This is a genomic window from Streptomyces sp. NPDC016640, assembly GCF_043076215.1.
Classification (GTDB): Bacteria; Actinomycetota; Actinomycetes; order Streptomycetales; family Streptomycetaceae; genus Streptomyces.
Window position 1 is genome coordinate 1 of record NZ_JBIBRG010000005.1, and the last position, 114,178, is coordinate 114,178.

The 114,178-nt window shown below is 72.6% G+C and carries 100 protein-coding genes, 1 tRNA gene and 2 pseudogenes; 39 read left to right on the forward strand and 64 right to left on the reverse strand.

Features of this window, described 5'->3' with window-relative positions; all coding sequences use genetic code 11:
• The 11 genes and pseudogenes from ACF07S_RS12070 to uvrC form a co-directional block, all read right to left on the reverse strand.
• Positions 1–218 (reverse strand): annotated as a pseudogene (locus ACF07S_RS12070) (glucose-6-phosphate isomerase); the annotation flags it as partial.
• Between the two features lie 106 nt (positions 219–324).
• Positions 325–660: an RNA polymerase-binding protein RbpA gene (locus ACF07S_RS12075; RefSeq protein WP_003957010.1), complete on the reverse strand. Its 336-nt coding sequence runs from the start codon at positions 658–660 to the stop codon at positions 325–327.
• Between the two features lie 219 nt (positions 661–879).
• Entirely contained in the window at positions 880–1,116 is a 237-nt protein-coding gene (secG, locus tag ACF07S_RS12080; protein WP_391965016.1) for a preprotein translocase subunit SecG, read from the reverse strand.
• Positions 1,117–1,211: 95 nt separating this feature from the next.
• Positions 1,212–1,988 (reverse strand): triose-phosphate isomerase, encoded by a 777-nt coding sequence (tpiA, locus tag ACF07S_RS12085; protein ID WP_391965017.1) that lies wholly within the window; start codon positions 1,986–1,988, stop codon positions 1,212–1,214.
• 5 nt (positions 1,989–1,993) lie between these two features.
• A complete protein-coding gene (locus ACF07S_RS12090; RefSeq protein ID WP_391965018.1) occupies positions 1,994–3,205 on the reverse strand; it encodes a phosphoglycerate kinase in 1,212 nt (403 codons plus the stop codon).
• 148 nt (positions 3,206–3,353) lie between these two features.
• On the reverse strand, positions 3,354–4,361 hold the full coding sequence (gene gap / locus ACF07S_RS12095) for a type I glyceraldehyde-3-phosphate dehydrogenase (protein ID WP_391965019.1): 1,008 nt from the start codon (positions 4,359–4,361) through the stop codon (positions 3,354–3,356).
• 225 nt (positions 4,362–4,586) lie between these two features.
• A pseudogene (locus tag ACF07S_RS12100) lies at positions 4,587–4,775 on the reverse strand (hypothetical protein); the annotation flags it as partial.
• 6 nt (positions 4,776–4,781) lie between these two features.
• Complete coding sequence (whiA, locus tag ACF07S_RS12105; RefSeq protein WP_391965020.1) at positions 4,782–5,771, reverse strand: DNA-binding protein WhiA; 990 nt, start codon at positions 5,769–5,771, stop codon at positions 4,782–4,784.
• On the reverse strand, positions 5,762–6,829 hold the full coding sequence (yvcK, locus tag ACF07S_RS12110; RefSeq protein ID WP_391974119.1) for a uridine diphosphate-N-acetylglucosamine-binding protein YvcK: 1,068 nt from the start codon (positions 6,827–6,829) through the stop codon (positions 5,762–5,764). Before yvcK ends, whiA begins: the two co-directional genes overlap by 10 nt.
• The gene (rapZ, locus tag ACF07S_RS12115) at positions 6,826–7,830 is read right to left on the reverse strand and encodes an RNase adapter RapZ (RefSeq protein WP_391965022.1); all 1,005 of its coding nucleotides are present in this window, start codon (positions 7,828–7,830) and stop codon (positions 6,826–6,828) included. The genes yvcK and rapZ overlap by 4 nt, the downstream gene beginning before the upstream one ends.
• Positions 7,827–9,914, reverse strand: a complete 2,088-nt coding sequence (gene uvrC / locus ACF07S_RS12120) for an excinuclease ABC subunit UvrC (protein ID WP_391965023.1) — start codon at positions 9,912–9,914, stop codon at positions 7,827–7,829. The genes rapZ and uvrC overlap by 4 nt, the downstream gene beginning before the upstream one ends.
• A gap of 170 nt (positions 9,915–10,084) precedes the next feature.
• On the opposite strand from uvrC, the gene ACF07S_RS12125 reads away from it, so the two are divergent.
• A complete protein-coding gene (locus ACF07S_RS12125) occupies positions 10,085–10,246 on the forward strand; it encodes a hypothetical protein (protein ID WP_391965024.1) in 162 nt (53 codons plus the stop codon).
• A 306-nt stretch (positions 10,247–10,552) separates the two neighbouring features.
• On the forward strand, positions 10,553–11,500 hold the full coding sequence (locus tag ACF07S_RS12130) for a hypothetical protein (protein WP_391974120.1): 948 nt from the start codon (positions 10,553–10,555) through the stop codon (positions 11,498–11,500).
• Positions 11,501–11,508: 8 nt separating this feature from the next.
• On the opposite strand, the gene ACF07S_RS12135 is transcribed toward ACF07S_RS12130, so the two are convergent.
• Complete coding sequence (locus ACF07S_RS12135) at positions 11,509–11,931, reverse strand: Rieske (2Fe-2S) protein (protein ID WP_391965026.1); 423 nt, start codon at positions 11,929–11,931, stop codon at positions 11,509–11,511.
• 288 nt (positions 11,932–12,219) lie between these two features.
• Here ACF07S_RS12135 and ACF07S_RS12140 point away from each other — a divergent pair, with 288 nt between their 5' ends.
• Positions 12,220–13,281, forward strand: a complete 1,062-nt coding sequence (locus tag ACF07S_RS12140) for a LacI family DNA-binding transcriptional regulator (protein ID WP_391974121.1) — start codon at positions 12,220–12,222, stop codon at positions 13,279–13,281.
• The gene (locus tag ACF07S_RS12145) at positions 13,278–14,195 is read left to right on the forward strand and encodes a carbohydrate kinase (protein WP_391965028.1); all 918 of its coding nucleotides are present in this window, start codon (positions 13,278–13,280) and stop codon (positions 14,193–14,195) included. The genes ACF07S_RS12140 and ACF07S_RS12145 overlap by 4 nt, the downstream gene beginning before the upstream one ends.
• A gap of 68 nt (positions 14,196–14,263) precedes the next feature.
• Here ACF07S_RS12145 and uvrA read toward each other — a convergent pair whose 3' ends face one another.
• Positions 14,264–17,278, reverse strand: a complete 3,015-nt coding sequence (uvrA, locus tag ACF07S_RS12150) for an excinuclease ABC subunit UvrA (protein WP_391965029.1) — start codon at positions 17,276–17,278, stop codon at positions 14,264–14,266.
• Positions 17,279–17,503: 225 nt separating this feature from the next.
• Between uvrA and ACF07S_RS12155 the strand changes: the two genes are divergently transcribed.
• Both ACF07S_RS12155 and ACF07S_RS12160 read left to right on the forward strand, forming a co-directional pair.
• Entirely contained in the window at positions 17,504–18,193 is a 690-nt protein-coding gene (locus tag ACF07S_RS12155) for a maleylpyruvate isomerase family mycothiol-dependent enzyme (protein WP_391965030.1), read from the forward strand.
• A gap of 46 nt (positions 18,194–18,239) precedes the next feature.
• Entirely contained in the window at positions 18,240–18,893 is a 654-nt protein-coding gene (locus ACF07S_RS12160; RefSeq protein ID WP_391974122.1) for an MBL fold metallo-hydrolase, read from the forward strand.
• A gap of 43 nt (positions 18,894–18,936) precedes the next feature.
• Here the strand turns inward: ACF07S_RS12160 and aroQ are convergent, their stop codons facing one another.
• From aroQ to ACF07S_RS12195, 7 genes are all read right to left on the reverse strand, one after another.
• Positions 18,937–19,410 carry a type II 3-dehydroquinate dehydratase gene (aroQ, locus tag ACF07S_RS12165; RefSeq protein WP_391974123.1) on the reverse strand — a complete coding sequence of 158 codons (474 nt, stop codon included), beginning with the start codon at positions 19,408–19,410 and terminating at the stop codon, positions 18,937–18,939.
• Between the two features lie 327 nt (positions 19,411–19,737).
• Entirely contained in the window at positions 19,738–20,841 is a 1,104-nt protein-coding gene (locus tag ACF07S_RS12170) for a calcium:proton antiporter (RefSeq protein ID WP_391965033.1), read from the reverse strand.
• Positions 20,842–21,126: 285 nt separating this feature from the next.
• Positions 21,127–22,128, reverse strand: a complete 1,002-nt coding sequence (locus ACF07S_RS12175; RefSeq protein WP_391974124.1) for a TerC/Alx family metal homeostasis membrane protein — start codon at positions 22,126–22,128, stop codon at positions 21,127–21,129.
• Between the two features lie 288 nt (positions 22,129–22,416).
• Positions 22,417–24,417, reverse strand: coding sequence for a TerD family protein (locus ACF07S_RS12180; protein WP_391974125.1), 2,001 nt, complete (start codon positions 24,415–24,417; stop codon positions 22,417–22,419).
• Between the two features lie 81 nt (positions 24,418–24,498).
• Positions 24,499–25,077, reverse strand: a complete 579-nt coding sequence (locus ACF07S_RS12185) for a TerD family protein (RefSeq protein WP_391965036.1) — start codon at positions 25,075–25,077, stop codon at positions 24,499–24,501.
• A 135-nt stretch (positions 25,078–25,212) separates the two neighbouring features.
• Complete coding sequence (gene uvrB, locus ACF07S_RS12190) at positions 25,213–27,363, reverse strand: excinuclease ABC subunit UvrB (RefSeq protein WP_391965037.1); 2,151 nt, start codon at positions 27,361–27,363, stop codon at positions 25,213–25,215.
• A gap of 52 nt (positions 27,364–27,415) precedes the next feature.
• Positions 27,416–28,267 carry an MHYT domain-containing protein gene (locus tag ACF07S_RS12195; RefSeq protein WP_391965038.1) on the reverse strand — a complete coding sequence of 284 codons (852 nt, stop codon included), beginning with the start codon at positions 28,265–28,267 and terminating at the stop codon, positions 27,416–27,418.
• Positions 28,268–28,550: 283 nt separating this feature from the next.
• On the opposite strand from ACF07S_RS12195, the gene ACF07S_RS12200 reads away from it, so the two are divergent.
• Positions 28,551–29,423 carry a glycerophosphodiester phosphodiesterase gene (locus tag ACF07S_RS12200; RefSeq protein ID WP_391965039.1) on the forward strand — a complete coding sequence of 291 codons (873 nt, stop codon included), beginning with the start codon at positions 28,551–28,553 and terminating at the stop codon, positions 29,421–29,423.
• A gap of 60 nt (positions 29,424–29,483) precedes the next feature.
• The gene (locus tag ACF07S_RS12205) at positions 29,484–30,038 is read left to right on the forward strand and encodes a methylated-DNA--[protein]-cysteine S-methyltransferase (protein ID WP_391974126.1); all 555 of its coding nucleotides are present in this window, start codon (positions 29,484–29,486) and stop codon (positions 30,036–30,038) included.
• A gap of 23 nt (positions 30,039–30,061) precedes the next feature.
• Here the strand turns inward: ACF07S_RS12205 and ACF07S_RS12210 are convergent, their stop codons facing one another.
• On the reverse strand, positions 30,062–30,496 hold the full coding sequence (locus ACF07S_RS12210; protein WP_391974127.1) for a VOC family protein: 435 nt from the start codon (positions 30,494–30,496) through the stop codon (positions 30,062–30,064).
• 101 nt (positions 30,497–30,597) lie between these two features.
• Between ACF07S_RS12210 and ACF07S_RS12215 the strand changes: the two genes are divergently transcribed.
• The 3 genes from ACF07S_RS12215 to ACF07S_RS12225 all read left to right on the forward strand — a co-directional run bounded on the left by ACF07S_RS12215 (position 30,598) and on the right by ACF07S_RS12225 (position 33,713).
• Complete coding sequence (locus ACF07S_RS12215) at positions 30,598–31,509, forward strand: pseudouridine-5'-phosphate glycosidase (protein ID WP_391965042.1); 912 nt, start codon at positions 30,598–30,600, stop codon at positions 31,507–31,509.
• Positions 31,491–32,423, forward strand: a complete 933-nt coding sequence (locus ACF07S_RS12220; RefSeq protein ID WP_391965335.1) for a carbohydrate kinase family protein — start codon at positions 31,491–31,493, stop codon at positions 32,421–32,423. Before ACF07S_RS12215 ends, ACF07S_RS12220 begins: the two co-directional genes overlap by 19 nt.
• A 162-nt stretch (positions 32,424–32,585) precedes the next feature.
• Positions 32,586–33,713, forward strand: a complete 1,128-nt coding sequence (locus ACF07S_RS12225; protein ID WP_391965043.1) for a magnesium and cobalt transport protein CorA — start codon at positions 32,586–32,588, stop codon at positions 33,711–33,713.
• A gap of 28 nt (positions 33,714–33,741) precedes the next feature.
• Here ACF07S_RS12225 and ACF07S_RS12230 read toward each other — a convergent pair whose 3' ends face one another.
• Both ACF07S_RS12230 and ACF07S_RS12235 read right to left on the reverse strand, forming a co-directional pair.
• Positions 33,742–34,170: a CBS domain-containing protein gene (locus tag ACF07S_RS12230; protein ID WP_391974128.1), complete on the reverse strand. Its 429-nt coding sequence runs from the start codon at positions 34,168–34,170 to the stop codon at positions 33,742–33,744.
• A gap of 139 nt (positions 34,171–34,309) precedes the next feature.
• A complete protein-coding gene (locus ACF07S_RS12235; RefSeq protein WP_391965045.1) occupies positions 34,310–34,942 on the reverse strand; it encodes a uridine kinase in 633 nt (210 codons plus the stop codon).
• A gap of 223 nt (positions 34,943–35,165) precedes the next feature.
• Between ACF07S_RS12235 and ACF07S_RS12240 the strand changes: the two genes are divergently transcribed.
• Together ACF07S_RS12240 and ACF07S_RS12245 are read left to right on the forward strand one after the other, a co-directional pair.
• Positions 35,166–35,648 carry a DUF1772 domain-containing protein gene (locus ACF07S_RS12240; RefSeq protein ID WP_391974129.1) on the forward strand — a complete coding sequence of 161 codons (483 nt, stop codon included), beginning with the start codon at positions 35,166–35,168 and terminating at the stop codon, positions 35,646–35,648.
• Between the two features lie 146 nt (positions 35,649–35,794).
• The gene (locus ACF07S_RS12245) at positions 35,795–37,285 is read left to right on the forward strand and encodes a glutamate synthase subunit beta (RefSeq protein ID WP_391974130.1); all 1,491 of its coding nucleotides are present in this window, start codon (positions 35,795–35,797) and stop codon (positions 37,283–37,285) included.
• Between the two features lie 247 nt (positions 37,286–37,532).
• Here the strand turns inward: ACF07S_RS12245 and ACF07S_RS12250 are convergent, their stop codons facing one another.
• The 3 genes from ACF07S_RS12250 to ACF07S_RS12260 form a co-directional block, all read right to left on the reverse strand.
• Positions 37,533–38,336 (reverse strand): SAM-dependent methyltransferase, encoded by an 804-nt coding sequence (locus ACF07S_RS12250; RefSeq protein WP_391965047.1) that lies wholly within the window; start codon positions 38,334–38,336, stop codon positions 37,533–37,535.
• A gap of 89 nt (positions 38,337–38,425) precedes the next feature.
• Positions 38,426–38,710, reverse strand: coding sequence for a DUF397 domain-containing protein (locus ACF07S_RS12255; protein WP_391965048.1), 285 nt, complete (start codon positions 38,708–38,710; stop codon positions 38,426–38,428).
• Positions 38,711–39,571 carry a helix-turn-helix transcriptional regulator gene (locus tag ACF07S_RS12260; protein WP_391965049.1) on the reverse strand — a complete coding sequence of 287 codons (861 nt, stop codon included), beginning with the start codon at positions 39,569–39,571 and terminating at the stop codon, positions 38,711–38,713.
• A 230-nt stretch (positions 39,572–39,801) separates the two neighbouring features.
• On the opposite strand from ACF07S_RS12260, the gene ACF07S_RS12265 reads away from it, so the two are divergent.
• Positions 39,802–40,494, forward strand: a complete 693-nt coding sequence (locus ACF07S_RS12265) for an ATP-binding protein (RefSeq protein WP_391965050.1) — start codon at positions 39,802–39,804, stop codon at positions 40,492–40,494.
• On the forward strand, positions 40,491–40,931 hold the full coding sequence (locus ACF07S_RS12270) for a hypothetical protein (RefSeq protein WP_391965051.1): 441 nt from the start codon (positions 40,491–40,493) through the stop codon (positions 40,929–40,931). The genes ACF07S_RS12265 and ACF07S_RS12270 overlap by 4 nt, the downstream gene beginning before the upstream one ends.
• Before the next feature lie 33 nt (positions 40,932–40,964).
• Here ACF07S_RS12270 and ACF07S_RS12275 read toward each other — a convergent pair whose 3' ends face one another.
• From ACF07S_RS12275 to ACF07S_RS12290, 4 genes are all read right to left on the reverse strand, one after another.
• Positions 40,965–41,147: a hypothetical protein gene (locus tag ACF07S_RS12275; protein WP_391965052.1), complete on the reverse strand. Its 183-nt coding sequence runs from the start codon at positions 41,145–41,147 to the stop codon at positions 40,965–40,967.
• Between the two features lie 156 nt (positions 41,148–41,303).
• Positions 41,304–42,068, reverse strand: coding sequence for a DUF899 domain-containing protein (locus ACF07S_RS12280; protein ID WP_391974131.1), 765 nt, complete (start codon positions 42,066–42,068; stop codon positions 41,304–41,306).
• Between the two features lie 91 nt (positions 42,069–42,159).
• Entirely contained in the window at positions 42,160–43,524 is a 1,365-nt protein-coding gene (locus ACF07S_RS12285; protein ID WP_391965054.1) for an amidohydrolase, read from the reverse strand.
• Between the two features lie 201 nt (positions 43,525–43,725).
• Positions 43,726–45,663 (reverse strand): FUSC family protein, encoded by a 1,938-nt coding sequence (locus ACF07S_RS12290; RefSeq protein ID WP_391965055.1) that lies wholly within the window; start codon positions 45,661–45,663, stop codon positions 43,726–43,728.
• A 407-nt stretch (positions 45,664–46,070) separates the two neighbouring features.
• Here ACF07S_RS12290 and ACF07S_RS12295 point away from each other — a divergent pair, with 407 nt between their 5' ends.
• The gene (locus ACF07S_RS12295) at positions 46,071–46,973 is read left to right on the forward strand and encodes an MIP/aquaporin family protein (protein WP_391974132.1); all 903 of its coding nucleotides are present in this window, start codon (positions 46,071–46,073) and stop codon (positions 46,971–46,973) included.
• Positions 46,974–47,137: 164 nt separating this feature from the next.
• Here the strand turns inward: ACF07S_RS12295 and pip are convergent, their stop codons facing one another.
• Entirely contained in the window at positions 47,138–48,103 is a 966-nt protein-coding gene (gene pip, locus ACF07S_RS12300; protein WP_391965057.1) for a prolyl aminopeptidase, read from the reverse strand.
• 41 nt (positions 48,104–48,144) lie between these two features.
• Positions 48,145–48,858, reverse strand: coding sequence for a uracil-DNA glycosylase (locus ACF07S_RS12305; protein ID WP_391965058.1), 714 nt, complete (start codon positions 48,856–48,858; stop codon positions 48,145–48,147).
• A gap of 107 nt (positions 48,859–48,965) precedes the next feature.
• Between ACF07S_RS12305 and ACF07S_RS12310 the strand changes: the two genes are divergently transcribed.
• A complete protein-coding gene (locus ACF07S_RS12310) occupies positions 48,966–49,775 on the forward strand; it encodes an RNA-binding S4 domain-containing protein (protein WP_391965059.1) in 810 nt (269 codons plus the stop codon).
• An 85-nt stretch (positions 49,776–49,860) separates the two neighbouring features.
• On the opposite strand, the gene ACF07S_RS12315 is transcribed toward ACF07S_RS12310, so the two are convergent.
• Both ACF07S_RS12315 and ACF07S_RS12320 read right to left on the reverse strand, forming a co-directional pair.
• Positions 49,861–50,328, reverse strand: coding sequence for a DoxX family protein (locus tag ACF07S_RS12315; protein WP_391974133.1), 468 nt, complete (start codon positions 50,326–50,328; stop codon positions 49,861–49,863).
• Positions 50,329–50,424: 96 nt separating this feature from the next.
• Entirely contained in the window at positions 50,425–51,123 is a 699-nt protein-coding gene (locus ACF07S_RS12320; RefSeq protein ID WP_391965061.1) for a class I SAM-dependent methyltransferase, read from the reverse strand.
• A gap of 187 nt (positions 51,124–51,310) precedes the next feature.
• Here ACF07S_RS12320 and ACF07S_RS12325 point away from each other — a divergent pair, with 187 nt between their 5' ends.
• Complete coding sequence (locus ACF07S_RS12325) at positions 51,311–51,577, forward strand: DUF6343 family protein (protein WP_391965062.1); 267 nt, start codon at positions 51,311–51,313, stop codon at positions 51,575–51,577.
• A gap of 17 nt (positions 51,578–51,594) precedes the next feature.
• On the opposite strand, the gene ACF07S_RS12330 is transcribed toward ACF07S_RS12325, so the two are convergent.
• The 4 genes from ACF07S_RS12330 to rpsA all read right to left on the reverse strand — a co-directional run bounded on the left by ACF07S_RS12330 (position 51,595) and on the right by rpsA (position 55,511).
• A complete protein-coding gene (locus ACF07S_RS12330; protein ID WP_391965063.1) occupies positions 51,595–51,975 on the reverse strand; it encodes a tetratricopeptide repeat protein in 381 nt (126 codons plus the stop codon).
• Between the two features lie 50 nt (positions 51,976–52,025).
• Positions 52,026–52,658 carry a dephospho-CoA kinase gene (gene coaE, locus ACF07S_RS12335; protein WP_391974134.1) on the reverse strand — a complete coding sequence of 211 codons (633 nt, stop codon included), beginning with the start codon at positions 52,656–52,658 and terminating at the stop codon, positions 52,026–52,028.
• Positions 52,659–52,799: 141 nt separating this feature from the next.
• Positions 52,800–53,738: a PAC2 family protein gene (locus ACF07S_RS12340; protein WP_391965065.1), complete on the reverse strand. Its 939-nt coding sequence runs from the start codon at positions 53,736–53,738 to the stop codon at positions 52,800–52,802.
• A 264-nt stretch (positions 53,739–54,002) separates the two neighbouring features.
• Positions 54,003–55,511, reverse strand: a complete 1,509-nt coding sequence (rpsA, locus tag ACF07S_RS12345; protein ID WP_391965066.1) for a 30S ribosomal protein S1 — start codon at positions 55,509–55,511, stop codon at positions 54,003–54,005.
• Positions 55,512–55,826: 315 nt separating this feature from the next.
• On the opposite strand from rpsA, the gene ACF07S_RS12350 reads away from it, so the two are divergent.
• Complete coding sequence (locus tag ACF07S_RS12350) at positions 55,827–56,687, forward strand: class I SAM-dependent methyltransferase (protein WP_391965067.1); 861 nt, start codon at positions 55,827–55,829, stop codon at positions 56,685–56,687.
• A gap of 4 nt (positions 56,688–56,691) precedes the next feature.
• Positions 56,692–59,391, forward strand: coding sequence for an ATP-dependent RNA helicase (locus tag ACF07S_RS12355; RefSeq protein ID WP_391974135.1), 2,700 nt, complete (start codon positions 56,692–56,694; stop codon positions 59,389–59,391).
• Positions 59,392–59,596: 205 nt separating this feature from the next.
• Here the strand turns inward: ACF07S_RS12355 and ACF07S_RS12360 are convergent, their stop codons facing one another.
• From ACF07S_RS12360 to polA, 3 genes are all read right to left on the reverse strand, one after another.
• A complete protein-coding gene (locus ACF07S_RS12360) occupies positions 59,597–61,351 on the reverse strand; it encodes a lytic transglycosylase domain-containing protein (protein WP_391974136.1) in 1,755 nt (584 codons plus the stop codon).
• A 307-nt stretch (positions 61,352–61,658) separates the two neighbouring features.
• Positions 61,659–62,123, reverse strand: coding sequence for a hypothetical protein (locus ACF07S_RS12365; protein ID WP_391974137.1), 465 nt, complete (start codon positions 62,121–62,123; stop codon positions 61,659–61,661).
• A gap of 259 nt (positions 62,124–62,382) precedes the next feature.
• A complete protein-coding gene (gene polA, locus ACF07S_RS12370; RefSeq protein WP_391965071.1) occupies positions 62,383–65,112 on the reverse strand; it encodes a DNA polymerase I in 2,730 nt (909 codons plus the stop codon).
• Positions 65,113–65,264: 152 nt separating this feature from the next.
• On the opposite strand from polA, the gene ACF07S_RS12375 reads away from it, so the two are divergent.
• From ACF07S_RS12375 to ACF07S_RS12405, 7 genes are all read left to right on the forward strand, one after another.
• Complete coding sequence (locus ACF07S_RS12375; RefSeq protein ID WP_391974138.1) at positions 65,265–67,544, forward strand: FdhF/YdeP family oxidoreductase; 2,280 nt, start codon at positions 65,265–65,267, stop codon at positions 67,542–67,544.
• 63 nt (positions 67,545–67,607) lie between these two features.
• Positions 67,608–68,090, forward strand: a complete 483-nt coding sequence (locus ACF07S_RS12380; protein WP_391965073.1) for a PaaI family thioesterase — start codon at positions 67,608–67,610, stop codon at positions 68,088–68,090.
• A gap of 1,086 nt (positions 68,091–69,176) precedes the next feature.
• A complete protein-coding gene (locus ACF07S_RS12385) occupies positions 69,177–70,409 on the forward strand; it encodes an ABC transporter substrate-binding protein (RefSeq protein ID WP_391965074.1) in 1,233 nt (410 codons plus the stop codon).
• Between the two features lie 113 nt (positions 70,410–70,522).
• Positions 70,523–71,452, forward strand: coding sequence for a branched-chain amino acid ABC transporter permease (locus tag ACF07S_RS12390; protein WP_391965075.1), 930 nt, complete (start codon positions 70,523–70,525; stop codon positions 71,450–71,452).
• Positions 71,453–71,457: 5 nt separating this feature from the next.
• Positions 71,458–73,281, forward strand: a complete 1,824-nt coding sequence (locus tag ACF07S_RS12395; RefSeq protein ID WP_391974139.1) for a branched-chain amino acid ABC transporter permease — start codon at positions 71,458–71,460, stop codon at positions 73,279–73,281.
• Positions 73,282–73,286: 5 nt separating this feature from the next.
• Positions 73,287–74,192, forward strand: a complete 906-nt coding sequence (locus ACF07S_RS12400) for an ABC transporter ATP-binding protein (protein WP_391974243.1) — start codon at positions 73,287–73,289, stop codon at positions 74,190–74,192.
• The gene (locus ACF07S_RS12405) at positions 74,189–74,905 is read left to right on the forward strand and encodes an ABC transporter ATP-binding protein (protein WP_391965078.1); all 717 of its coding nucleotides are present in this window, start codon (positions 74,189–74,191) and stop codon (positions 74,903–74,905) included. The genes ACF07S_RS12400 and ACF07S_RS12405 overlap by 4 nt, the downstream gene beginning before the upstream one ends.
• A 77-nt stretch (positions 74,906–74,982) precedes the next feature.
• Here the strand turns inward: ACF07S_RS12405 and ACF07S_RS12410 are convergent, their stop codons facing one another.
• On the reverse strand, positions 74,983–75,639 hold the full coding sequence (locus ACF07S_RS12410) for an ANTAR domain-containing response regulator (protein WP_391965079.1): 657 nt from the start codon (positions 75,637–75,639) through the stop codon (positions 74,983–74,985).
• A 105-nt stretch (positions 75,640–75,744) separates the two neighbouring features.
• On the opposite strand from ACF07S_RS12410, the gene ACF07S_RS12415 reads away from it, so the two are divergent.
• A tRNA-Leu gene (locus ACF07S_RS12415) sits at positions 75,745–75,817 on the forward strand.
• Between the two features lie 100 nt (positions 75,818–75,917).
• On the opposite strand, the gene pyk is transcribed toward ACF07S_RS12415, so the two are convergent.
• Both pyk and ACF07S_RS12425 read right to left on the reverse strand, forming a co-directional pair.
• Complete coding sequence (gene pyk / locus ACF07S_RS12420; protein WP_391965080.1) at positions 75,918–77,354, reverse strand: pyruvate kinase; 1,437 nt, start codon at positions 77,352–77,354, stop codon at positions 75,918–75,920.
• A gap of 148 nt (positions 77,355–77,502) precedes the next feature.
• Positions 77,503–78,189: an SIMPL domain-containing protein gene (locus ACF07S_RS12425; protein WP_391965081.1), complete on the reverse strand. Its 687-nt coding sequence runs from the start codon at positions 78,187–78,189 to the stop codon at positions 77,503–77,505.
• A gap of 151 nt (positions 78,190–78,340) precedes the next feature.
• On the opposite strand from ACF07S_RS12425, the gene ACF07S_RS12430 reads away from it, so the two are divergent.
• Positions 78,341–80,146 (forward strand): bifunctional metallophosphatase/5'-nucleotidase, encoded by a 1,806-nt coding sequence (locus ACF07S_RS12430; protein ID WP_391965082.1) that lies wholly within the window; start codon positions 78,341–78,343, stop codon positions 80,144–80,146.
• A 25-nt stretch (positions 80,147–80,171) separates the two neighbouring features.
• Here the strand turns inward: ACF07S_RS12430 and ACF07S_RS12435 are convergent, their stop codons facing one another.
• The 5 genes from ACF07S_RS12435 to ACF07S_RS12455 form a co-directional block, all read right to left on the reverse strand.
• Positions 80,172–81,587, reverse strand: coding sequence for a lysine N(6)-hydroxylase/L-ornithine N(5)-oxygenase family protein (locus ACF07S_RS12435; RefSeq protein WP_391965083.1), 1,416 nt, complete (start codon positions 81,585–81,587; stop codon positions 80,172–80,174).
• Entirely contained in the window at positions 81,584–81,946 is a 363-nt protein-coding gene (locus ACF07S_RS12440) for a hypothetical protein (RefSeq protein ID WP_391974140.1), read from the reverse strand. The genes ACF07S_RS12435 and ACF07S_RS12440 overlap by 4 nt, the downstream gene beginning before the upstream one ends.
• Positions 81,947–82,111: 165 nt before the next feature.
• The gene (pepN, locus tag ACF07S_RS12445) at positions 82,112–84,736 is read right to left on the reverse strand and encodes an aminopeptidase N (RefSeq protein WP_391974141.1); all 2,625 of its coding nucleotides are present in this window, start codon (positions 84,734–84,736) and stop codon (positions 82,112–82,114) included.
• Positions 84,737–84,784: 48 nt separating this feature from the next.
• Positions 84,785–85,408 (reverse strand): two-component system response regulator, encoded by a 624-nt coding sequence (locus ACF07S_RS12450; RefSeq protein WP_391974142.1) that lies wholly within the window; start codon positions 85,406–85,408, stop codon positions 84,785–84,787.
• A 67-nt stretch (positions 85,409–85,475) separates the two neighbouring features.
• Entirely contained in the window at positions 85,476–85,817 is a 342-nt protein-coding gene (locus tag ACF07S_RS12455; RefSeq protein WP_391965086.1) for a chorismate mutase, read from the reverse strand.
• A gap of 154 nt (positions 85,818–85,971) precedes the next feature.
• On the opposite strand from ACF07S_RS12455, the gene ACF07S_RS12460 reads away from it, so the two are divergent.
• On the forward strand, positions 85,972–86,871 hold the full coding sequence (locus ACF07S_RS12460; protein ID WP_391965087.1) for a hypothetical protein: 900 nt from the start codon (positions 85,972–85,974) through the stop codon (positions 86,869–86,871).
• A 105-nt stretch (positions 86,872–86,976) separates the two neighbouring features.
• On the opposite strand, the gene ACF07S_RS12465 is transcribed toward ACF07S_RS12460, so the two are convergent.
• Entirely contained in the window at positions 86,977–87,696 is a 720-nt protein-coding gene (locus ACF07S_RS12465; RefSeq protein ID WP_391974143.1) for a vWA domain-containing protein, read from the reverse strand.
• Positions 87,697–87,840: 144 nt separating this feature from the next.
• Here ACF07S_RS12465 and ACF07S_RS12470 point away from each other — a divergent pair, with 144 nt between their 5' ends.
• Both ACF07S_RS12470 and ACF07S_RS12475 read left to right on the forward strand, forming a co-directional pair.
• Positions 87,841–88,767, forward strand: a complete 927-nt coding sequence (locus ACF07S_RS12470; protein WP_391974144.1) for a rhomboid family intramembrane serine protease — start codon at positions 87,841–87,843, stop codon at positions 88,765–88,767.
• A complete protein-coding gene (locus tag ACF07S_RS12475) occupies positions 88,764–89,666 on the forward strand; it encodes a chitosanase (RefSeq protein ID WP_391974145.1) in 903 nt (300 codons plus the stop codon). The genes ACF07S_RS12470 and ACF07S_RS12475 overlap by 4 nt, the downstream gene beginning before the upstream one ends.
• A 128-nt stretch (positions 89,667–89,794) precedes the next feature.
• On the opposite strand, the gene ACF07S_RS12480 is transcribed toward ACF07S_RS12475, so the two are convergent.
• From ACF07S_RS12480 to ACF07S_RS12490, 3 genes are all read right to left on the reverse strand, one after another.
• A complete protein-coding gene (locus tag ACF07S_RS12480) occupies positions 89,795–91,258 on the reverse strand; it encodes a glutamate synthase subunit beta (RefSeq protein WP_391965091.1) in 1,464 nt (487 codons plus the stop codon).
• Complete coding sequence (gene gltB / locus ACF07S_RS12485) at positions 91,251–95,852, reverse strand: glutamate synthase large subunit (RefSeq protein ID WP_391965336.1); 4,602 nt, start codon at positions 95,850–95,852, stop codon at positions 91,251–91,253. Before gltB ends, ACF07S_RS12480 begins: the two co-directional genes overlap by 8 nt.
• A 400-nt stretch (positions 95,853–96,252) precedes the next feature.
• Entirely contained in the window at positions 96,253–96,984 is a 732-nt protein-coding gene (locus tag ACF07S_RS12490) for a VIT1/CCC1 transporter family protein (RefSeq protein ID WP_391974146.1), read from the reverse strand.
• A 259-nt stretch (positions 96,985–97,243) separates the two neighbouring features.
• On the opposite strand from ACF07S_RS12490, the gene ACF07S_RS12495 reads away from it, so the two are divergent.
• From ACF07S_RS12495 to ACF07S_RS12520, 6 genes are read left to right on the forward strand one after another with little or no spacing between them, the layout of a single operon-like run.
• Positions 97,244–98,317 carry an ADP-ribosylglycohydrolase family protein gene (locus tag ACF07S_RS12495; RefSeq protein WP_391974147.1) on the forward strand — a complete coding sequence of 358 codons (1,074 nt, stop codon included), beginning with the start codon at positions 97,244–97,246 and terminating at the stop codon, positions 98,315–98,317.
• Positions 98,314–99,726, forward strand: coding sequence for an ADP-ribosylglycohydrolase family protein (locus ACF07S_RS12500; RefSeq protein WP_391974148.1), 1,413 nt, complete (start codon positions 98,314–98,316; stop codon positions 99,724–99,726). Before ACF07S_RS12495 ends, ACF07S_RS12500 begins: the two co-directional genes overlap by 4 nt.
• Positions 99,727–99,733: 7 nt before the next feature.
• Positions 99,734–100,927 carry an ADP-ribosylglycohydrolase family protein gene (locus ACF07S_RS12505; RefSeq protein WP_391974149.1) on the forward strand — a complete coding sequence of 398 codons (1,194 nt, stop codon included), beginning with the start codon at positions 99,734–99,736 and terminating at the stop codon, positions 100,925–100,927.
• Positions 100,915–102,339 carry an ADP-ribosylglycohydrolase family protein gene (locus tag ACF07S_RS12510; protein WP_391965096.1) on the forward strand — a complete coding sequence of 475 codons (1,425 nt, stop codon included), beginning with the start codon at positions 100,915–100,917 and terminating at the stop codon, positions 102,337–102,339. The genes ACF07S_RS12505 and ACF07S_RS12510 overlap by 13 nt, the downstream gene beginning before the upstream one ends.
• Complete coding sequence (locus tag ACF07S_RS12515; RefSeq protein ID WP_391974150.1) at positions 102,336–103,571, forward strand: CaiB/BaiF CoA transferase family protein; 1,236 nt, start codon at positions 102,336–102,338, stop codon at positions 103,569–103,571. Before ACF07S_RS12510 ends, ACF07S_RS12515 begins: the two co-directional genes overlap by 4 nt.
• Entirely contained in the window at positions 103,568–104,398 is an 831-nt protein-coding gene (locus ACF07S_RS12520; RefSeq protein WP_391965098.1) for an HpcH/HpaI aldolase/citrate lyase family protein, read from the forward strand. The genes ACF07S_RS12515 and ACF07S_RS12520 overlap by 4 nt, the downstream gene beginning before the upstream one ends.
• Before the next feature lie 156 nt (positions 104,399–104,554).
• Here ACF07S_RS12520 and lgt read toward each other — a convergent pair whose 3' ends face one another.
• From lgt to hisI, 11 genes are all read right to left on the reverse strand, one after another.
• Entirely contained in the window at positions 104,555–105,502 is a 948-nt protein-coding gene (gene lgt, locus ACF07S_RS12525) for a prolipoprotein diacylglyceryl transferase (RefSeq protein ID WP_391974151.1), read from the reverse strand.
• Positions 105,503–105,596: 94 nt separating this feature from the next.
• Positions 105,597–106,373, reverse strand: coding sequence for a thioredoxin domain-containing protein (locus tag ACF07S_RS12530; RefSeq protein ID WP_391965100.1), 777 nt, complete (start codon positions 106,371–106,373; stop codon positions 105,597–105,599).
• Between the two features lie 97 nt (positions 106,374–106,470).
• The gene (gene trpA / locus ACF07S_RS12535) at positions 106,471–107,286 is read right to left on the reverse strand and encodes a tryptophan synthase subunit alpha (RefSeq protein ID WP_391974152.1); all 816 of its coding nucleotides are present in this window, start codon (positions 107,284–107,286) and stop codon (positions 106,471–106,473) included.
• Positions 107,283–108,569 (reverse strand): tryptophan synthase subunit beta, encoded by a 1,287-nt coding sequence (gene trpB / locus ACF07S_RS12540; RefSeq protein WP_391974153.1) that lies wholly within the window; start codon positions 108,567–108,569, stop codon positions 107,283–107,285. The genes trpA and trpB overlap by 4 nt, the downstream gene beginning before the upstream one ends.
• Before the next feature lie 66 nt (positions 108,570–108,635).
• Positions 108,636–108,848, reverse strand: coding sequence for a tryptophan biosynthesis modulator TrpM (trpM, locus tag ACF07S_RS12545; protein ID WP_391965103.1), 213 nt, complete (start codon positions 108,846–108,848; stop codon positions 108,636–108,638).
• Between the two features lie 21 nt (positions 108,849–108,869).
• Positions 108,870–109,679: an indole-3-glycerol phosphate synthase TrpC gene (gene trpC / locus ACF07S_RS12550; protein ID WP_391965104.1), complete on the reverse strand. Its 810-nt coding sequence runs from the start codon at positions 109,677–109,679 to the stop codon at positions 108,870–108,872.
• 119 nt (positions 109,680–109,798) lie between these two features.
• Entirely contained in the window at positions 109,799–110,233 is a 435-nt protein-coding gene (locus ACF07S_RS12555) for a DUF2752 domain-containing protein (RefSeq protein WP_391974154.1), read from the reverse strand.
• Between the two features lie 77 nt (positions 110,234–110,310).
• Positions 110,311–110,562 (reverse strand): HGxxPAAW family protein, encoded by a 252-nt coding sequence (locus ACF07S_RS12560; RefSeq protein WP_391965106.1) that lies wholly within the window; start codon positions 110,560–110,562, stop codon positions 110,311–110,313.
• Between the two features lie 214 nt (positions 110,563–110,776).
• Positions 110,777–111,418, reverse strand: a complete 642-nt coding sequence (locus ACF07S_RS12565) for a TIGR02234 family membrane protein (protein ID WP_391974155.1) — start codon at positions 111,416–111,418, stop codon at positions 110,777–110,779.
• A gap of 41 nt (positions 111,419–111,459) precedes the next feature.
• Positions 111,460–112,953, reverse strand: a complete 1,494-nt coding sequence (locus ACF07S_RS12570; RefSeq protein WP_391965108.1) for an anthranilate synthase component I — start codon at positions 112,951–112,953, stop codon at positions 111,460–111,462.
• A gap of 11 nt (positions 112,954–112,964) precedes the next feature.
• The gene (hisI, locus tag ACF07S_RS12575; protein WP_391965109.1) at positions 112,965–113,372 is read right to left on the reverse strand and encodes a phosphoribosyl-AMP cyclohydrolase; all 408 of its coding nucleotides are present in this window, start codon (positions 113,370–113,372) and stop codon (positions 112,965–112,967) included.
• A 137-nt stretch (positions 113,373–113,509) separates the two neighbouring features.
• Between hisI and ACF07S_RS12580 the strand changes: the two genes are divergently transcribed.
• The gene (locus ACF07S_RS12580; protein WP_391965110.1) at positions 113,510–114,145 is read left to right on the forward strand and encodes a TIGR03085 family metal-binding protein; all 636 of its coding nucleotides are present in this window, start codon (positions 113,510–113,512) and stop codon (positions 114,143–114,145) included.
• The last annotated feature ends 33 nt before the right edge of the window (positions 114,146–114,178 follow it).

Here is a 114,178-nt window from a genome sequence, read left to right on the forward strand (position 1 = left end):
GCGGCCAGGTCCCGCAGCAGCCGCAGGGTCTCGTCGGTGACCAGGTGCTTGGAGTAGTCGACGTACAGGTCGCCGACCCGGAGGGTGTACGCGGTACCGCGGCCGGGATCGGCGGCGAACAGCTCGCGCAGCCGCACCTCGCCGAGCTCCTCACGGTGCTTGGCCAGTGCGGCCCACTCGGGCGTCTGGTTGAGCCTGGTACGGCCCTCTGCGTTCATCTCGGACTTCCGCCTTCTTCTCTGGGTGTCCCGCTGAGCCCAACCTAATTGATCAGCGGTGAACACGAAGGAAGAAGAAGACCGACGGAGTCCGAAGCGGACCGGACTAGATCTCGCCCCTCAGCTTGGCGAGCGCCTCGGCGAGGATCGCCTCGCCGTCCGCGTCGCTGCGCCGCTCCCGCACATAGGCGAGGTGCGTCTTGTAGGGCTCGGTGCGCGGTGGGTCCGGGGGGTTGTCGCGGTCCTGTCCGGCCGGAAAGCCGCAGCGGGGGCAGTCCCAGGTATCGGGCACCTGCGCGTCGCTTGCGAAGCTCGGCTGTGTCTCGTGCCCGTTGGAGCACCAGAAGGAGATGCGCAGCCGCGGCGCGGACTCGCCGCGCTCGGCCTCGCCCATCGGCCCCGCCCCGACCCGGCTCCCCCGGATCGCGTTGCCACTTGCCACGGTCGTAACTCCCTGCGTGATGGTGCCGCGAAGCGAGTCGGCGTTCCGCTTCGCCGCGAGCGCCTCAGTCTACGTAAGGCCCAACGCGCGTCCAGTGATGGGAGTTACCTCCTCCGCAGCCAGACGCAAGCCCCATGATAGGCCGCGCTCAGCTGCGCGTACCGAACATGGGGCCTTACGTGCGGATTGCGGGGGAACGAGGGCGGATCGCACCCTCGGTCAGTTGTTCACCTTCATCATGATGCCGAGCGTGACGATGCACGCGAACCAGAGCAGACCGACCACGACGGTGATCCGGTCGAGGTTGCGCTCGGCGACCGAGGAGCCGCCGACGGAGGACTGCATGCCACCACCGAACATGTCGGAGAGGCCGCCGCCCTTCCCCTTGTGCATCAGCACCAGCAGCATCAGCAGCAGGCTGAAGACGATCAGGGCGATGGAGAACCCCAGAACCACGGCTGGACCAACTTCCTCGGATGCGGATGGACGACGCGGGGCCCAGCACGCTGCTGGACCCCGCAAGGGTACGACGAATCGCCGTTACCGCATACTCACTGGTCGCGGAAACGAACGATCTTGACGAACTCGTCGGCGTCCAGCGACGCGCCGCCGACCAGGGCGCCGTCGATGTCGGCCTGCGCCATGATCTCGGCGACGTTGCCGGACTTGACGGAGCCGCCGTACTGGATGCGGACCTTGTCGGCCAGCTCCTGCGTGTACAGCTCGGCGATCTTGCCGCGGATGGCGGCGCAGACCTCCTGGGCGTCCTCGGCGCCGCAGACCTTGCCGGTGCCGATGGCCCACACGGGCTCGTAGGCGATGACGACCGTCTCGGCCTGCTCGGCCGGGAGGTCCTTCAGACCGCCCTCGACCTGGGCGAGGGTGTGGGCGACGTGGTTGCCCGCCTCGCGGACCTCCAGCTCCTCGCCGACGCACAGGATGGGGGTGATGCCGTGCTTGTAGGCGGCCTTCACCTTGGCGTTCACCAGTGCGTCGGTCTCGGCGTGGTACTGCCTGCGCTCGGAGTGGCCGATCGCGACGTAGGTGCACTTCAGCTTGGCCAGCATGGGGCCGGAGATCTCGCCGGTGTAGGCACCGCCGTCGTGCGCGGAGATGTCCTGGGCGCCGTACACGATCCGCAGCTTGTCGCCGTCGACCAGGGTCTGTACGGAGCGCAGGTCGGTGAAGGGCGGCAGGACGGCGACCTCGACGGCCTCGTAGTCCTTGTCGGCGAGGGCGAAGGCGAGCTTCTGGACGTGGGCGATGGCCTCGAGGTGGTTGAGGTTCATCTTCCAGTTGCCCGCCATCAGCGGCGTGCGGGTGGTCATTGAGGTCAGTCCTCCAGTGCGGCGAGGCCGGGGAGCGTCTTGCCCTCGAGGTATTCGAGGGAGGCGCCGCCGCCGGTCGAGATGTGGCCGAATGCCTGCTCGTCGAAGCCCAGGGTACGGACGGCCGCGGCGGAGTCGCCGCCGCCGACCACGGTGAAGCCCGGGGAGTCGATGAGGGCCTGGGCGACCACCTTGGTGCCCTCGGCGTAGTCGGGGTGCTCGAAGACGCCCATGGGGCCGTTCCAGAAGACGGTGGCGGCGTCGGCGAGCTTCGAGGCGTACAGCTTGCGGGACTCCGGACCGATGTCCAGGCCCAACCGATCGGCCGGGATGGCGTCCGCGGCGACGGTGGTGGGGTGGGTGGCGGCCCCGGCCTTCAGGTCGGGGAACTCCCCGGAGACCAGCGCGTCGACCGGCAGCACCAGCTCGACCCCGTTCTTCTCGGCACGCTCCAGGTACTCCTGGACCGCCGGGATCTGGTCCTCCTGCAGCAGGGACCTGCCGACCTCGTAGCCCTTGGCCTTGAGGAAGGTGTACGCCATGCCGCCGCCGATGAGCAGGCGGTCGGCCTTGCCGAGCAGCCGGTCGATGACGGCGAGCTTGTCGGAGACCTTGGCGCCGCCGAGAACGACGACGTAGGGCCGCTTGACGTCGTCGGTGAGCTTCCTCAGGACGCCGACCTCGGTGGCGATGAGGTGTCCGGCGTAGTGCGGCAGGCGGGCGGGGAGGTCGAGGACCGAGGCGTGGCCGCGGTGCACCGCGCCGAAGCCGTCGCCCACGTACACGTCGGCGAGGGCGGCGAGGCGGTCGGCGAACTCGCCGCGCTCGGCGTCGTCCTTGCTGGTCTCGCCGGCGTTGAAGCGCAGGTTCTCGATGACCGCGACCTGCCCGTCGGCGAGGCCGGCCACGGTGGAGCCGGCGGACTCGCCGACCGTGTCGGTCGCGAACGCCACGTCGGCGGCCAGGAGTTCGCCCAGGCGGGCGGCCGCGGGGGCGAGCGAGAAGGCGGGGTCCGGGGCGCCCTTGGGGCGGCCCAGGTGCGAGGCCACGACGACGCGGGCGCCCGCCTCGGAGAGAGCCCTGACCGTGGGCAGCACGGCGCGGATACGGCCGTCGTCGGTGATGGTGGCGCCGCTCAGCGGCACGTTGAGGTCGGCGCGGACGAAGACCCGCTTGCCCGCCACGCCTTCGGAGAGGAGTTCGTCGATCGTCTTCATGAGGGGGCTCCCTGGCTAGAGCTCGTGTTCGCTCGTGATCACTCGTGATCGAAAGAGGGCGACTGTTCCGATACGTGCGTCAGGGCTCGGACAGCGCGTTGCCGCACCGGCCGAGCCCTGCACTCGCATCAGGCTGCCTGCTCCACGATCAGAGCTGGTTGCCCACGAAGACCGTGAGGTCGACGAGGCGGTTGCTGTAGCCCCACTCGTTGTCGTACCAGCCGATGACCTTCACGCTCTTGCCCTCCTGGACCATGGTCAGGGAGGAGTCGAAGGTGCAGGACGCCGGGGCGTTGACGATGTCGGAGGAGACGATCTCGTCCTCGGTGTACTCGAGGTAGCCCTTGAGCTCGCCCTCGGCGGCCTTCTGGAAGGCGGCGTTGACCTCTTCCTTGGTGACCTCGCGGGAGAGCTCGACGACCAGGTCGGTGACCGAGCCGGTCGGGACCGGGACGCGCATGGCCATGCCGTCCAGCTTGCCCTTGAGCTGCGGCAGCACCAGGGCGGTGGCCTTGGCGGCACCGGTGGTGGTCGGGATGATGTTCTCGGCGGCGGCACGGGCGCGGCGCAGGTCCTTGTGCGGGAAGTCGAGGATGCGCTGGTCGTTCGTGTACGCGTGCACCGTCGTCATCAGGCCCTTGACGATGCCGAAGTTCTCGTCGAGCACCTTCGCCATCGGCGCCACGCAGTTGGTGGTGCAGGAGGCGTTGGAGATGACGTGGTGGTTCGCCGCGTCGTACTGGTCGTGGTTGACGCCCATGACGATGGTGACGTCTTCGTTCTTCGCCGGGGCGGAGATGATGACCTTCTTGGCGCCGCCGGTGATGTGCTTCCCGGCGTCTTCCTTGGTGGTGAAGATGCCGGTCGACTCGATGACGATGTCGACGCCCAGGTCGCCCCACGGGATGTCGGCGGGGTTGCGCTCCGAGAGCACCTTGATCGTCTTGCCGTCGACGGTGATCGTGTCGGCGGTGTGGGTGACCTCCTGCTTGAGGCGGCCCAGAATGGTGTCGTACTTCAGCAGGTGCGCAGTCGTCGCCGTGTCACCCAGGTCGTTGACGGCCACGATCTCGATGTCGGCGCCCTGTTCCAGCAATGCGCGGAAGTAGTTGCGACCGATGCGGCCAAACCCGTTGATGCCTACGCGGATCGTCACGAACCGATCTCCTCGTTGGTGCGCCGGCTCTGTGCCGGCGAGCTGTATTTGGGATGTCCCCGACCACTGCCGACCCTACCTCTCCGGGGCCGCGGCCGTGACATCGACGTGCCCGGTACCCGACAGGGCGGCCTGTACCCGCCAGTAGGGCGCGGGCCGCCCCGGCCGACGGACTTCTTTCACCTCATCCGGTTACGGTCCGTCGCCCTCCGTTGACGTGCGGTGTCACCCGTCGAGGACGGTCAGGGTCTTCCTCGGCAGCGCGGCCCGGTCGGCCGCGGAGGGCAGGTGCTCCGGGCCGAAGCCCAGCAGCACGGTGTCGCCGGTGGTGACCGCTCCGCAGGTCCGGAACAGCGCTCCGGTGCGGGTGCGGTCCTTCAGGACGGCCGGACTGCCCGCGGGCGGTCTCCTGACAGCCGGTCAGCCGACGAGGTTGTCGGCCAGCTCCTCGCCGATGTTGGCCTCCGTACCCGGGACGCCGAGGTCGGCGGCGCGCTTGTCGGCCATGGCCAGCAGCCGGCGGATACGGCCGGCCACGGCGTCCTTGGTGAGCGGCGGGTCGGCGAGCGCGCCCAGTTCCTCCAGGGAGGCCTGCTTGTGTTCCATGCGCAGCCGGCCGGCCGCGGCGAGGTGCTCGGGAACGTCGTCGCCGAGGATCTCCAGGGCGCGCTGGACCCGGGCACCGGCGGCGACGGCCGCGCGGGCGGAGCGGCGCAGGTTGGCGTCGTCGAAGTTGGCCAGCCGGTTCGCCGTGGCGCGGACCTCCCGGCGCATCCGGCGCTCCTCCCACGCGAGCACCGACTCGTGCGCGCCGAGCCGGGTGAGCAGCGCGCCGATGGCGTCGCCGTCACGGACCACGACCCGGTCCACGCCCCGTACCTCACGCGCCTTCGCCCCGATCGACAGCCGGCGGGCGGCACCGACCAGGGCGAGCGCGGCCTCGGGACCGGGGCAGGTCACCTCCAGGGAGGAGGACCGGCCGGGCTCGGTGAGGGAGCCGTGCGCCAGGAAGGCCCCGCGCCAGGCCGCCTCGGCGTCGCAGGTGGCCCCCGAGACCACCTGCGGGGGCAGGCCGCGGATGGGGCGGCCCCGGCCGTCCACCAGGCCGGTCTGCCGGGCCAGCTGGTCGCCGCCCGCGACCACCCGGACGACGTAGCGCGAGCCGCGGCGCAGTCCGCCCGGAGCCATCACGATCAGCTCGGAGCTGTGGCCGAAGATCTCCAGGATGTCCCGCTTGAGGCGGCGGGCCGCCATCGCGGTGTCCAGCTCCGCCTCGATCACGATGCGCCCGCTCACCAGGTGGAGGCCGCCGGCGAACCGCAGGACGGCGGAGACCTCCGCCTTTCTGCAGCAGGTCCGGGTGACGGGAAGCCGGGAGATCTCGTCCTTCACCGCTGCCGTCATCGCCATGGGCCGATCCTTCCATGCATCCGAAAAATACGGTCGTACGCGGCGGCCAACAGTTCCGGGTCGTGCCGGGGGCTTCCGTCGGGCCGGGCCACCGGGGCCAGCTCGACCGCGGCGCCGAACCGCTGGGCGGCATCGGTGAGGGAGTCGCGGTCGGGCACGGCGGCCTCGTCGGCCAGCACCACGTCCAGGGCGAGTTTAGGGGCGTGTCGTCCCAAAACCTCCAAATGACGCTGCGGGGAGAAGCCCTCGGTTTCTCCTGGCTGCGGGGCGAGGTTCAGCGAGAGTACCCGGCGCGCCTTCGTCCCGATGAGGGCGTCCAGCAGTTCCGGCACGAGCAGGTGCGGGATCACCGAGGAGAACCAGGATCCCGGGCCGAGCACCACCCAGTCCGCGTCGAGGACCGCCGCCACCGCCTCGGGGACGGCCGGCGGGTCGTTCGGCACCAGGTGCACGGACTGCACCTCGCCGGGGGTGAGGGCGACGGTGGCCTGTCCGCGGACCGTGCCGACCTCCTCGGGCCGCTCCGGGTCGTGGCCCCTGACCAGGGCCTGGAGCTCCAGTGGAACGGCGGACATGGGCAGCACCCGCCCCTGCGCGCCCAGCAGCCGGCCGACCAGGTCCAGCGCCTGGACGTGGTCGCCGAGCTGCTCCCACAGCGCGACGATCAGCAGATTGCCGACCGCGTGCTCGTGCAGCTCGCCCCGGGACTGGAAACGGTGCTGGATGACCCTGGCCCAGGTCTGGCCCCAGTCGTCGTCGCCGCACAGCGCGGCCAGCGCCTTGCGCAGGTCGCCGGGCGGCAGCACCCCCAGCTCGTCCCGCAGGCGCCCGCTGGAGCCTCCGTCGTCGGCCACGGTGACGACGGCGGTGAGGTCCCCGGTGATGCGCCGCAGGGCGGCGAGCGAGGCGGACAGGCCCATGCCGCCGCCGAGGGCGACCACCTTGGGCTGGGCACCCCTGCGGCGCGGCCGCGCGCCGCGGAGCCCGGCCGGACGGCCGGCGCGCCCCTCGGGAACCGCTCTGCGCAGCCGGTTCAGCCGCGGACTACGTGCTGTCATTCCCGTCCCATGTCCCGGTGGACGACCACCGTCTCCACGCCCTCGGCGACCAGCCTGGCGGCGAGCTTCTCCGACATGGCGACCGAGCGGTGCTTGCCGCCGGTGCAGCCGACCGCGATGGTCACATAGCGCTTGCCCTCACGGCGGTAGCCCGCGGCGACGAGGCGCAGCAGCTCCGCGTACCGGTCGAGGAACTCCTTGGCACCGGGCTGGTTGAAGATGTACGACGCCACCTCCTCGTTGAGGCCGGTGTACGGGCGCAGCTCGGGGACCCAGTGCGGGTTGGGCAGGAACCGCATGTCCACGACCAGGTCGGCGTCGACCGGGAGGCCGTACTTGAAGCCGAAGGACATGACGGTGGCCCGCAGCTCGGGCTCCTCCTCGCCGGCGAACTGGGCGTCCATCTTGGCGCGCAGCTCGTGCACGTTGAGGCTGGAGGTGTCGATCACCAGGTCGGCGTCGCCGCGCAGCTCGCGCAGCAGTTCCCGCTCGGCGGCGATGCCGTCGACGATGCGGCCGTCGCCCTGGAGGGGGTGCGGGCGGCGCACGGACTCGAAGCGGCGCACCAGGGCCTCGTCGGAGGACTCCAGGAAGGCGGTCCGCCGGGTGACGCCCCGCGCGTCGAGGTCGGCGAGGGACTCGCGGAGGTTGTCGAAGAAGCGCCGGCCGCGCACGTCGACGACGACGGCGATCCGCGCCACGTTGCCCTGGGAGCGGGCGCCGAGCTCCACCATGGTGGGGATCAGCGCGGGCGGCAGGTTGTCCACGACGAACCAGCCGAGGTCCTCCAGGCACTTCGCGGCCGTCGAGCGGCCGGCCCCGGACATGCCGGAGATGATCACCAGCTCGGGGATGGCCGCCTCGGGCACCCCGGCGTTTTCCGTGCCGGCCTTCACCTGCGCTCCGTCGTCCTGGTGGGCGCCGGGCCCGGTGGTGTCGTCGCCGGTCCCCTGCCGCGCCGGTTCCCGCTCGGCCATGGGCCCTGTCTCGTGCTCGGTCATCGCTCCTGCCCCCGTCGTTCGTCCGGGGCGCCCGTGGACACGGGCTCCCCCGGAGAACCCGTGGTGTCCCCGGGTTCTTCCGTGTCATCCATGATCTCGCCCGTCGCCGTGTTCACGGCCGGGGCGGCGGGTGCCGCCCGGGCGAGGGCCGCGGCGATCGTCTCGGCCGTCTTGCGGCCTATGCCCTGAACCTCGCAGATCTGTTCGATTGTCGCCGATCGCAGTTTCCTCACCGACCCGAAGTGCTTGACCAACGCCTGCTTGCGGGTCTCGCCGAGCCCGGGCACGTCGTCCAGGGGACTGGCGCGGAAGCGCTTGGCGCGCTTGACGCGCTGGTAGGCGATCGCGAAGCGGTGGGCCTCGTCACGGACCCGCTGGAGCAGGTAGAGGCCCTCACTCGTGCGGGGCAGCACCACCGGGTCGTCGTCACCGGGCAGCCAGACCTCCTCCAGCCGCTTGGCGAGACCGCACACCGCGATGTCGTCGATGCCGAGCTCGTCCAGCGCCCGCCGGGCCGCCGCGACCTGCGGGGCGCCGCCGTCCACCACGACGAGCTGCGGCGGGTAGGCGAAACGCCTGGGGCGGCCGTCGTCCTCGGTGAGGGTGGTCGCGGGCGGTTCGGCGAGGCTCCCGGGGGGTTCCCCGGCGCCGGGGGCCTCACCGTCGGTCCACTCCCCCGTCCGTTCCTTCTCCGCCAGATAGCGCCGGAACCGGCGGGTGATCACCTCGTGCATGGAGCGGACGTCGTCCTGGCCGGCGAAGCCTCTGATCTGGAAGCGGCGGTACTCGCTCTTGCGGGCCAGCCCGTCCTCGAAGACCACCATGGAGGCCACCACGTCGTCGCCCTGGAGGTGCGAGATGTCGTAGCACTCGATCCTGAGCGGGGCGCTGTCCAGCCCCAGGGCGTCGCTGATCTCCTCCAGCGCGCGCGAGCGCGTGGTGAGGTCGGAGGCGCGCTTGGTCTTGTGCAGCACCAGCGCCTGCTGGGCGTTGCGCGCCACGGTCTCCATCAGGGCCTTCTTGTCGCCGCGCTGCGGGATCCGCAGGGAGACGCCCGAGCCGCGCCGCTCGGTGAGCCATTGCTGGACCGGCTCCACCGGGTCGGGCAGGGCGGGGACCAGGACCTCACGGGGGACGGCGTCGCCGGTCTCCTCCCCGTAGAGCTGCTGCAGTGCGTGCTCGACGAGGGCGCCGGTGGTGATCTCCTCGACCTTGTCGGTGACCCAGCCGCGCTGGCCGCGCACGCGTCCGCCGCGGACGTGGAAGATCTGGACTGCCGCCTCCAGCTCGTCCTCGGCGACCGCGATCAGGTCGGCGTCGGTGGCGTCGGCGAGCACGACCGCGTTCTTCTCCATGGCCTTCTTCAGGGCACCGATGTCGTCGCGCAGGCGGGCGGCCCGCTCGTACTCCATCTCCTCGGCCGCCTGCGCCATCTGCTTCTCCAGCCGGCGCAGGTAGGTGCCCGTGCGGCCGGCCATGAAGTCGGAGAAGTCCTCCGCCAGTTCGCGGTGATCCTCGGCGGAGACGCGGTCCACGCAGGGCGCCGAGCACTTGCCGATGTAGCCGAGCAGACAGGGGCGGCCGGTGCGGGCGGCGTTCCTGAACACGCCGGCCGAGCAGGTGCGCACCGGGAAGACGCGCAGCAGCAGGTCCACGGTGTCGCGGATCGCCCAGGCGTGCGCGTACGGGCCGAAGTAGCGGACGCCCTTCTTCTTGTGGCCGCGCATCACCTGCACGCGCGGGTACTCCTCGTTCATCGTCACCGCGAGGTAGGGGTAGCTCTTGTCGTCGCGGTACTTGACGTTGAACCGGGGGTCGTACTCCTTGATCCAGGAGTACTCCAGCTGGAGCGCCTCCACCTCCGTGGACACCACCGTCCACTCCACGGACGCGGCCGTGGTGACCATGGAGCGGGTGCGCGGGTGCAGTCCGGTCAGGTCCTGGAAGTAGTTCGCCAGGCGCTGGCGCAGGCTCTTCGCCTTTCCGACGTAGATCACCCGGCGGTGCTCGTCGCGGAACCGGTAGACCCCCGGCGAGTCGGGGATCTCACCCGGTTTGGGGCGGTAGCTGGAGGGGTCGGCCATGTCTCACACCCTACTGGCGGGGACCGACACCGCGGTGGGCCTGTGGACGAGGGAGGACCCGTGGGGCCCGGATGGGTTACGGGGGGTGGGAAGCGGGAAGGTGGGGGGTCCGTCCTTCGGGCGCGCGGCGGACGGTCATGAGGACGGTCACGAGTCGGAGGGCTGGTCGGATGCGACAGACACGGATCGAGAAACCACGACGACCGGCCCGGGCCCGCCGGTACGCGGACGAGACGTCCGCGCTCATCGAGCCCCTCGACCCACGCGACCCCGACATCGTGCGCGCCAAGCGCCTGCGGCTGCGGGAGCAGGACAGGGCGGGCGGCCGCTAGGACCTCCCGGGTCCGGATCTCTTACGGGGCCTTTCCGGGTCTCGGGGCGCTCCGGACGACAACCGAATCACGGTACGGGCCGCGGGGCCGTACCGGCCCTGTGGCCGGTACGGCCCCGCGGGTGTGTACCGCTGTCGGGCTTCAGGTGTTGTCGGGGCTTGGTCAACACGCTTCAATGCGGGGGAACTCCGGGCCCTGGGGAACGACGCAGGGGCCCGAGGGCTCCGCCGCGCCGGCGGGAGCGGTCCGGGGTGACCCGCGCGGAACGGTCCGGCCGGCCGTTGTGGACACAGAAAGGGCCCCTGCATGCCGTACGCCACACAGCACGCGGACCTCGCCACCGCGGAACTGGACTCGGTCCTGCGCGGCGGCCCGTTCCACGTCGCGCTGCGCGCCGCGATCGCCGCGCGGGGACTGCCGCTTCAGCGGGTGCAGCACCATCTGTCGCGCCACGGCGTAAAGGTCGGCGTCACCAGCCTGAGTTACTGGCAGCAGGGCGCCCGCCGCCCGCAGCGCCCGGAGTCGCTGCGCGCCGTACGGGCGCTGGAGGAGATCCTCCGGCTGCCGGAGGAGTCACTGATCCGGCTGCTCGCCGAGACGGGCGAGCGCACGGCGGACCACCGGTCCGCGGGCCGGTCCTACCGCTCCCTGGTGGAGGCCTCGGGTGTGCTGGAACGGCTGCTGGCCGAGTTCGGAACACCGCGGGACGGCGGGCTGCACACCCTGGGACACCACGAGCGGGTGCGGATCGGGGCGCGCCGTGAGCTGGCGGAGCGCGAGGCGCACCACATCGTGCGCGCGCACCGGGACGGTGTCGACCGCTATGTGGCCGTCCACCACGGCGACCCGGGTTCCGTGCCGGAGCGGATGGCCGTGCACGCCCTGGAGAACTGCCGGACCGGGCGCATACGCCGGCACCACGACACGGGCGTGCTCGCGGCCGAGCTGCTCTTCGACACCCGCCTGCGCGCCGGCGACACCTTCCTCTTCCGGTACGCCGTCGAGGACGGCACGGCCGGAAACTCGCGCGAGTACGTGCGCGGCGCACACTCCCCCGGGGGCCAGTACGTGCTCCAGGTGTGCTTCGACCCCGGAGTGCTCCCCTCGCGCTGTCACCGCTTCACCCAGCATTCGGCGGCGGCGCCGCGCGGCGGCCACCAGGAACTGGCGCTCAGCGGCCGGCACCGCTCGGTGCACCTGGTGGAGCCGCGCGTACGGTCGGGGTACGTGGGGATCGCCTGGGACTGGGAGTAGCGATCCGGTCAGGTCTGCCGGCCGGCGACCATCGTGCCGTTCTCCACCTCGACGGTCAGCGCCTTCAGGGGGGCCACGGCGGGCTCGCGCAGCACCTTGCCGGTGGTGGCGTCGAACTCGCTGCCGTGGCAGGGGCAGATCAGTGTCGTCCCCTCCAGCTTGTTGATGGGGCACCCCGCGTGCGTGCAGAGGGAGCTGTACGCCTTGAGGGCGCCGTCCTCGCTCCGGCTGACCACGACCTCGGACTCCCGGTACAGCTTCGCGCCGCCCTTGGCGACCTCGTTCTCGGGGCCGAGCTCGACGGGTCCGGTCAGCGGGGCGGACCCGTCGTCCCCGGCGCCTCGGCACGCGGTGAGCCCCAGTCCGGCGACGGGAGCGAGGGCCGCGCCCCGCAGGACGGTACGGCGGCTCGCGGCGGGTCGGGCGGGCATACGGGCTCCACTGGTCGGACGGACGTGCACGGGCGGACGTCGGGGACGATACCGGGGTGACCGTCGGCGGGGCGGCGTGGGGCGGCGGGGCGGACGCCGACGCGAGCGTGTACGCCGCCGCATGCGCGAGCGCCTGGGCGAACGCCTGCGCAAGCGCGTGCGTGAACATGTGCGTGAATGTATGCGTAAACGTATGCGTAAACGCTTGCGCAAACGTTTACGGAGGCCGTCGGATGGGATACCGTCCTCACCCGGAAGACGAACGCCCGGCACCGAGGAGAGCACGCGATGGCGACCATGGCGGACGTGGCGCGCCGCGCCGGTGTCTCGGTCGCGACCGTCTCCCACGTGCTGAACGACACCCGGCCGGTGCTGCCCCACACCCGCCAGGCGGTCCTGGACGCCGTGGAGGAGCTCGGCTACACGCCGAACACCCTGGCCCGTTCCCTGGTGACGTCCCGGACGCGGTCGATCGGGCTGGCGGTGTCGGCGATCAGCAACCCGTACTTCACGGAGATCCTCCAGGGCGTCGAGGCCGCGGCCCTCGACCACGGTTACAGCCTGCTCATCGCCGATCCGCACGACGACCCCGAGCACGAGCGCAAGGTCGTCCAGCTGCTGCACGAGCGCCGTGTGGAGGGCATGATCGTCGCGCCCTCCGCGCGGCCGCGCGAGCTGCTCGCCTACCTCGGGCGCCATCAGGTGCCGGCCGTGTTCCTGGACCGGCTGGTCGACGCGCCCGGGAGCGGCGACGGTGCGCGCTTCGACCAGGTCTGTGCCGAGAGCGCGGAACCGACGGCCCGGCTGGTCACCCATCTCGCGGGCCTCGGCCACCGCCGTATCGCGCTGGTCGCGGGACTGCCGGGGCTCAGCACCACCGCCGAGCGGATCACCGGGTACCGGCACGGTCTCGCGGCCGCCGGACTGCCGTACGACGAACGGCTCCTGGCGCACGGCGACTCCGCGTCGGCCGGCGCCGAACGGGCCACCGCCGGCCTGCTGTCCCTCGGTTCCCGCCCCACCGCGCTGGTCACCGCCAACAACACCATGACGATCGGTGCGCTGCGGGCCCTGCGGGCACACGGCCTGTCCGTGCCCGGGGACATCGCGTTGTGCTGTTTCGACGACTTCGCCTGGGCGGACCTCTTCTCACCCCGCCTCACGGCGATCGCCCAGCCCAGCCGGGACATCGGCGCCCGGGCCGTGCACATCCTGCTGGACCGCCTCGCCGACCCGGACCGGCCCGCGCGGACCGAACGGCTGCCGTGTGCCTTCGTGCACCGCAGTTCCTGCGGCTGCCCGGACGGACCGGAGCGGCCCGAGCCCCCCCAGGAAAGGAAACCCTCGTGATCGTCGTAGCCGGTGAGGCACTGATCGACCTGGTACCGCAGGGCGCGGGCGCCCTCGCGGCGCTGACGCCGGCGCTCGGCGGAGGCCCCTTCAACACCGCGGTGGCTCTGGGCCGCCTCGGTTCCCCCGCCGCCTTCTGCTCCCGGGTGTCCCGGGACGCCTTCGGTGAGGCGCTGCTGGACCGGCTGCGGGAGACCGGGGTGGACGTGTCGTCGGTGCAGCGCGGCGACGAACCGACGACGCTCGCCGTCGCCACGGTCGGCACGGACGGTTCGGCGGCGTACTCCTTCTACGTGGAGGGGACCGCGGACCGGCTGTTCACGGCCCCCGACGCGCTGCCGGACGGCACCCGCGCGGTGTCCTTCGGGACCTGCTCGCTCGTGCTGGAGCCGGGCGCGAGCGCGTACGAGGAGCTGATGCGCACCGCTTGCGCGCAAGGCGTGTTCACGGCGCTGGACCCCAATGTCCGGCCGGGCCTGATTCCCGATCCCGACGCCTACCGGGCCCGGTTCAAGAGCTGGCTGCCGTCGGTGTCGCTGCTGAAGCTGTCCGCGGAGGACGCCGAGTGGCTCGGCGGTTCCCCGCGGGAGTGGCTGGCGTCCGGCCCGGCGGCCGTGGTGGTCACCCGGGGCGGTGACGGGCTGACCGTGTTCACGCGCGAGGGCGGTGAGTACGCCGTACCGGGTGAGCGGGTCGAGGTGGTGGACACCATCGGCGCCGGTGACACCGTCAACGCGGCGCTGCTGCACGGCCTCGCGGCCCGGGACGCGCTCAGTGACGAGGGCGTGGCCGCGCTGGGCGCGGAGGGCTGGGAGGGCCTGCTCGGGCTGGCGGCACGCGCGGCCGCGATCACCTGCTCACGCGCGGGCGCGGAACCGCCGTACGCCCACGAGCTGGAGGCGGAGCCCGCCTGACGCACACGCGCCGTGCCGCGCGAGGGTCGGATCCCCCGTGCGGCACGGCGCGTGCCGGTGTGGGCCGGTCAGGCCCTGGTCGTCCGCGTCGGCTTCTTCGCGGCGGCCTTGGTGGCCGTCCTCTTGGCGGCCGTGCCGTCGACCGCCGTGGTGGCCGTCTTCCTGGTGCCGGCCCTGGCGGCGACCGTCTTCTTCGCCACCGCCTTCCGCGGGGCCCGCACCTGGGAGGCGTCGCTGATCCGCTCCGCCCCCAGGACCTCCTGCAGGAACTTGCCGGTGTGGCTGGCCGGCACGCTCGCGACCTGCTCCGGCGTGCCCTCCGCGACGACCAGGCCGCCGCCGGAACCGCCCTCGGGACCCATGTCGACGACCCAGTCGGCGGTCTTGATCACGTCGAGGTTGTGCTCGATGACGATGACCGTGTTGCCCTTGTCGACCAGGCCCGACAGCACCGTCAGCAGCTTGCTGATGTCCTCGAAGTGCAGACCGGTGGTGGGCTCGTCCAGGACGTAGACCGTGCGGCCGGTGGAGCGCTTCTGCAGCTCGCTGGCGAGCTTCACCCGCTGTGCCTCGCCACCGGACAGGGTGGTCGCGGACTGACCGAGCCTGACGTAGCCGAGGCCGACGTCGTTGAGCGTCCTGAGGTGGCGGGAGATCGCCGGGACCGCCTCGAAGAAGTTCATGGCCTCCTCGATCGGCATGTTCAGCACGTCGGCGATGGACTTGCCCTTGTAGTGGACCTCCAGGGTCTCCCGGTTGTAGCGGGCGCCGTGGCAGACCTCGCACGGCACGTACACGTCCGGGAGGAAGTTCATCTCGATCTTGATGGTGCCGTCGCCCGCGCAGTTCTCGCAGCGGCCGCCCTTGACGTTGAAGGAGAACCGGCCCGGCATGTAGCCGCGGACCTTGGCCTCGGTGGTCTCGGCGAACAGCTTGCGGACGTGGTCGAAGACACCGGTGTACGTCGCCGGGTTGGAGCGCGGGGTGCGGCCGATGGGCGACTGGTCGACGTGGACGACCTTGTCGACGAGGTCGTCGCCGTCCACGCGGGTGTGCCGGCCCGGCACGCTGCGGGCGCCGTTCAGCTCGCGGGCGAGGTGGGTGTACAGGATGTCGTTGACCAGCGTGGACTTGCCGGACCCGGACACGCCGGTGACCGCGGTGAACACCCCCAGCGGGAAGGACACGTCGATGTCCTGGAGGTTGTTCTCGCGGGCGCCGTGCACCGTGAGCCGGCGCGCGGGGTCGTGCGGGCGGCGGAGGTCGGGCAGCGGGATGGACTTCGCGCCGGACAGGTACTGGCCGGTCTGCGACTCGGTGTTGGCGAGCAGTTCCTTCAGGGAGCCGCTGTGCACGACCTTGCCGCCGTGTTCGCCGGCGCCGGGGCCGATGTCGACGATCCAGTCGGCGACCTTGATGGTGTCCTCGTCGTGCTCGACGACGATGAGCGTGTTGCCCATGTCGCGCAGCCGGACCAGGGTCTCGATCAGCCGGTGGTTGTCGCGCTGGTGCAGACCGATGGACGGCTCGTCGAGGACGTAGAGGACGCCGACGAGCCCGGATCCGATCTGGGTGGCCAGGCGGATGCGCTGGGCCTCGCCGCCGGAGAGCGTGCCCGCCGCGCGGTTCAGCGAGAGGTAGTCCAGGCCGACGTCGACCAGGAAGCGCAGCCGCTCGTTGACCTCCTTGAGCACGCGCTCGGCGATCTTCTTGTCGCGGTCGGTGAGCCTCAGTTCGCCCAGGAAGTCCGCGCAGTCGCTGATGGACATGCCGGAGACCTCGGCGATGGACTTGCCCATGACCGTGACGGCGAGGACGACCGGCTTGAGCCGGGTGCCCTCGCAGGAGGGGCAGGGCACCTCGCGCATGTAGCCCTCGAAGCGCTCCCGGCTCGCGTCGCTCTCGGCCTCGCTGTGCCGGCGCTTGACGAAGGGGACGGCGCCCTCGAAGGCCGTGGTGTACCGGCGCTCGCGCCCGTAGCGGTTGCGGTAGCGGACCTCGACCTGGGTCTTGTGCCCGTGCAGCAGGGCCTTCCTGGCACGCTGCGGCAGACCCGCGAAGGGGATGTCCGTGCGGAAGCCCAGCGCGTCCGCGAGGGCTCCGACGAGGCGGTCGAAGTAGTCCCTGGTCTGACCGTGCGACCAGGGGTGGATGGCCCCCTCGTCGAGGCTCTTGTCCGGGTCGGGGACGATCAGCTCGGGATCGACCTCCATGCGCGTGCCGATGCCGGTGCACTCGGGGCAGGCGCCGAAGGGCGAGTTGAAGGAGAAGGAGCGGGGCTCCAGCTCCTCGAAGGACAGGTCGTCGTACGGGCAGTACAGGTGCTCGGAGTACATGCGCTCGCGCTCGGGGTCGTCCTCGGGGAGGTCGACGAAGTCGAGCACGACCATGCCGCCGGACAGGCCGAGGGCGGTCTCGACGGAGTCGGTGAGGCGGCGCTTGGCACCGTCCTTGACCGTGAGGCGGTCGACGACCACCTCGATGGTGTGCTTCTCCTGCTTCTTCAGCACGGGCGGGTTGGAGAGCTGGACGGTCTCGCCGTCCACCCGCGCGCGGGAGTAGCCCTTGGTCTGGAGGTCGGCGAAGAGGTCGACGAACTCGCCCTTGCGCTCGCGCACCAGCGGGGAGAGCACCTGGAAGCGGCTGCCCTCCGGCAACTCCAGCACCCTGTCGACGATGGCCTGCGGGGACTGGCGCGAGATCGGGCGGGAGCACTCGGGGCAGTGGGGCTTGCCGATGCGCGCGAAGAGAAGACGCAGGTAGTCGTAGACCTCGGTGATGGTGCCGACCGTGGAGCGCGGGTTGCGCGAGGTCGACTTCTGGTCGATGGAGACCGCCGGGGAGAGTCCCTCGATGAAGTCGACGTCCGGCTTGTCCATCTGACCGAGGAACTGCCGGGCGTAGGAGGAGAGCGACTCGACGTAGCGCCGCTGCCCCTCGGCGAAGATGGTGTCGAAGGCCAGCGAGGACTTGCCCGACCCCGACAGGCCCGTGAAGACGATGAGCGAGTCGCGCGGGAGGTCGAGCGAGACGTTCTTGAGGTTGTGCTCGCGCGCTCCACGGACGATGAGACGGTCGGCCACGCCGGTCCGCACCTTTCTTTTGAGAGAAGTGACAGGGGCGGGGCCCCCGTCCCACTCAGACTAGGGGGAGCCACTGACAACGCCGGTTCGGATTCACGGGTTGTCAACAAACCCCGGCTCTCCAGCATGCCCGACGCCGCACCCGACCATATAGCACGTGTATTCGATTACAGGTCCGGGTGCACCGTCTTCACCCGAAGGTGTGACGGGACTAGGGTCGGCACCATGATGGATCACGCTGATGACCTGCTCTCCGTGCACACAGCGACGGAGCGGCTGCTCACCGCGGTCGGTTCACTGGACGAAGCGGCTGTGACCGAGTCGTCACGCCTCCCCGGCTGGACGCGGGGGCATGTGCTGGCCCACCTCGCCCGCAACGCCGACGCCCTGGCGAACGTCCTCGAGGGCCGGCCCATGTACGTCTCCGGCGAGGCCCGGGACGCCGACATCGACCGGGGAGCGCCGCGCCCCCTGGACGTGCACCTCGCCGACCTGCGGGAGAGTGCCGGGCGTTTCCGCGCGGTGGGCGCGGCCCCGGCGGACTGGTCGCGCACGGTGCGGCTGCGCAACGGAGTCACGGACCGGGCGGAGCGGGTGCCGTTCCGGCGCTGGGCCGAGGTGGAGCTGCACCATGTGGACCTCGGGATCGGCTACGAACTGGAGGACCTGCCCGCCGGGTTCGTCGAGCGGGAGATCGCGTTCCTGGCGCAGCGGTTCGCCGGGCACCCGGACGTGCCCGCGACGGGTCTGGCCTCCGACGACGGGCGCACCTGGGCGACCGGCGGCGGGGCGCCGGGCGGCCCGGTCACGGTCGGGGGAACCGCCGCCGACCTGCTCGGCTGGCTCGCGGGCCGCCGGGACGGCTCCGCCCTGGCGGTGAAGGGCGGCGGCCTCCCGTCGCTTCCCCCGCTGTAGGGCGGACGGCACGACCGGCGGGCGTTCGCGCTATAGGCTGACGGCCATGACGTACAGCGGTCGGGTGACGGTCGGCGGCCCAGCCGACGTGCACGAACTCAAGGACCTGATGATCACCAAGGTCGCGGTCGGCCCCATGGACAACAACGCCTATCTGCTGCGTTGCCGGGCCACCGACGAACAGCTGCTGATCGACGCGGCCAACGACGCGAAGACCCTGCTGGGCACGATCGGTGACGACGGGATCGCCTCCGTCGTCACCACCCACCGGCACGGCGACCACTGGCAGGCGCTCGCCGAGGTCGTGGCGGCCACCGGGGCCCGCACCCATGCCGGACGGGACGACGCCGAGGGCATCCCGGTGCCGACCGAGGTCCTGGTCGACGACGGCGACATCGTCCGGGTGGGGCGGGTGGAGCTCACCGCCCGCCATCTGGTCGGGCACACGCCCGGCTCCATCGCCCTGGTGTACGACGACCCGCACGGTCATCCGCACGTGTTCACCGGTGACTGCCTGTTCCCGGGCGGCCCCGGGAGGACGACACGCCCCGAGGACTTCCAGTCCCTGATGTCGGGGATCGAGACCAGGATTTTCGGCGTGCTCCCCGACGAGACCTGGGTCTATCCCGGCCACGGTGACGACACCACCCTGGGCGCGGAGCGCCCGAGCCTGCCGGAGTGGCGCGCGCGGGGCTGGTGAGCCGCGGCGGGCCGGTGGGGAACGCCCGCCCGGCGAACGGGGCTCACGCCTCGGCGAGTCCCGGGCCGGCCAGCGCCGCGATCCGCTCCACCGCGAACACGTACCCCTGCACGCCGCATCCCGCGACGACCCCGTCGGCGCGCAGCGAGACGTAGGAGTGGTGCCGGAAGGACTCGCGGCGATGGATGTTGGAGATGTGCACCTCCATCACGGGCAGGCCGTCACAGGCGTTGAGTGCGTCCAGGATGGCGACGGAGGTGTGCGAGTAGGCGCCGGGGTTGATGACGATGCCGCAGTGGTCCAGCCGCGCCTCGTGGATCCAGTCCACCAGCCGGCCCTCGTGGTTGGACTGTCGCAGGTCCACCGTGCCGCCGTGGGCCGCGGCCGCCTCGGCGCACAGCCTCTCGACGTCGGCGAGCGTCTCGGAGCCGTAGATCTCCGGCTGGCGTTGTCCGAGCAGGTTCAGATTGGGCCCGTTGAGGATCATGATCGGGGCGTTGGCCAGACTGCGGGGCACGGTTCCTCCGGTCCGTAAGGGTGGGCGGTCCTCGCCGGAACCGCTGCTCGACCCCGGTCTATCACGGTGCGCCGGTCGGCCGCCGGGCCGTGGGACCTGCCGTTCGGATCAGGTCGCGGGGAAGAGGCGGCCAGTGCCGAGGAGGTCTTCCACACTCCGCGGAACACGGGCGAGCGCGGGCTCCGCGGCCGTTTCCCGGCGCTCCTGCGGGGCCGCCCGAGGACCTGGCCCTTCGAACGGCCCCGCAGCCCCGGAGACGGCGCGGCCCGCGCCGACGGGTTCGCCGGGCGCGTCACCCTCCCCCGCTGGGGCCGGCGGCCTCGCGCTTCAGGGATTGACCGCCAGCTCCAGATAGGCGGCGAGCAGCACCAGGTGCACGCCTCCCTGCAACGGTGTGGCCCGCCCGGGCACCACGGTCAGCGCGCTCACCACCACGGTCAGGGCGAGCAGCACCATGTGGGTGTTGCCGAGACCGAGGACGAGCGGGCCGGGAAGCCAGAGGGAGGCCAGCGCGACGGCGGGGATGGTCAGGCCGATGCTGGCCATCGCCGACCCGAGCGCGAGGTTCATGCTGGTCTGCACCTGGTTGCGGCGGGCGGCGCGCCCCGCGGCGATGGTCTCCGGCAGGAGGACCAGCAGGGCGATGATCACACCGACGGCGGAGTGGGGAAGCCCGGCCGCCTCCACCCCGGACTCGATGGTGGGCGAGACGCCCTTGGCCAGGCCGACCACCCCGACCAGGGCCACGCCCAGCAGCCCGAGGCTGATCAGGGCGGTACGTGTGGAGGGCGCCCGGGCGTGCTCCTCCACCGGGGTGGCCGCCTCTCCCTGCTTGACGACCGGCAGGAAGTAGTCGCGATGCCGGACCGTCTGGGTCGCCACGAACAAGGCGTAGAGGATCAGTGAGGAGACCGCCGCGAACGTGAGCTGCACGGTGGAGAACTCCGGGCCCGGCTTGCTCGTGGTGAACGTCGGGAGCACGAGGCTGAGGGTCGCCAGCGTGGCCACGGTGGCGAGGGCCGCGCCGGTGCCCTCCGAATTGAAGACCGCCGTGCCATGGCGCAGGGAGCCGACCAGCAGACTCAGTCCGAGGATGCCGTTGCAGGTGATCATCACGGCCGCGAACACGGTGTCCCTGGCGAGCGTCGCGCTCTTGTCCCCGCCGTCGATCATCAGCGTGACGATCAGCGCCACCTCGATGACGGTGACGGCGACCGCGAGGACCAGGGAGCCGAAGGGCTCGCCGACCCGGTGGGCGACCACCTCGGCGTGGTGCACGGCCGCCAGCACGGCCCCCGCGAGGACCACGGTCACCACCGCGACGATCCCGCCGGGCAGATCACGTCCCCAGGTCAGGACGAGCAGGACCACCGCGAACGCAGGTACCAGGGCCGTCCACCGTGCCGCGAGTGACCTGAGCCGAGCGGTCATGGGGCGATCGTCGCAGACGTGAAGGGGCCTCGCACCTCGCCGGAGCCCCGTGCCCGTCGGCCGCCCGGGAGGGGCGTGGTGGGCGCCACCGCCGTCCGGTGTGTCCCTCCGCCCGTCCGTCCTGGTCGTCCCGGGGTCGTCATGGTCACGCATGGCCTCCTCGTACGGGTCGCGTTCGGTCGGCGCCGGCGGGCGGTGGGGGCGGGGACAAGCGGGCGCCGGGAGCGGTGGTCGGCGATGCGCTGACCTCCTCTCCCGGCGCCGGCGTTCTCCGTGTCCGACGGATCAGACGTCGATGTCGTCCTTGGCGGGGGTCTCGTCCCGGCCCCCGGCCGCCTCGGCCTCCGCCTGCTTGCGGGAGGCCCGGAGGCTGGTGATCGTGGTGATGATCAGGACCGAGCAGATCACGCCCAGCGAGACGGGAATGCTGATCTCGGGGACGTGCACCCCGGACTCGTGCAGTGCGTGCAGCACCAGCTTCACGCCGATGAAGCCGAGGATGATCGACAGGCCGTAGGACAGGTGGACCAGCTTCTTCAGCAGGCCGCCGATGAGGAAGTACAGCTGCCTGAGGCCCATCAGCGCGAACGCGTTCGCCGTGAACACGATGTACGGGTCCTGTGTCAGGCCGAAGATCGCGGGGATCGAGTCGAGCGCGAACAGGACGTCCGTGGTGCCGATGGCGAGCATGACGACGAGCATCGGGGTCATGACCCGCTTGCCGTTCTGCTCGATCCACAGCTTGGTGCCGTGGTACCGGTCGGCCACGCCGAAGCGGCGCTCGACGGCCTTGAGCAGCTTGTTCTCCTCGTACTCCTCGTCCTCCTCGTCGGCCCGGGCCTCCTGGATGAGCTTCCAGGCGGTCCAGATCAGGAAGGCGCCGAAGAGGTAGAACACCCACGAGAAACTGGCGAGGATCGCGGCGCCGGCGGCGATGAAGATCGCGCGCAGCACCAGGGCTATGAGTACGCCGACGAGGAGCACCCGCTGCTGGTACTGCGACGGCACCGCGAACTTCGCCATGATCAGGACGAAGACGAAGAGGTTGTCGACGCTCAGCGACTTCTCGGTGATGAAGCCGGCGAAGAACTCGCCCGCGGGCTGGCCTCCACCGAAGATCAGCAGGCCGAGCCCGAAGAGCGCGGCCAGGACGATCCAGACGACGGTCCAGATCCCGGCTTCCTTGATGGATACGTCATGCGGTTTGCGGCCGATGAAGAAATCGACCGCGATGAGGGCACCAAGGCCCACGATCGTCAGGACCCATAGGGTCATGGAAACATCCACTGCGCCTCCGGCAGGTACGTCACACGGCAAATGTCAGCGTCGTCGCTGCCGGAGGTCTCTTCCACCCGGGTCTCCGGCGCTTGACCGCGTCCGGATGATCTGTCGGGCCGACGCCCCGGGATCCGTTCCGATCCGTATTGACGAGGTCGCCGCACAGGCAGGGAGTACTCCCCTCCGTGCCGTCGAGAGTACCCCAATCACCAAGGATTGGTAAAGAGGCGAGTAAAGAAACGTCCAAAACCCAAGGTCGAGGGACTTTGCACGCGCTTGGTCAAGGGTGCGAAACGGTCACCGGTTCCAGGTGCGGCGGGCCGTCGCCACCTGTGCGAGTACCTGGTGGAGTACCTGGCTGCCCGGCGGCACGAGCGGCGGCTCATAGGTCCAGGCGTGTCCGACCCACGGGTCGGCCAGGTGATCGTCCGGTACGGCCGTCAGCCGTAGCAGCGAGCGCCAGAGCGGGTCGAGGAGGGGGCCGTAGCCCGCGGACTCCTCACGGTCGGCGACCATCATCAGATGGACGCCGGCGGACGGGCCCTCGTCGGCGAGGTAGCGCAGCTGGTTCACGGCCCGGTCGTCGAAGCCGTGCGGGAAGTCGTTGACGACCAGCAGTTGCTGGGAGGTGTCGAAGCCGGGGGGCAGCGCGTCCGGCGCGCCCGCGCGCAGCGCCATCTGCACCAGGTCGACCCGCTGGGTGAGCCGGCCCAGTACGTCCGTCACGCCCGCGGCGCCCTGGGCGGGCGTGGCCGCCAGCACACCGGCCCGCGTCAGCGGCGCCAGCGCCTGCGCACCGGAACCGGCCGGGTCGACGACGTGCACGGTGAACTCGCCCGCCGGGTAGACCGCGAGCAGCCGGGCCGTGTGCGCCACCGCCGTCTCCATGGCGAGCCGCCGCATGTCGTGCGAGTCGGTGAACGAGCCGTCGAGCGAGTCGGTCCGTCCGCTGTCGATCCACAGACCGCGCTCCAGCGGCAGCCGGAGCAGCATCGGGATGCGGATCCGTTCCGCCTCGGGAAGCCGGAGATCGCCCAGGCGCAGTGCCATGGGTATCTCCATCGGCACCCGGTAGGCCTGCCAGACGGGGTTGTCCCAGCGGGCGAACGCCAGCGGCAGGGCGGGCTCGACGACCTCGGCCTCGGCGACGAGCTGGGCGAGGTCCCGGTCGAGGGACTGCCGCGCCTGGTCGACGAGCTGGGTCTGCCGGGTCCGGGCGGCCTCGCGGGCGGCGTCGCCCTGGCCGCCGATCCGGCTGCGCGGGTCGGACAGGGCCTGCTCGAGCTCCTTGTCCATGCGTGACTCGGCGAAGTCGACGGCGCTGCGGTAGGCGGCGGCCGTGCGGGCCAGGTCCTCGAACATGCCCCAGACCTGGTTGTAGAGCCGCTCCTCCAGGGACCAGCCGGTCGCGTCCCCCGCGACGGGCTGCGCGGGCTGTCCGGGCGGGGCCTGCGGAGCGGCCGGCGGGGGCGGCGGCGGAGCGGAGGTCCGCCGACCGGGGTGGCTGTAGTCGACCGGGCCGCCGGCGGTGGCCGCGGACGGGTCCGCACCCCCGTACGCGGGCTGTGGTCCGTTCCGCCCCGGCCCGCCGGCCGGCTGCCCGCCGTACGACGGCGGTACGGGGGCGGGAGCGCCCTGGGGCGCGCCGCCCTCCTGGCCGGGGCCGAGTGCGGGGGCGGTCGCCTGGCGGGAGCGGTCGCCGTCGGCCGGACGGGCCGGGGGCGTCTGCACGGAGCGGGCCAGGCCCCGCGCGACCGCCTCGTTGATACGGGCCGCGAGCTGCACGGCCTCGGGCAGCTTCTGGTCGGTGAGGAGTTCGGCCAGTCCGCCCGCGTAGCCCTGGCCGATGGCGCGCACCTTCCAGGCGCCCTGCCGCCGGTAGAGCTCCAGCGCGACGACGGCCGACTCGGCCTCCAGCCCCGTGATGGTGTAACTGGCGACCTCGCTGCCGTCCAGGCCGGTGACGGCGACGAAGGGCGCCGCCACGGCGCCGAACCGGGCGGGACCCACGCCGCCGTCCGGGGCGGGCAGGGCGAGCAGCACGCTGACGCGGTGCACCGCGTCCGTCATGGCGTCCAGGTCCACCGCGAGGCGGTGGTCGGCGGCCGCCTGCCGCGACACCTCCAGACCGGGCTGGGTGGGGGCGCCCGGATGGGCCACCCACTCCACTCCGCGGATCCGGCCGTTCTCGTCGCCGAGTGCGGCCGCGGCCACGACCGGCGTGCCGGCCGAGATCCGGATCTCCAGACGGGATGGGGAGAGCGGGTGGTTCTGCCCCCGCACCAGCTCGGCCGTCATCGTCTTCGTCCCCCTGATGTCGCGCGTGTGGTGTCGTGCGGCTCGCGCCGACCCGCCCGGGACGGCTTCGCCTCCGGGTGCCTAGAGGACCGGCAGGATCGCCGGCATCAGGTCCTGGAAGGTACGGCCGTTGGCCGGGTTGCCCAGGGCCGTCATCGTCCAGCCGGCGCCCGTGCGGTGCACCTTGGCCATGATCTGGGCCGTGTAGGCGCCGCCGCCGGCCAGCGTGTAGCGGGCGAGTTCCTGGCCGTTGGTCTCGTCGACGAGGCGGCAGAACGCGTTCTGCACCTCCTGGAAGGTCTGACCCGTGAAGGAGTTCACGGTGAAGACGATCTGGTCGATGTGGACCGGGACGCGCGAGAGGTCGACGAGGACGGCTTCGTCGTCGCCGCCCTGCCCGACACCGCCGACGAGGTTGTCGCCGGTGTGCCGCACGGAGCCGTCGTCGCTCACCAGGTGGCGGAAGAAGACGACGTCGACGGGCTGCTTGTCGGCGAACAGGACGGCCGAGGCGTCCAGGTCGATCTCCCGGGTGCGCGTGCCGAACAGGCCGCGACGGGGAGCCGCCTGCCAGCCGAGACCCATGCGCACCGCGGTCAGGCTGCCGCCGTCGTTCTTCTGCAGACTGATGGCCTGACCCTTGGTCATGTTGACGGTCACGTGCTGATTCCCCTCTCGAACTGTCCCCTGTTGCCGCGAATCCGCGGTTGCCCAGAACCCTACGCAGGGGCACTGACAGTGACGTACTCAGGTCCGCACTTTGTGTCGCTCTTGCAACACATCGCGGGCGGGCCGTCAGGACAGGCCGGCCTCACGCATCTGCCGCAGTTCCTTCTTCATCTCGGACACCTCGTCGCGCAGCCGGGCGGCGATCTCGAACTGCAGATCCGCCGCGGCGGCCCGCATCCGCGCGGTGAGTTCCTCGATCTGTCCGGCGAGTTCGGCGGCGGGACGGTCGGTCGGCACCGTCTCGGCGGTTCTGCCCCTGGCTGCCTTGGTGGTCCCGGTGCCCTTGGCCGCCTTGGTGCCGAGGGAGGGCACGGGCGCCTTGGTGCCACCGCCGTCCTTCTTGGCCTTGCGGTAACCGGAGCCGAGCAGCTGCTCGGTGTCGATGTCCTCGCGGGCGATCTGCGCGACGATGTCGTTGATCTTCTTGCGCAGTGGCTGCGGGTCGACGCCGTTCGCCCGGTTGTACGCGACCTGCTTCTCACGGCGGCGGTTGGTCTCGTCGATGGCCTTCTCCATCGCCGGGGTGATCCTGTCGGCGTACATGTGGACCTGGCCGGAGACGTTGCGCGCCGCGCGGCCGATGGTCTGGATCAGGGAGGTGCCGGAGCGCAGGAAACCCTCCTTGTCGGCGTCGAGGATCGCCACCAGGGACACCTCGGGCAGGTCGAGGCCCTCCCTCAGGAGGTTGATGCCGACCAGGACGTCGTACTCGCCGGCGCGCAGCTCACGCAGCAGTTCGACGCGGCGCAGGGTGTCGACGTCGCTGTGCAGGTAGCGCACCTGGATGCCGAGTTCCAGGAAGTAGTCGGTGAGGTCCTCGGCCATCTTCTTGGTGAGCGTGGTGACCAGGACGCGTTCGTCCTTCTCCACGCGGGTGCGGATCTCGTGCACCAGGTCGTCGATCTGGCCCTCGGTGGGCTTGACCACGACCTCGGGGTCGACGAGGCCGGTGGGGCGGATGATCTGCTCGACGAAGCCGTCCGAGCGGGACAGCTCGTACTGCCCGGGGGTGGCCGACAGATAGACGGTCTGGCCGACGCGCTCCTGGAACTCCTCCCACTTCAGCGGCCGGTTGTCCAGGGCCGAGGGAAGCCGGAAGCCGTGGTCGACGAGGGTGCGCTTGCGGGAGGCGTCGCCCTCGTACATCGCGCCGATCTGCGGGACGGTGACATGCGACTCGTCGATGACCAGGAGGAAGTCGTCCGGGAAGTAGTCGAGCAGGGTGTTGGGCGGCGAGCCCGGCGGGCGGTCGTCGAAGTGCATCGAGTAGTTCTCCACGCCGGAGCAGGAGCCGATCTGGCGGAGCATCTCGATGTCGTACGTGGTGCGCATGCGCAGGCGCTGCGCCTCCAGCAGTTTGCCCTGCTTCTCCAGTTCGGCCAGACGCTCGCCGAGCTCCTTCTCGATGTCGTTGACCGCGCGCTCCAGCCGTTCGGGGCCGGCGACGTAGTGGGAGGCCGGGAAGACGTACAGGTGCTGGTCGTCGCTGATGATCTCGCCGGTGAGCGGATGGAGCGTGGACAGCGCCTCGATCTCGTCGCCGAACATCTCGATGCGGACCGCGAGCTCCTCGTAGACCGGAAAGATCTCGATGGTGTCGCCGCGGACGCGGAAGGTGCCGCGGGTGAAGGCCATGTCGTTGCGCGTGTACTGGATGTCGACGAAGCGGCGCAGCAGCTCGTCCCGGTCGACCTCGTCGCCGACGCGCAGGGGGACCATGCGGTCCACGTACTCCTGCGGTGTGCCCAGGCCGTAGATGCAGGAGACGGAGGCGACCACGATGACGTCGCGGCGGGTGAGCAGCGAGTTGGTCGCGGAGTGGCGCAGCCGCTCGACCTCCTCGTTGACCGAGGAGTCCTTCTCGATGTAGGTGTCCGACTGCGGGACGTACGCCTCGGGCTGGTAGTAGTCGTAGTACGAGACGAAGTACTCGACCGCGTTGTTCGGCAGCAGCTCACGGAACTCGTTGGCCAGCTGGGCGGCCAGGGTCTTGTTCGGCGCCATGACCAGGGTGGGGCGCTGGAGCTTCTCGATCATCCACGCGGTGGTGGCGGACTTGCCGGTGCCGGTCGCGCCCAGGAGCACGACGTCCTTCTCCCCGGCTTCGATGCGCCGGGCGAGGTCGGCGATGGCGGTCGGCTGGTCGCCGTTGGGCTGGTACGGGCTGACGACCTCGAAGGGCGCCACCGTGCGTTCGATCTGGGAAACGGGCCGCATGCCATCCACCGTACGACCCCGCACTGACAACGATGGTGGTACGCGGGTCCCGTCAGCGTCGCTGCGGAGTCCGGGAGCGGGGTTCCACGGGGCCCCGGGCTCTCAGCCGCGAGCGCCGGACCGGCGAGTGGGCGGGGATCCCGGGCTTGTGCTCGGCGGGGGACGCGGAGGATCCGCCCGTCACCAGCAGCGGATCGAAGACCACCACGATGCCCGCGAGGACGAGGAAGGCGAGCGGCCCGATCATCATCGGCCCGAGCAGGGCGGCCGCGGACTCCCCGGTGACGGGGTCCGCCGTGCCGTGGACGTGCACGTCGAGGGCGGCCATGCCGGTGTAGTGCATGCCGGCGACCGCGAACCCCATGACGAGACTGGCGCCCACGCTCCGCAGGAAGCCCCTCACCTGTCCGGCCGCCCACAGCGCGGCGCTGGCGGCCGCCATGGCGATGGCCACGGACGCGGCGACGGTGACGGTGTTGTACTCCAGCCGCCCGTCGAGACTTATGCCGGCCATGCCGAGGTAGTGCATCGAGGCGATGCCGAGGCCGGTGACGGTGCCCCCGGTGAACAGGGCCGTCCCGGAGGCGCCCCGGTAGCCGACGATGAAGACCCCCGTGCCCACCATGACGACGGCGACGGCGAGACTCGCGTACGTCATCGTCCGGTCGTAGTGGATCGTCGTCCCCTCGATGGTGAAGCCCATCATGGCGATGAAGTGCATCGTCCATATGCCGGAGCCGATGGCCGCGGAGCCCAGGGAGAGCCAGCCGGGGCGCCAGGACCCGGGCACCGCCATGGCCCTGGTGATGCAGCGCAGGCCCAGGGCACTGCCGAGACAGGCCATGAGGTAGGCCACCAGCGGTGTGACCAGGCCGTAGTTGAATCCTTCGATCGTGCCCTGCATGCGCGGCTGCCCTTCCCGCCCTGTACGTCCCGCGTTTTCCCTGTGTGAGGCCCCCTCCCCGGGGCCGCGACGGCGGCTGGGGTCGACGCAGAGAGTATGACTTCCGCCGGAATGGTTCGAACGACCATCCGGCAAAGAAACACGTCCTTGCCCCAGGTGTGTGGCACCAGTGTGCGGACTACGGGGAGCGCCGTTCAATCCGTGGCCATTCCGTACCCGCCTCGCGTTGACCGTCCGCTGTCACAGTCGAGCCGACCGTGATCGTTCGACGCGAGGAGTACGCATGCACGCACGCGCCGTCACCGCCTCGGCCACCGCGCTCCTGGGGACCGCCGCCCTCCTGTTCCCGCTCTCCCCCGCGAGGGCCGCCGACAGCGGTGCCCGCCCCGTGGTCGTCGCCCACCGGGGCGCCTCCGCGTACGCCCCCGAGAACACGCTGGCCGCCGTCGACAAGGCGGCCGCGCTCGGCATCGACTGGGTGGAGAACGACGTCCAGCGGACCAAGGACGGGGAACTCGTCGTCCTCCACGACGACAGCCTGCGGCGCACCACCGACGTCGAGGAGGTCTTCCCCGGCCGGGCCCCGTGGACGGTGCGGGACTTCACCGCCGCGGAGATCGCCCGGCTGGACGCGGGCAGTTGGTTCGGCCCCGCGTACGCGGGCGCGCGGGTGCCCACGCTGGAGCAGTTCGTGCGCCGCGTCGAGCGGCACGGCCAGAAGCTGCTGCTGGAGATCAAACACCCTCAGCTGTACCCCGGCGTGGAGCGGCAGATCCTCAAGGTGCTGGGCAACGGGGGATGGCTCGACCGCCGGCATGTGAAGCACCGGCTGATCGTGCAGAGCTTCGGCGCGGACAGCGTGCGCGCGGTCCACGACCTCGAGCCCGCGGTGAAGACCGGATTCCTCGGGACGCCGCCGGTGGCGGACCTGCCCTCGTACGCGGCCTTCGCCGACCAGGTCAATCCCGCGCACGGTTCCCTCTCCGCCGGTTACGTCGCCGCCGTGCACGCCCTCGACGGACCGCACCGCAAGCCGCTGGAGGTCTTCACCTGGACCGTGAACGACGCGGACGCCGCCCGGCGGGTAGCCGGGTTCGGGGTGGACGGCATCATCACCAACACGCCCGACGTGGTGCGGGACGCGGTCGGCGGCTGAGGGGTCCGCTCCCGCTCCCTGCGCCCGGCGTTGTCGGTGCCGGGCCGTACGGTGGGGCGCATGGACAGCCATGGGCAGTACGAGCAGCGGGTCGTGTGGGCCGTCGTCCGCACCGGCATCGGCCCGCTGCTGCTGGCCGCGACCCGCGACGGTCTGGTCAACGTCGTCTTCCACGCCACGGACGAGGTGCGCGACGGCGCGCTGGAGCGGCTGGCGTCCCGGCTCGGCCACGAACCCGTCGAGGAGCCCGGCTCCCCGCTGCTGACCGAGGCGATACGCCAGGTGGAGGCGTACTTCGCGGGTGAGCGGCACGCTTTCGACCTGCCCCTGGACTGGTCGCTGATCTCGGGCTTCAATCGTGAGGTCCTGCGGGAACTGGCCCGCGGCGTGCCGTTCGGCACGGTCGTCGGGTACGGCGATCTGGCGAGGCGGGTCGGCCTGCCCGGCGCCGCCCAGGCCGTGGGCATGGCGATGGGCGCCAATCCGCTGCCGGTGGTGGTGCCCTGTCACCGGGTGGTGGAGAGCGGCGGCGGCATCGGCGGGTTCGGGGGCGGCCTGGAGACCAAGCGCCGGCTGCTCGCTCTGGAAGGCGTGCTGCCCGAGCCCCTGTTCTGACGGCCCGGGCACCACGGACATCATCACCGTCCGTCGTAGTGCCTCGCCTCGAAGACGTTCCCGTCCGGATCGCGGAAGTAGAAGCTGCGCCTGGCCGGGCCGCGCGCTCCGAAGGAGTCGTGCGAGAAGTCCGTCACGGGCACGGAGCGCTCCTCGAGGCGGCTGCGGAGGGCGTCGAAGGCGTCGGCCGGCAGGGACAGGCAGACGTGGTTGACGGGATGGCCCGAGCTCTCGGCGGCGCCGGGGAGCATCGTCATGCGCTCCGCCACGGCCGACGGCATGAGGTCGAGGATGGTCTCCTCGTTGACGCGCACCGAGGGGAAGGGCGCCTCCCCCTCGGAGAATTCGGTGAGCCTGACGGGCTCGAGACCCACGGCCTCCGCGTAGAAGCCGGCGGCTGCGATGGAATCACGCACCCACAGGACGACGTGGTCGAGACGAGTCGTGTTGTCCGTCATATCTGCCAGCCTCCGTGACCTCCGTGACGGGGCGCAAGGGGTTTGACGAGGCGCCCGGGCCGCCAGAGATGAGGGAGGACCGGCTGACGGGAGGCAGGCGCGTGGTGCTGACGGTGTCCGAAGAGGTACGGGAGGCGATCGCCGCACGTCGGCCGGTGGTGGCCCTGGAGTCCACGATCATCGCCCATGGGCTGCCCCGGCCGCGCAATCTCCAGGTGGCGCTGGAGCTGGAGGCGGTCGTGCGGCAGGAGGGCGCGGTGCCGGCGACGGTCGCCGTGCTGGACGGGCGCCCCCGGGTCGGCCTGGACAAGGGGCAGCTGGAGCGGGTCGCCAACGAGGACGGCATCCGCAAGCTGGGCCACCGTGATCTGCCGCTCGCGCTGGCCGCCGGGGCGAGCGGGGCGACCACGGTGTCGGCCACCGCCCTGCTGGCGGCGCTCGCGGGCGTGCGCGTGTTCGCGACCGGAGGGCTCGGTGGGGTGCACCGGGAGTGGACGGTGACCCAGGACGAGTCGGCCGACGTGGGTCTGCTGGCGCGCACCCGGATCACCGTGGTGTGCGCGGGGGTGAAGTCGATCCTGGACGTGCCCGCGACCCTGCAGCGGCTGGAGACATCGGGGGTCGCGGTCGCCGGGTACGGCACGGATCGCTTCCCCGGGTTCTATCTGTCCGACTCCGGGCACCACGTCGACTGGCGGCTGGACACGCCGGGGCAGGTGGCGGACGTCATGCGGGCGCAGGACGCGCTCGGCGGGCCGGAGTCGGCGCTGATCGTGGCCAATCCGGTTCCCGAGGACGAGCAGTTGGACCCGGAGGTGCACGCGCGGGTGCTCGACGAGGCCCTCCACGCGTGCGAGGCGGAGGGCGTCACCGGTCAGGGGGTCACACCCTTCCTGCTGGATTACCTGGTCCGGCACACCGACGGCGCATCCCTCACCGCGAACCTGGCGGCGGTCCGGGGCAACGTGCGCCTGGCGGCGCGCGTCGCGGCTGCCTGGGCCACCGGGGAGTGACGGGGGTGGTGCGGGGCGGGGCGCTGCTGGTCGCCGGCGATGTGATCACGGACGTGGTCGCCCGGCACCGGGGGCCGCTCGCCCCGGGTACGGACACGGCGGCGGCGATCCGTACGGTGCCGGGCGGCGCGGGTGCCAATGTGGCCTGCTGGGCGGCGCGTCGGGGCGGTGCCGAGGTACGGCTCCTCGGACGGGTGGGTGCGGACGCGGCGGCCTGGCACGAGCGGGAGCTGGCCGCCCGCGGGGTCCGGCCCCTGCTGGTCGTGGACGAACGGGCTCCGACGGGGACGGTGATCTGCCTCGTCGACGAGGGCGCGGGGGCGGAACGGACCTTCCTCACCGACAGCGGCGCGTCGCTGCGGCTCGGTCCCGGTGACTGGTCGGACGCGTTGCTGGACGGCGTGGCGCGGCTGCACCTGTCGGGTTACCTCCTGTTCGGCGAGGCGAGCCGGGCCTTCGTCGCGGTGGCACTGGAGTCGGCCCGTGCGCGTGGGGTGCCGGTGAGTCTGGATCCGGCGTCGGCCGGGTTCCTCGTGGAGCTGGGCACCGCCCGGTTCCTGGAACTCGTCGAGGGGGTGGACGTCCTGCTGCCCAGCCGTGACGAGGCGTGCCTGCTCACGGGGTCGTCCGATGCCGCTCGGGCCGCGGCACGGCTGAGCCGGGACATCCCGCTGGTGGTGGTCAAGCAGGGCGCGGCGGGCGCGTTGCTGGCGCGGTCCGGCGAGGTGTACGCCCGTGTCCCCGCCGTACCGGCGACCGCGCGGGACACCACGGGCGCCGGCGATGCCTTCACCGGTGCTTTCCTCGCGTCCCTGCTCGCGGGGGCCGGCCCGGTGCGGGCGGCGGGGGAGGGCTGCCGGGCGGGAGCACGGGCGGTGGAACACATAGGGGGCCGCCCGCCCGCACCTTCCTGACGAGCGGGTGCCGCGACGGCTGAACTCCCTTTGTCCACAGGCGGGAATCAAGCGGAATGTCTGATTCCCACAGGCCCGCTCACGACTCGTCCGGTACTGGCAGACTGAGCGCCAAGGCGCGGGAAGCAGGCACGGCGCGGGGGAACACGCAAGGAGAGCCGGATGTCCATGGCAGGGAATCTGCGGAAGGTCACGAGTCTCGGCGGGGTCGGCGGGCTGCGCCGGGTGGCCCGGCTGGCCCGGCGGCGTCCCCGCGTGGACCTGAGTCACCCGGCGCGGTCCCCGCTCGGGTCCTCGGTGGTCAACTGCGTGACGTACCGGAGAGGTCGCCGCACCGCCGCGCGCGGGGACGTGGTGGACGCCGTGAAGCGGGTGCGCGAGAGCGGGGAGGGGTTCGTCTGGCTGGGTCTGCACGAACCGTCCAACCGGGAGTTCGCCGACATCGCCGAGTTGTTCGATCTGCACCCGCTGGCGGTCGAGGACGCCGTCGAGGCCCACCAGCGGCCCAAACTGGAGCGGTACCGGGAGACGCTGTTCGCCGTGTTCAAGACGGTCTGCTACGTCGAGCACGAGGAACTCACCGCCACCAGCGAGGTGGTGGACACCGGGGAGATCATGGTGTTCGTCGGGGAGGACTTCGTGATCACCGTGCGGCACGGACGGCACGGCTCGCTGGGGCCGTTGCGCGAGGGTCTGGAGTCCGATCCCGAGCAGCTCGCCAAGGGCCCGTCCGCGGTGCTGCACGCGATCGCGGACCATGTGGTCGACGACTATCTGACCGTCATCGACTCCGTACAGGAGGACATGGACCGGGTCGAGACGGATGTGTTCGCGGAGCACGGCGCGCGGGTCGATCCCGGCCGCATCTACCAGCTCAAGCGGGAACTGCTCGAACTGAAGCGGGCGGTGGTGCCGCTCGGCCGGCCGCTGGAGGAACTCGCCACCCGGCCGATCCGCGTGGTCGCCCCGGAGATACAGGCGTACTTCCGCGACGTCTCCGACCATCTGCAGCGGGCGAAGGAACAGATAGGGGCCTTCGACGAACTGCTCAACTCCATCCTCCAGGCGCACCTGGCGCGGGTCACGGTCGCGCAGAACGAGGACATGCGCAAGATCACCGCGTGGGCGGCGATCGTGGCGGTGCCCACCATGGTCTGCGGGATGTACGGCATGAACTTCGACCACATGCCCGAGCTGCACTGGCGGTACGGATACGGCATGGTCATCGGGGCGATATCCGTGGCCTGCCTGCTGCTCCACCGGGCGTTCCGGCGCAGCCGCTGGCTCTGAGCCCCCGCCCGGCGGGGCCGGCCGGAGGTCAGCCCGCGGTGGTCCTGGCGTAGACGCTCCCGGCCCAGGCGGCGATCTGTCCCTCCGTCAGGTGCCGGGCGAGATCGGACTCGCTGATCATGCCGACGAGGCGCTTGCCGTCGATGACGGGCAGCCGGCGGATCCGGTGGGTCTGCATCTCGTGGAGCACCTCGTCGACGTCGGCGTCCGCCTCGATCCAGCGCGGGGTGCCCTTGGCCATGTCGCCGGCGGTGACCCGGGCGGGATCGTGGCCCAGGGCGACACAGCCGACGACGATGTCCCGGTCGGTGAGGATGCCGCACAGCCGCTCGTCGGCGTCGCTGACGGGCAGGGCGCCGACGTTGAGCTCGCGCATCAACTGGGCGGCGCGGTCGAGGGTTTCGTGAGCGGGGATCCACTGGGCGCCGCGGTGCATGATGTCTCCGGCGGTGGTCATGGGGTGCCTCCCGGTGCCGGACGGGCCGGCGCGGCGCGGGGGCGCACCGCGAGTCCCGTCGCTTTTCATTCTCTCCGTGCCGCCCGCGGACGGCACCCGCAGGGCGGCTCGCGCCGGCGCTCCGGCCTCGCGTCCGGTCTCAGCCGCGCCACGCCGGATGGCGGGGATCGTCGGCCCGTACGAGTACGTCGGCGGTGCCGGCCGGGTCGGTCTCCCGCTCGTAGCGTTCGAAGGCGGGAAGGGTCCAGTGCTCGGCCTCGGGGGTGCGGCGGCGCAGGGCGCCCGCCGAGAGGAGGACGTGGACGCTGAGGTCGAAGGGGAACCAGTGCCGCAACAGGAGGGGACCGTGCAGCAGGAGCACACCGCCGGGCGGGAGTTCGGCGTAGGGGCTGCGGGTGGCCCGATCGGTGGCGGGGTCCCACAGGTCGGGCAGGACCCGTCCGCTGCCGCCGGGTTCGAGGGGGCCGAACACCTCACGCCAGAGGGCTCCGGTGTCGTACCAGCCGCTGTAGTAGGACTCCACGTCCCGGTGGCCGTACTCGAGCCGGACCGAGGCGGGCCGCAGGAAGCCCTCGGTGCCCACGACCAGGGACGGGCGGCCACGTATCCGCAGCGCCTCGGCGACACGTTCGGCGAGGTCCCCGGGGCGGGCGGCCGGGGCGCCGTCGAGGGCGACCCGGGGCCAGGGAGCACCGTCGGCCGTCTTCAGTTCCAGCAGGCGCTCGGCGAGGAGGTCGCCGAGCCGGTCCCAGGTGATCGCTTCGAGTCGCACAGGGCCATGATGCGCCGTCGGCCGGTCCGGCCGCCCGGTACGAGCGGCAGGGCGTCCTCGTCGAGGAGGACGCGCCGGTCCGGGCCGCCCCGCCCCGGACCGCCCTGGACGCTCGCGTATGCGCCCGCGCCGCCCGGCCATGGCCGGGCGGGTCCGGGCCGGATGTACTGGTGGTGACGATGCCGGCCGGGAAGGATCCCGGCCCGCGGACGGGGGTGACGACATGATCGACGGGCCGTACTTCGTGCTGACGGTGCTGGGCGTGCTCGGGACCGGGCTGACGGCCGGGGTTTTCTTCGCCTTCTCGGCCTTTGTGATGAAGGGGCTCGCGGCTCTGCCGCCCGCGCAGGGCGTGGCCGCGATGCGGGCGGTCAACGTGGCGGCCGTGCGTCCCGCCTTCATGCTGCTGTTCCTGGGTTCGGCCGTGCTGTGCGCGGTGATCACGGTGGTGACGTTCGTGCTGTGGCCGGAGGAGGGGACGGCCGAACTGCTGGTGGGCGGCGCCCTGTACCTGGTCGGATCGTTCGGACCGACCGCGGTCGCGAACATACCGCGCAACGACGCGCTGGCCGCACTCGAACCGGGCAGTCCGCAGGCGTCCGCGTACTGGCCGGCCTATGTGCGCGAGTGGACGATGTGGAACCACGTCCGCACGCTCGCCTCGGCCGGTGCGGCACTGGCGTACGTGCTCGCCCTCACCACCTGACGGGCCCGTCGCCGTGCCGCCCCGGAGGCCGCGGAGAAAGCGCTGTCCGGACTCTCCGCGGGCGTGGGCGCGCGGACGTATCGTGGCCCGAGGAGTGCCGCCCGACGGCGCACGGCCCGTCACCCGCGCACGCAAGGAATACGGCCATGGCCGATCCCAAGGGTTTTCTGACCACGCCCCGCCAGGAATGGCCCCGCAGGCCCGTGACGGAACGCGTCCGCGACTGGAACGAGGTCTACGTCCCCGGGGCGCTGCTGCCCGTCATCGGCGGGCAGGCCGGCCGCTGCATGGACTGCGGTGTCCCCTTCTGCCACCAGGCCTGTCCGCTGGGCAACCTGATCCCCGAGTGGAACGACCTGGTGTCCCGGGAGGACTGGCGGGCGGCGGCCGAGCGGCTGCACGCCACCAACAACTTCCCCGAGTCCACCGGCCGGTTGTGCCCGGCACCCTGCGAGCCGGGCTGTGTGCTGGCCATCGACCAGCCGGCGGTCACCATCAAGAACGTCGAGTGCGCCATCGCCGACCGCGCCTGGGAGGAGGGCTTCGCACCGCCGGCCCCGCCGGAGCGGCTGTCCGGCCGGACGGTGGCGGTGATCGGCTCGGGTCCCACCGGGCTGGCGGCCGCCCAGCAGCTGACCCGGGCCGGTCACACGGTCGCCGTGTACGAGCGGGACGACCGGATCGGCGGGCTGATGCGGTACGGCATCCCCGCGTTCAAGATGGAGAAGCGGCATCTGGAACGGCGGGTGGAGCAGATGCGGGCCGAGGGGACGAAGTTCCGCACGTCCACGACGGTCGGGCGGGATGTCGACGCGGCCGGGCTGCGGGCCCGTTACGACGCCGTGGTGATCGCCACGGGGGCGACCGCGTGGCGGGAACCTCCCGTGCCGGGACGCGAACTCGCCGGCGTCCACCAGACGATGGAGTACCTGCCGCTGGCCAACCGGGTGTGCGAGGGGGACCTGGAGGCGTCGCCGTTGTCCGCCGCGGGCCGGCATGTCGTCATCGTCGGGGGCGGTGACACGGGCGCCGACTGTCTGGGCACGGCCCTGCGCGAGGGCGCGGCGTCGGTCACCCAGCTCGACATCCACACGCAGCCGGGCGCCGAGCGCGACGAGGACACCGAGCCCTGGCCGACGTATCCGAAGCTGTACCGGCTGTCGGCCGCGCACGAGGAGGCCCGTGATCTGGGGACGGCTCCGGCGGCGGACGCGGACGCGCGGCTGTTCGCGGCGTCCACGCTGCGCCTCACCGGCGACGCGGGCGGGCAGGTGCGCGCTCTGCACCTGGTCGAGGTGGACGCCGGGCGCCGTCCCGTGCCGGGCACCGAGCGGACGCTGCCCGCCGATCTCGTGCTGCTCGCGCTCGGCTTCTCGGGGCCCGACCGGGGTGACGGACTGATAGCCCGGCTGGGCCTGGCGCTGGAGCCGCGCGGCACGATCGCACGGGACGCGGACTTCGCCACGAACGTGCCGGGCGTCTTCGTGGCCGGGGACGCCGCCCGGGGTCAGTCGCTGATCGTGTGGGCCATCGCCGAGGGCCGCGCGGTGGCTGCCGCGGTCGACCGCCACCTGACCGACGGCGTGAGCCGCCTCCCGTCCCCGATCGGCCCGTACGACCGGCCGATGACAGCATGACGCCCCTCGCCACCCTTCCTGGCCCGTCCAGGTCCGGCGTGGGTGGCGACGGCGCAGCCGGGACGGGGTCCGCCCGGGGCCTCCGCCGCCGTCCGGAATGCCGGACGGCGGCCCGCCGGGTGGGGTGGCGGGCCGCCGTCGGCGAAGTGGTGCCGGAACTGCGGGGCTGGTGCCCCGCGGTTCCGCCGGGCCGGCCGGAGGCCGGTGCGAACCCGGTGCCGCCCCGGCCTCCGGCCGGGCCGCGGGTTCACGGCTTGCGGGCCACCGCCCCGTACCCCGGGACCACCCCGTCGTCCTGGCCCGGGATGGGCTCCCCCAGCTCCGGGTGCCACAGGTGGGGCACCTGGACGCCGGGGTCGACCAGGTCGAGGCCGTCGAAGAAGCGGGTGAACTCCTCGCGGGAGCGCAGCGCCAGGGTGACACCCGCGGCCTTGAGCTTCTCGGTGGCCGCCTCCGACTCCTCGGGCGTGAAGTCGGCCGTCGCGTGGGTGACGACCAGATGGCTGCCGGAGGGCAGGGCATCCAGCAGCCGCCGGACCAGTTCGTGCGCACCGTCCTCGTCGGGGACGAAGTGCAGCAGCGCGATGAGCGACAGCGCGACCGGCTCGGAGAAGTCGAGGATCTTCCGCGCGCCCTCCAGGATGGCGTCCGGTTCCCGCGCATCGGCCTGGAGGTACTCGGTCACCCCCTCGTCCGTACCGCGCAGCAGGGCCGCCGCGTGGGCCAGCACGATGGGGTCGTTGTCGCAGTACACGACGCGGGAGCCCGGCGTGATCTCCTGGGCCACCTGGTGCAGGTTGGGTTCGGTGGGAATGCCGGTGCCGATGTCCAGGAACTGGCGTATGCCCTGGCCGGCCAGCCAGCGCGTGGTCCGCTGCATGAACGCGCGGTTCACGCGTGCCATCACCGGGACCCGCGGGTCGAGGGCCAGCATCTGCCGGCCCATGGCCTCGTCGACCGGGTAGTTGTCCTTGCCTCCCAGGTACCAGTCGTACATCCGCGCGGGGTGCGGCCTGCTCGTGTCGATCTCCATGGGGTACTGCCCGGTCATGACGGACTCCATAAGTTCCTGCAATTGTTAGCGGTCAAGTCAGTGCCAAGTCAGAAGGGGAAACACAAAGGTAGATTCGGCAACAGGCCTCAGGACAGCAGGAAATCCGCCTCCCCGGCCTTGGCCCCCTCGATGAAGGCCGTCATCTCGGCGGAGGTGTAGATGAGCGCCGGCCCGTCCGGGTCGGTGGACTGCCGCACGGCGATCCGTCCGTCGTCGAGTTTCATCGCCTCCAGGCAGTTCCCCCCGTTGCCGCCGCTCCACGGCTTGTGCCAGCCCTCGGCGCCCAGCTCCCGCGCGGGCATGCCGTTGTAGATCCGCGCGGTGCGGACCCGCGGCTGGGGCAGGGTCTTCAGGGGCTTCATCAGTTCCATTCACAGCTCCTTGCGGAGATCCTGGAGGATCTCCTTCGTGCGATGTGCCGTGGCGGCCTGCGCCGCCATGCGGTCCATGACCTCGAGGTGGGTCGCCACCTCCGCGCGCGCGTCCAGGTAGACGGCGCCGGTCAGGTACTCGCTGTAGACCATGTCCGGCAGTTCGGGCATGGCGAATCGGAACAGCACGAACGGCCCGTACGTGCCGGGGTGGGGGCCGCCTGCGAACGTCGCGACCTGCAGCGTCACATTGGACAGCTTCGTGGCCTCGAGCAACTTGTCGATCTGGGCACGCATCACCTCCGGGCCGCCGACCGGGCGGCGGAGCGCGGTCTCGTCCATCACGACCCACAGCCGCGGCGCGTCCTCACGGGTGAGCAGGTTCTGCCGTTGCATACGCAGGTCGACATGGCGCTCGATGTCCTCGGGCTGGGTCTGCCCGACGGCTCCCGAGCGCAGCACGCCGCGCGCGTAGTCCTCGGTCTGGAGCAGTCCGGGGACGAAATGGGGTTCGTAGCTGCGGATGAGGGAGGCCGCGCCCTCGAGGCTGACGTACATGGAGAACCAGCCGGGCAGGATGTCGTGGAAGCGCTGCCACCACCCGGGCCGGTTGGCGTCCTCCGCCAGCTGCACGAAGGCCTCGGCCTCGTCGTCGGCGACGCCGTAGGCCTTCAGCAGGAGCTGGAGGTAGGGGATCTTGAGCGCGACCTCGGCCATCTCCATCCGGCGGACGGTGGCGGGGGCCACCCGGAGAATGCGGGCGGCCTCCTCCCTCTTGAGTCCCGCGCGTTCCCGCAGGTCGAGCAGGCGTCTGCCGAGGACGACCTGTCCGACCGTCGGCGCGGACCGGGGTTCGCTCACACTCCACCTCCTCGAACGATTCCTGACAGCCCGGCGGCGCCATTCGACGATCCGCCCGAGGATCGATTCATTCGAACGCACATTCGAATAGATCTTCGGTGGTCTCAACTGGCGCCGCTCGAGGTGCTGTTGCGAGCAGTGTGCCACGGCCGTCCGGACCGTCACACAACACTCTGCATTTTTCAGAGTGACACTTGCCAAGTGTTCATGGCGGGGCGATAGTGGCAAGCGTGATTCCGTCCGCGCCCTTAGGAACAGACGCCGCCGCTGGTTCCATCGGCCACGGTGCCGCCTCGGGAGCCGCCCCCACGGGGGCCGCCGCCGAGCGCCGGTTCCGTTTCGAACTGGCCGCCCACCCGGGGTCCCCGGCCCAGGCCAGACGCCTGACGAGGGCCCGGCTGACCGGCTGGTCGGTGTGTGAGGACACCTGCGACACAGCGGCCCTGGTCGTCTCCGAACTCGTCACCAACGCCATCGTGCACACCGCCAGCAGCCATGTGGTCTGCGAGCTGCACGACGGCGGCGACCTGGTGCGGATAGCCGTGCGGGACGAGGGCTGCGCTCCGGACCGGCCGCGGGCGAACACCCGGCAGCGGCCGGAGGAGGAGCACGGGAGGGGACTGCTCCTCGTCGACACCCTCTGTCTCTCGTGGGGCGCCCACGAGCACGGCACCGGGCTGCTGGTCTGGGCCGACCTGCCCCGCACGGCGGACGCCCCGCACGACCCCTCGGACCCTCGTGACGACCTGGGCTGGGGTGCCCGCCCGAAGCCCGGACCGGCCGACGGCCCGGACCACGGCAGCGGTGACGACGGCAGCGACGGCGCTGCCGGCGGCGCCGGGTCCGGCCGGCCGCGCCGGCCGGCGCAGGGCCTGGACACACCCCCGCGGCAGCGCACCCGCGGGCCCGGGGAGCGCGCGTGACAGGAACGTCCGGCATCCGCGCACTGAGCCTCGACTCGCTGGTCCGCCTCCATCGCGCACGGCAGGTTCCCCGCACCCTCCGGCGGCTGCCGGTACCCGACGGCATGACGGCGCCCATGGGCTGCGACGCGGTGGCGGTCCCCGCCCGCTTCGGCCCGTTGGTCATCCCCCGGCTGCCGCGCGTGGGCTGCGTCTACGCCGACGAGGCGCACTGGTGGTGGCTGGTCCCGTCCGACTCCGACTACGCCCTGGAGTGGCCCGCCCCCGCGCGCTACGCCATCGGCGCGGTCCTCCCGGACGCCGGCGCCCCTCAGCCGCCCGGTCTGATCCACCGGCCCGACGGCACGCTCCCCTACACCCCGCCGATACCGCTCTATCTCGCCCTGTGCCGGCTGACCGGAACCACCCCGACCTGGTCACGCCCGGTCACCGCGTAACCGCCCTCCGGTCACCGCGTCACGGACGTCCGCTCACACGGTCACGTCACCGACGCCCTCGCCGCGGACGATCACCAGGAACATGTCGGTCGCGAGATCCATGATCACCTCGGCGGGCAGCCCCTCCAGGCGCCGGGCGTGCGCGAACGCCTCCGCCGGCCACGACCCGCGCGGTCCACCTGCGGGAAAGCGTTCGAGCACCGTTCGCCCGTTCACCCTGCCACCTCCATGCTGCGTTGTACTCGTAGAGTTAAACGCCAACCATGGGGTGAACACCCCGTCCAGTGACGGTACTGAGACGTAGTTGACACCCGTTCACCATCCAGTGTGAGCGGACTCTCAGCTTTTCGGAGTAAACCGTCACCGTCCGTATCAGTCTTCGTACTCGTCGTGCTCGTCGTACTCGTCGTGCTCGCCGTACTCGTCGTGGTAACGGATGCGTTCGCTCCCCGTGGGCGCCCCGAGGGCCGACGCGCACCCGTCGGGTTCCTCCCCCTCCTCCTGGCGGCCGAGCGCGGTGAGGTCCAGCAGACTGGTGGTCGAGCCGAGCCCGTCGAGGCCGCGCCCGTACGTCGAGTAGGTGTGGAAGACCCGGTCTCCGTCGCGCAGGAAGCAGCTGAGGCCGGGCCGCTCGGTGAGCCGCCCCTCGTGTTCCAGGGTCACCTCGAAGTCCTTGTTGAAGTCGCCGGAGGGCGAGGAGTACCAGGGCAGCATCCACCCCATCCGGGCCTTGAACGGCAGGATCTTCGTGAACGGTGCCCGGGAGACGGCCGCGAACGTGGTGCCCCGCGCCGCGAGATGGGCGAGATGCCCGATCTGGTCCAGGAACGCGGAGCAACCGCGGCATCCGGCGTCCCACTCGGGGGCGAACATGAAGTGGTGGACGACGAGCTGGCGCCGCCCTTCGAACAGATCGAGCAGCGTGGCCTTTCCTCCCCCGAGCTCCGGGCCCGGCTCGAACAGCGAGGCGCTCCCATCGCCCTCGAACACGTACTCCCGGTCGACCGGGACCATGGGCAGCCGGCGCCGCTCGGCGCCGAGCGCGTCCCGCGCGCGGGCGACGGCCTTCTCCTCGAGCAGCAGTTCCCGGCGCGCCGCGCGCCACTCGGCGCGCGAGACGATCTCCGGAAGCGACATGGTTCCTCCTGTGCGACGGTCCCGTTGCAGGAGGTGACCGCCGGGCCGCGCGGAACTCATCGCTCCCTCGCGGACGTCTTCGGCTTCGGCTTCAGAGGTCGTAGTCCTGGATCCGGCGGCCGTGGCTGCGGTCGACGAGGGCGGGCAGCCGCTCCCCCAGCTCCCGGACCACCTCCGGGACGTCGATCGTGAGCAGTTCCCGGTCACGCATGAGGACCCGGCCGTCGACGACGGTCGTACGGACGTCGGCGGAGCGGGCGCTGTGCACCAGGGTCGCGGCGAGGTCGTGCACGGGCTGGGTGTGCGGGCCGGTGAGGTCGACGAGGACGATGTCGGCGCGGCGACCGGGCGCGATGCTGCCGATGCTCCCGCCGAGGCCGACCGCGCGGGCGCTCTGCAGCGTGGCGTGGTGCAGCGCCTGACGGGAGGTGAGCAGACGGGGGTCGCCCTCCGCCGACTTCTGGATCAGTGAGGTGAGCGCCATCGACTCCCACACGTCGAGTGAGTTGTTGGAGGCGGCGCCGTCCGTGGCGAGTCCGACCGGGACGCCGATGTCGCGCAGCGCGCGCACCGGTGTGGTGGTGGGCCAGGCGAACTTGAGGTAGCCGCGGGGCGCGGTGGCCACGGCCGTACGGCCGTCCGCGCGCTCCAGCAGCGGCAGGTCACGGTCGAGGATGCCGGTGCCGTGGGCGATGAGCACGTCGGTGTCGAGGATGCCGGTGCGCTCCAGGACCTCGATGGGGGTGAGCCCGTACCGGGCGAGGGAGGCGTCGGTCTGGTCGCGGTTCTCGGCGGCGTGCAGGTGCACGGGCAGCCCGTGCGTCCGGGCCAGTCCGGCGGTGGCGGCGAGATCGGCGTCGTCCACGGTGTAGGGGGCGTGCGGGGCGAGGGCGGTGGTGATGCGGCCGCCGGCCGAGCCGCGGTGGCGCAACGCGAACTCCAGCGACCGCTCCCGTCCCGCAACGCCCTGGGAGGAGAAGTACGCCTCCCCCAGCAGCGCCCGCATCCCGCACCCGGCGACCACGGCGGCGATCACGTCCATGGCGAAGTAGTGGTCGGCGAAGCAGGTGACACCGCCCCGGATCATCTCCGCGCAGGCGAGCCGCGCGCCCAGTTCGACGTCCCGGGCGGTGAGGTTGGACTCCACCGGCCAGACGACGCCGTTGAACCACTCCTCGGTCGGCAGGTCCTCGGCGAGGCCGCGCAGGGCCACCATCGGGGCGTGGGTGTGGCAGTTGATCAGACCGGGCAGCGCGACCTGCCCCCGGGCGTCGATCCACTCGCCGGCCGCCCGGCCCGCGACGGCCTGCGCACTGGTCACCTCCTCCACCGCTCCGTCACGCACGACGATCGCGGCGTCCTCCGCGAACCCGATTCTCTCTTGATCGTCGTGCGTGAGGACGGTGCATCCGGTGATGACGAGCCCGGCGGGACTCTCCACGGCAGAAGGCGTCATCACGTCAACGTACGGCGCTCCCCCGGCCCGGGTGAGCCGAACCGCGGCATCCCGTCGCGGTTGTGCCGCGGGGCGGGCCGGGCACGGGCCTGCCGGACGAGGGGCCGCCGCGTCCGCCGCCGGTGGGTGCGGACCCCGGGGAGCGGCGTGGCGTGCCGGGACCGGATCACGCACCGGTGCGGGCGGGGTGGGCCGGCCGGCTCACCCGGCGGCGGGCGGGTCCGGCAGACGGAGTCCGACGCGGTCGCGGCGGCGGGCGAGTTCGTCCTGGAGTTCGGCGAGCCGCCGGACGTGACGGGGGTCGAGGGCGCCGGTGTCGTCGAGCTGGACGGCGCAGGCGGTGGTGGTGTCGACGAGCCGTTCGAGGGTGGCGGCGATCTCGTCCGCGCCGTCCGCGTGCCGGGCGAGCGGCGGGAGCTCGGCGGAGGCCAGGGCGATGGCGGTACGGGCTTCGGCGAGGGTGCGGTAGGCCTCGCGGCGCAGGGCCCAGCGGACGGCGCGGTCGCGGGAGCCGCCGGTCGCGTGGTGCTCCTGCGGCTCGCCGGACGTGTGGTGATCGCGGGACCGGCCGGACGCGTGGTGGCCGTCGGGCCCGCCCAGCACGTGGTCGAGGTACGCCCGGGCGGCGGCGCCGGCTTCCGCGAGCCGGGCCCGGATGGCGTCGCCGCGCGGGCCCGGCATCGGGAGGTGGCCGACGACCAGCACGATGGCGCAGGCCAGCAGGGTCTCGCCGATCCGGCCGACGGAGGCCTGGGGCTCACCGCCGGCCATCACCAGGGCGAGCACGAGCACCGTGACCACGGCGGTCTGCGCGGCGAAGTGCCGGGTGGCCACGGGAATCAGCGCCCCGCTGACCACGACCAGCGCGACCAGCCCCTCCGGCCGGGGCAGCACCGCGGCGAACCCCGCGAAGACAAGCGCCCCGAGCACGGTCCCGGCGGCCCGGGACAGCACCCGGGAGGCCAGCGGCCCGAGGTCGGGCTTGACGAGGAAGACGGCCGTGGCGGGCAGCCAGTACCAGTGCTCGTGCTGCCCGTACCAGCGGGCGTGGTGCAGTGCCTGGGCGACGGCGGCGCTCGCCCCGAAGCAGAGGGCGACCCGCAGGCCGTACTCGCGGCCCCGGGCGCCGAGGAGGGTGCGCACCCGGGCGGCCCGGGGCCGCCTGCGGTTGTGCAGGTCGCCGCCCGCCGCGCCGTCGAAGACCTCGGCGGCGTGCAGGAGCGCGTCGTCGAGGGCGCGCAGCGCGGGGGCGGACCGGGAGGGCGCGGGCAGCGGCCCGGTGGGGGTGTTGTCGCGCACGGCGACGGCGAGGCGCCGGGGCCCCTCGGACGTGCGGGCCGCGACGGCCTCGCCCGCCCAGGCCAGTGCGGTCGCGGCCTCGGCGAGGGGGAGCGCGGCGGCGTACCGCGCGTGCAGCCGGCGTTCGGCCGCGGAGGAGGCGTACCGCCGCAGCCGGGGTCCCGCGAGTGCGTCCTGCGCGTGGTCGAGGGCGGCGGTGAGCGCGGCCCGCCGCGCGGTGGCCGTCTCCGATCCGGCCGCGTCGAGCAGCGCGGCCACGGCGTCGTACACCCCGGCGACGGCGTGCCGCTCCCCGTCGAACCGGAAGTCCCCGGCGAGCGAGCCCGGGGTGGGCAGCGCCAGCCGCAGCAGGAGCAGCCAGCCGGCACCGGCGGCGAAGGCGAGCGCCCGTTGCCATCCCGGTTCGGGCAACGGCATCCCGGCCCCGACGGCCGCTCCGACCAGCAGTTGCGTGCCCACGGCGGAACCCACGGGCCCGAGTGCGCTGACCGCGCCGGCGACCAGGCCGAGGCCGGTCAGCAGCAGTGTGAGCAGCACGGCCGGGACGTGGTCCCCGGCGTACGTCCCCGCGGCCAGCCCGGCCGCCCCCGCGAGCGCGGGCCCGCCGATCCGCCCGACCGAGGCGCGCCGGCTCCCCGGCCGGTCGTTGATCCCGGCGAACATGGCACCGATGGCGGCGGCGACCCCGAGCGTGGGCCGCCCGGCGAGGACGGCCGCGAGCAGCAGCGGCCCACCGGCCAGCGCGCCGCGCGTGACCGCGCTCCAGGGGACCGGTCCCCGCTGGGCTCGCAGGACATGGGCCAGCCACGGAGGTACGGCGGGTGCGGCGGGGCGGGACACGGGGCTCCAGTCGTCGCGTCGGGCGGGCGAGGGCTCGCGGGCGACGGTGACCGGGCCGGGGGAACGTCATCTCCACGGTAAGCGGTGTTGCCGGAGGAGAGCGAACGGCCGCGTTTCCGTGAGGTGACGGTGCGGGCGCGTGGTGCCGCCCGCGTGGACGCCGGCCCACCGGTACACCGGTACAAGATGCGGAAGGCCCTCGTCCGGACGTCCGCGTACCGGGAGATGCGGCGCCGGCGGCCGCGACAGCGGCTGCCCTCGTCCCGCCCCGGGCCCCGCCCGCGCGGCGGGCGCTGTCGTGCGTTGCTCCATAGGAAGGAAAAAAGACGCTCGGCGAGCCCGATCACCCCGCCCCCCCTACGCTTCCGGTGGGGGCAGGTCAGCGCCATTCCAGCCGAGGAGCTCCGATGGCTGAACGCACTGCACGCCGACGCGGTTATCGCAAAGGCCTCGGCGGCGAGATGCTCGCCGAATTCCTGGGCACCTTCGTCCTGATCCTGCTGGGCACCGGATCCGTTGCCGTCTCCGTGGTGGGCCTGCCCGGATCAGGACGGCAGGTGACGGACTTCGGGCCCGCCAACTGGCTCATCATCGCCTGGGCGTGGGGGCTCGCCGTGGTGTTCGCCATCCATGTGGCGGGCGGCATCAGCGGCGCCCACATCAATCCCGCGGTGACGCTGGGCTTCGCCGTACGCGGGGACTTCCCCTGGCGGAAGGTCCTGCCCTACTGGCTGGCGCAGGTCGTGGGCGCCTTCGTCGCCGCCGCACTCGTCTACGCCTGCTACCGGTGGGCGATCGTCGCGGCCGACGCCAGGGCGGGAGTCCCGCGGGACGAGTCGCTGGCGACCTACTCGATCTTCGCCACGTTCCCCGCCGAATACTTCGGGGATTCCTGGTGGGGACCCCTGCTCGACCAGATCGTGGGGACCGGGATCCTCCTCATGCTGGTCTGTGCGCTCATCGACACCCGCAACACCGCTCCGCTGTCGAATCTCCATCCGTTCCTCATCGGTCTGGTGGTCGTCGCGATCGGCCTGGCCTTCGGCACGAACGCCGGATACGCGATCAATCCCGCACGCGACTTCGGGCCCCGTCTGTTCACCTATTTCGAGGGCTGGGGCTCGATCGCCCTGCCCGGCACCTTCGGCTGGTTCAGCGGCTACTGGTGGATCCCCGTCGTCGGCCCCCTCGTCGGCGGGGTCCTCGGCACCGCCGTGTACGACCTGCTCATCGGTCCGGTGCTCAAGGCCAGGACGGAGCCCGAGGAGGGCCCGGCCACCGAGGAGCCCCGGAGGCGGCCCGAGGGGTGATGCGGATGCGGCGGAGGGCCGGCCGGTGCACGATCGGCGGGCCGGCCGCCGGCCGCCTCGGTGGGCTCCCTGATCCAGCGCGTCACCGCGCCCGGTCGGTTCCCGCCGCCTTCCTCACTGCCGGACGCCCCACCCGCTCGTGGCGGTCGCGGGCGGGCGACGCGTCAGTGCCGGGCGCGCGCGTAGCGGTCCGTCGCCGCCACCAGGGCGTCGTCGCCGACCGCTCCGGCGTCGTGGCCGGCCTCGTCGACGATCACCAGTTCGCTGCCCGGCCAGGCGTGGTGCAGCCGCCAGACGGTGCCCAGGAGGTTGCCCGGGTCGAGGCTGCCCTGCACCAGGGTGCCGGGGACGCCCTCGAGGAGGTGCGCGTCGCGCAGCACCGCACCGTCGTCGTTGCCCTCGCCGAGGAAGTGGTCGTTGCCCCAGTAGTGGGTGACGGTCCGCGCGAAACCGTAACGGAACTCCGGGTCCTCGAACCGGGCGACCGAGCGGGGCGGCGCGGGGATCATCGCCGTCTCCCAGTCGGTCCAGGCCCGCGCGGCGCGTTCCCGGACCTCCGGGTCGGGCGACTCCAGCAGTCCGTTGTACGCGGCGGCGAGATTGCCGTCGCGCCGGTCCGCGGGCAGTTCCGCGAGGAAGCGTTCGTGCGCCTCCGGGAAGATCCTGCCCAGCCCTCGTGTCAGCAGGGCCACTTCGGCGTTGGAACCGGTGGCGACTCCGGTCAGGACGAGTTCGGACACGACTCCCGGGTGCGTCTGCGCGTACCGCAGTCCCAGTGCGGAACCGAACGACACGCCCCACACCAGCCACCGCTCGACGCCCAGGTGGACGCGCAGCCGCTCCAGGTCCGCCATGAGGTGGGCGGTCGTGTTGACGCTCATGTCGGTGGTGTGGTCGCTCGCGCGCGGCACGGAGCGCCCTGCTCCGCGCTGGTCGAGCAGCACGATGCGGTAGGCGGCCGGATCGAAGTAGCGGCGGAGGTTCGGGCCGGCGCTCGAGCCGGGCCCGCCGTGCAGCACGAGTGCGGGCTTGCCGTCCGGGTTGCCGCTGGTCTCCCAGTACACGCGGTTGCCGTCACCGACGTCGAGCATGCCGTGGTCGTACGGTTCGATCTCCGGATACCTGGACATCGGAGCACCGTAGCCCATTCGGCCGCGGCCGCTCATCCCCTTCACGCCGTGCGCAGTCCCGCCGAACCCGCCGCCGCGCGCAGTACGTCCCTGAGCATCTCCGGGGTGAGCCGGCCGGTGAAGGTGTTGCGCTGACTGACGTGGAAGCAGCCGAAGAGGTGGAGGCCGGGACCGTCGGCGGCCTCCAGGGTGGCGCGGGCGCCGTGCGCGAAGGCGGGCCGGGGACGGGGCACGGTCCAGCCCGCCGCGGCGAACGCGGGCAGCGCGGCCTGCCAGCCGAAGGCACCGAGGACGAGTGCGGCCCGTACCGTCGGCCGCAGCAGCTGCAGTTCCCGCACCAGCCAGGGCCGGCAGGCGTCCCGCTCCCCGGGTGTGGGCTTGTTGGCGGGCGGGGCGCAGTGCACGGGCGCGGTGACGCGCACGCCGTACAGCTCCAGGCCGTCCCCGGTGTGCACGGAGGCCGGCTGGGAGGCGAGGCCGACGTCGTACAGCGCCCGGTACAGCACGTCCCCCGAGCGGTCCCCGGTGAACATGCGGCCGGTGCGGTTGCCGCCGTGTGCCGCGGGGGCCAGTCCGACGATCAGCAGCCGGGCGTCCGGCGGCCCGAATCCGGGTACCGGCCTGCCCCAGTACGTCCAGTCGGCGAACGCGGCCCGCTTGGTACGGGCGACCTCCTCACGCCAGTCCACCAGCCGGGGGCAGGCACGGCAGCCGGCGATGCGCTGGTCGAGCCGGTCGAGGCCGCTGGGGTCCATGGCTCCACGGTAGGCCGTCGCGCGGGGGTACGGCGGCGGTTCCGCAGGTCGTGGGCCCGCGGAAACCCCCGTACGGTCCGCGCGCCGGTCGGGCTAAGGTCGGAACCATGGTTTCCGAGGGCGCGGAGAAGGACAGGACCGGCGGGGCCGGGGGTGCGGCGGACCCGTCACTGCCGGACGGCGGCACGCCGTCCGCGAGCGGTAGCGGCGGCACGAACGGTGCCGGCGGTGCGGGGGGCGCGAGCGGTGCGGGGGGCGCGGATGCCGCGGGTGGGGCTGCCGGGGAGGCGGGGGCCGCGCCGGCGGATCCGGAGATCGCCGCGGCCGTGGCCGCCGCCGAGGCGGCCGGGCCGCAGAGCGGCGAGTCCGTCCGCATCGACAGCTGGATCTGGTCGGTGCGCCTGGTCAAGACACGGTCCCTCGGCTCCGCCGCCTGCCGGGGCGGGCATGTGCGGCTGAACGGGGAACGGGTCAAGCCCGCGCACTCCGTCCGCGTGGGCGACGAGGTGCGCCTGCGGCACGAGAACCGGGAGCGGATCGTCGTGGTCAAGCGGCTGATCCGCAAGCGGGTGGGCGCGCCCGTGGCCGTCCAGTGCTACATCGACAACTCGCCGCCGCCCCCGCCCCGCGAGGCCGTCGCCCCGGCCGGTGTCCGGGACCGCGGCGCGGGCCGCCCGACCAAGCGCGACCGCCGCGAACTGGAGCGGTTGCGCGCGCTGGGCGGTCTCGGCGGACCGGGTGGCTTCGGCGCGCCGGGCGGACCCGGTGGGCTCGGTGGACCGGGTGATCCGGGCGCCGCGCCCGGTGGTGCCGGTGACCGGGGCGGGGCCGGGGGGCGTGGCGGATCCGGTGGCCGCGGTGGAAAGGGCGGCCGCACGTCCCGTGGTGGAGGTTCCGGGGGCGCGGCACGGCCGTGACGGAAACGGTGCCGGGACGGGCCCGGGAGCTGGGGGACGCTCCCCCGGCCCCTTCCCCGGCCCTTCCGGTCCTGCCTCAAAGCCGTCAGTCGCGGTGTCGCAGGAGCCGCAGCAGGTCCGCGTTGTGGTCCCGGCGGGCCCAGGCGATGAGCGCGAGCGGCACGATCAGGATCAGCGGTGTCGCCGCGTACTGACCGTCGAACACCGTGACCTGCACGACGAACGCGCCCACCATCATCGCCGCCAGCCCCGTCGCGGCCACCGACTGCAGGACCGGAATCAACAGGCCGATCGCCCCGGCGAGTTCGAGCACCCCGACGGCGTACATGCCCGGGCTGCCCCAGCCCATGTCGTCGAAGGACCCGGCGGCGGAGGAGTGCGCGATCAGCTTGGGCAGCGCGCTCGCGATCGCGTAGAAGAGTGCGAGCAGCACCTGCACGGTGCGCAGCGCGATACGGGCCGGCCGTCCACGGAGGACCGGGGACTCGGCGACGACGGTCCCCGTGGACTCGGCGGCGGATGCGGTCGTGGCGGGAGCTGTGGTCTCGGGCATGGGCGGTCTCCTGGGGAAAGCGGTGCGTGCTGCTGTCACCGGGGCAGACCGCCCCTCGCCCGCGAACTCATCGCTCCCAGGGACCGGTTCCGGCGCTCAGCCTTCGTCCTTCGGCACGGCCCGCACCCATGTCCGGTCGGCCGTCAGATACCGGTCCACGCGCAGACCCGCCTCCCCCAGCGCCTCCTCGAACCGCTCCTTCGTCAACGGCCGGGACCGGAACGTCTGCGTCCAGACCGCGTCCGGGAACACGTACTCCGCGCGCACCGAGTCGACCCCGTCGCCGGCCGGCTCCGCCGACACGATCCGCACGGTGAAGCCGGCCGGGTCCACCCGCTCGCGCGGCACATTGGTGTGGTAGTCCTCGCCCTCCCGCTGGATCAGCACGCACCCGCCTTCCGCCAGATGCCGCACGCAGGTGCGCAGCATGCCGCGCCGCACCTCGACGTCCCCGGCGTGCACCAGGAAGGACGCGAGGAGCACCACGTCGAAGGTCTCGCCCAGGTCGAGCTTCTCTATGGAGCTCCGCACCGTCCGTGCCCCGCGGACGCGCTCCAGCATCTCGGCGGACTCGTCCACCGCGGTGACCGCGAAGCCGCGTTCCAGCAGCGCGTGGGTCATCCGCCCCACTCCGCTGCCCAGCTCCAGGATCCGGGCCCCCGCCGGTACCGCGGCGGCGATGATGTCCGGCTCGTCCCCGACGGACAGCCTGGAGTAGACCTCCACCGCGCAGCCGTCCGGGGTGATCGCCCCGGGTCCCGTCCCCTCGTACCCGTCACGCGTCCTCAGTTCCATGCCCGTCCAACGGACCGCGTCCGCACAGCCGTTCCCATCCGTCGCGGATTCACCCGACCGAGTGAAAGCCGGTGTCCGTGGAGCCGGTGAACCACGTCGTTGCGGGCACCCGGATCCAGGAAGACCACAGCTCGCAGGCGGGAGTGACGACCGTGGAAACCGCAGCCCGCAGGCGGGAGTGAGGACCGTGAAGCGTACGGGCAGTGAACCGACGACCGCGCGCAGTGCGCTGCGGATGCGGTTCTGGCTGAGCGTGTGGGGCGTCGTGTGGACCGTGGCGGGAACGGTGGCGTTCGCGATCGCGGGGCATCCCGGCTGGGCGCTCGTCTGCGGGCTGCTGTGGCTGCTCGTCACGGTCGACCTGGCCGTCGTCCTGCGGCACATCCGTCAGGGACCGCACTACCAGCCGGGTCCCGAGGTCCCCCCGTACCGGCCGCCGGACGGCCGGCCGTAGCGCGAGCGCAGGGACCGTCACGCGTCGAAGCGCGCCGCCTTCAGGTACTCCGGGTTCGGGTCGAGGGCGGCCGCCAGCCGGAAGTGGCGCTTGGCCGGATGGGGGCGGCCCTGCCGCTGGTAGGTGCGGGCCAGCGCGAAGTGGGCGAAGGCGTTGTCCGGTTCTCGCTCCAGGACGAGGGAGAACTCCAGCTCGGCGGGGCGCAGCTGGGCGGCCGCGAAGAAGGCGCGTGCGCGCAGCAGCCGTGCGGCGGTGTTCTCGGGGTGGACGTCGATGACGCCGTCGAGCAGCTTCACCGCGCCCCGCGGGTCCCGGGAGGCGAGCAGGTGCTCGGCGGCGCGGAAGTCGATGACATGCGTCTCCGGCGTACGTCCGGTCGAACCGCTGATCTCGGGCACGGCTGCATCCTTCCCTTGCTGCAGCGGTTCAACGCCCCGTGCGGGCGCCGCTATTCCGGCCGGGACTCCGGCCGGGACCTCCGACCCGTCCGTGACTGGCGGACGAGCTCGGCCCATACCTCGTCGACGCGCTGTTCCAGCTCCTCGAGGGGGACGTCGTTGCCGATGACGATGTCGGCGATCTCCCGGCGCTGCTCCCGGGTCGCCTGGGCGGCCATCCGCGCGCGTGCGTCCTCCTCGCTCATGCCGCGCCGGCCCACCAGCCGGTCGAGCTGGGTCTCGGGGCTCGCGTCGACGACGATCACGAGGTCGTAGAGGGGGGCGAGGCCGTTCTCCGTCAGGAGGGGGACGTCGTGGAGCACGACGGCGTCCTCGGCGGCGGCCTCCTCCAGTTCCCGGGAGCGGGCGCCCACCAGGGGGTGGACGATCGAGTTGAGGACGGCCAGCTTCTCCGGGTCCGCGAAGACGATGGAACCCAGCTTGGGCCGGTCGAGGCCGCCGTCCGCGGCGAGGACCTCCTCGCCGAAGGCGTCCACCACCGCCGTCAGGCCCGGCGTCCCCGGTTCGACCACCTCGCGCGCGATGCGGTCCGCGTCGATCAGCACGGCTCCGCGTTCGGCGAGCAGCCGCGACACCTCGCTCTTGCCGGCGCCGATCCCGCCGGTCAGGCCCACTGTCAGCATGGAAGGCAGCCTAGGCCCAGCGGCAGGCCCGCACCGGCAGCGGGGTCCCGCCCGAGCCCGTGCGACAGGCGCCGGGAACCACGCCGCGGACGCGGGTCCAGCGAGGCGCCGTCGATTCCCCGCGCGACCGCGCCGCAGGTCCTAGCCGTCCCCCTCCCGCTCCGCCAGGAACCGCTCGAACTCGCGGCCGATCTCGTCCGCCGACGGGATCTCCGCCGGCTCGGCGAGCATGTTCCCCCGGGTCTCCGCGCCCGCGGCGGCGTCGTACTGGTGCTCCAGGCCCTGCACGAGAGCGGTGAGTTCCTCGTCGCCCTCCTGGATCTGGCGGTCGATCTCGGTCTGGGTGCGGTGGGCGTCGGTGCGCAGGGCGTGCGCGATGCCCGGCAGGACCAGTCCGGTGGCGGCCGTGACGGCCTCCAGGACGGTCAGCGCCGCGTCCGGGTACGGGGAGCGGGCGATGTAGTGCGGCACGTGCGCGGCGACGCCCAGGACGTCGTGTCCGGCCTGCATGAGCCGGTACTCGACGAGGGCCTCGGCGCTGCCCGGGACCTGTGCCTCGTCGAAGACCCGGCTGCCCGTCGGGACGAGGTCGGTGCGGTTGCCGTGGGGTGTGAGGCCGACGGGCCGGGTGTGCGGGACGCCCATGGGGATGCCGTGGAAGTTCACCGACAGGCGGACGCCGAGCCGCTCCACGATCTGCTGCACGGCGGCGGCGAAGCGCTCCCACTCCACGTCCGGTTCGGGTCCGGCGAGCAGCAGGAAGGGCGCTCCCGTGGCGTCCTGGACGAGGTGCACCTCGATGGCGGGAACGTCGTAGTCGCTCCAGCGGTCGCGGGTGAAGGTCAGCAACGGGCGCCGGGCGCGGTAGTCGACGAGCCGGTCGTGGTCGAACCGGGCGACGAGCTGGTGGGGCAGCGAGTCGAGCAGCCGGTCGACGATCTGGTCCCCGGTCTCGCCCGCGTCGATGTATCCGTCGAAGTGGTAGAGCATGACAAGTCCGGCCGAATCCTGGGCGAGCGCCATGTCGACGACACCCAGCCCCTTCGGCTCCCATGCGTACAAACCCTGCGGATCAAGCACAGTGACCGCTCCTCCTCGTGTTCGTACTGCACAACGTGGCATGCGGCACCGGCATTCCCGGGCGGGAACGGCTCCCTCGGTCGTGCGGGCCCCCTCGGACGGCGCCCGGCGTCTCCCGCAGCACACACCGGCTCCCAGGGGCGCGGGGAACCGCGCGACAAGCCCTCACGGGCCCGCGGGCTTCCCCTCGCGGGGCAGCACCGAGGGGCCGCACCTCGAAAGGTACGGCCCCTCGGTCAACCGCTGAGCCTCAGCGGCAGGCGTTCAGCTCTGGCCGCCGGCCAGCTTCTCGCGCAGCGCGGCCAGCGCCTCGTCCGAGGCGAGCGCGCCGCTGTTGTCGGCACCCTCGGAGGAGTACGAACCGCCGCCGCCACCACTACCGCCGGACGCGGCCGGAGCGGCAACCTCGCCACCCTCGGCAACGGCCTTCTCGTCCGCCTCGCGGGACTTGATGACCTGCGCCTGGTGCTGCTCGAAGCGCTGCTGCGCCTCGGCGTACTGCGTCTCCCACGCCTCGCGCTGGGTCTCGTAGCCCTCGAGCCAGTCGTTGGTCTCGGGGTCGAAGCCCTCGGGGTAGATGTAGTTGCCCTGGTCGTCGTAGGACGCGGCCATGCCGTACAGGGTCGGGTCGAACTCGACCGCCGACGGGTCGGCACCGAATGCCTCGTTGGCCTGCTTCAGCGAGAGGCTGATGCGGCGGCGCTCGAGGTCGATGTCGATGACCTTGACGAAGATCTCGTCGTTGACCTGGACGACCTGCTCCGGGATCTCCACGTGGCGCTCGGCCAGCTCGGAGATGTGGACCAGACCCTCGATGCCCTCGTCCACGCGGACGAACGCACCGAACGGAACCAGCTTCGTGACCTTGCCGGGCACGACCTGGCCGATCTGGTGGGTGCGGGCGAACTGCTGCCACGGGTCTTCCTGGGTCGCCTTCAGCGACAGGGAGACACGCTCGCGGTCCATGTCGACGTCGAGGACCTCGACGGTGACCTCCTGGCCGACCTCGACGACCTCGGACGGGTGGTCGATGTGCTTCCAGGACAGCTCGGAGACGTGGACCAGGCCGTCGACGCCACCCAGGTCCACGAAGGCACCGAAGTTGACGATCGAGGAGACGACGCCGGACCGCACCTGGCCCTTCTGGAGGGTGGTGAGGAAGGTCTGGCGGACCTCGGACTGGGTCTGCTCCAGCCAGGCACGGCGGGACAGGACCACGTTGTTGCGGTTCTTGTCCAGCTCGATGATCTTGGCCTCGAGCTCCTTGCCCACGTAGGGCTGGAGGTCGCGAACGCGGCGCATCTCGACCAGGGAGGCCGGGAGGAAGCCACGGAGGCCGATGTCGAGGATGAGACCACCCTTGACGACCTCGATGACGGTGCCGGTGACGATCCCGTCCTCTTCCTTGATCTTCTCGATGGTGCCCCAGGCACGCTCGTACTGGGCGCGCTTCTTCGAGAGGATCAGGCGGCCTTCCTTGTCCTCCTTCTGGAGAACAAGGGCTTCGATCTCGTCACCGACGGCGACGACCTCGTTGGGGTCGACGTCGTGCTTGATCGAGAGCTCGCGGCTCGGGATGACGCCTTCGGTCTTGTAACCGATGTCGAGCAGGACCTCGTCCCGGTCGACCTTCACGATGACGCCGTCGACGATGTCGCCGTCGTTGAAGTACTTGATCGTCTCGTCGATCGCGGCGAGGAAGGCTTCCTCGTTACCGATGTCGTTGACCGCTACCTGCGGGGTGGTGGCGGTGGTCTCGGTGCTGCTCGTCATGTGGGAAAGGGCTCCGGTACGGACATTGAAGTCGTAGGTACTGCTACGCCGGAGCCCGTTTCGCTCTGCCGAAGCCGGACAGCCAAGGAAGCACATCACCAGTCACTGGTGATGACGCCTCGAGAACCGAGGGGACATACAACAGATGCGAGCGCAGCCTGCTACGTCTGAGGTGCGCAGGCCCGCAGCGCAACTTGTAGCATACGGGGGCAGCCGGGCGGGGTCAATGCGCGAAGCCGCCCACCCGGGGCGAATCACCGCATACCCGGCACGATTCCCGTCCCCGAGGCCGCGCAGGGGCCGTCGCGCCCTTCGGTGACACACCGGGGTCCGGCTGGACGGAAGAGTACGACGAGGGAGCCGATCATCCAAGAGCCCGAAGCGCCCGAACCGGAGGCGACCCGGCGGGACGCCGGTGTCACGGAGAGCTCACGCGCCAACCGCGGCTGGTGGGACCGGAACGCGGACGAGTACCAGGTCGAGCACGGCACGTTCCTCGGCGACGACCGCTTCGTGTGGGGTCCCGAGGGGCTGGACGAGGTGGAGGCCGAACTGCTCGGCCCGCCGGAGGAGCTGAAGGGACGGGACGTCCTGGAGCTGGGCGCCGGCGCGGCGCAGTGCTCGCGCTGGCTGGCCGCCAGGGGGGCGCACCCGGTGGCCCTGGACATCTCGCACCGGCAGTTGCAGCACGCGCTGCGCATCGGCGGGTCCTTTCCCCTGGTGTGCGCCGACGCGGGCGCGCTGCCCTTCGGCGACGGTTCCTTCGACCTGGCCTGCTCGGCGTACGGGGCGCTGCCCTTCGTCGCCGATCCGCGGCTGGTGCTGCGCGAGGTGCACCGGGTGCTGCGTCCCGGGGGCCGGCTGGTGTTCTCCCTGACGCATCCGGTCCGCTGGGCGTTCCCGGACGAGCCGGGGCCGGAGGGGCTGAGCGTCTCCGCGTCGTACTTCGACCGCACGCCCTACGTGGAGCAGGACGAGGAGGGCCGCGCGGTGTACGTCGAGCACCACAGGACGCTCGGCGACCGGGTCCGCGACGTCGTCGCCTCGGGGTTCCGCCTGGTGGACCTGGTGGAGCCCGAGTGGCCGGCCTGGAACACCTCCGAGTGGGGCGGCTGGTCCCCGCTGCGCGGGAATCTGATCCCGGGAACGGCGATCTTCGTCTGCGTACGGGACTGAGCGCGTGATCCGTTACGACGCACTGGACGCCCTTCCGGTACGCGCCGCCCTGCCCGGACTGACCGGCGCCCTCGACGCGCACGGCACGGCCGTACTGGTGGCACCGCCCGGGACCGGCAAGACGACGCTGGTGCCGCTCGCGCTGGCGGGGCTGCTCGGTGACGGTCCCGCGCGGCGGGTGGTGGTCGCCGAGCCGCGGCGGATCGCGGCGCGCGCGGCGGCGCGGCGGATGGCGTGGCTGCTGGGCGAGCGGGTCGGGGAGTCGGCCGGTTTCACGGTGCGCGGTGAGCGGGCGGTCGGGCGGCACACGCGCGTGGAGGTCGTCACGACCGGTGTGCTCCTTCAGCGTCTGCAGCGCGACCAGGAGCTGGCCGGGGTGGACGTGGTGGTGCTCGACGAGTGCCACGAGCGGCATCTCGACGCGGACACGGCGGCGGCGTTCCTGTGGGACGTGCGCGAGACCCTGCGTCCGGAGCTGCGCCTGGTCGCGGCGTCGGCGACCACGGACGCCGAGGGCTGGGCGCGGCTGCTGGGCGGCGCGCCGGTGGTCGAGGCGCGGGGTGCCGCGTTCCCGGTGGAGGTGGTGTGGGCGCCTCCCGCGCGTGCGCCGCGGCCGCCGCACGGCATGCGGGTCGATCCGGCGCTGCTGACGCATGTGGCGTCGGTGGTGCGGCGGGCGCTGGCCGAGCGGGAGGGGGACGTGCTGGTGTTCCTGCCCGGGGTGGGCGAGATCGACCGGGTGGCCGGGCAGCTGGGGGATCCGGCGGACGTGGGCGGCGCCGAGGTGCTCCGGGTGCACGGTCGGGCGCCGGCCGCCGTGCAGGACGCGGTCCTCGCGCCCGGGGAACGGCGCCGGGTGGTGCTCGCGACCTCGGTGGCGGAGTCGTCGCTGACGGTTCCCGGCGTGCGGGTGGTCGTGGACTCGGGGCTCGCGCGGGAGCCGCGCGTGGACCACGCGCGGGGGCTGAGCGCGCTGACGACGGTACGGGCCTCGCGGGCGGCGGGACGGCAGCGCGCGGGACGGGCCGGGCGTGAGGCGCCGGGCGCGGTGTACCGCTGCTGGGCGGAGGCGGAGGACGCGCGGCTGCCGCGGTTCCCCTCCCCCGAGATCGAGGTCGCCGATCTGACGGCGTTCGCGCTGCAGGCGGCCTGCTGGGGCGATCCGGAGGCCTCCGGGCTGGCGCTGCTCGATCCGCCGCCGGGCGGGGCGATGGCGGCGGCCCGGGCGGTCCTGACCGCGATCGGCGCGGTCGGTCCGGACGGACGCGCCACGGAGCGGGGTGTGCGGCTCGCGCGGCTGGGGCTGCATCCCCGGCTGGGCCGGGCGCTGCTGGACGCGGCACCGGTGGTGGGGCCCGGCCTCGCCGCCGAGGTGGTCGCGCTGATCGGTGAGGAGCCGCCCCGCGCGTACGGGGACGACCTCGCGAGCGCGCTGCGCACCGCGCGGCGCGGGGGTGACGCGTATGCCGCGCGGTGGCGCACGGAGGTCCGCCGCCTGCGCGGCCTCGCGTCCGGGGCCACCGGCAGGACCCCCGCACCGGGCGGCGCTCCGCTACCGGCGGACGGCACCGGCGCGCGCGGCGGGCCCGCCTTCCCGCCCGCCGCGCGGGAGGCATCCGGCATCCCGCCGACACGGCCGGACGGCCTCCGGCACGCGTCCGCCCGGAACGCCCCGGCGACGGACGCGACCGGGGTCCTCCCACCGGTGCGGGTGGGCGGGTCCGAGGGCGGGGAGGAGCTTCGGGCCGGGGTGGTCGTCGCGCTCGCTTTTCCCGAGCGGGTCGCCCGGCTGGACGGAGGGTCGTATCTGATGGTGGGCGGGACCCGGGCCGAGGTGGGGACGGCTTCCGGGTTGCGCGGCGCGGAGTGGACCGCCGTCGCGGTGGCCGACCGGCCCGTGGGACGGGGGCACGCGCGCGTGAGGCTCGGCGCGGTCGTCGACGAGGCCGTCGCGCGGTTCGCGGCAGGGGCGCTGGCGGAGGTCCGCGAGGAGGTGCACTGGGCCGGCGGGGACGTCGTGGCCCGGCGGGTCGAGCGGCTCGGAGCGGTGGAGCTGGCGGTGCGGCCGCATGCCGGCGCCGATCCCCCGCTGGTGCGCGCGGCGCTACTGGACGGGCTGCGGCGGGAGGGGTTCGGGCTGCTGCGGTGGCCGGCGGGGGCGTCCGTGCTGCGGCAGCGGCTGGCCTTTCTGCACGGGCGGCTGGGCGAGCCGTGGCCCGATGTGTCCGACGAGGCGCTGCACGCGCGTGTGGAGGAGTGGCTGGAGCCGGAGCTGAGCCGTGCCCGCAGGCGGGCGGATCTCGCGCGGATCGACGCCGGGCAGGCGCTCGGGCGGCTGCTGCCCTGGGCCTCCGGTGAGGCCGCGCGGCTCGACGACCTCGCCCCCGAGCGGATCACCGTACCCAGTGGGTCCGGAATCCGGATCGACTACTCCGACCCGGAGCAGCCGGTGCTGGCCGTGAAGCTGCAGGAGATGTTCGGGCTGCAGGAGTCGCCGCGGGTGGCCGGGGTGCCTCTGCTGGTGCATCTGCTGTCCCCGGCGGGGCGGCCGGCCGCCGTCACCGCCGATCTCGCCTCCTTCTGGCGGGACGGCTACCAGGGCGTACGGGCCGAGTTGCGCGGGCGTTACCCCAGGCACCCGTGGCCGCAGGACCCGGCCGCCGCCGAGCCGACCCGGCACACCAACGCGCGCCTCGGACGGTGAGCCGTTCCGGCTCCGGCCGGACGCGCCAGGGGCGCCCCTGCGTCGTCAGCGGACCGTGGGGGCGCCCTCGTCCGCGGGCACGGCCGGCGCCGGACGGGCAGGCGTGCGACGGGTGTCCGTCGGACGTCCGCCCGGGCGCCCCTCGGGCATGCGGCAGGCGCGCGGCCCCGCATCCGTCAGGCCGCCATCCGGCATCCGTCGGGCGTCAGGCGCCGGAGGTCTCGGACGGGCTGGGCGACGGGCCCGGGGATGTCGTCCCGGCCGCCGCCACGGTCAGTTCGACCGTGAGGGTCGCGCCGCCCGCGGTGGTGACGCGGAGCAGGAACGTGCCGGCGGTGTCGTCCGCGTACAGCTTCGGCAGTCTCAGCAGGCCGTTCGCGTCCGTCTCCAGCCCGGTCAGGGTACGGACCGCCTTGCCCTCGGCGTCCCTGAAGTAGGGGCCCTTGTCGTTGACGGCCGGGTCGCCGGCCGACGTGACGAGCGTGGCGGTGGCGGCGACCCCGTCGGCGGCGGCACCGTTGTACGTGGCCCTCACCTCGACGGAATCGGCGAACTCCCCGCCCGGGGTGCAGGTCAGCGTCTTGTCATCGGCACGGACGAGGGTGTCGGCGACGCGTTCGGTGACCGTCGCCCGGTAGCCGAGGCCCGGGACCGTGCGGCCCACGACGGTGGCACTGACGGTGAACGCGCCGGTCCGCTCGCCCGCCCGGAGGACGGGCGCCACGGCGACGCCCGAGGCCTTGGTGACGACGGTGGCCACGCTCTCGCCGCCGGCGAAGGTGGTGTCGGTGTCGCCGATGACGGTGAAGCGGATGCGCACGTTCGCCACCGCATCCCCCGCATCCGTCTCCGCGCGGGCGCTGATCCGCTTGGTGAACGCGTCGCCCGCCATCGCGGTGAGCTGCCCGGTGCCGGCGTCCTCCAGGTGGTCCACCGTGTCGGTGGGGGTCGGTGGGGGGGTGGACGTGGGCGGCGGGGTGGGACTGGGCGGCGGGGTGGGATGGGGCTTCGGGGTGCTCGGGCCGCCGGTGCCGGGGACGGTCGGCCTGGGGCCGGGACTGCTGCCGGTCTGCCCGCCGGGCCTGGGACCGGGCGTCGGCGTCGGCGGGGAGGGGCGCGCGGTGGCGCCGTCGCTGCGGCCCCCGGGGATCGTGCCGGTGCCGTCGGGGATCTCGTGGCTGCCCTTGCGGTAGTACTCCAGCCACGACCGGACGGTGTTCAGGTAGTCCCTCGAGTTGTTGTAGCTGAGGATCGCCCGGTCGAGGTCGGCCTGGTCGGACAGGTCCCAGTCGAAGCGGCACAGGTAGTGGCCGGCGGCGAGGGCGGCGTCGTAGATGTTGTTGGGGTCCTCACGGCCGTCGCCGTTTCCGTCGCGGCCCGCCCACTCCCAGGTCGACGGGATGAACTGCATGGGGCCGACGGCCTGGTCGTAGGTGCTGTTGTCGTCGTAGGCACCGTTGTCGGTGTCCTTGATGAGGGCGAAGCCGTTGCCGTCGAGCTGGGGGCCGAGGATCGGGGAGAGGGTGGTGCCGTCGGCGGAGACGCGTCCGCCGCGGGCCTGGCCGGACTCCACCTTGCCGATGGCGGCGAGCAGTTGCCAGGGCAGATTGCAGCCGGGCTTCTTCTCGCGCAGCTCGGCCTCGGCCTGCTTGTAGGCGTCGAGGACGGTCGCGGGTATGCCGGCCTCGGCCGTGCCCGGGCTCACCGGATCGGTGCCGGTGCTCGGGGAGGGGTTCGGGCTGTTGAGCGGCGGCAGGTCCGTGTAGTAGGGCGAATTGCCGGTCGCGCTGCCACCGGCGGCCTCCTCGGGCGACGGTGTGGCGTCCGAGCTGGTCTGTCTGCCCTGGCCGTCGGCCGTCACGCCCGGAGCCTGGGACGCGGACAAGGCCGCCACGGCCGCCGCGGCCACCGCGGTGGTCGCCGCTCCCTTGCACAGCCTCCTGCCGATGTGCGCCGCCATAGAGTGAACCCCTCCCGTGGACGCCGGGGCGTCCGTCACCGTGTGTTGCGTCCGCCCTGTTGTGACGATCTGCTCGCCCCGCCGGTTGCCCTCGACGCGTGCCCGGTGCGGCGACCCTCGCGACCCTACGACAACTTCCCTTGCTCGGACACCCGTTCACGCCCGATATTCACCGCTTGGCCATGTTCGTGCGTGGCCGGGGACCGGCGCGGGGCGTCCCGCATACCGGGGCCGCCGCTCGACGGGCCCCGGCGGCCCGGCCAACGACCGCAGCGAGGAGCCGAGTTGCCGTTGTACGCGCCGGCGGTCAGGGCGTGGCGTCCGGCCGGCCCGGCAGACCGGGCCACCGAGGACCCCGGAGAGGCCGACGGGCGGCGGCCGGGTCGTACGTCCGCACACTGAGGGTTTCGCTCGCCGCGACGAACACGGTGACGGTACGGACCGGGCGGAACCGGGGCAGCAGGCCGAGAACGAGGGTGAGGCAGGCGCGGGCCGGCTCGGCCCACAGCCGCCACGGCGGTGGTTCCGCGGGGAGGCCGGGCCGGCCGGGGAGCACGGCGGCGGAGGCGCGGCCGGTGCGCCGTCGGCAGTCGGTGACGCGACGGCCGAGGTCCGCCGTGGCGTGCCGCAGCGCGGTCGCGGGCGTGGCGGGGACGCGGGCGGTGCTGGCGGCGGCCGCGAAGACGGGAACCGGCGGAAACGCCTCAGAGGTGGGTCCGTCGGCGCCGGCCCCCGGGGATGCCGCTGTGCGATGAAGCAGGCGTATACCCATGCCCCGCATCCTGTAGGGCGTGCCGGGCGACGGCTTGTCCGCGGGGACCACGCGGGTGAAGCGGCCCCCCGGGACACGGCGGTGGGGCCGCACCGGGGCAACGGCCCGGTGCCCGGCCGGCGCCCCGGTGGACCGGGGCAGGCCGTGCCGTCCCGGCCTGCCCCGGTCGCACCGGCCTGCCCGCCGTCCCGGCCGACGCGGACGGCCCGGCGGCGTCGGCACGAGCGGTGGCACAGCCGTGGCGGCCCGCGGCAAGGGGCTAGTGGGCCGCCGACTCCCAGTCCGGGCCCGCGCCCACCGAGACCCCCAGGGGGACCCGGAGCCGGACCGCGGCCGCCATCTCGCGTCGGACCAGTTCCTCCACCGCCGGACGCTCACCGGGGGCGATCTCCAGGACGATTTCGTCGTGGACCTGGAGGAGCATGCGGGAGCGCAGGTCCGCCTCGCGCAGCGCGCGGTCCACGTTCAGCATGGCGATCTTGACGATGTCCGCCGCCGTGCCCTGGATCGGCGCGTTGAGCGCCATGCGCTCGGCCGCCTCGCGGCGCTGGCGGTTGTCGCTGCCGAGGTCGGGCAGGTAGCGGCGGCGGCCGAAGAGCGTCGCCGTGTAGCCGGTCGCCCTCGCCTCCTCCACGACCCGGCGCAGATAGTCCCGTACCCCGCCGAACCGCTCGAAGTACGCGTCCATCAGGGCGCGCGCCTCGGCCGCCTCGATGTTCAGCTGCTGGGACAGGCCGAAGGCCGACAATCCGTACGCCAGGCCGTACGACATCGCCTTGATCTTGCGGCGCATCTCCGCGTCCACCGCGGACTGCTCGACCGAGAACACCTGCGCCGCCGCCGTGGTGTGCAGGTCCTCGCCCGAGGTGAACGCCTCGATCAGTCCGGCGTCCTCGGAGAGGTGGGCCATCACGCGCAGTTCGATCTGGCTGTAGTCGGCGGTCAGCAGCGACTCGAAGCCCTCGCCGACCACGAAGCCGCGGCGGATCGCGCGGCCCTCGTCCGTGCGGACCGGGATGTTCTGCAGGTTCGGGTCGGTCGACGACAGACGGCCGGTGGCGGCGACCGTCTGGTTGAACGTGGTGTGGATACGGCCGTCCGCGGCGATCGCCTTGATCAGGCCCTCGACGGTGACGCGCAGCTTCGCCTGTTCACGGTGGCGGAGCATGATCACCGGCAGTTCGTTGTCGGTCTGCGTGGCGAGCCAGGCCAGCGCGTCGGCGTCCGTGGTGTAGCCGGTCTTCGTCTTCTTCGTCCTGGGCAGGGCCAGCTCGCCGAAGAGGACCTCCTGAAGCTGCTTGGGCGAACCCAGGTTGAACTCGTGCCCCGCCGCCGCGTGCGCCTCCTTCACCGCCTGCTGCACGGCGCCCGCGAACATCTGCTCCATGGCCTCCAGGTGGGCCCGGCCGGCCGCGATGCCGTGCCGCTCCATGCGGGCCAGCAGCGCCGACGTCGGCAGTTCCATGTCACGGAGCAGGTCCGCCGCGCCCACCTCCCGCAGGCGGTCCTCGAAGGCCTCGCCCAGGTCGAGGATCGCGCGGGCCTGCACCATCAGCGCCTCGGCCTCCGCGCCGTCGTCGGCGCCGAAGGCCAGCTGGCCGTCGGGCGCGGCGGCGGGCGCCAGCTCGCGGTGCAGGTACTCCAGGGACAGCGCGTCCAGGTCGAAGGAGCGGCGGCCGGGCTTGACCAGGTAGGCGGCGAGGGCGGTGTCCATGCGGACGCCCCCGACGCTCCAGCCGTGCTCGGCTAGGACCCGCATGGCGCCCTTGACGTTGTGGAACACCTTGGGGCGGTCCGCGTCGGCGAGCCAGGCGGCGAACGCCCGCTCGTCGGCCTCGTCCAGCTCCGAGGGGTCGAACCAGGCGGCCGGACCGGCGGAGGCGGCCAGCGCGATCTCGGCGACCGAGCCGGTGCCGAGCGCCCAGGTGCCGACCGTGGCGACACCAAGGGGGCCGGTGCCGTGCTCCGTGAGCCAGCCGGCCAGCTCGCCGGTGCCCAGCACGGTGCCGTCCAGCTCCACGCCGTCCGCGACGACCGGGGTGGTGGCCTCGGTCTCCTCCGCGCCCGGGTCGACGGCGAACAGGCGCTCGCGCAGCGAGGGGTTCCTGATCTCCAGGGTGTCCAGGATCATCGCCACGGCCTTGCGGTCGTAGGCGGTGCGCTCCAGCTCGAGGACGCCCTTGGACAGCTGGACCCGGCGCTCCAGCTCGGTGAGCCTGCGGTTGAGCTTGACGGCCTCCAGGTGGTCGCGCAGATTCTGCCCCGCCTTGCCCTTGACCTCCTCGACCCGCTCGACCAGCTCGGCGAAGGAGCCGAACTGGTTGATCCACTTCGCGGCCGTCTTCTCGCCGACGCCAGGGATGCCGGGCAGGTTGTCGGACGGGTCGCCGCGCAGCGCCGCGAAGTCGGGGTACTGGGCGGGCGTCAGCCCGTACTTCTCGAAGACCTTCTCCGGGGTGAACCGGGTCAGCTCCGAGACGCCCTTCGTCGGGTAGAGCACCGTGGTGTGCTCGGAGACCAGCTGGAAGGAGTCCCGGTCGCCGGTGACGATCAGCACGTCGAAGCCCTCGGCCTCGGCCTGGGTGGCGAGGGTGGCGATGACGTCGTCCGCCTCGAACCCCTCGACGGCGAAGCGCTCGGCGTGCATCGCGTCGAGCAGCTCGCCGATCAGCTCGACCTGGCCCTTGAACTCGTCCGGCGTCTTGGAGCGGTTCGCCTTGTACTCGGTGAACTCCTCCGACCGCCACGTCTTGCGCGAGACGTCGAAGGCGACGGCGAAGTGCGTGGGCGCCTCGTCACGCAGCGTGTTGGCCAGCATCGACGCGAAGCCGTAGATCGCGTTCGTCGGCTGGCCCGTCGCGGTGGTGAAGTTCTCCACGGGCAGCGCGAAGAACGCGCGGTAGGCCAGCGAGTGCCCGTCCATGAGCATCAGTCGCGGACGGGTCCCGCCGGAGGTCTGGTCGGTCTTCTTCGATGCTGTTTCTGCCACGCCCCCGATCCTGCCACGGTCCACTGACACTCCGCCCCGCCCGCCTCACCGTCCGCCCCGTCGATCTCCCTGCGTCCGGCCCACAAGGGCGTCGCCGTCGCGTGCGAGGATCGGAGAGGCACCCCACACGTGTACGGGAACAGGAGCGCGCGATGGCCACAAAGCCGCCCAAGGGCGATCCGGTACAGGACGCGCCGCAGGTCTCCGAGCCACAGCACGCGGCCGGGGGCCTTCCGGCGATCGGTCACACCCTGCGCATGGCCCACCGGCAGATGGGTGTGCGGCGCACCGCGCTGACGCTCCTCGGCGTCAACCAGAAGGACGGCTTCGACTGCCCGGGCTGCGCCTGGCCGGAGCCGGAGCACCGGCACACGGCGGAGTTCTGCGAGAACGGCGCGAAGGCCGTGGCCGAGGAGGCCACCCTGCGCCGGGTCACCCCGGAGTTCTTCGCCGCGCACTCCGTCGCCGATCTGGCCGGCCGCAGCGGCTACTGGCTGGGCCAGCAGGGCCGGCTGACCCACCCCGTGTACCTCCCCGAGGGCGGCGACCACTACGAGCCCGTCACCTGGGAGCGTGCCTTCGGCATCGTCGCCGAGGAGATCACCGCCCTCGGCTCCCCCGACGAGGCCGTCTTCTACACCTCCGGACGCACCAGCAACGAGGCCGCGTTCCTCTACCAGCTGTTCGCGCGCGAGCTCGGCACCAACAACCTGCCCGACTGCTCGAACATGTGCCACGAGTCCTCCGGCTCGGCGCTGTCGGAGACCATCGGCGTGGGCAAGGGCAGCGTCCTGCTCGAGGACCTGTACCGGGCCGACCTGATCATCGTCGCCGGGCAGAACCCGGGCACCAACCACCCCCGCATGCTGTCCGCCCTGGAGAAGGCCAAGGCGAACGGCGCGCGGATCGTCAGCGTCAACCCGCTGCCTGAGGCGGGCCTGGAGCGCTTCAAGAACCCGCAGACTCCCCGGGGCCTCACCACCGGGGCCGCGCTGACGGACCTGTTCCTGCAGATCCGCATCGGCGGCGACCAGGCCCTCTTCCGCCTCCTCAACAAGCTGATCCTCGACACGCCCGGCGCGGTGGACGAGGAGTTCGTCCGCGAACACACCCACGGCTACGAGGAGTTCGCCGACGCCGCGCGTGCCGCGGACTGGGCGGAGACGCTCACCGCGACCGGTCTCACGCGCGGGGACATCGAGCGGTGCCTGCGGATGGTCCTCGACTCCGAGCGCGTCATCGTGTGCTGGGCAATGGGCCTCACCCAGCACAAGCACTCCGTCGCCATGATCCGCGAGGTCGTCAACTTCCTGCTGCTGCGCGGCAACATCGGCCGCCCGGGCGCGGGCGTGTGCCCGGTGCGCGGCCACAGCAACGTGCAGGGCGACCGCACCATGGGCATCTTCGAGCGGCCCGCGCCGGCGTTCCTGGACGCCCTGCAGAGGGAGTTCGGCTTCGCGCCGCCGCGCGAGCACGGTTACGACGTGGTACGGGCCATCCGCGCGTTGCGCGACGGGAGGGCCAAGGTCTTCTTCGCCATGGGCGGCAACTTCGTCTCCGCGTCCCCCGACACGGAGGTCACCGAGGCCGCGATGCGCCGCGCCCGGCTGACGGTGCACGTGTCGACCAAGCTGAACCGCTCGCACACCGTCACCGGCGCGCGTGCCCTGATCCTGCCCACCCTGGGACGCACGGAGCGCGATCTCCAGGGCGGTGGCGAGCAGTTCGTGACGGTCGAGGACTCCATGGGCATGGTGCACGCCTCGCGCGGCCGGCTGGAGCCGGCGAGCCGGCACCTGCTGTCCGAGCCGGCCATCGTGTGCCGGCTGGCCCGCCGCGTCCTCGGCGAGCGCAGCACGGTGCCGTGGGAGGAGTTCGAGAAGGACTACGCCACGATCCGCGACCGCATCGCGCGGGTGATCCCCGGATTCGAGGACTTCAACGCGCGCGTGGCCCGCCCCGAGGGCTTCGCGCTCCCCCACGCCCCGCGCGACGAACGCCGTTTCCCCACCGCCACCGGCAAGGCCAACTTCACCGCCGCTCCGGTGGAGTTCCCCGAGCTGCCGAAGGGCCGGCTGCTGCTGCAGACGATGCGCTCGCACGACCAGTACAACACCACGGTCTACGGCCTCGACGACCGCTACCGGGGCATCAGGAACGGCCGCCGGGTGGTGCTGGTCAACCCGGAGGACGCGCGGGAACTGGCGCTCGCGGACGGCTCGTACGTCGACCTGGTCGGCGAGTGGAGGGACGGCGTGGAGCGCAGGGCGCCCGGCTTCCGCGTCGTGCACTACCCGACCGCGCGGGGCTGCGCCGCGGCGTACTACCCGGAGACCAACGTGCTGGTGCCGCTGGACGCCACCGCGGACACCAGCAACACCCCGGCCAGCAAGTCCGTCGTGGTGCGTCTGGAACAATCGGCGGCCGACTGAGCGTTTGCTCAGCGAAGAGCCTCAGTGATCACGACGCGACACGAGCGAACGGAGCCGGGCCCCATGGGAGAGCAGCAGCACGTGAAGTTCCCGCAAGAGGTCGTCGACGAGTACGCCGCGCTCGGCGTGGACCTGCAGGCGCTGTTCTCGGCGGGCCACCTGGGCACGCGGATGGGCGTGCAGATAGTCGAGGCGTCGGCGGAGCGGGTCGTCGGGACCATGCCGGTGGAGGGCAACACCCAGCCGTACGGCCTGCTGCACGGCGGCGCCTCCGCGGTTCTGGCCGAGACGCTGGGCTCGGTGGGGTCGATGCTGCACGGCGGCAGCTCCAAGATCGCGGTCGGTGTCGACCTCAACTGCACCCATCACCGCGGTGTCCGTTCCGGCCTGGTCACCGGGGTCGCCACGCCGGTGCACCGGGGGCGGTCCACGGCGACGTACGAGATCGTCGTCACCGACGAGGCGGACCAGCGGGTGTGCACCGCGCGGCTGACCTGTCTGCTGCGGGACGCGCGGCCCGGCGACGGGGAACGCGCGGCGGGCTGAGCGCCCTCGCGGCGCCGGGGACCCGTTCGCGCCGCGCCGCTGCGCCATCGCCTCCGGGCCGTGGACGTCCGGCCGTGCGCGCACGGAGCCGGGCGGGCACCGGGGGATCGGGCACGCGGCGAGCGCCGAGCGGGCACGGAGCGGGCAGGGGCCCGCCGGAGCGGGGGCAGGCACGCCCGCTCCGCGCCTCCCGTCCGCCCTTCCGGCCGGCCCTCCGGTGCCCGCGACCACCGCATCCGGTCACCGGAAGGCCCGTCGCAGGCCCTTTGAAAACTTTCCGAAGCCCCCCTCGAAAACCGCGCGAAGGCTCCCGGCGAAATTGCCGGGGGACGTCATGGCGCGGACGACGCACGCCACCTGGCGCCCCATCGTCTGCGGGAGGGCCGGGCCGGGCGGCACCGGCGCGGCGAGTCGTCCGACGGACCGCGCCCCTGGGCGGGACACCCTCCCGCGGTTCATGAAAACCGCAGGCCACACCCCTTGATCCAGATATTCGGAACTTTGGATTCTGGCATCCGGCCGGACACTCGAGCACAGCTTTCGGTGCCTATTACACGGAATTCCGCCCCGTCTCCACCCCGTCCCGCCCGCCCCGCTCCCCCGGCCCTCCCGTCACCCCATCCGCGACGGAATGAGGGAATCCGCCAGGGAACTCCGGAACGCCGGATCACCTTTCCCGGACGTAACTCTGCGTAATACGCACGCAATACAGTCACCCGACCCGCCCCTACGGGCCGCCGAGCACGCGAACCCTTCCCCCGGGCCCCGCAAGTCGCCCGCAGCAACGATGTCCGGTCATTACCAAAACCCCTGATACACCTGAACACACCGCGCCGGGTCCTGCGGTTTCTCAACATGCGGACAGGGCAAAACGGCGAGAATTCCGCCGTTCCCCCCAGCGAGTACCGCTCTGCAATACGTCGTGTCATAACAAGAGAGTCACAGCCTTGGCCAGACCCTCCTCCACGTTCCCCACACCCGCTTAGAGTCACGGCCAGTCACCGCGCCACCCGATTGTCACGTCGGCCCAGCGCTCGACTCGGCCATTTCCATCTGGAGGTGGCTGTCAGGGGAAAGGACTGGATCGTGCGTCAACGTTCGCTCATCGCCCTCACCGCAACACTCGCGGCGGGATCGCTCACGCTCACCGCATGCGGATCGCGCGACGACAGCAGCAACGGCAGTGGCGGCGGCGACAAGACCACTGTTGTGATCGGCATCGACGCCCCGCTGACCGGCGACCTCTCGGCCCTCGGCCTCGGCATGCGCAACTCCGCCGAGCTCGCGGTCAAGACGGCCAACAAGGAGGAGTTCGTCGAGGGCGTCGAGTTCGAGCTCGAACCGCTCGACGACCAGGCGCAGCCCTCCGTCGGCCAGCAGAACGCCCAGAAGTTCATCAGCAACAAGGACGTCCTCGGCGTCGTCGGCCCGCTGAACTCCAGCGTCTCGCAGCAGATGCAGAAGCCGTTCAACGACGCCGGTCTGGTCCAGGTGTCCCCGGCCAACACCGGCACCGAGCTGACCCAGGGCGACGGCTGGAAGACCGGCGACTCGGTCCGCCAGTTCGAGACGTTCTTCCGCACCGCCACCACGGACGAGATCCAGGGTGCCTTCGCCGCCGAGTACCTCTACACCAAGGCCGGCAAGAAGAAGGTCTACCTGATCGACGACCAGAAGACCTACGGCGCCGGCCTGGCCGCCTCGTTCAAGACGAACTTCACCAAGCTCGGCGGCAAGATCGTCGGCACCGACCACATCAACCCCGACGACCGCGACTTCAACGCCGTCGTCGCCAAGATCAAGAAGACCGGCGCCGAAGCCCTCTACTACGGTGGCGAGTACCCCGCCGCCGCCCCGCTGAGCCAGCAGCTCAAGGACAGCGGCCAGAGCATCCCGCTGATGGGCGGCGACGGCATCTACTCCGGCGAGTTCCCGAAGCTCAACAAGAAGGCCGCGGGCGACCTCGCCACCTCCGTGGGCAAGCCCGTCGAGCAGCTCCCCTCCGCCAAGGAGTTCATCGAGAACTACAAGGCCGAGGGCTTCGAGGACCCGTACGAGGCCTACGGCGGCCTCACCTACGACGCCACCTGGTCGATCATCGAGGCCGTCAAGCTGGCGGTCGACGGCAACGACGGCGAGGTCCCGACCGACGGCCGCAAGGCGGTCCTGGACGCCATGAGCAAGGTCAAGTTCGACGGCGTCACCGGCACCGTCTCCTTCGACGAGTTCGGTGACACCACCAACACGCTGATGACGGCCTACAAGGTCGAGAGCAGCGCCTGGGCGCCCGAGTACAGCGGCTCGCCCAAGGTGGACTGACCCAGGGGACACAGAGGACACCACCCTCACCACATTGACCCCAGGCCGCGCGGGAGCGCCCACCAGCGCTCCCGCGCGGCGCCGTATCCGAACCACTCCACGGAGGCCCTGCGGTGAACGAACTGCCGCAACAGCTGGCCAATGGACTCATCCTCGGCGCGATGTACGGTCTCATCGCGATCGGCTACACGATGGTCTACGGCATTGTCCAGCTCATCAACTTCGCCCATGGCGAGATCTTCATGGTCGGGGGCTTCGGGGCCCTCACCGTCTTCCTGATACTCCCCGACGGCTTCGCCCTCGGCGCCGCCATCCCCCTCATGATCCTCGGCGGCGTCGTCGTCTCCGTCGCCTTCGCCACCGCGGCGGAGCGCTTCGCCTACCGGCCCCTGCGCGACGCGCCACGGCTGGCACCGCTGATCACCGCCATCGGCCTGTCCATCGTCCTCCAGCAGATCGTGTGGATGTGGTACCCGGAGGCGAAGAAGGACCGCTCCTTCCCGCAGTTCCAGGGCGAGCCCCTCGACATCCTCGGGGCCACCGTCCAGCGAGGTGACCTCTTCGTCCTCATCGCCGCCCCGCTGTGCATGGTCGCCCTCGGCCTCTTCGTGTCGAAGACCCGCTCCGGGCGCGGTATGCAGGCCACCGCCCAGGACCCCGACACCGCGAAGCTGATGGGTGTCAACACCGACCGCATCATCGTCATGGCCTTCGCCATCGGTGCCGCCTTCGCCGCCGTGGCCGCCGTCGCCTACGGCCTGAAGAACGGCCAGGTCGGCTTCCGCATGGGCTTCCTGATGGGCCTCAAGGCCTTCACCGCCGCCGTCCTCGGCGGCATCGGCAACATCTACGGCGCCATGCTCGGCGGCATCGTCCTCGGCGTCGCCGAGGCCCTCGCCACCGGCTACATCGGCAACATCCCCGGCATGGACCTCTTCGGTGGCGGCGCGTGGAAGGACGTATGGGCCTTCAGCCTGCTCATCCTGGTCCTGCTCTTCCGGCCACAGGGCCTGCTCGGCGAACGCGTCGCGGATCGGGCGTGATACCCATGACCACCAACACTCCCACCACCGGCAGCACCGCCAAGGCGGCCACGGCACCCGCCGCCCCGGTCGTCCCCCTGCCGCCCGCCGCGGCACGCGCGATCACCGTCGCCGGCTCCGCCGTCGCCCTCGTCGGCACCTTCCTCGCCTGGACCTGGACCGACGAGTTCCCCGGCAACCTCACCGTCACCGGCTACCCCGGCGGCCTGCAGGTCCTCACCCTCGTCGGCTCGGTCCTCACACTGCTGTTCGCCCTCTCGGGCTACGGCGTCCGGGGCCTGCGCTGGCTCACCCCCGGCGGCACCAACAGCCCCGTCCTGCTGAGCGCCCTCGGCGTCCTCGGCACCACCGGCTACGCCATCGGTGCCATCAGCCAGGAGCTCGGCGGCCTCGTCAACCTCGAACCCGGCGCCTGGGTCTCCGGCGTCGGCGCCCTCGTCGCCGTCCTCGGCGCCCTCGGCCTCTCCGCCGACCAGCCGTACGACGCCGACGAGGGCCGTCCCGGCCTCTGGGGCCGGATCCGCCACTCCCTCACCGCCCCCGAGCCCGGCCGTGCCAAGGACCTGCCCTCCTGGGCCGAGATCCTCGTCATCGCCGCAGGCTTCGGCGTCGGCCTGTACGTCTTCGCGTACGGCATCAGCACCGAGTACTCCGAGCTGTTCATCGGCTTCCTGATCACCGCCGCGTTCGGCTTCACCGCCGTCACCCGCGCGGGACTCCTCAAGCGGCTCTCGGCCCTCACCGCCAAGCACCGCAACGTCACCCTCGCGGCCGCCTTCGCCGCCGCGATCTGCTTCCCCTTCACCCAGGGCAACGACCAGTTCGCCCTCATCGGCGCGAACATCCTGATCTTCGCCACCGTCGCCCTGGGCCTGAACGTCGTCGTCGGCCTCGCCGGCCTCCTCGACCTCGGTTACGTCGCCTTCCTCGGCGTCGGCGCCTACGCCGCCGCCCTGGTCTCCGGCTCCCCCCAGTCGAGCATCGGCCTGCACTTCCCGTTCTGGGCGGCCGTTCTCACCGGTGCCCTCGCCTCGCTGGTCTTCGGCGTGGTGATCGGTGCCCCGACCCTGCGGCTGCGCGGCGACTACCTCGCCATCGTGACGCTCGGCTTCGGCGAGATCTTCCGCATCACCATGAACAACCTGAACGGCAACAGCGGACCGGACGTCACCAACGGCTCCAACGGCATCCCGAACATCCCCGACCTGGAGATCTTCGGGTTCAACCTCGGAGTCCCGCACGACGTCCTCGGCCACGAGCTCACCCGCTCCGGCAACTACTACCTGCTGATGCTGCTGTTCACGGCCGTCGTCGTGCTGGTCTTCCGCCGCTCCGCGGAATCCCGCATCGGCCGCGCCTGGGTCGCCATCCGCGAGGACGAGACCGCCGCCACCGCCATGGGCATCAACGGCTTCCGCCTCAAGCTCCTCGCCTTCGCCCTCGGCGCCTGCCTGGCCGGCCTCGCCGGCACCGTGCAGGCCCACGTGTCCTACAGCGTCACCCCCGAGCAGTACCAGTTCGCCGGCTCCGTGCCGCCGAACTCGGCCTTCCTGCTCGCCGCCGTCATCCTCGGCGGCATGGGCACCATCAGCGGCCCGCTCATCGGCGCCGCGCTGCTCTACCTGATCCCGGCCAAGCTCCAGTTCATGGCGGAATACCAGCTGCTGCTCTTCGGCGCCGCGCTCATGCTCCTCATGCGCTACCGCCCCGAGGGACTGGTCGCCGACCGCAGGAAGCAGCTCGAGTTCCACGAAACCGGACAGCTCGACGTACCGGACGACAAGCCGCTCCCCGACGGCGCGACCGGCGTCGCGAAGGCAGGGGCGTGACCACCATGACCACCACCGCACCCACCACCACGACGGTGCTCGACGCCAGCGACGTCACCATGCGGTTCGGCGGACTCACCGCCGTGCGCTCCGTCGACCTCACCGTCAACAGCGGCGAGATCGTCGGCCTCATCGGACCCAACGGCGCCGGCAAGACCACCTTCTTCAACTGCCTCACCGGCCTGTACGTCCCCACCGAGGGCAAGGTCTCGTACAAGGGCACCGTGCTGCCGCCCAAGCCGCACCTGGTCACCCAGGCCGGCATCGCCCGCACGTTCCAGAACATCCGGCTCTTCGCCAACATGACCGTTCTGGAGAACGTGCTCGTCGGACGGCACACCCGCACCAAGGAAGGCCTCTGGTCGGCCCTGCTGCGCCTGCCCGGCTTCAAGAAGGCGGAGGCGGCCTCCCGCGAACGGGCCATGGAACTCCTGGAGTTCACCGGTCTCGCCGCCAAGGCCGACCACCTCGCCCGCAACCTGCCCTACGGCGAGCAGCGCAAGCTGGAGATCGCCCGGGCGCTCGCGAGCGAGCCCGGCCTGCTCCTCCTCGACGAGCCCACCGCGGGCATGAACCCGCAGGAGACCCGCGCGGCCGAGGAACTCATCTTCGCCATCCGCGACCAGGGCATCGCCGTCCTCGTCATCGAACACGACATCCGGTTCATCATGAACCTCTGCGACCGGGTCGCCGTACTCGTCCAGGGCGAGAAGATCGTCGAAGGACCCGCCGAGGTCGTCCAGGCCGACGAGCGCGTCATCGCCGCCTACCTCGGCACCCCCTTCGAAGGCGCACCCGGCCAGGAGGAGGCCGCCGAGGTCGAGGCCGCCGAATCCCAGGCCGCCGGGACCGGCGCCCCCGGGGCCGGGGCCGCCGCGGCGGACAGCACCACAGAAGGGGACGACAAGTGACCGCACTGCTGGAGGTCGAGGACCTCAGGGTCGCCTACGGCAAGATCGAGGCCGTCAAGGGCATCTCGTTCAAGGTCGACGCGGGCGAGGTCGTCACCCTCATCGGCACCAACGGCGCCGGCAAGACCACCACGCTCAGGACGCTGTCCGGGCTGCTCCAGCCGGTCTCCGGCCACATCGTGTTCGACGGCCGGCCGCTGAGGAAGATCCCCGCCCACAAGATCGTCTCGCTGGGGCTCGCCCACTCCCCCGAGGGGCGGCACATCTTCCCCCGCATGACCATCGAGGACAACCTCCGTCTCGGCGCCTACCTCCGCAACGACAAGGACGGCATCGAGAAGGACATCCGGCGCGCCTACGACCTCTTCCCCATCCTCGGGGAACGCAGCAAGCAGGCCGCGGGCACCCTCTCCGGCGGTGAGCAGCAGATGCTCGCCATGGGGCGGGCCCTGATGTCCCGGCCCAAACTGCTGATGCTCGACGAGCCCTCCATGGGTCTGTCGCCGATCATGATGCAGAAGATCATGGCGACCATCGCCGAGCTCAAGTCCCAGGGCACCACCATCCTGCTCATCGAGCAGAACGCCCAGGCCGCGCTGTCGCTGGCGGACCACGCCCATGTCATGGAGGTCGGCAAGATCGTCCTCTCCGGCACCGGGCAGGACCTGCTGCACGACGAGTCCGTCCGCAAGGCCTACCTCGGCGAGGACTGAGACCGCCGTCCGGCCCGCACACGGCGAAGGCCCGCGCCCCCGGTACCGGGGGCGCGGGCCTTCGCCGCTGCCGGGGGCTACCCCTTGGACGCCTTCTTCTCCTCGGCGTCGTCGATGACCGCCTGCGCGACCTGCTGCATCGACATCCGCCGGTCCATCGACGTCTTCTGGATCCAGCGGAACGCCGCCGGCTCGGTCAGTCCGTACTGCGTCTGCAGCACCGACTTCGCCCGGTCCACCAGCTTGCGCGTCTCCAGCCGCTGGCTCAGGTCCGCGACCTCGCGCTCCAGCTCCTTCAGCTCGGTGAAGCGGGACACCGCCATCTCGATCGCCGGCACCACGTCGCTCTTGCTGAACGGCTTCACCAGGTACGCCATGGCCCCCGCGTCCCGCGCCCGCTCCACCAGGTCGCGCTGGGAGAAGGCGGTCAGCATCAGCACCGGGGCGATGCCCTCCTCGGCGATCTTCTCCGCCGCGGAGATGCCGTCCAGCTTCGGCATCTTCACATCGAGGATCACCAGATCGGGCCGGTGCTCGCGGGCCAGCTCGACGGCCTGCTCGCCGTCCCCGGCCTCACCGACGACGGAGTACCCCTCCTCCTCCAGCATCTCCTTGAGGTCGAGCCGGATCAGGGCCTCGTCCTCGGCGATCACGACGCGCGTCGTCATCGGAGGCACGTGCGACTTGTCGTCGTCGGGCACGTCTACAGGCTGGGGCGGCTCGGGGGCGCTCACGTGGGCTCCTTGGTGCGGGGCAGACCGGTACTGCTGACAAGAGCGTACCCAGCTGCGGTAAGGTGGGGGCACGGCGGGTGACCGTCTACCTTCGTTTTGCAGGGCGCCCCGGTAGCCCAGCGGTAGAGGCAATGGTCTCAAACACCATCCAGCGTCGGTTCGAATCCGACCCGGGGTACTTTTCCTTTGTATCCAAGGTCACCATTTGACAGCGGATGTCCACCTTTTCGGTGAACATCCGCTTTCTGCTGCGCGGCGGCGTGCTCGCGCCCCGGCCGCTAGCGAGTGCCGCCGCCCTCGCCGATGTGGTGGACGCGGACGAGGTTGGTCGAGCCGGAGACTCCCGGAGGGGAGCCCGCCGTGATGACGACCGTGTCGCCCCGGCCGCAGCGGGCGTACTCGAGCAGCAGCTCGTCCACCTGCTCGACCATGGCGTCCGTGGAGTCGACGTGGGGGCCGAGGAACGTCTCCACGCCCCAGGACAGGCTGAGCTGGGAGCGGGTGGCCGGGTCCGGGGTGAAGGCGAGCAGCGGGATGGGGCTGCGGTAGCGGGAGAGGCGGCGGGCGGTGTCGCCGGACTGGGTGAAGGCGACGAGGAACTTCGCGCCGAGGAAGTCGCCCATCTCGGCCGCCGCGCGGGCCACGGCGCCGCCCTGGGTGCGGGGCTTGTTGTGCTCGGTCAGCGGCGGCAGGCCCCTGGCGAGGATGTCCTCCTCGGCGGCCTCCACGATGCGCGCCATGGTGCGCACGGTCTCGACGGGGTGCTTGCCGACGCTGGTCTCGCCGGAGAGCATCACGGCGTCGGTGCCGTCGATGACCGCGTTGGCGACGTCGGACGCCTCCGCCCGGGTGGGGCGGGCGTTGTCGATCATCGAGTCGAGCATCTGGGTGGCGACGATGACCGGCTTGGCGTTGCGCCTGGCCAGCTTGATGGCACGCTTCTGGACGATGGGGACCTGCTCCAGCGGCATCTCGACGCCGAGGTCGCCGCGGGCGACCATGATGCCGTCGAAGGCGGCCACGATGTCGTCGATGCCGTCCACCGCCTGGGGCTTCTCGACCTTGGCGATCACGGGAAGGCGGCGGCCCTCCTCGTCCATGATCCGGTGGACGTCCTTGATGTCGCGTCCGCTGCGGACGAAGGAGAGGGCGATGACGTCGAAGCCGGTGCGCAGCGCCCAGCGGAGGTCCTCCTCGTCCTTCTTGGAGAGCGCGGGGACGGAGACGGCGACACCGGGGAGGTTGAGCCCCTTGTGGTCGGAGACCATGCCGCCTTCGACGACGGTGGTGCGGACGCGCGGGCCGTCGACGGCGGTGACCTCGAGGGTCACCTTGCCGTCGTCGACGAGGATGCGTTCGCCGGCGGTGACGTCGGCGGCGAGGCCCGCGTAGGTGGTGCCACAGGTGTGGCGGTCGCCTTCGACGCCTTCCTCGACGGTGACGGTGAAGGTGTCCCCGCGTTCGAGGAGTACGGGACCTTCGCGGAAACGGCCGAGGCGGATCTTCGGGCCTTGGAGGTCGGCGAGGAGACCGACGCTGCGGCCGGTTTCGTCGGCTGCTTCGCGTACCCGGCGGTAGCGCTCCTCGTGCTCGGCGTGGCCGCCGTGACTGAGGTTGAATCGGGCGACGTCCATGCCAGCCTTGACCAGGGCTTTGATCTGGTCGTACGAGTCGGTGGCGGGGCCCAGGGTGCAGACGATTTTCGCTCGGCGCATACATCGAGCCTAGGGCTTACCGGCCGGTAGCGACTTGGTTGCGCATGACGGCCCAACGGCCTGTCGGTGAAGGGTTGTTGACAAGTGCTTCATTGTGCACCGGGCCGCTCCGATGAGCGCCCGCGCCGTGTGCCCCGGATGCCGGTGGCTACAGCCGGGGCGGCAGCATCGTGAAGCGGGCGGTGACCTCGGCGTGCAGGTGCTGCAGCTGGGGCTCGAGGTCCAGTGGCGGGGGCGGGGCGCCGTCGCCGGCCGCGGCGAAGGCCGCGGAGCGGGTCCGGGCGAAGGACTCCGGATGGCCGGTCCCGGTTCCGGCGTCGGTGAGGTCGACGAGGGCGGCGAGTGTGGTGCCGAGCGCCTCGGCGTACTCGCGGGCGCGCCGGACGGCGTCGTGCACCGCGCTCCGGCGGGCCCGGCCGTGGGCCGGGGAGTCGGGGCGAAGGCTCCACCAGGGGCCGTCGACCCGGGTGAGGTCGAGGTCGGCCAGACGGGTGGCGAGGTCGCCGAGGACACCGAAGTCGGTGAGTTCGGCGGTGAGGTGGACGGTGCCGTGGTGGGCGCGGACGCGTTCGCCGCGGCCGTGGGCGGCGAGTTCGGGGGTGACGGTGAGCGCCCCGGTCCCGAGGTGCTCGAGGGCCTCGCCGTAGGACCTGATCAGGTCGAGGGCGGCGGTGTTGCGGCGGGTGAGGTCGTCGAGGGTGGTGCGCCGGTCGCGGCCGCGCGCGGTGACGGTGACCGCGATGCGGGCGAGGTCGGGGGCGGCTTCGAGGTGGGCCTCGCCGCGGACGGTGAGGTGGGGGGCGCCGGGGGTGCCGTGGGGAGGAGGGGTGGCCATACGCCCCACTGTGTCACCCGGTCAGCCGGTGCGGGTGTCTGCCGGACACCGGATCGCAACCTGGGGGGTCTGTTCCGGCCGGGCGTGTTCAGGCCAGAATCGTCGGGCGAATCTACGCGCGTTGTTGTCCGTTGTCCGAGGAGGGCCTGCCATGCCGTTGAACCGCCGGAAGTTCCTGAGGAGATCCGCCGTGACGGGAGCGGGGGTGGCGCTCGCGGGTACGGCGGCGGCTCCCGCGGCCCGGGCCGCCGGGGCGGGACGGGGAGGGAAGCCGGTGAAGCGGTACGCGCTGACCGTGATGGGCACGACCGATCTGCACGGGCACGTCTTCAACTGGGACTACTTCAAGGACGCCGAGTACTCCGACGCGGCCGGCAACGCGCAGGGTCTGGCGCGGGTGTCGACACTGGTGAACCAGGTCCGCGAGGAGAAGGGCCGGCGCAACACGCTGCTGCTGGACGCGGGTGACACCATCCAGGGCACACCGTTGACGTACTACTACGCGAAGGTGGACCCGATCACCGCCGAGGGCGGTCCGGTGCATCCGATGGCGCAGGCGATGAACGCGATCGGGTACGACGCGGTGGCACTCGGCAACCACGAGTTCAACTACGGCATCGAGACGCTGCGCAGGTTCGAGGAGCAGTGCGACTTCCCGCTGCTCGGCGCGAACGCGCTGGACGCGAAGACCCTGAAGCCCGCCTTCCCGCCCTACTTCATGAAGACGTTCCGGGTGAAGGGCGCCCCGCCGGTGAAGGTGGCGGTGCTGGGCCTGACCAACCCGGGGATCGCGATCTGGGACAAGGCGTACGTGCAGGGCAGGCTGACCTTCCCGGGTCTGGAGGAGCAGGCGGCCAAGTGGGTGCCGAAGCTGCGCTCGATGGGCGCGGACGTGGTCGTGGTGTCGGCGCACTCCGGGTCCTCGGGGACGTCGTCGTACGGTGACCAGCTGCCGCACGTGGAGAACGCGGCGGCGAACGTGGCGCGGCAGGTGCCGGGGATCGACGCGATCCTGGTGGGTCACGCGCACCAGGAGATCGAGGAGCTGCGGGTCACCAACGAGGAGACGGGCAAGGCGGTCGTGCTGTCGGAGCCGCTGTGCTACGCCGAGCGGCTGACGCTGTTCGACTTCGAGCTGGTCCTCGAGCGCGGCCGGTGGCGGGTGGAGTCGGCGAAGGCGTCGCTGCGGAACGCGGCGACGGTGCAGGACGACCCGGCGATCACCGAGCTGCTGTCGGACGAGCACGCCGTGGTCGTGGCGTACGTCAACCAGGTGGTGGGCACGGCGACCGACACCCTGACCACGGTGGAGGCGCGCTACAAGGACGCGCCGATCATCGATCTCATCGCCAAGGTGCAGGAGGACGTGGTGAAGGCGGCCCTCGCCGGCACCGGGTACGCGTCGCTGCCGGTGCTGGCGCAGGCCTCGCCGTTCTCGCGGACCTCGCAGATCCCGGCGGGCGAGGTGACGATCCGGGACCTGTCGAGCCTGTACGTGTACGACAACACGCTGGTCGCCAAGCTGATGACGGGGGCGCAGGTGCGGGCGTACCTGGAGTACTCGGCGGAGTACTTCGCGCAGACCGCGGCCGGTGCCCCGGTGGACGTGGCGAAGCTGACGAACGCGGGCGGCCGCCCGGACTACAACTACGACTACGTGTCGGGGCTCGCCTACGACATCGACATCGCGCGGCCGGCGGGTTCGCGGATCAGGAACCTCACCTTCGGCGGCGCTCCGCTGGACGACGCGCAGGAGTTCGTGTTCGCGGTGAACAACTACCGGGCGAACGGCGGCGGCGCGTTCCCGCACGTGGCGTCGGCGAAGGAGCTGTGGGCGGAGTCGACGGAGATCCGGACGCGGATCGCGGAGTGGGTGACGGCGAGGGGCGTGCTGGACCCGAGGGACTTCGCGTCGGCCGACTGGAAGCTGACGCGGGACGGCACGCCGGTGTTCTGACCGTCCTCCGGCGCCCGTACGGTCGTCAGGTCCCGTCCGCCAGTGGGGTGAGCCGTGCGGCTCGCCGGGCGGGCGGGACCTGTGGCGTTCGGGGGTGGAGGCCGAAGGTGGTGAAGGCGGTGCGGGCGGGCAGGGGGTAGGTCTCCCGGCCGGTGAGGTGGTTGAGGATCGTGGCGCTGCGCCAGGCGGCGAGGCCGAGGTCGGGGGCGCCGACGCCGTGGGTGTGGAGTTCGGCGTTCTGGACGTACACGCTGCCGGTGACGCGGGGGTCCAGGACGAGCCGGTAGTGCTCGTCGACGCGGGGCCGGCCGGCGCGGTCGCGGCGCAGGTGGGGGTCGAGGGGGGCGAGGAGGCGGTCGAGGGGGCGCCCGCGGTGGCCGGTGGCGAGGACCACGGCGTCGGTGGTGAGGCGGGTGCGGGTGCGCTGCCGGGTGTGCTCCAGCTGGAGTTCGATCCCCGCGGGGCCGACGCGGGCGGCGGCGCGGACGCGGACGGCGGGGGTGAGGACGGCGTCGGGCCAGCCGCCGTGGAGGGTGCGCCGGTAGAGCTCGTCGTGCACGGCGGCGATGGTGGCGGCGTCGATGCCCTTGTGGAGTTGCCACTGCGCGGGGACGAGGCGGTCGCGGACGGCCTCGGGGAGGGCGTGGAAGTAGCGGGTGTGGTCGGGGGTGAAGTGTTCCAGGCCGAGTCTGGAGTACTCCATGGGGGCGAAGGCCCCGGTGCGGCCGAGCCAGTGGAGCCGTTCGCGGCCGACGGGCCGGCGGCGGAGCAGATCGAGGAAGACCTCCGCGCCGGACTGGCCCGTGCCGATGACGGTGATGTGGCCCGCGGCGAGCAGGGTGCCGCGGTGGGTGAGGTAGTCGTCGGCGTGGACGACGGGGAGGCCGGGGGCGTCGGCGAGGGGTCTCAGCGGTTCGGGCACCCAGGGTTCGGTGCCGACCCCGAGGACGAGGTGGTGGGCGCGGACGCGGCCGGGGGACGCGGCCCGGCCGTCGGGGTCGAGCCGGGTGAGGCCGACGTCGAAGAGCGCGTGGCCGGGGTTCCAGCGGACGGTGTCGACGCGGTGGCCGAAGTGGAGCGCGGGGAGGCGGTCGGCGACCCAGCGGCAGTAGGCGTCGTACTCGGTGCGGCGGATGTGGAAGTGCTCGGCGAAGTAGAACGGGTAGAGGCGGTCGCGGGCTCTGAGGTGGTTGAGGAAGGTCCAGGGGCTGGTGGGGTCGGCGAGGGTGACGAGGTCGGCGAGGAAGGGGACCTGGACGGTGGCGTCGTCGAGGAGCAGGCCGGGGTGCCAGGTGAAGTGGGGGCGCTGGTCGTAGAAGGCGGTGCGGAGCCCGGTGAGGGGGTGGGCGAGGGCGGCCAGGGAGAGGTTGAAGGGGCCGATGCCGATGCCGACGAGGTCACGGGGCGCGTCGTGGGACGCGTCGTGGGACGTGGAGGTCATCGGGGTCCTTCCGCGTGTGCCTGGTGGACGAGGGTGAGGAGGCCCGCCGGGTCTCCGGGCCCGGTGGCGGGGTGGGGGAAAGTGGCCTTGGGCCGGAGCCGGCCGTCGGCGCGGGCTCGGCCGGGGACCGCGCGGCCGGTGGTGAGGAGGTGCCGGCGCAGGGCTTCGGACCCGCTCCGCTCCGGCAGGACGTCGCCCGCCGCGTTCCGCGGCCGCGCGGTGACCGTGTCGGGTCCGCCGACGGGCAGCGGACCGCCGCGCGCCCGGGTGCCGGTGTGCGGGGCGTCGAGGACGGTGCCGGGCAACGGCCGCGGGTGGCTGGGACCGTGGGGTCCCGAGGCGAGGGGCGGCAGGCTCATGGGCTGTCCTCCGGGACGCGGCGCGGGGAGGTTCCCAGCTTGTACGCGCACGGGGCGGGACACCCGGAAAGCCCGCAGACCGAACCCGAAAGGGGGTATGTCCCGGTTGGCGAGGTGGGTGCGCGGGGCTACGCCGGGCGTACCGGCGGCGCCCCGCGCGCTGGGCTACGCCTGCCGTACGCGCAGGGCGCGGGCCAGGTCGTCGAGCTGGTCGACGAGCCGGCGGCGCAGGGCGGGGATCGGGTCGGCCTTGCGCAGGCACTTCCGGCCGAGCTCGAGGTTGTCGGCGTCGACGGCGTGGGCGGGGAAGGCCCAGCGGCCGGCCGCCTCGGCGATGGCGGGACCACGGCGGGCGGCGACGGCGACCGCGTCCTTGTAGTAGCGGGCCACGTAGGGGCGTACCAGCTCGGCCTGTTCGGGCTGCCAGAAGCCCCGGGCGGTGGCGGTGAACAGGTAGTTCGACAGGTCGGCCCGGTCGTCGGAGCCGAACAGGGCCTCCCATGCCCGGGCCTTGGCGTCCTCGTCGGGCAGGGCGGCGCGGCAGTGGGCGGCGCCCTCCTGGCCGGTGGCGCTGGGGTCGCTGTGGAGTTCGGCGGCGATGGCGGCCTCGTCGGTGGCGCCGAGCACGGCGAGGCGGGCGAGGACGCGCCAGCGCAGTTCGGGGTCGAGTTCGGGGCCGCCGGGGACGGTGCCGTCGGCGAGCCAGGCGGCGATGGTGTCGGGGTGGGCGGCGGTGTCGATGCGGTGGCGTACGGCGATCAGGCGCAGGCCGGGGTGGTCGCCGTCCTCGGTGCGGCGGATGAGGTCGCGGCACAGCTCGGTGAGGGTGGCGAGGGCGGCGGGCCGCCGGTCCGGCGTGAGGTAGCGGTCCGCGATGTGGGTGGAGGCGAAGGCGAGGACGCCCTGGACGAGGGCGAGGTCGCTCTCGTGCGGGAGGTGGGTGCGGGCGATGTCCAGGAAGTCGGCGGCGGGCAGGTCGCCGTCGCGGACGGCGTCCCTGAGCGCGTTCCACACCACCGCGCGGGTGAGGGGGTCGGGCAGGCCGGACAGATGGGTGCGCAGCGTGTCCAGGGACCCGGGGTCGAAGCGGATCTTGGCGTAGGTGAGGTCGCCGTCGTTGAGGACGAGGAGGGCGGGGCGCGGGCCCGCCGTGCTGATGCCGATGTCCTCGGTGGCGGGAATGTCCGCTTCGAAGCGGTCGCGCAGGGTGAGCCGGCCGGCGTCGTGCAGGTCGTGGTCGTAGACACCGATGGCGATGCGGTGCGGGCGACTGCCGCCGGCCGGACGGAGGGTGCCGAGGCGCGTCGTGCCGGGGCGGCTCTTGTCGGGGCGGTTCTTGTCCGGGCGGTTCTTGTCCGGGTCGGGTCCGGACCGGACGCCGGGATCGCCGAGGTGCCGGATGTCGAGGTGCCAGTGGACGTTGTCGCCGTTCCTCGGCTCCGGGGTGAGGGTGTCGACGCCGGTGGTGCGCAGCCAGGCGTCGGCCCAGGCGTGGACGTCGCGTTCGGTGGCGGCGGCGAGGGAGTCGATGAAGTCGGCGAGTCCGGCGTTGGCGAACCGGTGGCGCTGGAAGTGGATGTTGATGCCGGCGAGGAAGTCCTTCTCGCCGAGCCAGGCGACGAGCTGGCGCAGGGCGGAGGCGCCCTTGGCGTAGGAGATGCCGTCGAAGTTGAGCAGGGCGGAGGCGGTGTCCTCGACGTTCCCGGGGGCGACCGGGTGGGTGGAGGGCCGCTGGTCGGCGTCGTAGCCCCAGGGCTTGCGGGTGACGCCGAAGTCGGTCCAGGTGTCGGTGAAGCGGGTGGCCTCGGTGAGGGTCTGGTAGCCCATGTACTCGGCGAAGGACTCGTTGAGCCAGATGTCGTCCCACCACCTGAGGGTGACGAGGTCGCCGAACCACATGTGGGCCATCTCGTGGGCGACGACCATGGCGCGGGTCTGGCGTTCGGTGTCGGTGACGGCGGAGCGGTAGACGAACTCGTCGCGGAAGGTGACCAGTCCCGGGTTCTCCATGGCGCCCGCGTTGAACTCGGGGACGAAGGCCTGGTCGTAGGAGTCGAAGGGGTAGGGCTCCTCGAACTTCTCGTGGTACCGGTCGAAGCAGGCGCGGGTGACGTCGAGGAGTTCCTCGGCGTCGGCGTCCAGGTGGGGGGCGAGCGAGCGGCGGCAGTGGATGCCGAAGGGCAGGCCGCGGTGTTCGGTGCGCACGGAGTGCCAGGGGCCGGCGGCGACGGCGACCAGGTAGGTGGAGATCAGCGGGGTGGCGGCGGCCTGCCAGCGGCCGCCGCCGAGGTGCTCGGTGATGCCGTTGGCGAGGACGGTCCAGTTCTCGGGGGCCGTGACGGTGAGGTCGAAGACGGCCTTGAGGTCGGGCTGGTCGAAGGCGGCGAAGACGCGCTGGACGTCGTCCAGGAACAGCTGGGTGTAGACGTAGGTCTCGCCGTCGGTGGGGTCGGTGAAGCGGTGCATGCCCTCCCCGGTGCGGGAGTAGCGCATCCGCGCGTCGACGCGCAGTTCGTGCTCGCCGGCGGTGAGGTTCTTCAGCGGCAGCCGGTTGCCGTCGAGGGTGCCGGTGTCCAGAGGCTGTCCGTCGAGGGTGACGGAGCGCAGCTCGGCGGGCTTGATCTCGACGAAGGTGTCCGCGTCCGTGCGGACACCGAACCTGATCAGCGTGCGGGAGTCGAAGGTCTCCTCCCCGGCGGTCAGATCGAGTTCGATCGCGTAGCGGTGGACGTCGAGGAGCTGTGCTCGGTTCTGCGCTTCGTCGCGCGTCAGTACGGACATGCGGGCCATGCTGCCTGATGCCGTTGCCGGGGCACAGAGGCGGATCGGGTACGCGCCCTATGTCCGGTCCCGTTCGAGCTCCCCGGTGTGCGCCCCCGCGGGCTGTCCGGGCGCCGCGCGTGCGTGGGGGTGGGGCAGGGCGGGGCGGGCGGGGCCGGCGAGGTGCTCCCCGGGCCGGGCGCGGGGCGCGGATCTCGCGTTCCAGGGCGAGCCGGCGCCGATGGACGTCGTAGAGGTGGCGGATCTGGTGCGCAGGGCCCAGGGGTCGACGGGTCCGGTGACGGGGTCGGCGACGCCGAGGGCGTACGCGGCGGCGCCGGGCTGCCGGTCGCGGGCGAAGCCGGTGAGCAGGACGGCGGGGATGTGCCGGGCCCGTTCCGGGCGCCGCAGGTGGCGTACGACGTCGAGCCCGCCGGTGCCGGGCGGGTGGACGCCGAGGAGCAGCAGGCCGACGGTGCCGCGCAGCGGCTGTTTCGAGGGCTTCGTCGCCGCCGGCGGCCCGGCCCGGCAGGTGGCCCAGCGGGGCCAGGGCGCTCTCCGGGGCGTACAGGGTGTCCTCGTGGCCGTCGACGACGAGGATCCGGGCGTTCGGCGGCATGGCGCGCGTCCCTCCTCGTGAAGGGAGCGGACCGGTGGTCCGGGTGCTGACGGGTGGTGCCCGTCGGCCGGCAAGGAGTGCACGGCGCAGCATGCTCCGCACGGGCCGTCGTGTCACTCCCCGGCGGGAGGACGGCCTGGCCGGGTCCGCTCAGGGCGTGGCGCCGTTGACGGCGTCCTCGGCGATGCGTTCGTGGTGGCGGATCACCTCGGCGATGATGAAGTTCAGGAACTTCTCCGCGAAGGCCGGGTCGAGTTTGGCGTTCTCGGCGAGGGCGCGCAGCCGGGCGATCTGGCGGGCCTCACGGCCCGGGTCGGCGGGCGGCAGCCGGTGATCGGCCTTGAGGCGGCCGACCTCCTGGGTGCACTTGAAGCGTTCGGCGAGCATGTGGACGACGGCCGCGTCGATGTTGTCGATGCTGTCGCGCAGCCGGGCGAGTTCCTCGCGGACGGCGTGGTCGACGTCTTGGGTGCCGGTGTCGCTGGTGGTCATGGAGAGTCAGCCTACGGGTCGGGGCCCGCCCGGGGCGTGCCGTTTCAGGACGTGATCCCGGCGCACCGCTCCGGGTCGTCGTCCCGCGGCGCGGCCGGGGCCGGGTGCGGCCCGTACAGTGGAGTCGGGGTTCTGGACGTGGCGGGGGTGCGACGTGGCGGACGGCGGACCGGTCGAGCACGGATACCCGCATCTGGAGACGGTGCGGGCGGCCGTGACGGCGCTGTACCGGCGTCTGTCGTGCGACACGATCCGCACGTTCGCGGTGAGCGTGGCGCCGGCCGACGTCGCGTTCCGCGACACGGACGACCTCCACCTGGGGGCGCAGCGGGTGGCCCGCGAGCTGGTGCGGCACTACCGGCTGCCGGACGCGCGGCTGATCGTCGGGTTCCGTGGGATGCAGCATGCGGCGCATGTGGAACTGACGGCCGGGCCGGAGTACTTCGTCGAGCTGAACGACCGGTTCCGTACGCATCGGCGGGACATCGGGGCGGCGCTGGCGCACGAGGTGGCGCATGTGTACCTGCACCGTCTGGGCCTGTCGTTCCCGGGGACGCGGGACAACGAGATCCTGACGGACACGACGGCGACGTACCTGGGGGCGGGGTGGCTGCTGCTGGACGCGTTCCGGGAGGACGGGGCGTCGTCGCAGAAGCTGGGGTATCTCACGCCGGAGGAGTTCGGGTACGTGCTGGCGAAGCGGTCGCTGGTGTTCGGGGAGGACCCGTCGGTGTGGTTCACCAGCGCGCAGGCGTACACGGCGTACGTGAAGGGCATGGCGCGGGCCCGCCACGACGAACGGCAGCCGCCGCTGACGGCGGCCGGCTGGGCGGGGCGCCGGCGGTACGCGCGGGACCGCCGGCAGGCGCGGGACCTCTCCGCTCCGGGCGGGGCGCGGCAGGACGTGCCGTACGGCTTCACGGCGGACGGCCGGGGGCCGCTGCGGGTCTCTTTCCCCTGCCCGACGTGCCATCAGCGGATCCGGGTGCCGGTACGGGGCCGGGTACGGGCACGGTGCGGCTTGTGCCGGACGGTGCTGGAGTGCGACACCTGACGGTGTCGTCGCCGCTCCCCGGAACGCGGGTGCACGGCGGCCGGCCGGGCCCGCGCGGCAGAGCCGCACATCGCCTCGGCCCCACGCCCCTCGGGGCGATGCCCCCTACCGCACGATCCCCTGCGCCCGCGCCGCGGCCAGCCACTCGGGGAACTCGCCCACCAGGCGGTCGTACAGCTCGGCGTCCGGCACCTCGCGCGGTTCCGCGCCGGCGTGGAAGAAGCCCGCGTTGTCGACCACCCGCTTGGCCGGGACGGACAGGTCGTCGAGTCTGCGCAGGTAGTCGAACTGCTTGCCGTGCGGGTCGCCGAAGCCGACGAACTGCCAGAACAGCGGGAGGCGGGCGGCCTTGCACAGGTACTTCTCCGCGGCGAGCCTGTCGATCGGCCCGCCGTCGGTCTGGAACACGACGAGTGCCGGCTCGGTCGATCCGCTGTCCAGGTAGTGGTCGATGACCGCGTCCATCGCCAGGTGGTAGCTGGTCCTGCCCATGTGGCCGAGCCCGGCCGCGATCCGCTCGACGCGCCCCCGGTGATCGGCCAGGGCGATGTCGGTGACGGCGTCGACGTCGGTGGAGAAGAACACCACCGGCACGGTGCCGTCGTCGTCGAGGTGGGCCGACAGGCTCAGCACCCGGTCGGCGAGCGCCTGCACGCTGCCGTCCCTGTAGTACGGCTTCATGGAGCCGGAGTAGTCGACCACCAGGTAGACCGCCGCGCGCAGCCCGTCCAGCCCGTGCTTGGTCAGTGACACCCCGGCCGTCCTGTAGAGGCCGACGAGCGCGGGCGCGGTCTCCTCGATCCTGCTCAGACCGATCGCGGCCATACGGCTCCCCCTCCGTCGCGGAACTGGCCAGAGCGTACGACACCACCACCCCCGCCTCTCGCTCCGTCCGCCGGCGTTCGATATTTTGTTCGCCGCCGTCCCCACCGGCTCACTTCCGTCCCGTCCCTCCCGAGGAGCCGGCCCGTGGATCCCGAGTCCGCCGTCACCACCTGCTACCGCCATCCCCGGGTGGAGTGCCACGTCCGCTGCACGCGCTGCGAGCGGTACATCTGCCCGGACTGCATGCGGGAGGCGGCCGTGGGCCACCACTGCCCGGAGTGCGTGAAGGAGGGCGCGCGGTCGATGCGGCAGGCCCGCACCCTGGCGGGCGGCCGGGTCTCGGCGGTGCCCGTGGTGACGTACGCCCTGATCGCCGTCAATGTGCTGGTGTACCTGGCCGAGTTGGTACGGCCGGAGATCGTCGACCGGTTCGCGACGGTGGGCGCGGGGCTGGTCGGTCCGGACGGCGAGCACTACCTGTGGGTCGACCCGTACCCCGGGGGCTTCACCCCGGAGGGGCTGGTGGACGGGGAGTGGTACCGGCTCCTGACCGGCGCGTTCCTGCATCTGCCGCCCACCGAGGGGACGTTCGGCGTCCTCCACGTCGTGATGAACATGGTGGCGCTGTGGAACCTGGGCCGGCTCGTCGAGCCGATGCTGGGCCGGGTGCACTACCTCGCCCTGTATCTGCTGTCGGCGCTGGGCGGTTCGGTGCTGGTGCTGCTGATCGCGCCCGGGGACGCCGTCGTCGGCGCGTCCGGGGCGATCTTCGGGATCGGGGCCGCGTACTACGTCATGGCCCGGCGCATCGGGGCGGACATGGGCCAGGTCAACCGGTTCATGGCCGGGCTGCTGCTGTGGCTGGTGGTCTCCGCGCTCGTCACGTCCTGGGAGGGCCACCTCGGCGGGCTGCTGGCGGGCGGCGCGGTGGCGCTGGCGTTCGCGTACGCTCCCAGGGACGGGCGCCGGACGCTCGTGCAGGTCGGCGCGTGCGTGGTGCTCGTGGTGGTGCTGGCCGTGGCGGCGGCGGTCAAGGTGGCCGGACTGACGGGTGGAGGTGTCCCCCAGTGAGACGTTCCGGTGCGTTGTTCCTCGCGGCCGTTCCCGTCATCGCCACGGGGGTGTACTTCGTCATGCCGGCGGACTCGGCCGGCGCCCCGGCCGCACCGCTCGCGGCCACCGCCCAGTCGGCCCGCGAGGACGCCAAGGACCGGGCCGAGCGGGAGCGGAAGGCGGACGACGCGGTCATCGCCGAGCTGCCGCCGGGGCTGGCCGCGCCCGCGAAGAAGGAGCTGGCCCAGCAGTTGGTGGCGAGCGCCGAGCACTCGACCACCGACTGGCGCACCGCCTACGGCTCCGTCGAGGACCGGGGCGACGGCTGCGGGTACACGGCGGGCATCATCGGCTTCTGCACCGGCACCCACGACCTGCTCGCCCTGGTCGAGCGCTACACGAGGGCCCGCCCGGACAACGGGCTGGCGCCCTACCTGCCCGCCCTGCGCGGGGTCGACGGCTCCGACTCCCACGACGGCCTGGACCCCGGTTTCACCGCCGCCTGGGAGGCGGAGGCGAAGGTACCGGCGTTCCGCGAGGCCCAGGAGGAGGAACGCGACCGCATCTACTTCGACCCGGCGGTCCGCCTCGCCAAGCTGGACGGCCTCGGCACGCTGGGCCAGTACGTCTACTTCGACGCGATGGTCTTCCACGGCCCCGGCACCGACGCGGACGGCTTCTACGGCCTGCGCGAGCACGCGATGCGGCAGGCCGACACGCCCGCCGAGGGCGGTTCCGAGCAGGCCTACCTCAACGCCTTCCTCGACGTCCGCCGCGAGGCCCTGCTGACCCGGGGCCCCGACCGCGACACCTCCCGCGTCGACACGGCCCAGCGCCGGTTCCTCGATGCCGGGAACACGGACCTGGACACGCCGCTGGTGTGGGAGATGTACGGCACCTCCTACAAGCTGCCCTGAGCATGCGGCGGCGCCTGCCCAGTCGTCCGGTCGGGGACTGGCGGGCAGGCGCCACCTGGTGTTCCGTACGCCGTTGTACGGGACGCGTATGAGGGACCGTCAGGTCACCTCGTGAGCCGTGCCGTCCGTCAGACCGTCAGCGCGCGGTCCGTCGGACGGATCGGGGCCGGCAGTTCGCTCGCCCCGGTGAGGAAGCGGTCGCAGCCGCGGGCGGCCGAGCGGCCCTCGGCGATCGCCCACACGATGAGCGACTGGCCGCGTCCGGCGTCACCGGCGACGAACACACCGGGGACGTTGGTCTGGAAGTCGGCGTCGCGGGCGATGTTACCGCGCTCGTCGAGATCCAGGCCGAACTGCTCGACCAGGCCGTTGTCCCGGTCGGTGCCGGTGAAGCCCATGGCGAGGGTGACCAGCTGGGCCGGGATCTTGCGCTCGGTCCCCGGCTTCGGCGTCAGCCTGCCGTCGACGAACTCGACCTCGGTCAGGTGCAGCCACTGGACGTTGCCGTCCTCGTCGCCCTCGAAGTGGGTGGTGGAGACGGAGTAGACCCGCTCACCGCCCTCCTCGTGGGCGCTGGTGACCTTGTAGAGCATCGGGAAGGTCGGCCACGGCTGGGAGACCGGGTTCCGCTCCTCGCCCGGGCGGGGCATGATCTCCAGCTGGGTGACGGAGGCCGCGCCCTGGCGGTGGGCGGTGCCCACGCAGTCGGCGCCGGTGTCACCGCCGCCGATCACCACGACGTGCTTGCCCTCGGCCGAGATCGGCGGGGAGACGTAGTCGCCCTCCTGCACCTTGTTGGCCAGCGGCAGGTACTCCATGGCCTGGTGGACGCCCTTGAGGTCGCGGCCCGGCACGGGCAGGTCGCGGGCGGTGGTCGCGCCGACGGCGAGGACCACGGCGTCGTACCGCTTGCGCAGCGCGGTCGCCGGCATGTCGCGGCCGATCTCGACGCCGGTGCGGAACTTGGTGCCCTCCGCGCGCATCTGCTCGATGCGGCGGTTGATGTGCCGCTTCTCCATCTTGAACTCGGGGATGCCGTAGCGCAGGAGACCGCCGATGCGGTCGGCGCGCTCGTACACCGCGACCGTGTGGCCGGCCCGGGTCAGCTGCTGGGCGGCGGCCAGGCCCGCGGGGCCGGAGCCGACGACCGCGACGGTCTTGCCGGACAGGCGCTCGGGGATCTGCGGGGCGACGTCACCGGTCTCCCACGCCTTGTCGATGATCGAGACCTCGACGTTCTTGATGGTGACCGGCGGCTGGTTGATGCCGAGCACACACGCCGACTCGCACGGGGCCGGGCACAGGCGGCCGGTGAACTCGGGGAAGTTGTTGGTGGCGTGCAGACGCTCCTGCGCGGCCCCCCAGTCCTCCCGGTAGGCGTAGTCGTTCCACTCGGGGATGAGGTTCCCGAGCGGACAGCCGCTGTGACAGAACGGGATGCCGCAGTCCATGCAGCGGCTGGCCTGCTTGCTGATGATGGGCAGCAGGGAGCCGGGGACGTAGACCTCGTTCCAGTCCTTCTTGCGCTCCTCGACCGGACGGGACGCGGCGACCTCGCGGCCGTGGTTCAGGAAGCCCTTCGGGTCAGCCATTGATCGCCGCCTCCATCATCTTCTCGGTGATCTCGGTCTCGGAGAGACCGGCTCGCTCGGCGGCGTCCTTGGCGGCGAGCACTGCCTTGTACGTGCTGGGAATGATCTTGCTGAAGCGCCGCACCGCGGTGTCCCACTCGGCCAGCAGCTTCTCGGCGACGGTGGAGCCCGTCTCCTCCCGGTGCCGGCGGACCACGTCGTGCAGCCACTGCCCGTCGGCGTCGTCCAGCGCCTCGACGGCGCCGAGGTTGCCGGCGTTGACGTTGTCCCGGTCGAGGTCGATGACGTAGGCGACGCCGCCGGACATGCCGGCCGCGAAGTTGCGTCCGGTCTCGCCGAGCACGACCGCGTGACCGCCGGTCATGTACTCGCAGCCGTGGTCGCCCACGCCCTCGGAGACGACCAGCGCGCCGGAGTTGCGGACGCAGAACCGCTCGCCCGTACGGCCGCGCAGGAACAGTTCGCCGCCGGTCGCCCCGTACGCGATCGTGTTGCCCGCGATGGTCGAGTACTCGGCGAGGTGGTCGGCCGCGCGGTCCGGGCGGACGACGATCCGGCCGCCGGACAGGCCCTTGCCGACGTAGTCGTTGGCGTCGCCCTCCAGGCGCAGCGTGACGCCGCGCGGGAGGAAGGCGCCGAAGGACTGGCCGGCGGAGCCGGTGAACGTGATGTCGATGGTGTCGTCGGGCAGGCCCGCACCGCCGAACTTCTTGGTCACCTCGTGGCCGAGCATGGTGCCGACCGTGCGGTTGATGTTGCGGATGGCGATCCGGGCGCGCACCGGCTGGGCGTCCTCGGCGCCGGTGGCGGACAGCGCGTCGGCGGCGAGCCTGATCAGCTCGTTGTCGAGCGCCTTCTCCAGACCGTGGTCCTGGGCGACGACCTGGTGGCGGACGGCGCCCTCGGGCAGCTCGGGCACGTGGAACAGCGGCTCCAGCTCCAGGCCCTGCGCCTTCCAGTGGTTCACCGCGCGCGTCACGTCGAGGACCTCGGCGTGGCCGACGGCCTCCTCGATGGAGCGGAAGCCCAGCTCGGCGAGGAGCTCGCGGACCTCCTCGGCGATGAACCGGAAGAAGTTGACCACGTACTCGGCCTTGCCGGAGAACCGGTCACGGAGCACGGGGTTCTGGGTGGCGATGCCGACCGGGCAGGTGTCCAGGTGGCAGACGCGCATCATGACGCAGCCGGAGACGACCAGCGGCGCGGTCGCGAAGCCGAACTCCTCGGCGCCGAGCAGCGCGGCGACGACCACGTCGCGGCCGGTCTTCAGCTGGCCGTCGGTCTGCACGACGATCCGGTCGCGCAGGCCGTTGAGCAGCAGCGTCTGCTGGGTCTCGGCGAGGCCGAGCTCCCAGGGGCCGCCGGCGTGCTTCAGCGACGTGAGGGGGGAGGCACCCGTACCGCCGTCGTGACCGGAGATCAGCACCACGTCCGCGTGGGCCTTGGAGACGCCCGCGGCGACGGTGCCGACGCCGACCTCGGAGACCAGCTTGACGTGGATGCGCGCCTGGGGGTTGGCGTTCTTCAGGTCGTGGATCAGCTGGGCGAGGTCCTCGATGGAGTAGATGTCGTGGTGCGGGGGCGGCGAGATGAGGCCGACGCCCGGCGTGGAGTGCCGCGTCTTCGCCACCCACGGGTAGACCTTGTGGCCGGGCAGCTGGCCGCCCTCACCGGGCTTGGCGCCCTGGGCCATCTTGATCTGGATGTCGTCGGAGTTGACCAGGTACTCGGAGGTCACACCGAAGCGGCCGGAGGCGACCTGCTTGATGGACGACCGGCGCGCCGGGTCGTACAGGCGCTCCGCGTCCTCGCCGCCCTCACCGGTGTTGGACTTGCCGCCCAGCTGGTTCATGGCGATGGCGAGGGTCTCGTGCGCCTCCTGGGAGATGGAGCCGTACGACATGGCGCCGGTGGAGAACCGCTTGACGATCTCGGAGACCGGCTCGACCTCGTCGATCGGGACCGGGGCCCGGCCGGACGTGAAGCCGAAGAGTCCGCGGAGCGTCATCAGCCGCTCGGACTGCTCGTTCACGCGCTCGGTGTACTTCTTGAAGATGTCGTAGCGGCCGGAGCGCGTGGAGTGCTGGAGGCGGAAGACCGTCTCCGGGTCGAACAGGTGCGGTTCGCCCTCGCGCCGCCACTGGTACTCGCCGCCGATGTCCAGGGCGCGGTGCGCGGGGGCGATGCCCGAGGCGGGGTACGCCTTGGCGTGCCGGGCGGCGACCTCCTTGGCGACGACGTCGATGCCGACGCCGCCGATCTTGGTGGCCGTGCCGTTGAAGTACTTCTCGACGAAGCCGTCCGCCAGGCCGACGGCCTCGAAGACCTGGGCGCCGCGGTAGGAGGCGACCGTGGAGATGCCCATCTTGGACATGACCTTCAGTACGCCCTTGCCCAGGGCGTGGATGAGGTTGCGGATGGCCTGCTCGGGCTCGATGCCGGGCAGGAAGGTGCCCGCGCGGACCAGGTCCTCGACGGACTCCATCGCCAGGTACGGGTTGACGGCGGCGGCGCCGTAGCCGATGAGCAGCGCGACGTGGTGGACCTCGCGGACGTCGCCGGCCTCGACCAGCAGACCCACCTGGGTGCGCTGCTTGGTGCGGATGAGGTGGTGGTGGACGGCCGCGGTGAGCAGCAGCGACGGGATCGGCGCGTGCTCGGCGTCGGAGTGCCGGTCCGACAGGACGATCAGGCGGGCGCCGTTGTCGATGGCGGCGTCGGCCTCGGCGCAGATGTCCTCGATGCGGGCGGCGAGCGCCTCGCCGCCGCCGGACACCCGGTACAGGCCGGAGAGGGTCGCGGCCTTGAAGCCGGGCATGTCGCCGTCGGCGTTGATGTGGATGAGCTTGGCCAGCTCGTCGTTGTCGATCACCGGGAAGGGCAGGGTGACGCTGCGGCAGGCCGCGGCGGTCGGCTCCAGGAGGTTGCCCTGCGGGCCCAGCGAGGAGCGCAGGGAGGTGACCAGTTCCTCGCGGATCGCGTCCAGCGGCGGGTTGGTGACCTGCGCGAACAGCTGGGTGAAGTAGTCGAAGAGCAGCCGCGGACGCTCGCTGAGGGCGGCGATCGGCGAGTCGGTGCCCATCGAGCCGATCGGCTCGGCGCCGGCCTTGGCCATCGGCGCGAGGAGGACCCGCAGCTCCTCCTCGGTGTAGCCGAAGGTCTGCTGGCGCCGGGTGACCGAGGCGTGGGTGTGCACGATGTGCTCGCGCTCGGGCAGGTCGGACAGCTCGATCTCGCCGGCCTCGAGCCACTCCGCGTAGGGGAGTTCGGCGGCGAGCTGGGCCTTGATCTCGTCGTCCTCGATGATGCGGTGCTCGGCGGTGTCGACGAGGAACATGCGGCCGGGCTGCAGGCGGCCCTTGCGGACGACCTTCGCCGGGTCGATGTCGAGGACGCCGACCTCGGAGCCGAGGACGACCAGGCCGTCGTCGGTGACCCAGTAGCGGCCGGGGCGCAGACCGTTGCGGTCGAGCACGGCGCCGACCTGGGTGCCGTCCGTGAAGGTGACGCAGGCGGGGCCGTCCCAGGGCTCCATCATCGTGGCGTGGTACTGGTAGAAGGCGCGCCGCGCGGAGTCCATGGACTCGTGGTTCTCCCACGCCTCCGGGATCATCATCAGCACGGAGTGCGGCAGCGAACGGCCGCCCAGGTGCAGCAGCTCCAGGACCTCGTCGAAGGACGCGGAGTCGGAGGCGTCGGGGGTGCAGATCGGGAAGATCCGCTCGATGGCCTTCTCGTCGGAGCCGAACAGGTCGGAGACCAGCTGCGACTCGCGGGCGCGCATCCAGTTGCGGTTGCCCTTGACGGTGTTGATCTCACCGTTGTGGGCGACGAAGCGGTAGGGGTGTGCCAGCGGCCACGACGGGAAGGTGTTCGTGGAGAACCGGGAGTGCACGAGCGCGATCGCGGAGCCGAAGCGGCGGTCGGACAGGTCCGGGAAGAAGGGCTCGAGCTGGCCGGTGGTCAGCATGCCCTTGTAGACGATGGTCCGCGCGGACAGCGACGGGAAGTAGACGCCCACCTCGCGCTCGGTGCGCTTGCGCAGCACGAAGGCCCTGCGGTCGAGGTCGATGCCCCGGCTCTCGCCGGCGGAGACGAAGATCTGCCGGAACACCGGCATCGTCGAGCGGGCGGTGACGCCGAGCAGTTCGGGCGCGACCGGCACCTCGCGCCAGCCGAGGACGGTCAGGCCCTCGGCGCCGGCGATCTCCTCGATCCGGGCGACGGCGGCCTCGGTGCCGTCGCCCGGCAGGAAGGCGATACCGACGGCGTAGCCGCCGGCCTCGGGCAGTTCGAATCCGGCCACCTCGCGGAAGAAGGCGTCGGGGACCTGGGAGAGGATGCCCGCTCCGTCACCGGAGTCCGGCTCGGAGCCGGTGGCGCCGCGGTGCTCGAGGTTCCGCAGGACGGTGAGGGCCTGGTCGACCAGGTCGTGGGACGCCTCGCCGGTGAGGGTGGCGACGAAGCCGACGCCGCAGGCGTCGTGCTCGTTGCGGGGGTCGTACATACCCTGCGCAGCAGGGCGAGCATCCATGAAAGACCAGCTCAGGCGGCCATTCGTGGAATGCTGGGACGGCTGGCGCGGCGTACGCATCGGCTCTCCCGTCGTCGTCATATGGCTGGGGGCACCTCCCAGGCCCTTGAGGCTCTGGGGGAGCAACTGCCGAGGGACGACGCTGGCCCTCTGCGCAAGTGCAAAATTTCGTGCAGGTTACATGATGGAGCGGTTCTCGGGAACCGGGATACTCCGTTCCACCATGCGGACACCGCACGGGTCGTGACGGGGGCCGCGGCCGGTGGTGGGAACTGGGGGGACCGTGCCGGACAGCTCCGTGTCCGTCGATCCGATGGCGGGAAATGGTCCTTCGCCCGTCCCGCGGGCACGCCGTCGGCCTCTTTGCCCACAGCGCTTACGGCTCATGCCCGATGGTCACGCAACCGAAACCAACAAGTAACGACTGCTTATGCGACTCAACGCATAAGTGCGCTCCGTATCATCCTAGGGCCGTCCCGAACACCGTGCCCAGGGCGTACGTCACACCGGCCGCCGCGCCGCCGAGGGCGAGCTGCCGCAGCCCGCTGTACCACCAGCTCCGCGCCGTCACCCTGGCCACCAGCGCACCGCACAGGAAGAGCCCGAGCAGCGCCAGCAGCACGGCGGGCCACAGACCGCTCGCGCCGAGCAGGAACGGCAGTACGGGCAGCAGGGCGCCCAGCGCGAAGGAGCCGAAGCTGGACACCGCGGCCACCGCGGGCGAGGGCAGGTCACCGGGGTCGACGCCCAGTTCCTCCCGGGCGTGGATCTCCAGGGCTTGCTCGGGGTCCCTGGACAGCTGCCGGGCGACCTCGCGGGCGAGTCCGGGTTCGACGCCCCGGGCCTGGTAGAGCGCGGCGAGTTCGGCCTCCTCGCCCTTCGGGTGCCTGCGCAGTTCACGCCGTTCGACGTCGAGCTCGGCCTCGACCAGCTCGCGCTGGGAGGCGACGGAGGTGTACTCGCCGGCCGCCATCGAGAAGGCGCCGGCGGCCAGGCCCGCGAGGCCGCTGAGGACGACGGCCTGCTGACCGGCCGACCCTCCGGCGACACCGGTCATCAGGGCGAGGTTGGAGACCAGCCCGTCCATCGCGCCGAAGACCGCGGGGCGCAGCCAGCCGCCGTTCACATCCCGGTGCGTGTGGTTGTCGCGGTGCGCCTCGTGCAGCGTCGCCTCGGTCTCGATGATGGCCATGCGTGATCCTCCAGACCTCTTCTTTGGACGAATTCCATTCTTCGACAACACCCAAAATATGTCCCCGCATTCCTCTCCGCCAGCAAGGAAAGGCTGGGCTAACCTGCGGTTTTGCCGATTCCGCTCGTTTGCCCGGAAGGGTGCACAGACGTCGACCGGGTGACGCTGGGGCCTGTGAGGCTGCGCCGGACACCGCACCGGGGACAGTTCCGCAAAGGGCTCCACGCCTCTCGGGGCGCGTCTGAGAGGAGAGCCGCGTATGGCACCGACCGCCCGCATCCCCTCGGTCCCGGCGCCCGGGGACGCCCTGGGGCTCCGTGAACGGGCGCGCGGCGCGCTGCTCGGCCTCGCCGTCGGCGACGCGCTGGGCGCCCCGGCCGAGAACATGAAGCCCTCCGAGATCCGCGCGAGATGGGGGCGCATCACGGGATACGTGAGCGAGCGTCCGGCGGGCACGGACGACACCGAGTACGCCATCTTCTCCGGCCTGCTGCTGGCCCGGCACGGCTGCGCACTCACCCCGGCGCACGTCGAGGCGGCCTGGCACGAGTGGATCGCGGACCGCGCCGAGGGCCCCTTCCGGGGCGCCGGCTTCAGCGAGCGCGGCACGCTGGAGAACCTGCGCCGGGGGCTGGCCGCGCCCATCTCCGCCCAGCACCGGCACGCCTGGAGCGACGGGCTGGCGATGCGGGCGGCGCCGCACGGGGTGTTCGCGGCGGGCCGTCCCGACGAGGCGGCCCGGCTGGTGGCGGTCGACGGTTCGGTCAGTCACGACGGCGAGGGCATCTACGGCGGCCAGGCGGTCGCGGCGGGGGTCGCCGCGGCGATGGCCGGGGCACCGGTGGTCACGGTCGTGGCCTCCGCCCTGGCAGTGGTGCCGGACGACTCGTGGACCGCCCGCTCGCTGCGGCGCGCCGTCACCGCGGCCCACCTCGGTGAGCGCGCGGTCCGCGCCGCGGTGGTGATCGGCGGCTACCCGTGGACCGACCTGGCCCCCGAGGCGGTCGCCCTCGCCTTCGGCGCGTACGCGGCGGCCGACGGGGACTTCGCACAGGCGGTGCTGACGGCCGTCAACATGGGGCGCGACGCCGACACCACGGCGGCGGTGGCGGGCGCCCTGGCGGGCGCGACCCGGGGTGTCCGCGCGATCCCGGAGCCCTGGGCGGCCGCCATCGGCCCGGCCCGCGGCAGCTGCCTCCCGGCGATGGCGGGCCACCACGTCCTGTCCGTCGCGGACCTGCTGACGGCGGACGAGCCGCCCGCACAGCACGATCCCCCGCTCCCGGACCTCGTCCCCCTGGCCCCCGCCCAGAACGGGGAGGCCCCGTCATGACCCCCACCCCCACCACCGGCCAAGCCCTCCAGCAGCCCCCCGCCCCCACCGACGCCGGCCACACCCCCCAGCAGCCCCCCGCCCCCGCCGACGCCGCGCGAGCCCGGCACCCACCGGCGTCCGCCGCCACGCGGCAAGCACCCCGACGGTCACCCGCACCCGCCGACGGCGAGACGCCCCCGCAGGGGCCACGCGCACCCGACCACGAGACCCGCGCGGATGGTGCCGGCCGGAGCACCCGGGCCGAAGGCGCGGCCGAGGCCGAACACCCCACCCGGCCGCCGCGGGCTCACGCCCACGCGAGGATCGAGGGCCTCCTCCTCGGCCTCGCCGCAGGCGACGCCGCCGGCTGGCCCGCCGCCCGCCACCGAGCCGCCCGCATGCCCGAATGGACCCGCCGCCTCACCCGCGAACTGGACACCTTCGCCGAACAGAACGCCACCACCACCCTCCCCGTGCCGATCGCCCTCAACCAGCCCCCCGAACCCCTGCGCCTCGGCCCCTCCGACGACGCGGAGTGGGCGGCGTTCGCGGCCGAGGCGGTGCTGCGCGCCGGCGACGACACCGCGCTCGGCGACCTGAGCCGGGAGCGCCGGACACGCGCCGCCCTCGACCTGACCTGGAACTCCGTGGCCGCCGAGGTCGCCGCGGCCACCGAACGCGCCCCCGAGACCGAGTCCGCCGTACTCCCCCTGCGCGCCCGCATCTCGGTGCGGGCCGGTCTCGGCAACCTGGCCACCGGCCTGCGCCCGCCCGCCACCGGCCACGACAATCCGCACTACTTCGACGACGCCGCCTGCGTACGGGCCTGCGTCCTGGCCGTGGCCCACCCCGGCGACCCCCGGGGCGCCGCGGACCTCGCGGAGTTCGACGCCCGCTACACCCAGGACGGCGACGGCGTGCACGGCGCCCGCGCCATGGCCGCCGCGGTCGCCCTCGCGCTGGCCGGGGCGGACCCTCGGGCGTGCGTGGCCGCCGCGTGCGCCGAGCTCCCCGAGGACACGGAGATCGGCCGCAACGCCCGGCACGCCCTGCGGCTCGCGGCGGACGCCGACAGCGCCTTCGCCCTCGTACCGCCGCTGGAGCACCAGATCGTCGACCACGTCTACAGCTACGGCGTCGCCGCCGCCGAGACCGTCCCCGTCGCCCTCGCCCTGGCGACCGCCGCCCGCGGCCGGATCACGGAGGCGGTTCCCGCGGCGGCCTGCCTGTCCCGGGTGGCCGACTCCGCCCCGGCGCTCACCGGCGCCCTCACCGGCGCGCTGGGCGGCGGCGCGGCGATCCCGGAGTCCTGGCGGCAGAGCTGCCGCACGCTCGCCGGCTGCGTGCTCCCCCGGCTCACCGGCACGGACCTGGTGGAACTCGCCGGACTCCTGGAAGCCGCGCAACCGGCACCACCGGGAGGATGATTCGGGCATGAAGCACAAAAAGGAAGGCGTCGGGGACGACGCCCGGGACCGGGGCCTGCCCCTGGACGAGCGGATCACCGGCGCCCTGGTGGGGGCCGCCGTCGGCGACGCCCTCGGCGGGCCGGTCGAGGGGTACTCCCCCGAGCAGATCGTCGAGCGCCACGGCGGACGCGTGCACGGCGTCGTCGGCCCGTGGAACGGCGACGCCTGGCGCACCGCCCGTCCCCTCGCCCCGTACCACAAGGGCGACGGCCACGTCACCGACGACACCCTGATGACGCACGCCCTGGTCCGGGTGTACGCCGCGGTCCGGGACCACCTGGACGCCCACGCGGTCGCCGACCACCTGGTCCCGGACCTGATGACGAACCCGCGCTGGATCCCGGAACTGGAGGCGGAGGCGCTCCCGCTGCACCGGATCTTCCTGGCCGAGAAGTGGCTCGTGGCCCGCCTCCACTACGGCCACGTGGACCCGCGCGAGGCGGGCACCGGCAACATCGTCAACTGCGGGGCCGCGATGTACATGGCCCCGGTCGGCCTGGTCAACGCCGCCCACCCGGCCGCCGCCTACGCCGAGGCGACGGAGGTCGCGGGCGCCCACCAGTCGTCGTACGGCAGGGAGGCCGCCGGGGTCCTCGCGGCGGCCGTGGCGGCGGCCTGCGCACCGGGCGCGACGCCGGACTCGGTCGTCGCCGCGTGTCTGTCCCTGGCGAAGGACGGCACGCGCGAGGCGATCGAGCGGGTCTGCGAGGAGGCGTCCCGGCACACCGACTTCGAGTCGGCGCTGCGCCCGCTGCGGGGGGCCGTCGCCCCGTACGACACCGTGGGCCCCGACTACCGCTCCCCCTCCCTGGGTGCCCGCCGCCCGTCCCGGCTGCACGCCGTCGAGGAACTCCCCGTCGCGCTGGGCATGGTGGTGGTGGCCGGCGGCGACTTCCGGCACGCGGTGCTGGGCGCGGTGAACTACGGCCGCGACTGCGACTCCATCGCCACGATGGCCGGGGCGGTGACCGGCGCCCTCGGCTCGGCGGTCCCGCGGGACTGGGCCAAGACCGTGGCCGAGGCCAGCCGCCTGGACCTGTGGGAGCCGGCGTCGGCCCTCACCGCCGTGGCCCGCGAGGTCTTCGCCCGCGACGTACGGCGCCGCCGCGCCCACGAGGAGGCGTTCGCGCGGCTGGAGGGCCGGGAATGCTCCGCCTGACCTGGGTCCAGCCGGAGGACCTGATCGGCCACGAGCTGCGCCAGGCCGCCCAGGACGGCCGCGAGCCCTCGGCGATCGCCGCCCGCTGGCGCGCGGCGGGCGGCCCCGAAGCCCCGCTCACCGCGGGCGCGTCCGCCCGGCCGGCCTCCCGCTACCTCCGCCTGCTGGCCACCGACCTCCTGGACGAACTGGCCGACCTGCCCAGCCGTCTGGCCGACGACGAGCCGACCGACCTGCCCCGCATCAGGGCCCTGTGCCCCCACTGGCCGCTGTCCGCGGGCGGCCGTGCCCGCCCCGGGGCACCGACGGACGGCACCCCGCGGGCGCCGGGCCGCACGCCCCGCCCCCGAGCCGTTTCCCCCGCTCGCCTCGAAGCCGCCTGGCTGGGCAGGGCGGTCGGCTGCCTCCTCGGCAAACCCGTCGAAAAGCTCCCCCTCGACGGCATCCGCCGTCTCGCCCGGGCCACCGGCAACTGGCCGCTCACCACCTACTTCACCGCCCGCGGCGTCCCCGCCGGCCTCCTGGCCCGCCACCCCTGGAACCGCCGCTCCGCGAGCACGTCCCTCGCCGAGAACATCGACGGCATGCCCGAGGACGACGACCTCGACCACGCCCTCCTCGCCCTGCTGGTCCTCCAGCGCCACGGCCGCGGCTTCACCACCACCGACGTGGCCCGCGTCTGGCTCGACGAACTCCCCGCCGGCCGCACCTTCACCGCCGAGCGCATCGCCTACCGCAACCTCCTCGGCGGCCTGGAGCCCCCGTTGACCGCCCGTCACCACAACCCCTTCCGGGAGTGGATCGGCGCCCTGATCCGGGCCGATGTGCACGGCTGGACCAACCCCGGCGACCCGGCGGCAGCCGCCGCGCAGGCCCACCGCGACGCCACCCTCACCCACACCGCCAACGGCGTCTACGCGGCGATGTTCACCGCCGCCGTGATCGCCACCGCCGCCACCGGCGCCCACGACGTCCACGCCTGCCTGCGCACCGGCCTCACCGTCGTCCCGCCCCGCTCCCGGCTCGCCCGGGCCGTCCGGCAGGCCGTGGAACTGGCGGGCCGGCACGCCGACTTCGACACCGTCGTCGACCTGCTCCACGACACCCACGCCACCACCCATCACTGGGTGCACGCCGTCCCCAACACCGCCCTGATCGCCGCCGCCCTCACCCATGCCGACGGCGACTTCACCGGCTCCGTCTGCCGTGCGGTCTCCGGCGGCTGGGACACCGATTCCAACGGCGCGACCGCCGGTTCCGTCGCCGCCCTGCTCGCCGGTTCGCCCCGCGCCCTCCCCGAACGCTGGACGGCCCCCCTGAAGAACCGCCTGGCCACCTCCGTCGGCGGCTTCCACGGCACCGGCTTCGACACCCTGGCCCGTCTGACCCATCTGGAGGCCTTCCGCCCATGACGCCGTCCGACCCGACCGCCGCCCCGCCGTCCGACCCCGCCCCCGCCGGCCCCCCGCTGACCGGCCTGCGCGTCCTGGACCTCGCCACCCTCTTCGCCGGACCCCTCGCCGCGACCCTGCTCGGCGACTTCGGCGCGGAGGTCGTCAAGGTCGAGCATCCGAGGAGACCGGATCCCGCCCGCGGCCACGGCCCGTCCAAGAACGGCGTCGGCCTGTGGTGGAAGGTCCTCGGCCGCAACAAGCGCACCATCACCCTCGACCTGTCCGCACCGGGCGGCCGGGCCACCCTGCTGCGGCTCGCCGGGACCGCCGACGTGGTCATCGAGAACTTCCGCCCCGGCACCCTGGAGAAGTGGGGCCTGGGCTGGCCCGAGCTGTCCGCCGTCAACCCCCGCCTCGTCCTGGCCCGGGTCACCGGCTTCGGCCAGTTCGGCCCGTACGCGCACCGGCCGGGCTTCGGCACCCTCGCCGAGGCGATGAGCGGCTTCGCCGCGATCACCGGTGAGCCGGACGCCCCGCCGACCCTGCCGCCGTTCGGACTGGCGGACTCCATCGCGGGCCTGGCCACGGCGTACGCGGTGCTGACCGCGCTCGCCGGCCGGGACCGCACCGGTGAGGGCCAGGTCGTCGACATGGCCCTGATCGAACCGATCCTGACCGTGCTCGGCCCCCAGCCGACCTGGTACGACCAGCTCGGTCACGTCCAGTCCCGCACCGGCAACCGCTCCCAGAACAACGCGCCTCGGGGCACCTACCTCACCGCCGACGGCACCTGGGTCGCCGTCTCCACCTCGGCCCAGTCGATCGCCGAGCGCGTGATGGTGCTGGTGGGCCGGCCGGAGCTGATCGACGAGCCCTGGTTCGCCACCGGCGCCGGGCGGGCCCGGCACGCGGACCTCCTCGACGAGGCGGTCGGCGGCTGGATCGCCCGGCACACCCGCGCCGACGTGCTGGCCGCCTTCGAGAAGGCGGAGGCCGCCGTGGCCCCCGTCCAGGACGTGCGGGACGTCATGACGGACCCGCAGTACCGGGCCCTGGACACGATCACCACGGTCGACGACCCCGAACTGGGTCCGCTGCGCATGCAGAACGTCCTCTTCCGGCTCTCCGGCACCCCGGGAGCGATCCGCTGGGCGGGCCGCCCGCACGGCGCGGACACCGAGGAGGTCCTGAGCGGGCTGGGCCTCACCCCGGCCGAGCGCGCGGCGCTGCGCACGGAGGGCGCCCTGTGACGGGTTTCCCGCTGACCTGGCTGTACGTCCCCGGGGACCGCCCGGCCGTGGTGGCGAAGGCACTCACCTCCGGGGCCGACGTGGTGGTGATCGACCTGGAGGACGCGGTCGCCCCCGACCGCAAGGCCTACGCCCGCTCGGCCACCGCCGAGCTGCTGCGCGACCCCCAGCCGGTCCCGGTCCACGTCCGCGTCAACGCGGTGTCCGGCCCCTGGGCGCGGGACGATCTCGCGGTCCTCCTCCCGTCCCCCGGCCTGTCCGGGCTGCGGCTGCCCAAGGTGTCCTCGCCGTCCGACGTCGTGCGTGTCGCGCGGCGCGCCGCGGCCGTCCGGGGGGAGGTGCCGCCCCTGTACGCCCTCCTGGAGACGGCACTCGGCATCGAGCGGGCCCATGGCGTGGCCACCGCCCACCCGTCCCTGCGCGGTGTCGCCCTCGGGGAGGCGGACCTACGGGCCGACCTGGGCGTACGCGACGACGCGGGCCTCGACTGGTGCCGCTCCCGGGTGGTCGTCGCCGCGCGGGCGGCCGGCCTGGACCCGCCCGCCCAGTCCGCGCACCCGGACATCCGGGACCTGGCGGGTCTTCGTGCCTCCTGCGTCCGTGGCCGCGCGCTGGGCTTCCTGGGCCGCGCCGCGATCCACCCCCGTCAGCTGCCGGTGATCGAGCGGGCCTGTCTGCCCACGGAGGAGGAGATCGAACAGGCGGGGACCGTCCTCAAGGCAGCAGCCGCGCAACAGGGCGCCCAGGCCCTGGCCGACGGCACCTTCATCGACGCGGCAGTGGTGACAGCGGCCCGCCGCACCCTCGCCCTGGCCCGCAGGACCTGAGGCGTTCTCCGCGGGCAGCCGTGCCTCCCCCGGCGCCTCGACGGCCTGGGCGGTACCCCCGGAGCGGCACGGGCGGGCGGGGTGCGCGACCGCCCCGGCCGGCACACGCGGAGGGCGCCCGGAGAACCCGGGCGCCCTCCGCGACGTACGGCAGCGTCAGCTCTTCCTGGCCGAGCCGGCCCCGTCCCTGGACTCCTCCTCGGCCGCGCCGGCGTCCTCCTTCACGTCCGACGGCCCGGCCTCGTCGGCCCCGCCCGCCTCGCCGTCGGAGACCGGCTCACCGCCGGGGCCCTCCGGCTCCACCACGTCCTCGCGTCCCGGCCGCTTCCGTGCCGACAGCACGATGTACAGCACCGCGAGCAGGAACACGAGGATCGAGGTCCAGTTGTTCAGCCGCAGGCCGAGGATCTGATGGGCCTCGTCGACCCGCATGTACTCGATCCAGAACCGGCCCGCGCAGTACGCGGCGACGTACAGCGCGAACGCCCGCCCGTGCCCGAGCGTGAAGCGGCGGTCGGCCCAGATCACCAGCAGGGCCACGCCGACGCACCACAGCGACTCGTACAGGAACGTCGGGTGGTACGTGCCGGGCATCCGGCCGTCGGCGGACGACGTGATCTCCACCGCCCACGGCAGGTCGGTGGCCTTCCCGTACAGCTCCTGGTTGAACCAGTTGCCCCAGCGCCCGATGGCCTGGGCGAAGGCGATGCCCGGCGCGACGGCGTCGGCGTAGGCGGGCAACGGGATGCCACGGCGCCGGCAGCCGATCCACGCGCCCAGCGCGCCGAACGCGATGGCGCCCCAGATGCCCAGGCCGCCCTCCCAGATCTTGAAGGCGTCCACCCAGTCACGGCCCTCGCTGAAGTACAGCTGGTAGTCCGTGATCACGTGGTAGAGCCTGCCGCCGATCAGGCCGAACGGCACGGCCCAGACAGCGATGTCGGCCACCGTGCCGGCCCGCCCGCCCCGGGCGACCCAGCGCTTGTTGCCGAGCCAGACGGCGGCGAAGACGCCGATGATGATGCAGAACGCGTAGCCGCGCAGCGGAACGGGGCCGAGGTACAGCACCCCGCTCGACGGGCTGGGAATGTAGGCAAGTTCCATGGCAGGCTCGACGCTACCGTGCCGGACCGACCGCGCGGGGGGCGGTCCGGCTACGGCTCCATAACGGGACCCGGGACTCCCCCGGCCCGCCGTCCTACTGCTTGTTGGCCTCCTGCACCATCTGCTTGAACTTCCCGGGGGTCATCGAGCGGTCCTGGTAGATGTTCCGGCCGTCGAACAGGACGGTCGGTGTGCCGCTGAAGCCGCCCTTCTGGAAGGCCTCGTGGGACTTGGCGACCCAGCTGTTGTGCGTGCCGTCCTCGACGCAGGAACGGAAGGCGGGGGTGTCCAGTCCGTCGACCTTGCCGGCCAGCTCGATCAGCCTGCCGTCGTCGGCGAAGGCGTCGTCGCTCTCCATCGGCTGGTTCCGGAACAGCACGTCGTGGTACGCCGCGAACTTCCCGGCGTCCTGGGCGCAGGCGGCGGCGTTGGCCGCGCCGCGGGAGCCGGTGCCGCCCATGCCGCCGTCGATCAGCGTGACCAGGTGGTACTCCACCTTCAGCTGTCCGGCGTCGGTCAGCTCGTGGACGGTCGGGCTGTAGGCCTGTTCGAAGACCTTGCAGGCCGGGCAGCGGAAGTCCTCCCACACGGTGAGCGTGGCCCTGGCGCTCCGCTTGCCGACCGGGATGACGGTGCCGTCCTCGCCCAGGGCGCCCGAGGGCGCCACGACGGGCCCGGCCGCCTCGCTCTCGTCGTCCTTGCCCGCATTGGCCGCGACGACGCCGATCACCGCCGCGAGCCCCAGGACACAGACCACGCTCGCACCCATGATCAGGGCGCGGCGCCGCTTCTCCACGGCCTTCTGCTTCTGACGCTCGTCCGCCATCCGCTCGCGGGCGGTGCGCTTTCCCTCACGGTTCTTCTCGCTCACACCCCGCAGAACGAACCGGGGAGGCGCACAGCGCCTCCCCGGTCCCAGGTCCACCCGTACGAGGGACCCGTATGACCATCCGCGGACACCCGGCCGGTCACGCCCGTCCGCGCACACCCTCGGCCAGGTCACCGGCGAGCGCGCGGACGGCCTCGAGGCCGGCGGCGTGGTCGGGGGCGTCCAGCATCCCCTTGACGAAGGCCGAGCCGACGATCACGCCGTCGGCGAAGCCGGCGACCTCGGCCGCCTGGGCCCGGTTGGAGACGCCGAGTCCGACGCAGACCGGGAGGCCGGTGGTGGCGCGGGTGCGCCGCACCAGGTCCTCGGCCTGCGCGCCGACCGACGCGCGGGTGCCCGTGACGCCCATCAGGGAGGCGGCGTAGACGAAGCCGCTGCCCGCCGCGGTGATCTCGGCGAGCCGCGCGTCCCTGCTGCTGGGCGCGACCACGAAGACCGTGGCGAGAGCGTGCTTGTCGGCGTGCTCCCGCCACAGCGCCGACTCCTGGACGGGCAGGTCGGGCAGGATGCACCCGGCGCCGCCCGCCTCGGCGAGCTCGGCGGTGAAGCGCTCGACGCCGTAGCGGTCGATGGGGTTCCAGTAGGTCATGACGAGGATCGGCTTGCCGGTGACCTCGTGCGCCTCGCGGACCGTGCGCATGACGTCGGCGATCCTGACGCCGCCGCGCAGGGCGATGTCGTCGGCGGTCTGGATGACCGGCCCGTCGAGGACGGGGTCGCTGTGCGGCAGCCCCACCTCGACGACGTCGGCGCCACCGTCGAGCGCGGCCTTGATCGCCTCGATGCCGCCGTCCACGGTCGGGAACCCGGCCGGGAGGTAGGCGATCAGGGCGGAGCGGCCCTCCGCCTTCGCCGCGGCGAGGGTGTCGTTCAGCAGCCGCACGTTCCCGCTCACTTGGCGTCCCCCTCGATCTCGGCGGTGGTGCCGGCCTCGTCGGCGGCGACCTCGGCGTCGGTGTCGTACAGCCCGAAGTAGCGGGCGGCGGTGTCCATGTCCTTGTCGCCGCGGCCGGACAGGTTGACCACGATCAGCCCGTCCCCGCCCAGCTCCCTGCCGACCTCCAGGGCGCCGGCCAGCGCGTGGGCGGACTCGATGGCCGGGATGATGCCCTCGGTGCGCGACAGCAGCCGCAGGGCCTCCATGGCGGCGGCGTCGGTGACCGCGCGGTACTCGCCGCGGCCGGAGTCCTTGAGGTAGGAGTGCTCGGGTCCGATGCCGGGGTAGTCCAGGCCGGCCGAGATGGAGTACGGCTCGGTGATCTGGCCCTCGTCGTCCTGCAGGACGTACGAGCGCGAGCCGTGCAGGATGCCGGGCTCGCCGGCGGTGAGGGTGGCCGCGTGCTCACCGGTCTCGACACCGTGCCCGGCCGGCTCGCAGCCGATGAGGCGTACGTCCGAGTCCGGGATGAAGGCGTGGAACAGGCCGATGGCGTTGGAACCGCCGCCGACGCAGGCGATCGCGGCGTCGGGGAGGCGGCCGGCGCGCTCGAGGACCTGACGGCGGGCCTCGACGCCGATGACGCGGTGGAAGTCGCGCACCATGGCCGGGAAGGGGTGCGGTCCCGCGACGGTGCCGAAGAGGTAGTGGGTGTGGTCGACGTTGGCGACCCAGTCGCGGAACGCCTCGTTGATGGCGTCCTTCAGGGTGCGGCTGCCGGACTTCACGGCGATGACCTCGGCGCCGAGCATGCGCATCCGGGCCACGTTGAGGGCCTGGCGCTGCGTGTCGATCTCGCCCATGTAGACCGTGCAGTCGAGGCCGAACAGGGCGCAGGCGGTGGCGGTGGCCACGCCGTGCTGGCCGGCGCCGGTCTCGGCGATGACGCGGGTCTTGCCCATGCGCCGAGTGAGCAGGGCCTGGCCGAGCACGTTGTTGATCTTGTGCGAGCCGGTGTGGTTCAGGTCCTCGCGCTTGAGGAAGATCCGGGCGCCGCCGGCGTGCTCGGCGAACCGGGGCACCTCGGTGAGGGCGCTCGGGCGGCCGGTGTAGTGGGCCAGCAGGTCGTCGAGCTCGCGGGCGAACCCGGGGTCGGCCTTGGCCTTGTCGTACTCGACGGCGACCTCGTCCACGGCGGCGACGAGGGCCTCCGGGATGAACTTGCCGCCGAAGGCCCCGAAGTAGCCGGCGGAGTTCGGGGTCCGGCCCTCCGGGTCGGGGATGAAGAAGGTGCTGGGCATGCGGAAACCTCACGGTGAGTCAGTGGAGGAAAACTCATCGCCGTGGGGGCGGGGTCTCGTGTACGGCTACGGCCGTCCGTGCGTGTCGCGCGGTTCCCCGCGCCCCCGGGAGGGGCGCTGCCATCGACGCCCGTTGACCTGTCCCGGTTCGTCGCCGATGACGTAGCGGACCCTGCGGCCGTGGACGCGGCGCGCGGGGGCGCGGCAGCCGCGCGGGCGGCAGCCGCGCGCGAGGCGCGCGTACGGGTCCCTGGTCATCGGGATCGGCGTGGAAGTCATCGGGCCAAGCCTACCGGGGTGTCAGCTCCGGCCGTGACGCAGTGCGGGGTGTTCGCCCGCCGCCACCAGGTCGGAGACCGCCGTCTTCGGGTCGCGGCCGGTGACGAGGGACTCGCCGACCAGGACCGCGTCGGCTCCGGCGTTGGCGTAGGCGATGAGGTCGTGCGGGCCCCGGACGCCGGACTCGGCGACCTTGACCAAGTGGGCGGGGATCTCGGGGGCGACGCGCTCGAAGGTGCCGCGGTCGACCTCGAGGGTCCTGAGGTCGCGCGCGTTCACGCCGATGACCTTGGCGCCCGCGTCCACCGCGCGTTCGACCTCGTCCTCGTCGTGCACCTCGACGAGCGGGGTGAGCCCGATGGACTCGGCGCGCTCGATGAGGGACTCCAGGGCCGGCTGGTCGAGGGCGGCGACGATCAGCAGCGCGAGGTCGGCGCCGTACGCGCGGGCCTCCCAGAGCTGGTACGAGGTGACGATGAAGTCCTTGCGCAGCACGGGGACGTCCACCCGCGCGCGGACCGCCTCGAGGTCGGCCAGCGAGCCCCCGAAGCGGCGCTGCTCGGTGAGGACGGAGATGACGGCGGCGCCGCCCGCCTCGTAGTCGGCGGCGAGTCCGGCGGGGTCGGCGATCGCCGCGAGCGCGCCCTTGGACGGGCTGGAGCGCTTGACCTCGCAGATCACCTTGACGCCGTCGCCGCGCAGGGCCGCGACGCCGTCCTTGGCCGCGGGGGCCTGCGCCGCGCGTTCCTTGAGCTCGTCGAGGCTGACGCGCGCCTGCCGTTCCGCAAGGTCGGCACGGACCCCGTCGATGATCTCGTCGAGCACACTCACGCGAGCGGCCCCCTTCCTTGCGGTGGTATTCCGGTGGTCACTGCGATGGTATCCGCAGCGGGGCGTATGCCTCGCATCCGGTTGACGCCGGTTCCACTACCTGGACGTTCATCTGTTGATCAAGGGTGCAACCAGCCACCGAACGGAAGGTTCCGGACAACCGTGAAGACCAGCAGCAACGCCCCCGAACCCCACAGGAGCACGGGGGGCGGGTCGATGCGCAGCGGCCTGCCGCGCGCAGCGCGGACCACCCAGACGGTCCACAGGACGGCGAGGCCCGCGTAGCCGAGGACGGCGGGCGCGTTGGCCTCAAGGGCGGCCAGGAGGTCGCCGTGGACGACCGCGTGGGCGCTGCGCAGTCCGCCGCAGCCGGGGCAGTACAGGCCGGTGAGGTGCAGCAGCGGGCAGACGGGGTAGTGGCCGGGCTCGTTGGGGTCGACGGCCCCGACGTAGGCGAAGGCTGCGGCGACCGCGGCGAGCACACCGGTGGGGGCGGCCAGCCGGGCCGCCCTGCCGCGGGGCGCGCTGGGGCTGGGTGCGTTCACGCTCTGCATTGTGCCCCGGACGCGCGTCAGGGGCGGTCCCGGCACTCCTCGTGCCGGCCGCCCCTGTTCCCGGGTCCCCGTGGCGCTCAGCCCTCGGCGCCGGCCGGCGTGCGGTCGCCGGTGAGCTGGTGCACGGGGTGAACGCTCTTCGGCTGGCCCATGCCCATCATGCGCATGATGGCGCCGACGACACCGCCGAGGAGGACGATGCCCATGCCGCCCCAGAAGCCCACGGGCTGGTCCATCACCATGAACGCGCCCGCGACGCAGAAACCGATGAAGGCGATGATGACACCGGTCCAGGCGGCCGGGGTGTGACCGTGGCTGCTGCCCGCCATTGCTTGCTCCTCGTTGCTGTGTGCGTGTCTGAGCAGACGCTCGGGACCATTGTCCCGCACGCACGCCTCCGCGGTGAGCGGGGGTACGCGCTGCGTCGCGGGCGGCCGTGCCGGCACGGCCGCGGACCGCCGCGCCTCCCCCGGGGCCCGGGAGGCACCCCGCGCGCGGGCACCGGGCCGCGCGACCGTCCCCGGCCCGTCCGCGGCCGCGGCGTCACGCGCCGGTGGGGTCCTCCCCGCGGTCGAGCGCCTTCCACAGGTCTTCGGGCCGGTCGGGGTCCACAGGCGCGGGCCCGCGCCGCGGCCGCGGCGCGCCGCCCCGCTCGTAGCGGCCGGACATCGCCGGCCACAGCCGCCCGTAGCGCAGCGCCAGCAGCCCGGCCAGCAGCAGCAGCACGCCGCCCGCGGCCGCCACGTAGGGCCACGCCGTATGACCGAGGGCCGTCACCGTCGCGGACGTGTCGCCGGAGACCTCCGCGGCCTTCTCGTCGAGCGCCGCGCTGTCCGACGCGCCGAGCAGCGCCGCCGCGACCGTGCCCGCCCCGGACAGGGCGAGCAGCGCGGCGACGGCGAGGCGCCCGGTCCGGCGTACGGCGAACACGGCGACGAGCGCGGCCAGGCCCACGACGGCCAGGGCGGCGGGGACGCCGGTGACGTCGCTGCCGCCGGCGGTCAGGGGGAAGGTGCCGCCGGCCACCGCCGCGGTGCCCCGCGACCACTGCTGGCGGGTGGCGAGCAGGGTCACGGCCGCGCCCAGGGCGCCGCACAGCAGGGCGGCGGCGAGGCTGAGGCGGCCGGTCCGGGCGGAGCCGGCGGCCTCGGAACGGGGGGCAGGTACGGCAGTCACGTCATCCACTATCGCCTGAACCCCGGGCGAACCGTCACCCGGGGTTCGCCTCAGGCCCGTCCCAGCCGGTTCGCGGTGTGCACGGCGCGCAGCACCGCCGCCGCCTTGTTGCGGCACTCGGTGTCCTCGGCGACCGGGTCGGAGTCGGCGACGACTCCGGCGCCGGCCTGGACGTACGCGGTGCCGTCGCGCAGCAGGGCCGTGCGGATGGCGATCGCGGTGTCGGAGTCGCCGGCGAAGTCGAGGTAGCCGACGCAGCCGCCGTACAGCCCGCGCCGGGAGGGTTCGAGTTCGTCGATGATCTGCATCGCGCGGGGTTTGGGCGCGCCGGAGAGCGTGCCGGCCGGGAAGCAGGCGGTGAGCACGTCGAAGGCGGTGCGGCCGGCGCTGACGCGGCCGGTGACCGTCGAGACGATGTGCATGACGTGCGAGTACCGCTCGACGGACATGAAGTCGACGACCTCGACGGAGCCGGGTTCGCAGACGCGCCCGAGGTCGTTGCGCCCGAGGTCGACGAGCATCAGGTGCTCCGCGCGCTCCTTGGGGTCGGCGAGCAGTTCGTCGGCGAGGGCCTGGTCCTCCTGGAGGGTGGCGCCGCGGTGCCGGGTGCCGGCGATGGGGTGGACCATGGCCTGCCCGTCCTCGACCTTCACCAGGGCCTCGGGGGAGGAGCCCACCACGTCGAAGCCGTCGAAGCGGAACAGGTACATGTACGGCGAGGGGTTGGTGGCCCGCAGCACCCGGTAGACGTCCAGCGCGCTCGCCCCGCACGGGGTCTCGAACCGCTGGGACGGGACGACCTGGAAGGCCTCCCCCGCGCGGATGCGCTCCTTGATGTCCTCCACGGCCCGCCGGAAGTCCGGGCCGCCCCACCGCGCGGTGTGCTCGGGCAGCTCGGAGGGCGGCAGCACGGCGGGCGGCTGGGCCACCGCGCGGGTGAGGTCGGCCTCCATGGCGTCCAGGCGGGCCACGGCGTCGGCGTAGGCCTCGTCGACGCCGGTCTCCAGGTCGTTGTGGTTGATCGCGTTGGCGATCAGCCAGACCGCGCCCTCCCAGTGGTCCATGACCGCGAGGTCGCTGGTGAGCAGCATGGTCAGTTCGGGCAGCCGCAGGTCGTCGCGCTCGCCGGGGCCGATCTTCTCCAGGCGGCGCACGATGTCGTAGCCGAGGTAGCCGACCATGCCGCCGGTGAAGGGCGGCAGGCCCAGGTCGTGGGCGAGGTCGCGCGGGGTGTGCAGGGCCTGCAGGGTGGCGCGCAGCGCGGCGAGCGGGTCGCCGTCGGTGGGGACGCCGACGGGCGGGGTGCCCTCCCAGTGCGCCTGTCCGCCGCGCTCGGTGAGGGTGCCGGCGCTGCGGACGCCCACGAAGGAGTAGCGGGACCACGAGCGCCCGTTCTCGGCGGACTCCAGGAGGAAGGTGCCGGGGCGCTCGGCGGCGAGCTTGCGGTAGAGCGCGACCGGGGTGTCGCCGTCGGCGAGGAGCTTGCGGGTGACCGGGACGACCCGGCGGTCGGTGGCGAGCTTGCGGAAGGTCTCGAGGTCCATGGCGGCAGTCCTTACTGATCCGAGGCGGGTGCGCCGGCACCGGCGCCTCCGGCGGGGGCGTCCTTCAGCAGCACGTCGGTGTCGAAGCAGGTGCGGTCGCCGGTGTGGCAGGCGGCGCCCACCTGGTCGACCCTCACCAGCACGGTGTCGGCGTCGCAGTCCAGGGCGACCGACTTGACGTGCTGCACGTGTCCGGAGGTGTCCCCCTTGACCCAGTACTCGCGCCGGCTGCGCGACCAGTAGGTGCAACGGCCGGTGGTCAGTGTGCGGTGCAGCGCCTCGTCGTCCATCCAGCCCAGCATCAGCACCTCTCCGGTGTCGTACTGCTGGGCGATGGCGGGCAGGAGGCCGTCGGGGCTGCGCTTGAGCCGCGCGGCGATCTCGGGGTCGAGGCGGCTGGGCCGGGACGTACTCGTCATGCCGACCATTGTGCCGCGCGGGGCGGCCGTGCCCGCCGTCGCGTCCACCGATCGGGAACGGCGGCGCGGCTCCGCGCCGGGGGCGGCGGCCGGACGACGGGTGGGCGGACCCGGCTCCCGGCCGTAGGCTGGCCGGTATGTCGACCCATGCCAAGCGTGAACGTCTCCTGCTGGCCGATCTGCTGGAGACCGCGGGGCCCGAGGCCCCCACCCTGTGCGAGGGCTGGACGGCCCGGGACCTCGCCGCCCACGTGGTGGTGCGCGAGCGCCGCCCCGACGCGGCGGGCGGCATGCTGGTCAAGCAGCTCGCGGGACGCCTGGAGCGGGTGATGGCGGAGTTCACCGCCAAGCCCTACGAGGAGCTGATCCAGCTGATCCGGACCGGTCCGCCGCGTTTCTCGCCCTTCTCCCTCAAGCAGGTCGACGAGCTGTCGAACATCGTCGAGTTCTACGTCCACGCCGAGGACGTACGCCGGGCCCGGCCCGGGTGGACGCCGCGCGAGCTGGACCCGGTCTTCCAGGACGCCCTGTGGTCGCGGCTGGAGCGCTCCGCGCGGCTGATGGGCCGCCGCGCTCCGACGGGCCTGGTGCTGCGCCGTCCGGACGGCCGGACGGCGGTGGCCCACCGCGGCACCCCGGTGGTCACGGTGACCGGGGAGCCGTCCGAGCTGGTGCTGTTCGCCTACGGCCGGCAGGGCGCGGCCGAGGTCGGGCTGGAGGGCGACGAGGACGCGATCGTGAAGCTGCGCGGGACCGGGCAGCTCGGCATCTGACCGGCACCCGGTCCGCACCCGAAAGGCACAGCT

Coding starts and splice junctions, on each gene's coding strand:
- ACF07S_RS12255 (WP_391965048.1), bottom strand. CDS start 38,710: ATGGAACTGATGAAGCCCCTGAAGACCCTGCCCCAGCCGCGGGTCCGC.
- ACF07S_RS12365 (WP_391974137.1), bottom strand. CDS start 62,123: ATGGGTATACGCCTGCTTCATCGCACAGCGGCATCCCCGGGGGCCGGC.
- ACF07S_RS12205 (WP_391974126.1), top strand. CDS start 29,484: ATGGACAGCCATGGGCAGTACGAGCAGCGGGTCGTGTGGGCCGTCGTC.
- ACF07S_RS12130 (WP_391974120.1), top strand. CDS start 10,553: ATGCCGTACGCCACACAGCACGCGGACCTCGCCACCGCGGAACTGGAC.
- ACF07S_RS12140 (WP_391974121.1), top strand. CDS start 12,220: ATGGCGACCATGGCGGACGTGGCGCGCCGCGCCGGTGTCTCGGTCGCG.
- ACF07S_RS12180 (WP_391974125.1), bottom strand. CDS start 24,417: ATGACGGCCGAGCTGGTGCGGGGGCAGAACCACCCGCTCTCCCCATCC.
- ACF07S_RS12580 (WP_391965110.1), top strand. CDS start 113,510: ATGTCGACCCATGCCAAGCGTGAACGTCTCCTGCTGGCCGATCTGCTG.
- ACF07S_RS12160 (WP_391974122.1), top strand. CDS start 18,240: ATGACGTACAGCGGTCGGGTGACGGTCGGCGGCCCAGCCGACGTGCAC.
- ACF07S_RS12285 (WP_391965054.1), bottom strand. CDS start 43,524: ATGACGCCTTCTGCCGTGGAGAGTCCCGCCGGGCTCGTCATCACCGGA.
- ACF07S_RS12310 (WP_391965059.1), top strand. CDS start 48,966: ATGGTTTCCGAGGGCGCGGAGAAGGACAGGACCGGCGGGGCCGGGGGT.
- ACF07S_RS12245 (WP_391974130.1), top strand. CDS start 35,795: ATGGCCGATCCCAAGGGTTTTCTGACCACGCCCCGCCAGGAATGGCCC.
- lgt (WP_391974151.1), bottom strand. CDS start 105,502: ATGGAACTTGCCTACATTCCCAGCCCGTCGAGCGGGGTGCTGTACCTC.
- uvrC (WP_391965023.1), bottom strand. CDS start 9,914: ATGGCCGACCCCTCCAGCTACCGCCCCAAACCGGGTGAGATCCCCGAC.
- ACF07S_RS12425 (WP_391965081.1), bottom strand. CDS start 78,189: ATGGCCACCCCTCCTCCCCACGGCACCCCCGGCGCCCCCCACCTCACC.
- ACF07S_RS12135 (WP_391965026.1), bottom strand. CDS start 11,931: ATGCCCGCCCGACCCGCCGCGAGCCGCCGTACCGTCCTGCGGGGCGCG.
- ACF07S_RS12495 (WP_391974147.1), top strand. CDS start 97,244: ATGGCACCGACCGCCCGCATCCCCTCGGTCCCGGCGCCCGGGGACGCC.
- ACF07S_RS12315 (WP_391974133.1), bottom strand. CDS start 50,328: ATGCCCGAGACCACAGCTCCCGCCACGACCGCATCCGCCGCCGAGTCC.
- trpM (WP_391965103.1), bottom strand. CDS start 108,848: ATGACTTCCACGCCGATCCCGATGACCAGGGACCCGTACGCGCGCCTC.
- ACF07S_RS12380 (WP_391965073.1), top strand. CDS start 67,608: ATGGGAGAGCAGCAGCACGTGAAGTTCCCGCAAGAGGTCGTCGACGAG.
- ACF07S_RS12305 (WP_391965058.1), bottom strand. CDS start 48,858: ATGGACCCCAGCGGCCTCGACCGGCTCGACCAGCGCATCGCCGGCTGC.
- uvrB (WP_391965037.1), bottom strand. CDS start 27,363: ATGCGGCCCGTTTCCCAGATCGAACGCACGGTGGCGCCCTTCGAGGTC.
- ACF07S_RS12440 (WP_391974140.1), bottom strand. CDS start 81,946: ATGAGCCTGCCGCCCCTCGCCTCGGGACCCCACGGTCCCAGCCACCCG.
- ACF07S_RS12295 (WP_391974132.1), top strand. CDS start 46,071: ATGGCTGAACGCACTGCACGCCGACGCGGTTATCGCAAAGGCCTCGGC.
- ACF07S_RS12515 (WP_391974150.1), top strand. CDS start 102,336: ATGACGCCGTCCGACCCGACCGCCGCCCCGCCGTCCGACCCCGCCCCC.
- ACF07S_RS12375 (WP_391974138.1), top strand. CDS start 65,265: ATGGCCACAAAGCCGCCCAAGGGCGATCCGGTACAGGACGCGCCGCAG.
- ACF07S_RS12090 (WP_391965018.1), bottom strand. CDS start 3,205: ATGAAGACGATCGACGAACTCCTCTCCGAAGGCGTGGCGGGCAAGCGG.
- ACF07S_RS12170 (WP_391965033.1), bottom strand. CDS start 20,841: ATGACCGCTCGGCTCAGGTCACTCGCGGCACGGTGGACGGCCCTGGTA.
- ACF07S_RS12490 (WP_391974146.1), bottom strand. CDS start 96,984: ATGGCCATCATCGAGACCGAGGCGACGCTGCACGAGGCGCACCGCGAC.
- ACF07S_RS12155 (WP_391965030.1), top strand. CDS start 17,504: ATGATGGATCACGCTGATGACCTGCTCTCCGTGCACACAGCGACGGAG.
- ACF07S_RS12230 (WP_391974128.1), bottom strand. CDS start 34,170: ATGACCACCGCCGGAGACATCATGCACCGCGGCGCCCAGTGGATCCCC.
- whiA (WP_391965020.1), bottom strand. CDS start 5,771: ATGGCGATGACGGCAGCGGTGAAGGACGAGATCTCCCGGCTTCCCGTC.
- ACF07S_RS12240 (WP_391974129.1), top strand. CDS start 35,166: ATGATCGACGGGCCGTACTTCGTGCTGACGGTGCTGGGCGTGCTCGGG.
- ACF07S_RS12480 (WP_391965091.1), bottom strand. CDS start 91,258: ATGGCTGACCCGAAGGGCTTCCTGAACCACGGCCGCGAGGTCGCCGCG.
- gltB (WP_391965336.1), bottom strand. CDS start 95,852: ATGCGTACGCCGCGCCAGCCGTCCCAGCATTCCACGAATGGCCGCCTG.
- trpB (WP_391974153.1), bottom strand. CDS start 108,569: ATGCCCAGCACCTTCTTCATCCCCGACCCGGAGGGCCGGACCCCGAAC.
- ACF07S_RS12225 (WP_391965043.1), top strand. CDS start 32,586: ATGTCCATGGCAGGGAATCTGCGGAAGGTCACGAGTCTCGGCGGGGTC.
- ACF07S_RS12395 (WP_391974139.1), top strand. CDS start 71,458: ATGACCACCAACACTCCCACCACCGGCAGCACCGCCAAGGCGGCCACG.
- ACF07S_RS12400 (WP_391974243.1), top strand. CDS start 73,287: ATGACCACCACCGCACCCACCACCACGACGGTGCTCGACGCCAGCGAC.
- ACF07S_RS12210 (WP_391974127.1), bottom strand. CDS start 30,496: ATGACGGACAACACGACTCGTCTCGACCACGTCGTCCTGTGGGTGCGT.
- ACF07S_RS12430 (WP_391965082.1), top strand. CDS start 78,341: ATGCCGTTGAACCGCCGGAAGTTCCTGAGGAGATCCGCCGTGACGGGA.
- ACF07S_RS12280 (WP_391974131.1), bottom strand. CDS start 42,068: ATGTCGCTTCCGGAGATCGTCTCGCGCGCCGAGTGGCGCGCGGCGCGC.
- ACF07S_RS12570 (WP_391965108.1), bottom strand. CDS start 112,953: ATGGACCTCGAGACCTTCCGCAAGCTCGCCACCGACCGCCGGGTCGTC.
- ACF07S_RS12465 (WP_391974143.1), bottom strand. CDS start 87,696: ATGGCCGCGATCGGTCTGAGCAGGATCGAGGAGACCGCGCCCGCGCTC.
- ACF07S_RS12455 (WP_391965086.1), bottom strand. CDS start 85,817: ATGACCACCAGCGACACCGGCACCCAAGACGTCGACCACGCCGTCCGC.
- rpsA (WP_391965066.1), bottom strand. CDS start 55,511: ATGACGAGCAGCACCGAGACCACCGCCACCACCCCGCAGGTAGCGGTC.
- ACF07S_RS12510 (WP_391965096.1), top strand. CDS start 100,915: ATGCTCCGCCTGACCTGGGTCCAGCCGGAGGACCTGATCGGCCACGAG.
- ACF07S_RS12125 (WP_391965024.1), top strand. CDS start 10,085: ATGCGACAGACACGGATCGAGAAACCACGACGACCGGCCCGGGCCCGC.
- ACF07S_RS12250 (WP_391965047.1), bottom strand. CDS start 38,336: ATGACCGGGCAGTACCCCATGGAGATCGACACGAGCAGGCCGCACCCC.
- ACF07S_RS12195 (WP_391965038.1), bottom strand. CDS start 28,267: ATGCAGGGCACGATCGAAGGATTCAACTACGGCCTGGTCACACCGCTG.
- pyk (WP_391965080.1), bottom strand. CDS start 77,354: ATGCGCCGAGCGAAAATCGTCTGCACCCTGGGCCCCGCCACCGACTCG.
- ACF07S_RS12435 (WP_391965083.1), bottom strand. CDS start 81,587: ATGACCTCCACGTCCCACGACGCGTCCCACGACGCGCCCCGTGACCTC.
- ACF07S_RS12500 (WP_391974148.1), top strand. CDS start 98,314: ATGACCCCCACCCCCACCACCGGCCAAGCCCTCCAGCAGCCCCCCGCC.
- pepN (WP_391974141.1), bottom strand. CDS start 84,736: ATGGCCCGCATGTCCGTACTGACGCGCGACGAAGCGCAGAACCGAGCA.
- yvcK (WP_391974119.1), bottom strand. CDS start 6,829: ATGACAGCACGTAGTCCGCGGCTGAACCGGCTGCGCAGAGCGGTTCCC.
- ACF07S_RS12320 (WP_391965061.1), bottom strand. CDS start 51,123: ATGGAACTGAGGACGCGTGACGGGTACGAGGGGACGGGACCCGGGGCG.
- pip (WP_391965057.1), bottom strand. CDS start 48,103: ATGTCCAGGTATCCGGAGATCGAACCGTACGACCACGGCATGCTCGAC.
- ACF07S_RS12200 (WP_391965039.1), top strand. CDS start 28,551: ATGCACGCACGCGCCGTCACCGCCTCGGCCACCGCGCTCCTGGGGACC.
- hisI (WP_391965109.1), bottom strand. CDS start 113,372: ATGACGAGTACGTCCCGGCCCAGCCGCCTCGACCCCGAGATCGCCGCG.
- ACF07S_RS12360 (WP_391974136.1), bottom strand. CDS start 61,351: ATGGCGGCGCACATCGGCAGGAGGCTGTGCAAGGGAGCGGCGACCACC.
- tpiA (WP_391965017.1), bottom strand. CDS start 1,988: ATGACCACCCGCACGCCGCTGATGGCGGGCAACTGGAAGATGAACCTC.
- ACF07S_RS12555 (WP_391974154.1), bottom strand. CDS start 110,233: ATGCAGAGCGTGAACGCACCCAGCCCCAGCGCGCCCCGCGGCAGGGCG.
- ACF07S_RS12505 (WP_391974149.1), top strand. CDS start 99,734: ATGAAGCACAAAAAGGAAGGCGTCGGGGACGACGCCCGGGACCGGGGC.
- rapZ (WP_391965022.1), bottom strand. CDS start 7,830: ATGACCGAGCACGAGACAGGGCCCATGGCCGAGCGGGAACCGGCGCGG.
- coaE (WP_391974134.1), bottom strand. CDS start 52,658: ATGCTGACAGTGGGCCTGACCGGCGGGATCGGCGCCGGCAAGAGCGAG.
- ACF07S_RS12560 (WP_391965106.1), bottom strand. CDS start 110,562: ATGGCGGGCAGCAGCCACGGTCACACCCCGGCCGCCTGGACCGGTGTC.